Genomic DNA, 113,329 nt, shown 5'->3' on the forward strand with positions numbered 1-113,329 from the left:
GCCCCAGAACGATTTCGACATCGACCCGATGGTCATCACCAGATCACGGCGGCCGGTCATCTCGGCAGCCAGCGGCGGCGGTGAGGGTTGGTCCACCCACATGTCCAGGATGGTCTCGTCGATGACGGTGCGGGTGCGGGTCTCGGCGATGATCTGTGCCAGGCGGGTGCGTTCGGCGGGACCCATCGTGAAACCCGTCGGATTGTGGTTGTCGGGGATTACGTATGCCAGATTGGGGGCCAGTTGCCGGACCGCGGCATGCAGGGCGTCCAGTTCCCACCCGGTGTCGGTCATGGCCACGGGTACCGCTCGTGCACCGGCGGCGGTGATGGCCGACAGGGCGCCGTGATACGTCGGCTGTTCCACCAGCACACGATCGCCGGGCTGGGTATAGGCAGCCAGGATGAGACTGATGGCGTGCTGCGCCCCGCTGGTGATCAGGATCTGTTCTGGCTCGGTGGGAAGTCCACGAGCACAGTATCTTTCGGCGACCGCACGGCGCAGCGCGTCGACTCCCACCAGTTCGTGCCCCGGTGATGCCAGGTACGGCGCCACCTGGCCGGTCGCCTCGGCGAAGGCCTGGAGCACGGCTGCCGGCGGAGCGGGCAGCGCTGCGGCGGCCAGGCTGACCGTCGCAGGGGAGGCGCTGGTCTGGACGGCGGGCAGCGTCGGCAACGCGGTGATGCTGCGGGCGCCGCGGCGGGCGTGCAGATACCCGTCCTCGCCGAGTTGTGCATAGGCGGCGGTGACCGTGGTCCGGGAGACCCGCAGGGCGTCGGCCAGCGCGCGCTCGCTGGGGATGCGCGCCCCGACCGGGACACGGCCGTCGACGATCAACAGTCGAATGGCATCGGCGAGCCCCTGGTAGGCGGGCCCGGCCCGGTTCGCGGTGCGCCAGTTCCCGAGCTCGCGGGCCAGTAGGTCCACATCAAGGGCGCGGTGGGCCATGGTGGCGGCCATATCCAGAGTCATTAGAGCCAGTATGCGCCAACTGGCTATTGATGAGCAAGCCACTTGATCGCCACGATGGCCACATGAAACAGAACTGGACTGCACAACTCTCGGCGGCGTGGAAACGGGCGAGCATCGCCGTGACCCGTCCGAGCCGCTACGTGGCATCGTGGGACCGGTGGGACGTGGACAGCGGCACCCGGCGCGAACTCAACGATCTGGACGCCATCTGGGCGCGTTTCCAAGATCACCGGTGAGGATTCCGGCGCGACGGCTGGTGGTCCTGTTCGTCGGCCTGTTCGGGTACGGCTTCTCCATGGCTCTGATGGTGCGGGCGGGTCTCGGACTGGCCCCGTGGGCTGTTCTGGACCAGGGCGTGGCGGTGCGCACCGGCATCAGCATCGGTCTGGCCTCGGCGCTGGTGGGTGTCGCGGTACTGCTGGCCTGGATTCCGCTGCGCACCCGCCCCGGCGTCGGCACGGTACTCAACGTGTTCGTGGTGGGCGCCAGCATCGACGCCACGTTGGCGGTGGTCCCCGAGATCGAGTCGATGCCGGCGCGGGTGGCGGTGATGCTGGCCGCGGTGGTGCTCAATGCCGTCAGCACCGTGCTCTACATCGGGGTGGCGATGGGCCCCGGCCCGCGTGATGGGTTGATGACCGGCTTGGTGGCCCGCAGCGGACGGTCAGTGCGGTTGGTGCGCACCGCGATCGAGGGATGTGTGCTGACCGCCGGGTGGTTGCTCGGCGGCACAGTCGGTGCCGGCACCGTGGTCTACGCGCTGGGCATCGGCCCGCTGGTGCAACTGATCCTGCGGTTCGCGCCCGCCCGGGCGCTCGGCGCGTTCGGTGCCGAGAAGCCCATGACTACCATGAGCGAGTGCCCGAAGTAGACGCCGAACACGGCAGCGACCCGGACCTCCTGCTCGATTTCCGCAAGGTCTCACTGCGCCGCGGCGGCCGGGTGTTGGTGGGCCCGGTCACCTGGCAGGTCGAGCTCGACGAGCGGTGGGTGGTGATCGGCCCCAACGGTGCGGGCAAGACATCTCTGCTGCGGATCGCCGCCGCGATGGAGTACCCGTCCACCGGCCGGGCCTACGTCCTGGGTGAGCGGCTGGGCAAGGTCGACATGGCCGAACTGCGTTCCCGCGTCGGTTTGTCGAGTTCTGCTCTGTCACAACGTATCCCGGACGACGAGGTGGTGCGTGACCTGGTGGTCTCCGCCGGCTACGCGGTGCTCGGGCGCTGGCGGGAGGCCTATGAGGAGATGGACTACGAGCAGGCCGTCGACATGCTCGAGAGCGTGGGTGCCGAGCATCTGGCGCAGCGCACTTACGGCACCCTCAGCGAAGGTGAGCGCAAACGGGTGTTGATTGCCCGTTCACTGATGACCGACCCCGAACTGCTGCTGCTCGACGAGCCGGCCGCGGGGCTGGATCTGGGCGGCCGCGAGGAACTGGTGGGCCGGCTGGCCGATCTGGCCGCCGATCCCGACGCGCCTGCCATGGTGCTCGTGACCCACCACGTCGAGGAGATCCCGCCCGGCTTCTCCCACGCGCTGATCCTCTCCGAGGGGCAGGTGGTGGCCGCCGGCCTGCTCGACGAGGTGCTGACCTCGGACACCCTGTCCACGGCCTTCGGCCAGTCGATCGCCCTGGAGATGATCGACAACCGCTACTTCGCGCGGCGGGTCCGCAGCCGTGCCGCACATCGGAGGCGCGCATGAGCGAGACCCCGCTGACCCCCCGCCCCGCCGCCACGGTGATGCTGGTCCGCGACGGCGCCGACGGCATCGAGGTGTTCCTGATGCGTCGGCACCGGGCCATGGAGTTCGTCGGGGGCGTCATCGTCTTCCCCGGCGGCGGCGTCGACGAACGCGACCGCAACGCCGACATCGACTGGCACGGACCGCCGCCGTCGTGGTGGGCCCAGCGCATGGGCGTCAGTGAGGATCTGGCCCTGGCGCTGGTGTGTGCCGCGGCGCGGGAGACGTTCGAGGAATCCGGGGTGCTGTTCGCCGGGGCTGCCGACGATCCGGACCTGATCGTCGACGACGCTTCGGTCTACCGGGACGCCCGCCATGCGCTGGCCGACAACACGCTGGCCTTCGGTGATTTCCTGCGCCGCGAGAAGCTGATGCTGCGGGCGGATCTGCTGCGGCCGTGGGCCAACTGGATCACCCCGGAAGAGGAACGCACCCGGCGCTACGACACCTTCTTCTTCGTCGCCGCGCTGCCTGAGGGCCAGCTGGCCGACGGGGAGAACACCGAATCGGACAAGGCCGGCTGGGCCACCCCCGAACGTGCTCTGGAGGACTTCGCCGCCGGGAAGACCTTCCTGTTGCCGCCCACCTGGAGCCAGCTGGATTCCCTGGCCGGGCGCAGTGTGGCCGAGGTGCTGGCCGACGAACGTCAGATCGTGGCGATCCAGCCGAGCCTGACCCTGGCCCGTGGCGACTGGGCCATCGAGTTCTTCGACAGCGACCGCTACAACGCCGCCCGCGACGGGCGTGCCCCGTGAGCCTCGACGAGGCGGCGCGAGGAACGAGTGCCGGGGAGGAGCGGCCGAGCCATCAGACCGTGAGGGTGGCGCGGGAGTTCGTCAGCGTCCACACCGCCGATGAACATCCGGGGATCGGCACCATCCTGCTGTCGCGACCGCCGGACAATGCACTGACCCGGCAGGCCTACCGCGAACTCGCCGACGCGGCCGCCGAGGTGGCGGCACGCGCCGACATCGCCGCAGTCATCCTGTTCGGTGGTCACGAGATCTTCTGCGCCGGAGATGACGTGCCTGAACTGCGCACCCTGTCTGTCGAGGAGGTGGACTCCGCAGCCCGGGTCCGCCACCGCGCCATCGAGGCCGTTGCCGCCATCCCCAAACCGACGGTGGCCGCCGTCACCGGGTACGCGTTGGGTAGCGGGCTGACGCTGGCCCTGGCCGCCGACTGGCGGGTGGGCGGCGACAATGTCCGGGTCGGGGCCACGGAGATCCTCGCCGGTCTCATTCCCGGCGGGGGCGGGATGGCCAGACTGGTGCGCACCGTCGGGGTCAGCCGCGCCAAGGACCTGGTGTACAGCGGCCGGTTCGCCGACGCCAAGGAGGCCGCCGCACTGGGGCTGCTCGACGAGCTGACCGCTCCTGACCACGTCTTCGACGGCGCACTGGCCTGGGCGCAGCGGCTGGCCGAGGCGCCGGCAGGCCCGCTGGCGGCGGCGAAGGCGGTGATCGACGGTCTGGTGGCCCCCCGGCCCAAACGCATCGCCGACGAACGCCGCCGCTATGTCGAGGTGTTCGCTGCCGGTCACCCGGGCGGCGATGCGGGTTAGGCTGCCAGCCATGACGAGCACGCACGAAAGTCCCGTCCCCAATCCGCACGCCACCGCGGAACAGGTCGAAGCCGCCCGCCATGACACCAAGCTGGCGCAGGTGCTCTACCACGACTGGGAGGCCGAGTCCTATGACGACAAGTGGTCCATCTCCTATGACCAGCGCTGTGTCGAGTACGCGCGCGGCCGGTTCGACGCCATCGTGCCCGAGGAGGTGCAGCGCGAACTGCCCTATGACCGCGCTCTGGAGCTGGGCTGCGGCACCGGCTTCTTCCTGCTGAACCTCATCCAGGCCGGGGTGGCGCGGCGGGGCTCGGTGACCGACCTGTCCCCGGGCATGGTCAAGGTGGCCACCCGCAACGGGACGTCCCTGGGCCTGGACATCGACGGCCGTGTGGCCGACGCCGAGGGAATCCCGTACGAGGACAACACCTTCGATCTGGTGGTGGGTCACGCGGTGCTGCACCACATCCCCGACGTGGAGCTCTCCCTGCGCGAGGTGATCCGTGTGCTCAAGCCCGGTGGGCGCTTCGTGTTCGCCGGGGAGCCCACCACGGTGGGCAACCGGTACGCCCGGGAGCTGTCCACCCTGACCTGGCGGATCGCCACCACTATCACCAAGCTGCCCGCCCTGTCGGGCTGGCGGCGCCCGCAGACCGAACTGGACGAGTCCTCCCGGGCCGCCGCGCTGGAGGCGGTGGTGGACCTGCACACCTTCGAGCCCGCTGACCTGGAGCAGATGGCGCGCAACGCCGGTGCCGTCGAGGTCGCGACCGCCAGCGAGGAGTTCACCGCGGCCATGCTGGGCTGGCCCGTGCGGACCTTCGAAGCCGCGGTGCCGCCGGGCAAGCTGGGGTGGGGCTGGGCCAAGTTCGCGTTCGGCAGCTGGACCACCCTGTCCTGGGTGGACGACAACGTGTGGCGCAACGTGGTGCCCAAGGGCTGGTTCTACAACGTCATGGTCACCGGGGTGAAGCCTGGCGCTTGAGTTCACTGTCGCCGACGTCGCCTACCTGACGTCGGCGCCGGGTGCGGCGGCGCTGGCCGAGGTCGATGAGTTCGCACTCACCGACCTGGTGTCCGAGGTCGCCGCGCTACGCAGACGGTTCGGTGGGCGTGCGCCGGTCCTGGTCGAGACCACCCTGCTGCGCCGCCGGGCCCGCGCCAAGCTCGCGGGCGCGGACGAGTGGTTGCTCACCGACGAAGCGCTGCAGCAGGCCACCACCACCGCTGTCGCCGCGCACCGGGCGACCCGGCTGGCCGGGCGGGCGGTTCACGATGCGACGTGCTCGGTGGGTGCCGAACTCGCCGCCCTGCGCGACGCCGCGCCGAACCTGGTGGGCAGCGATCTGGACCCGGTCCGGTTGATGATGGCCCGGCACAACCTGGGCGCGCATGTGCCGGTGTGCCGCGCGGATGCGCTGCGCCCGATCACCCGCGACGCCGTGGTGCTGGTGGATCCGGCCCGGCGCAGCGGCGGCACCCGCCGGTTCGACCCGCGGGCTTACACCCCGCCGCTGGATGCGGTGCTGCAGGTGTACCGCGAGCGCGACCTGGTGGTGAAATGCGCTCCCGGCATCGATTTTGCCGCGATCGGGGAGCTGGGGTTCGACGGCGAGATCGAGGTGACGTCGCTGGGCGGGTCGGTACGCGAGGCCTGCCTGTGGTCCCACGGCCTGGCCCAGCCCGGTATCCGCAGGCGGGCCTCGCTGCTCGACACCGGAGAACAGCTCACCGACGCCGAGCCCGACGACTGCGGCGTGGCGGCGGCGGGGCGCTGGATCGTCGACCCCGACGGCGCGGTGGTGCGGGCCGGTCTGGTGCGTCAGTACGCGGCGCGGCACGGGCTGTGGCAACTGGATCCTGACATCGCCTACCTCAGCGGCGACGCCCTGCCCGACGGGGTCCGCGGGTTCGCCGTCATCGACACCCTTGCGTTCTCGGAAAAGAAGCTGCGACAGGCGCTTTCGGCGCTGGACTGCGGCGCGTTGGAGATTCTGGTGCGCGGCGTCGCGGTGGACCCGGATGCCTTGCGCCGCCGGCTGAAACCTCGCGGCACCCAGTCGTTGTCGGTGGTGATCACCCGGCTCGGAGCCGGCGCCAGCAGTCGCGCGGTTGCATTCGTGTGCAGGCCGTCGCGGTAGCGACGTACGCTGAGGACGATGCGCACTTCACTTGCCCTCGTCGTGACCGGTATCGCCACCGCCGCCCTGGTCAACGCGGTGCCCGCCACCGCAGAGACCGTGTGCGACCGCTTCGGCGGCACCGTCGCGGCGGAACAGATGTGCGACGTCCACGTGTCGAACCCTCAGTACATGCTCGACATGACCTTCCCGGTGGACTACCCGGATGAGGCGGCACTGACGGAGTACCTGACGCAGACCCGCGACGGGTTCGTCAACGTCGCCGAGATGCCCGGCAGTGGGAACCTGCCCTACGCACTGGATGTGAAGTCCACCCGGTACAGCTCAGGGGAGCCCGGCACCGGCACGCAGTCGGTGGTGCTCGAGGTGTACCAGAACGTCGGCGGTGCCCACCCGTCCACCTGGTTCAAGACGTTCACCTACGACGGCACCACGCGGGCGCCGGTCAGCTTCGATGCCCTGTTCGCGCCGGGCACCGATCCGCTGGCGGCGGTCTATCCCATCGTCATGCAGCAGGTGGGTCAGCAACTGGGCGAGCCGTCGATCACGCCGGTGGGCGACGGCCAGGACCCCGCGCACTATCAGAACTTCGCCATCACCGACGACGCCGTGCTGTTCTTCTTCGGTCAGGGCGAGATGTTGCCGGAGGCGGCAGGTGCGCTGCAGGCCAGTGTGCCGCGCAGCGCCCTGCCGCCCCTGCAGGTCTAACTCTCGGCCGAGGTGGTCACCTTGTCGCGCTTGTAGGTCTCCCAGAACGTGGCGTTCGGGATGCCGAGGGCGAGGGGGTCGAACACCGGATCCAGACCGGCCTTCTTCTGGCGCTCGTAGTCCCGCAGCGCCTTGTAGGCGGGCTGCTGCAGGATCAGGATGCCGATGATGTTCAGCCATGCCATCAGGCCGACGCCGATGTCACCCAGCGTCCAGGCGTCACTGGCCGTGGACACCGCGCCGATGGCCACCGACACCAGGATCAGCGCCTGCAGGAGCATGGTGGCGTTGGAGCCGACGGTGCCCCGGACCACGGGCATGTTCACCGTGGAGGCTTTGCCCATGATGAAGCGCAGGTTGGTCTCCGCCATGTAGTAGTAGGCGATGATCGTGGTCAGGCAGAAGAAGAACAGCGAGATCGCCACGAAGCTCGAACCCGCACCGCTCCACAGGGTGTCGAATCCGTACTGCGCGTAGGTCGGGCCCACCGCGACGTCGGACGGTAGCAGGCCACCTTCGGCGATCACCGCGCCGTCGGCGCTCTCACCTTCGAAGACGCGGTAAGCGCCGGTGGACAGGATCAGGAATCCCGTTGCAGAGCAGACGAACAGCGTGTCGACGTAGACGGCGAATGCCTGTACCAGACCCTGCTTGGCCGGATGAGACACCTCCGCGGCGGCCGCGGCATGCGGGCCGGTGCCCTGTCCGGCCTCGTTGGAGTAGATGCCGCGTTTGACACCCCACATGATGGCGGAGCCGATGATGGCGCCGAACGCGGCGTCGAAGCCGAAGGCGCTGGAGAAGATGAGGCTGATCATCTCGGGCACCACCGAGGCGTTCACGGCCACGATCACCAGGGCCAGCACGATGTAGACGATGGCCATGAACGGCACCACGATGGAGGCGAAGGTCGCGATGCGCTTGACCCCGCCGATGATCACGAAGGCCAGCACGATCACGGTACCGATGGCCACCCACCACTCGGACCAGCCCCAGGCGTTGTTCATGGCCACAGCCATCGAATTGGACTGCACGCTGGGCAGCAGCAGACCACAGGCCAGGATGGTGACGGCGGCGAACACCAGGCCGTAGATCTTGAACAGGGGAGCAGCACCGGTGTGCGACCACGCCCGGCTCAGGTAATAGGCCGGGCCGCCGCGGTATTCACCGGTGAGGGGATCCTTGGTCTTGTAGATCTGACCGAGCGTGCACTCGACGAATGACGTCGAGGCGCCCAGGAAGGCGACCGCCCACATCCAGAACAGCGCACCCGGCCCACCGAAGGCGATCGCGGTGGCGACGCCCGCGATGTTGCCGGTGCCGACGCGGCCCGCCAGTGACATCGTGAGGGCCTGGAAGGACGACACCCCGTCCGGCGACTTCTCGCCGTGGACCATCACCCGGATCATCTCCGGGATCTGGCGGACCTGGACGAATCTCGATCGGATCGAAAAATACACCCCGGCGCCCAGACAGAGGTAGACCAGCGCGTTGCTCCAGATGTAGCTGTTCAGCGTGCTCAAGAAGTCGGTCATCGGTATCCATTCCCCCGGTGTGTGTCCACGTGTTCGTCACGCCACAGTCATTCGCACGAAAGTCCACAGCCTAATGACAGGTGCGCGACCTCGCAGCGGAAAGCAGATCAGCTCGCAGCGAAGCTGTACACCTGGCCGTCGCTGGTGGCTGCCACCACCCGCCGGTCGGCGCCGATGGACACCCCGACCGGAAAACCGGTCGCCTCCGGCAGCGGGTACCGGCTGCCGATGTCGCCGGAGGTGGCGTCGAAGACCAGCAGTGCCAAGCCTTCTCCGTCGCGCACCACGGTGTACGCGGTGTCGCCGGCGCGGCCGGCGGTGGTCAACGACTCCACATCGTCGTGGCGCCAGACCTCTTCGGCCTGCTCACCGTCGTCGCGCAGGGCCAGGAGCGTGGCGCCGGGTCCGCCGCCGGAGACGATCACTCCGTCGGGACCCACCGTCGGCGGCGTCTGTGCCAGAAAGCCCAGTGGCGCAGACCATTTGGCCTCGCCGGTATCGGCGTGCAGTGCCCACAGCCGCTGGTCGCGGCCGTTGACGTAGACGGTGGTCCCGTCGGCCGAGAGCACCGGCGCGCCGATCACACCGCCGGTCACGGCGTCGCTGGTCCAGGCCTGGGCCAGCAGTGGTTTCTGACCGGGCTGATATCGCAGACCCACCAGGGTGGCCGCGGGGGCGTCGGGCTGCCACACCCCCAGGACGATCAGCTGCGAGGCGGGGGAGAACGCGGGCGCCGCCGCGACCGGGCAGGCCGGACCCGCCGTCGCGCAATCGGCAAGCCCACGTTCGGAATCCGTGGGATCCAGGCCGGTCACCAGGTCCACCGGGTTGCCCGCCACGGTGCCGCGGTGCGCGTCGAACACCTGGACCTGGCCGAGGTGGGTGGCCACCAGCAGGTGACCGTCGCCGAGAAAGCGCGGGGTCTGCGGCATTCCGATGACCGGCTTGCGCCAGCGCACCCACTGTGTCAGCGGGTAGGCCAGGATGGTGCCCGGTTGGCCGACATACAGATTGGCGAAGCCGTCGAACAGTGGGCCGGCGAAACCGCCGCCCTGGACCAACCGGATGCACCACCGCTGCCGCCCTTCGTTGGTGTTCTCCCAGTTCATCAGGGAGCACCCGGCCGTCGTCTGCGCGTTGGCGGCCAACCCGCCGTCGTTGTTCAGCGCCACCGCCGCGCCGAGGGTGCCTTTCACCGATCGGGTCCAGTCGAACGTCAGCTCCACCGCACCCGTGGTCGGGGTGTAGCTGCTGTTGGCGGCATCGGCGTACTGGGCGGGCCAGCCGGGCGACGGCGCCGCCTGGACCCAGCGGTCGTCGGTGCCGCAGCCGGTGGCCAGGACCAGCGGAACCACGCCGAACAGCGCCACCGTCAGCGCGGCGAATCGCCGGTGCACCCCAACCGTTCCCTTCTGTTTCCGATCCCCGAAAGCCCACCGAGGGTAACCCGAGCCGATGTGTGCCTCGCGTAGGCTTTCCGGCCATGACGACCATGTGGGGAGCTCCCCTGCACAAGCGCTGGCGTGGATCTCGGCTGCGCGACCCACGTCAAGCCCGGTTTCTGACTCGTACCTCGCTGCGGTGGGTGCTGGCCAACCGGGCGTACACCCCGTGGTATCTGGTGCGGTATTGGCGCCTGCTGAAGTTCAAGCTCGCCAACCCGCACATCATCACCCGGGGGATGGTCTTCCTGGGCAAGGGGGTGGAGATCCAGGCCACCCCGGAGATGTCGCAGATGGAGATCGGCCGGTGGGTGCACATCGGTGACAAGAACACCATCCGCTGCCACGAGGGGTCGCTGCGCATCGGCGACAAGGTGGTGCTGGGCCGCGACAACGTCATCAACACCTACCTCGACATCGAGTTGGGTGACTCGGTGCTGATGGCCGACTGGTGCTACGTGTGCGATTTCGACCATCGGATGGACGACATCACCATCCCGATCAAGGACCAGGGCATCGTGAAGGGGCCGGTGCGCATCGGCCCGGACACCTGGGTGGCCGCGAAGGTGACCGTGCTGCGGGACACCTCGGTGGGTCGCGGCTGCGTGCTGGGCGCACACGCGGTGGTCAAAGGCATGATCCCCGATCACTCGATTGCGGTGGGTGCGCCGGCGAAGGTGGTCAAGAACCGCAAGCTGGCCTGGGACACCTCGGCGGCCCAGCGCGCCGAACTGGCTGCCGCCCTGGCTGACATCGAACGCAAAAAAGCCGCGCGCTGACCGGCATGGGCGAGGACGAGACCGAGCCTGACTACCGCTTCACGCTGGCCAACGAACGCACCTTCCTGGCGTGGCAGCGCACCGCGCTGGGCCTGTTGGCGGCGTCGGTGGCGGTGATCCAGTTCGTCAGCGAGGCCGCCCTACCCGGCGCCCGTTTCATCCTCGGCGGCATCCTGGCGATTCTGGCCACCCTGACCGCGGCGCTGGGGCTGTGGCGGTGGCGGCAGGTGGACCGTGCGATGCGGCGGGGAACCGCGCTGCCTCGCCACCCCACCCCGGCGTATCTCGCCATCGGGCTGACGGTCATCGGGCTGCTGGTGATCGGCGCTGTGGTGATCAGGACGCTGAACGCGTGACGGCGCCGCCGGACCCCGGCCTGCAGGCACAGCGCACCTCGCTGGCGTGGACCAGGACGTCGTTCGCGGTGCTGCTCAACGGCGCGGTCCTGATGCTGCACGACATCGCCCACCACCGCGCCGGCTTGGGATTGCTGGCCGCCGGCGTGGCCCTGGTGGTGGCCCTGCTGACCTACGGGATCGGGCTGCGTCGGCAACGCGTGTTGGCCAGACATCCGCTGCCGCAACCACTGGCACCTCGCACCGAGGTGGTGGTGCTCACCGCTGCGGTGCTGGTCCTGATCGTGATGTCGGTGCTCGCGCTGGTGGTGCGCTAGGTGCGCATCGATCTCGACACCCTGGGGGCCTGGGTGATCAAGTGCAATCCCGCGGTCACGGACCTGGCTCCCATGGTCGCGACGGGCCGGGCCAACCCGAGTTGGTGTGTCGCCGAAAATTACCGGACGCGGTTGATGGCCCCGGGGCAGCAGGTGGTGTTCTGGGTGTCGGCACATCGACAGCGGGGGATCTGGGGCGCGGGCACGGTCACCGCCGCCCCGGCGCCGGTGGACGGTGCGCTGCGGGTGGGGGTCTGCCTACCGCTGCTGAGCCGTCCGGTCACCGCGGCCGAGCTGAAGGTGGTGCCCGGGCTGGCAGGCATCGAACCGCTGCGGGCGCCGCAGCAGTCGAACCCGTCGTGGCTGCACGCCGGTGAGTGGGATCTGGTGGCCCCGCTGTTGTCAGCGGCCCGGTAGCGGGCGCTGCTCCACCGGGCGGCGGGCGTGCGGTTCGCGCTCCCGGCGCTTGGCGGCCAGATAGACCTGTGTTGTTTCCGAAGCGACTGTGTGCCAGGAGAAGTCGGACGTCAGACGGTCGCGCGCGGCAATGGCGTGGTGTTGGGCGGCGGCCGGATCGTCGAGCACGCTGCGTACCGCAGCGGCCAGCGCGGCCACGTCGCGCGGAGGGAACGACACCCCGGTGCGGCCGTCGATCACTGCCTCGCCGAGCCCGCCGACGTTCGAGGTCACCAGCGGGGCGCCCGCGGCCGCCGCCTCCAGGGCGACGATCCCGAACGGCTCGTAGTGACTGGGCAGCAGCACCGCGGTGGCGCGGTGCAGTAGATCCAGTAACGTCGAATGATCCACCAGACCAACAAAATTCACGCACCTGCGGACTTTGTGCTTGCGCGCCTGCTCGGCCAGCCAGTCCTGTTGAGTGCCTTCGCCGGCGATGGTGAGCGTGGTCCCGGGGTGGGTGCGACGGATCCGCGGCAGTGCCGCGATGGCGTCGTGTACGCCCTTTTCGTACTCCAGGCGCCCGAAATACAGCAGCTCGGCGGTCGCGCCGCCGGCGGTGCGCAGGGCGAACGGCCAGCCGGCGGTGTCGATGCCGTTCGGAATGACCCGGACGTCAGACAGCTCGGGCCCGAACAGGTCGGTGATCTCGTCGCGCATGGACGCCGAGCAGGTGATCAGGGAGTCGGAATCCCGCACCAGCCAGGACTCGACGGCGTGCACCTGTCGGTTGATCGGTCCGGACACCCAGCCGGAATGCCTGCCGGCCTCGGTGGCGTGGATGGTGGAAACCAAGGGAACATCGAAGAATTCGGCCAAGGCGATGGCGGGGTGAGCCACCAGCCAGTCGTGGGCGTGCACGATGTCGGGACGCCAGGCGCCCAGCGCCAGTCCGGCGCGCAGCATCGCGTGCCCCATCGCCAGGGTCCATGCCATCATGTCGGTGCCGAAGCCGAATTCGTGCGGATCCTGCGCAGCGGCCACCACCCGCACGCCCTCGACGGTCTGGTCGGTGGTGGGGTGGGTGCTGGGATCGGTGCCGGTGGGGCGTCGGCTCAGCACAACTATCTCGTGGCCCGCGGCAGCCAATTCGGTCGCCAGGTGGTGGACGTGGCGGCCCAGCCCGCCGATGACCACCGGGGGGTACTCCCACGACAGCAGCAGGATCCTCACGGCACCCGCCTCGGAAGGCGGCGCGCGTCGAGGGCCCCGAACAGGCCGTCGGCCCGGTTCCAGTTCTGCGCCAGGCGGGCGGCGGCATCCCGGCGCCCCGAGGCCAACGCGCCGGCGATTTCCCGGGTGGCATGGGCGTGCAGGTGGGCACGGTAGCGGGCGTAGTCGGCAGCGGAGTCCTTGCTCACCATGAACGGCCAGTCGCTGGAGACCGTGAGCAGGGTCTCGCGCAGGATCTGGTCGGCCACCCTGTCGCGGGCCGGCTGCATCCCCGGCGTGCCCGCCTGTTCCAGCGCCTTGTCGACGGTGACCAGCGCGGTGTCGACCACCTCGGCGTTCAGCTGCACCAGATCGGCCACCTGCTCACCGGCCCACACCTGCCAGTCCTTGCCGGAACCCCAAGAGCTGGGCGGCAATTCGACCGGATCGCCGACAAACCCCTCGGCGGTGGCCTGGGCCAGGGTGCCGACTCGTACGCCCGCCTCGGGCAGCGCCCGCAGCACCCGCTCCAGCCACGCCGGGCCTTCGTACCACCAGTGCCCGAACAGCTCGGTGTCGAAGGCGGCTACCACGTGGGCGGGGCGGCCGATCCGCTCACTCTCGCTGATCAGCCGACGGCGCACGATCTCGACGAAGTCGGCCACATGGTCGTCGACCGCCGCGGAAGCGCGGTTGGGGTCATAGGGCGCCTTCTCCTGCGAGGGCACGTTGCGGCCGGTGACCCGGGCCGGCTTGAGGCCGGTGGTGTGGTCGTAGGTGTGGAAGTCGCGGTAGGCGGCATGCCCCGGATAGCCCGACTTCGGCGACCACACCCGGTAGCTGACCTGCAGATCGCGCCCGAAGGCGACCACGTCGGAGCCACCCACCGGACGGCCCAGCGCGGTGTCGCCGTGCAGCGACGGGCCGTCGACCATGAAGTGCCGCACTCCCGCAGCGGCGTAGAGCTCCTCCATGCCGGGCGCGTAAGCGCACTCGGGCGCCCAGATGCCGGCGGGGGTGTGGGCGAAACGTGCTGCGGCGTCGGCCAGTCCCTCCCGCAGGGCGAACTCGCGCAGCCGCGGCGCGAGCAGCGGCTGGAAGGGGTGCGCCAGCGGCCCGCCCAACAGCTCGACGGTGCCGGTGTCGATCAGGGCGCGCAGCGCGGGGGAGGCGCCGTGGCGCCAGTGCACCTCGAAATCGTCCAGCGCGCGGTCAGCCTCGTCGTGTTCCCGGAAACCGAAGGCACGCAAGCCATCCCGATCACGCAGGGTGGTGGCCTCCAGGCCACGCAGCCGCCAGTTGGCCAGCCAGTGGTGCATACCCGACAAGCTGTACGGGTCATCGAGCTGCGCGGTGACCACCGGCGTCAGGCCCAGCGTCAGCAGCCCGGAGCGACCCTCGTCGGCCAGCGTCCGCAACACCCGGAGTAGCGGCAGGTAGGACGCCGCCCAGGATTGATAGAGCCACTCCTCGCCGACGGGCCAACGGCCGTGGTGGGCGAGCCAGGGCAGGTGCGTGTGCAGGACCAGGGTGAACAACCCGGGTGCGGGCTGTGTCACGGCCGCACCGCAATCGCCACCAGATCGAGGCTCGTGTCGATGTCGCACGCGCCTGTGTCCAGGAGATCAAAATGGGCGGTGCTGACGGCGGCGACGTCGGCCAGCAATTCGTCGGACCACGGCGCGTCTGCCAGCGCGCGGGCAATCTGCGCGTCGATGATGGATCCGCCGTGCCGGGCGTCCAGCTCGCGCAGCGCGGGGCCGTGGAACACCCCGAGCATCGACTCCATCCGGAACCCGCCTGCGACCAGCAGTTCGGTCAGCTCGGCGGCGTTGAGCTCGCGGGTGTGGAACGGGTTGAGAGGCGTATCGCGGCCGGGGGAGAAGGTGATGCGGTTGGGCGTCGACATCAGTAGCAGGCCACCGGGTCGCAACACGCGCGCACACTCGTCGACAAACTGTGACTGATCCCACAAGTGCTCGATCACCTGGAAATTGACCACAACATCGACCGAGGCGTCGGGCAGGGGGAGCTCGGCCAGATTGCCGCGGACCGCGCGGACGCGGGGGTAGCGGCCCTGCACGTGCAGCACCGCCGACTCGTCGTAATCGACACCGATCACCGAGCGCGCCACCGCGGCCAGAAGATCAGCGCCGTAGCCCTCGCCGAAGCCGGCTTCGAGCACGTCACGCCCTACGCACCGGTTGGTCAGTCGCTGGTACACGACCTCGTGTCGACGGAACCAGTAGTTCTCGACGTCGAGGCCGGGCACGGTCCGTTCCCCCGTGAGCGCCAGCCCGGCGTCGGGGGTAGAACCTGTTCCAGTTGCGGCGTCACGTCCGGCGCCGTCGGCGACAAAGGAGCTCATTGGAAGGCAGGCTAACCCGAAGCTCACCCGATCCCTAGCCTTCGCAGTTCGGCCAAGGGTGCGGGGGGTGAGAACTCGCTGGACGACGCGCTATGGTGAACGAACGGACCACCATAAGTTACTGAGTAGTAACATTGCGGGTGGGACGAACCCAGGCTGTAGGCACAAGGCTCCTTCAGGTCGTTTCGACGCCCCGGAGGCCCGTCAAGGAGGACGAAACAGAGTCATGACGAACATCGTGGTCCTGATCAAACAGGTCCCTGACACCTGGTCGGAGCGCAAGCTGTCCGAGGGTGACTGGACCCTCGACCGGGAGGCTGCCGACGCGGTACTCGACGAGATCAACGAGCGCGCCGTCGAGGAGGCGCTGCTGATCAAGGAGAAGGAAGGCGGCGACAGTACGGTCACCGTTCTGACCGCCGGCCCCGAGCGCGCCACCGAGGCCATCCGCAAGGCCCTGTCCATGGGCGCCGACAAGGCGGTCCACGTCAAGGACGACGGACTGCACGGCTCGGACATGGTCCAGACCGGCTGGGCACTGGCCCGCGCGCTGGGCACCGTCGAGGGCGTCGAACTGGTCATCGCCGGTAACGAGGCCACCGACGGCGTCGGCGGCGCGGTCCCGGCCATCATCGCCGAGTACCTGGGCCTGCCGCAGCTGACCCACGTCCGCAAGCTCACCCTGGATGGGGACAAGATCACCGCCGAGCGGGAGACCGACGACGGCGTGTTCACCCTCGAGGCCACCCTGCCGGCCATCGTGAGTGTCAACGAGAAGATCAACGAGCCCCGTTTCCCGTCCTTCAAGGGCATCATGGCCGCCAAGAAGAAGGAAGTCACCACGCTGACCCTCGCCGAGATCGGCGTGGAGGGCGACGAGGTGGGTGTCGCGAATGCCGGGTCCACCGTGCTGTCGGCCACGCCGAAGCCGCCGAAGACGGCGGGCGAGAAGGTCACCGACGAAGGTGAAGGCGGCGTGAAGATCGCCGAGTACCTGGTCGGTCAAAAGCTCATCTAACTTCCCCGAGACAAGAGGCTGAAAAATCATGGCTGAAGTACTTGTGCTCGTCGAGCACGCCGACGGTGCCGTCAAGAAGGTCACCGCCGAACTCATCACCGCCGCCCGGGCTCTGGGTGAGCCGTCGGCGGTCGTGGTGGCCGCCCCCGGCACCACAGCCGGTCTGGCCGACGATCTGAAGGCCGCCGGTGCGGCGAAGATCTACGTCGCCGAGTCCGATGATGTGGAGAACTATCTGCTCACCCCCAAGGTCGACGTGCTGGCCGCCCTGGTCGAGCAGGTCGCCCCGGCCGGTGTTCTGTTGGCGGCCAACGCCGATGGCAAGGAGATCGCGGGCCGGTTGGCCGCACGCATCGGCTCCGGCCTGTTGACCGACGTCATCGAGGTCCAGGCCGGTGGCAAGGGCATCCACTCGATCTTCGGTGGCGCATTCACCGTCGAGGCCCAGGTCACCGCGGACACGCCCATCATCACGCTGCGTCCGGGCGCGGTGGACGCTGAACCGGCCGACGGCGCCGGCGAGCAGGTCACCGTCGAGGTGCCTGCTCCGGCGGAGAACGCCACCAAGATCACCAAGCGCGAACCGGCCGTCGCCGGTGACCGTCCGGAGCTCACCGAGGCGTCTGTCGTCGTGGCCGGTGGTCGCGGTGTGGGCAGCGCCGAGAAGTTCTCCGTGGTCGAGGAACTCGCCGACTCCATCGGTGCGGCCGTGGGTGCCTCCCGGGCGGCGGTGGACTCCGGGTACTACCCGGGCCAGTTCCAGATCGGTCAGACCGGTAAGACGGTCTCCCCGCAGCTCTACATCGCCCTGGGTATTTCCGGTGCCATCCAGCACCGTGCCGGCATGCAGACCTCGAAGACCATCGTCGCGGTCAACAAGGACGAGGAAGCGCCGATCTTCGAGATCGCCGACCTCGGCATCGTGGGTGACCTGTTCAACGTCACCCCGCAGCTCACCGACGCGGTCAAGAAGCGCAAGGGCTGATCTGAGCCCGCACAGCCCCGGTGCCCGCTTGCGGCACCGGGGCTTTCTCGTGTGATGGCGACAAGTAGTCACCCAGCGTGCACGGACACGTCACGCGGTGATTGCCGTCCCGCCGGACTACTCAGCGACCGTGCTGGGTATGAGCACTGCTTCTGTACTCATTCCTGCTGAGCGACCGCTGTCGTCAGCCGATACACCGCGTTACACCTTGCTGCTGTCCACCGACGCCGACCTGATCGACGCCGCCCAGCGGCTGCGTCACGACGTGTTCACCTCCGAGCCCGGATTCACCCTGGCCGGCGCCGACGGTCGAGACGCCGACCGGTTCGATCAGCACTGCGATCACCTGCTGGTGCGTGAAGACACCACCGGCGAGCTGGTGGGCTGCTACCGGATGTTGCCACCGCCGGGCGCTGTCGCAGCCGGAGGTCTCTATACCGCAACAGAATTCGACGTCACGGCGCTGGACCCGCTGCGGCCGTCGCTGGTCGAGATGGGTCGCGCTGTGGTGCGGTCCGACCACCGCAACGGAGCAGTGGTGCTGCTGATGTGGGCCGGCATCCTGGCCTACCTGGACCGCAGCGGCTACGACTACGTGACCGGCTGCATCTCGGTCCCCACCCACCCCGAAGACGGGGACAGCGTGCCGGGCAGTCAGATTCGGGGCGTCCGCGACTTCGTGGCCAAGCGGCATGCCGCGCCGGCGCAGTACACGGTGCGCCCCTACCGGCCGGTGGTGCTCGACGGGCTCACCCTCGATGACATCGTGTCTCCCGCGCGGCCCACCGTGCCGCCGCTGATGCGCGGTTACCTACGCCTGGGCGCGCAGGTGTGCGGCGAACCCGCCCACGATCCGGACTTCGGCGTGGGGGACTTCCCGGCCCTGCTGGACAAGCGCAACGCCGACGTCCGCTACCTGAAGCGGCTGAGATCGGTCTCGGCGGCCGAGGGGGCGGTCTCGTGAACACTGCCGGACATGCCTGGCTGCCCCGTGCTTCCTGTGATGAGAACTGCATGACGGCCGGCGCCGCCGACGCGGGCCGGCGCAGCGTGGTGGCGCTGCGCACCACCTTGCGGGTGATGCTGACCATGGCGCTGATCCCGGGGTTGCCGCTGCTGGCGGTGCCGATGCCGGGGCGCTCGCACCTGCAGCGCGGCTACTGCCGGTTGGTGTTGCGCTGTCTGGGGGTGCGCATCACAGTGTCCGGCGGACCGATCCGCAACTTGCGGGGCGTGCTGGTGGTCAGCCCGCACGTGTCCTGGGTGGACATCTTCGCCATCGGCGCGGTGATGCCCGGCTCCTTCGTGGCCCGCGCCGATCTCATCGAGTGGCCCGCGCTGGGCCGGCTGGCCCGGCTGATGAAGGTGATCCCCATCGAGCGCTCCAGCCTGCGCCGGCTCCCCGACGTGGTGGCCGCCATCGCCGCGCGGTTGCGCGCCGGACACACCGTGGTCGCGTTCCCCGAGGGCACCACCTGGTGTGGCCTGGCCTACGGTCCGTTCAGGCCGGCGATGTTCCAGGCCGCCATCGACTCCGGCCGGCCGGTGCAGCCGCTGCGGCTGGGCTACCACCACCGCGACGGGCGCACCTCGACCGTCCCGGCGTTCATCGGCGAGGACACCCTGCTCAGCTCCATCCGCCGGTTGATCGTGGCGCGCCGGACCATCGCATGCGTGCATGTCGAATCGCTGCAGCTGCCGGTCGGCGACCGCCGCAGTCTGGCCGCTCGCTGCGAGGTAGCTGTGCGAGGCACGTCACTGCCTGCACACCGGCACGGGCACGCGCTGGCTGCCTGACTGCTGGGCTGCAAGCGGCGGGCTGTCCGACGGTTATCCTGGACAGGTCATGAGCCCCGCCACGCCGGTCTACCTCGATCACGCCGCCACCACCCCGATGCACCCTGCTGCCATCGAGGCCATGACGGCTGTGCTGGGGACGGTCGGCAACGCCTCGTCGCTGCACACCGCCGGCCGCCAGGCCCGCCGCCGGATGGAAGAGGCCCGCGAGACCCTCGCCGGCGTGTTGGGCGCCCGGCCTTCGGAGGTGATCTTCACCGCAGGTGGCACCGAGAGTGACAACCTGGCGATCAAGGGCATCTTCTGGGCGCGCCGCGACGCCGACCCCGCGCGCCGCTGCATCGTCACCACGGCCGTCGAACACCACGCGGTGCTCGATGCGGTGGAGTGGCTGGCCGAGCACGAGGGCGCCGAGGTGCTGTACCTGCCCACCCAGGCCGATGGATCGGTGACCGCGGCGTCGTTGCGCGAGATGCTGACCGAACACGGACCTGCCGTCGCGCTGGTGACGGTGATGTGGGCCAACAACGAGGTGGGCACGGTGTTCCCGATTGCCGAACTCGCGGCGGTGGCTGCCGAGTTCGACATCCCGATGCACAGCGACGCCATCCAGGCCGTCGGGCAGATCCCGGTGAGCTTCGCCGCCAGCGGACTCTCGGCGATGAGTGTGGCGGCGCACAAGTTCGGCGGCCCCACCGGCGTGGGCGCACTCGTGTTGCGCCGCGATGCGGCGTGCACGCCGCTGACCCACGGCGGCGGTCAGGAGCGCGATGTGCGTTCCGGCACACCGGATGTCGCGGGCGTGGTGGCGATGGCCACCGCGGCCGAGATCTCGGTGGGCGGGCTGGAGGCCAACAGTGCGCGGCTGTGTGCGCTGCGGGAACGGCTGATCGAGGGCATTGTCGCCGAGATCGACGACGTGGTGGTCAACGGCTCCCGCGAGGCCCGGCTGCCGGGCAACGCCCACTTCACGTTTCGCGGTTGTGAGGGTGATTCGTTGCTGATGTTGTTGGACGCCAACGGGATCGAATGCTCCACCGGGTCGGCCTGTACGGCCGGGGTGGCGCAACCCTCCCATGTGCTGATCGCGATGGGGGCCGACGCGGCCACCGCCCGCGGATCCATCCGGCTCTCGCTGGGGCACACCAGTGTCGACTCCGACGTCGACGCTGCGCTGGAAGTGCTGCCCGCCGCGGTGGCCAGGGCCCGACAGGCCGCGCTGGCCGCAGCTGGGCAGGTGCGCTGATGCGGGTGCTCGCTGCGATGAGCGGAGGCGTCGACTCCTCGGTGGCTGCCGCCCGGATGGTCGACGCCGGACACGATGTGGTGGGGGTGCATCTGGCGTTGTCCTCGGCGCCGGGAACCCTACGCACCGGCTCCCGCGGATGCTGTTCCAAGGAGGATGCCGCCGACGCCCGCCGAGTGGCCGACGTGCTCGGAATCCCGTTCTATGTCTGGGATTTCGCGGACAAGTTCAAAGAGGACGTCATCGACGACTTCGTGGAGTCCTATGCGCGCGGTGAAACCCCGAACCCGTGCGTGCGCTGCAACGAGCGCATCAAGTTCTCGGCGCTGTCGGCGCGGGCGCTGGCGCTGGGCTTCGACGTGGTGGCCACCGGGCACTACGCGCGCCTGTCCGAAGGCCGGTTGCGCCGGGCGGTGGACGCCGACAAGGATCAGTCCTATGTGTTGGCGGTGCTGAGCGCCGAGCAGCTGCGCCACGCCGCGTTCCCGGTGGGGGACACCCCCAAGCCGCAGATCCGCGACGAGGCCGCCCGGCGCGGGCTGCTGGTCGCCGACAAGCCGGACAGCCACGACATCTGCTTCATCCCCTCCGGTGACACCCAGGCCTTCCTGGGCGCGCGCATCGGGGTGCGCCGTGGTTCGGTGGTGGATGGCTCCGGCACGGTGCTCGCCGAGCACGACGGCGTGCACGGTTTCACCGTCGGACAGCGCAAGGGCCTCGGTATCGCCGGCCCCGGGCCGGACGGGAAGCCCCGCTACGTCACGTCCATCGATGCACAGACCGGCACGGTGCACGTCGGTGACGCCGCTGACCTGGAGATCTGGGAGCTGACCGGACTCGATCCGGTGTTCACCTCGGGCACCGCCTTTGCCGGCCCGGTGGAAGGCGAGGTCCAGGTGCGGGCGCACGGCGGGCTGGCCCCTGCGGTGGCCGAGGTGGTCGACGGGCGCCTACAGGTTCGGTTGCGCTCCGCGCTGCGCGGAGTGGCACCGGGGCAGACGCTGGTGTTCTACCGGCCCGATGCCGACGGCGACGAAGTGCTGGCCAGCGCCACCATCACGCGCTAGTCGCCAGGTTGCCAACCGCGCATCGCGGTGTGCAGGTCGCCCTGGCTGAGTGCGTCGACGGCCAGCCGCTCCTGGCCAGGCTGGCAGCGCATGCCCTGCAACAGGATCGAGACGTAACGCCGCCACAGGTCAGGCGCCACATCGGCGGCGTACTCGCTGACCGCACCCGTCATCAAACCGCACAACGGCATGTCCGTCGATGACAACTCCGGGCGCAGGTAGCCGTCGCGTTTGGCGCGCTCCACCAGTTTCGAGATGCGCGGTTCGAGCTGGGTGCGGCCGGCGTCGACGCGGTTGCCGCAGTGGGTGCGGCTGAACGCGATCTCGCGCAGGCCGCGGTCGGTGGCGGTCAGTTCGCACATCGACCACACGAAGCCGGTGAACCCCTCCCACGAGTCCTCGGCCTCCAGGGCCGCTTCCGCGAGGGTGACGAGTTGGTCGATGCCGTCGAGGAAGATCGCCTCGAACAGCGCCTCCTTCGTGGGGAAGCGCCGGTAGACGGTGCCCACCCCCAGCCCGGCGTGGTGGGCCACTTCGTTGAGCGTGGCCTCCAGTCCTCGGGTGGCGCACAGCTCGCGCGCGGCTTCGATGATCCGGCGTCGGTTGCGCTCGGCATCCTTGCGCAGGCTGGACGCCTGCGGATCCCCAGCGGTCATGCGCCCGAGTGTACGGACGCTGCGGTGTTCTGTGCACACGGCTTCGCGATCTTGTCAATTGCTGAGCTCAATTTAGTGACCTGCCTTACCAAATGGCCATAACCGGATTGACTCTATCCACTTGCTGACTTAAGTTTTCCTGAGATCGCATGCCGACTGCGGCCCGCGGCGTCCACTGAAAGGCACGACCTTGCGTGTAGTCCTCGCGCGCCCGAAAACGGCTGGGAAAACCCGTTGCGGCAACGTCTTTCGCAGGGTCACTGCGCAGTGATCACCGTCGTCAAGCGGGTGTGGTTGCCCGTCCTGGTGGTGGCTGCGGTGGTCATCGGCGCCCTGGCGGTGTCGAATCTGCGCTCGGTCTTCGGTTCGGACGGTGCCGTCGTGACACCGGTGGACGCAGACACCGCCGAGAACTTCAACCCCAAGGTCGTCACCTACGAGGTCTTCGGCACCGGATCGACGGCCACCATCAACTATGCCGACCTCGATGGCACCCCGCAGCGCACCGGCGAAGTGAGTCTGCCCTGGTCTCTGACCTTGGAAACGACTCTGCCGTCGGTGATGCCGAACATCATGGCCCAGGGCAACGGCCAATCCATCAGCTGCCGCGTCACCGTCGATGACGAGGTGAAAGACGAAAGGACGGCTGACGGAGTGAATGCCGCCACCTACTGCCTGGTGAAGGCAGCATGACGATCACAGACGCGCCGACCAACCCCATGCCGGCTGCCAGGCACACCAAGCGCCCGGCGCTGCCGCGCTTCATCCGGATGTTCGCGGTCCCGATCGTCCTGATCTGGATCGTCATCGTCGCGCTGCTCAACACCGTGGTCCCGCAGCTCGAAGAGGTCGGCAAGCTGCGCGCGGTGTCCATGAGCCCCAACGATGCACCGTCGCTGATCGCCACCAAGCACGTCGGCGAGAAGTTCCAGGAGTACGACACCTCGAGCTCGGTGATGATCGTCGTCGAAGGCGACGAGCCGCTGGGCCCGGACGCCCACACGTACTACGACAACATCGTCCGCGAACTGAACGCCGACACCACGCACGTCCAGCACGTCATGGACTTCTGGGGTGACACGCTGACGGCGGCCGGAGCACAGAGCATCGACGGCAAAGCCGCCTACGTCCAGGTGTACATCGCCGGTGACCAGGGTGAGGCCCTGGCCAACGAATCGGTGCAGACGGTGCGCGACATCGTCGACGGAAACGAAGCGCCACCCGGGGTGAAGGCCTACGTCACCGGACCCGCGGCTCTGACCACCGACCAGAACATCGTCGGCGATGCCAGCATGAAAACCATTGAGAGCGTGACGATCGGGATCATCATCGTGATGCTCTTGATCATCTACCGGTCCTTTGTCACGACGCTTGTCACCATGGCCATGGTGTTCGTCGGACTGCTCTCCGCCCGCGGAATCGTCTCCTTCCTCGGCTTCTACGAGGTGTTCGGTCTGACCACCTTCGCCACCAGCATGGTGGTGACACTGGCGATCGCGGCCGCCACGGACTACGCCATCTTCCTGATCGGCCGCTATCAGGAGGCGCGCCGCAACGGGATGGACCGGGAGTCGGCCTACTACGACATGTTCCACGGCACCGCGCATGTGGTGCTGGCCTCCGGTCTGACCATCGCCGGCGCCACGCTGTGCCTGCACTTCACCCGGCTGCCCTACTTCCAGAGCATGGGCATCCCGCTGGCGGTCGGTATGACGATTGTGGTGGCGGCGGCGCTGACGCTGGGCCCCGCCCTGATCTCGATCGTCACCCGATTCGGAAAAGTGTTGGAGCCCAAGCGCGGTGCTCGCGCCCGCGGCTGGCGCCGCCTTGGTGCGGCGACGGTTCGCTGGCCCGGCGCCATCCTGGTGATGGCCCTGGTGCTCTGCATGGTGGGGCTGTTGACCCTGCCCGGCTACCACACCACCTACAACGACCGCATCTATCTGCCCGACGACGTGCCCGCCAACGTGGGCTACGCCGCGGCCGACCGGCACTTCTCCGACGCCAAGATGAACCCCGACCTGGTGATGGTGGAAGCCGATCACGACATGCGCAACCCGGCGGACTTCCTGGTGATCGAGAAGATCGCCAAGGCGCTGACCCGGGTGCACGGCATTGCGTCGGTCACCACGATCACCCGCCCGGACGGCAAGCCGATCAAACACGCCTCGCTGGCGTACACCGTGAGCCAGAGCGGCACCGGGCAATTGATGAACAACGACTTCCAGCAGACGGTCCTGGAGAACACCCTGCAGCAGGCCAACGAGATGCAGGTGACCATCGACTCGATGGAGAAGATGCAGAGCATCACGCTGGAGTTGGCCGACGTCACCCGCCGGATGGCCGACAAGATGGCCGATACGTCGGTGAATCTCAACGAGGTGCGCGACAGCCTGGCCAATTTTGATGATCAGTTCCGCCCCCTGCGCAACTACTTCTACTGGGAGCCGCACTGCTACGACATCCCGATGTGCTGGGCGCTGCGGTCGATCTTCGAGAGCCTCGACGGAATCAGCACCATGTCCGACGACTTCGCGGAGATTGTTCCCGATCTCGAGCGGATGGCTCAGTTGACCCCGCAGATGGCAGCGCTGATGCCGGCGATGATCCAGACGATGAAGAACCAGAAGCAGATCATGCTGAATCAGTACCAGGCGCAGAAGATGCAGCAGGATCAGAACATTGCCATGCAGCAGGACAACACGGCGATGGGGGAGGCGTTCGACACCGCCCGCAACGACGACACCTTCTACCTGCCACCGGAGGCGTTCGAGACCGCTGACTTCCAGCGCGGCATGAAGCTGATGATGTCACCCGACGGCCAAGCGGTGCGCTTCACGGTCTTCCACCAGGGCGACCCGCTCAGCGAGGCCGGCACTGAGCGGATCGAGCCGATGCGTGTCGCCGCCGCCGACGCCATCAAAGGCACGCCGCTGGAAGGGTCCACGGTGTACGTCGGCGGTAGCGCGGCCACCTACAAGGACATGCAGCAGGGCGCGGACTACGACCTGCTGATCGCGGCGGTGGCCTCGCTGATCCTGATCTTCTTGATCATGGTGATCCTCACGCGGGCGGTGGCGGCAGCTGCCGTCATCGTCGGGACGGTGGTGCTCAGCCTCGGCACCTCGTTCGGGTTGTCGGTGCTGCTGTGGCAGCACGTGGTCGGCATCCCACTGGGCTGGATGGTGCTGCCGATGTCGGTGATCGTGCTACTGGCTGTCGGTGCGGACTACAACCTGCTGCTGGTATCACGGATGAAGGAGGAGATCGGCGCCGGGCTCAACACCGGGATCATCCGGTCCATGGCAGGCACCGGTTCCGTAGTGACCGCCGCCGGTTTCGTTTTCGCGTTCACCATGATCGGGATGCTGGTCAGCGACATGATCGTGATCGGACAGGTGGGCAGCACCATCGGTTTGGGCCTGCTGTTCGACACTCTGGTGGTGCGGTCGCTGATGACGCCCTCCATCGCGGCGCTGATGGGCAAGTGGTTCTGGTGGCCGCTGCACGTGCGACCGCGGCCCAAGCCGCAGCCCTGGCCCGCGGCTCGCCCGGCGGAGGTGGTGTCGTGATCCGGGGAATCGTTGCCGCGCTCGGTGTTTCGGTGCTGTTGCTCGGTGCTGCGCCGACGGCGGCCGCTGATCCCGATGAGGCCTTCGCCGAGCAGTTGCACACCTTCGGGATCTACGGGCAGAAGGACTTCAACGCCTGGATCGGCAAAATCATGTGCAAGCGGCTGCGCAACGGCCACGACCGGGATGCCTTCGCCTCGGCAGCTTTTGTGCATGCGCAGTTGCAGAAGGGGTCCACCACGGATCAGGCCTGGCAGTTCGTCGGTGCCGGCATCCCGATCTACTGCCCCGACCAGATGTTCGTGTTGCAGCAGGCTGCCGATCGGAGTGGACGATGAAGCGTGTCCTGATGGTGGTGCTCGCCGGGATGTCCGTGCTGCTGGCCGCGCCGGCAGCGGCCGACGCCACCGACGAGTATCCGATCCCGTCGCGGATGCTCAAGACCACCTGCACCGTCGACCAGTACATGGCCGCGGTGCGTGACACCGACCCGCTGTACTACGAGCGCTACATCATCGACTACAACAACAAGTCCCCCGACGTGCAGAAGTGGGCCCGCGACCGCATCAGCTGGTTCTTCTCCATGGACTACACCGGCCGGCGCGCCTACTCCGAAGAAACCGCCACCAACGCCTTCTACGAGACCCTGGCCTGGAACTGGCCCAACTGGGCCAAGCTGTTCTTCAACAACAAAGGCGTCGTCGCCCACGGCACCGAGGTCTGCATGAACTATCCGCCGGTGGATCCGACCGTCTGGACCTGGTAGTCCCCACTCAGGCTACGGTTGGGCCGTGACCACTACAGCGTTCGCGGCCGCCACCGGTATCGGCTCCTGGCCCGGCACGTCGGCCCGAGATGCCGCCGAGGTGGTCGTCGGCGAACTGCACACCCTCACCCACCTGGTCGAGCTTCCGGCCAGGGGAGTGGGGGCCGACCTGATCGGCAGAGCAGGTGCGCTGCTGGTGGACATCACCATCGACACGGTGCCGCGCGGCTACCGCGTCGCCACACGTCCGGGTGCCGTGGCCCGCCGTGCTGTCAGCCTGCTCGGGGAAGATCTCGACGCGCTCGAAGAGGCTTGGGAAAAGGCCGGTCTGGGCGCGTCGCAGCGCACGGTCAAGATCCAGGCGCCCGGTCCCATCACTTTGGCGGCGCAGCTGGAACTGGGTGGCGGACACCGCGCCATCACCGACGCCGGTGCCCTGCGCGATCTCACCGAATCGCTGGCCGAAGGCATCGCGGTGCACAGAGCCGAGGTGGCCCGCCGGCTGGGCACCACCGTTGTGGTGCAGCTCGACGAGCCCTCGCTGCCCGCTGCGCTGGCGGGCCGGCTGACCGGCGTCACCGGGGTGACGCCGGTACATCCGGTGGACGAGGCGGCCGCGGTTGAACTGCTCGACATCGTGGTGGCGGCGGCGGGTACCGAGGTGGCTCTGCACTGCTGCGCGGCGGATCTGCCGTGGAAGCTGCTGCAGCGCAGCGCCATCAGTGCCGTGTCGGTCGACGTGACGACTTTGCAGCCCCAGGATCTCGACGGCATCGGCGAGATGCTGCAGGACGGCACCGCAGTGATGTTGGGGGTGGTGCCTGCCGTCGAACCGGCCCAGCGCCGTGCTGTCGAGCAGGTGGCCGAAGAGGCCGCGCGGATCACTGACCGGCTGGGCTTCAACCGGACCGTGCTGCGCGAGCGGGTCGGCATCACGCCCGCTTGCGGACTGGCCGGCGCCACCTTGGCCTGGGCGCGCACGGCGATCGGACTGGCGCAGAGCGTGGCCGACGGTTTCGAGCAGGATCCGGAGGCGATCTAACAGGCAATAAAAAGGTTGCCTTTTTCGTCTCGGTATGGTGATCTGATGGGCAACCAGGAGGTTGCCCATGGATCGCATCGAGAAGTCCGTCGAATTGCACGCTCCCATTTCGCGCGTGTGGGAGGCCATCAGCGACTCGACCAAGTTCGGAACGTGGTTCGGTATGGAGCTCAACGGCGGTTTTGTGCCGGGAGCCCAGGTGAGCGGCCGGATTGTCGAGACGTCGGTGGACGAGGACGTGGCCGCCCGACAGCGACCGTACGTAGGAGCGCCTGTCACTCTCTGGATCGACGCGGTCGAACCGCCGCACCGGCTGGCGTTTCGGTGGAATCCCTTGTCGGAGCCCGAATTCGCCGACCTCACCACGCTCGTCGAATTCGTCCTCACCGAGCGTGGCCCCGATACGCTGCTCGAGATCGTCGAATCCGGCTTCGACGCGCTACCCGCTGAGCATCGCAGAGGCACGTTCGAAGGCAACTCCGAGGGTTGGGAGCTGCAGACCCGGCTGGTGGCTGCGTTCCTGGCGAGGCAGGGATGAGCAGCGCGGCGTTGTTCGGCGCACTGGGCGACCCACACCGGCTGCGGATCGTCACCCACCTTTGCGAGAGTGGTCCGCGGTCCACTCTGCAAGTGGCGCAGGTGATTTCACTGAGTAGGCAGGCCACCACCAAACACCTGGAGCTGTTGTCGGCCGCCGGGGTGGTGGGTAGCGCCAAGCAGGGAAGGGAACGGATCTGGACCGTTGATCCCGCCCCTCTTGCCGAGGCCGGTGACTATCTCGCGGAGCTCTCGGCCCGCTGGGACCACGCCCTCGGTCGACTGAAGGCGTTTGTGGAGGACTGAGGTCAGATGGGCCGACACAGCGTCATCAACACCAGTGCTGTGCCCGTCAGTGCCGCAGCAACCCAGAGAGGCCCCGAGGTTCCCAGGTCCGAGCTCAAAGAGAGGCCTCCCACAACGGGTCCGCCCGCGGCGCCGATGTTCAGCGCCGCTGTCGCGTAGGAACCGCCCATCGTCGGGGCATCCGTCGCCGTTTGGAGAGCCCGGGAAATCACCGTGGTTCCCACGCCGAATGCCAGTAGACCCTGCACAAAGACCAGCAGGATGAGCGCAACAGGCAGGGTCTGACATAGGGCCATCGCCACCCATCCCGCCGTCAGCAGCGGGCCGCCGATGGCGAGCACGAGGCCTGGCCGCCGATCCGAGAGGCGTCCGGCGATCGTGACACCCACAAACGATCCGACCCCGAACACCGCGAGCGCGAGGGTAATCCAGTTGCGGCTCAAACCGGCACTGTCGGTGACTACCGGCGCGAGGAACGTGAATGCCGCGAAGGTCCCGCCGTTGACGAGTGCGCCGAGTGTCAGTGCGCGGACAAGCCGCGGGGACCGCAATTGACGGAACTCGACGGTCAGCGGAGGGGGTGTGCGTTCATCGGATGCTCTGACGGTTCCGCGGTGTCGCACACCGCGGATGACCCCCACGGCTGCAGGGATGCAGAGGACGGCGATGGCCCAGAACGTGGTGCGCCAGCCGAGAGCATTTCCGAGCAGTGCACCCGCCGGCACGCCTACGATGGTTGCAACCGTGGTGCCGGACAACAGAATTGACACCGCCCGACCTCTACGGTCCGCTGGTACGAGCGTGATCGCGGTGCTCAAGGCGACTGCGAGAAATCCTGCGTTGGCGACGGCGCCCACTAATCGGGTGGCCATCAGGACGGGGAACAGCGTCGTGACCGCGCCGAGCACATGACAAGTCGCGAATGCGGCCAGGCAGATGAAGAGCGCTTGCCGAGGCGGCCAGCGTCGGGCGACGGCCGCCATGGCCGGCGCGCCGATGACCATCCCGACGGCGAACGCCGAAGTCAACAGGCCGGCGGTGCCGACGGTAACACCGAGGTCGCTCGCGATGGCGGACAGTAGTCCCGCGAGCATGAATTCGGACGTGCCCATGACACACACGGCCATTGCAAGGGCATAGAGGGTGGGAGGCATCGAGTACTCCGGGGTGAGAGAGGTTCGAAGGACATCTCGTCACCACGGCCAGCCCGAAAGTGCAGTCGAGAACCCGCCCGTCGCCGGGCAGGGGGTGCTCAGAAGGTATCGGGGCTGGCGGTGTGACCGACAGCCCCTGACCTGTTTGTCTCAGGACTCGACATGCCGCCCAAGATACCGTGCGTGGTCAGCTCGCGGCCGCGGGTGGTGGTTGGTAGGGGGTGTACCACCACCAGTCACACCGAGCGCCGCCCGGTCCGGGGTGGGGAGCCACTTGCGGTGGCGCTGTGGTGGGTGGCCGGGCCAGGGATCCGTTGGTGAGGTGTCGGCCGGTGGCGTCGGTGACCACCAGTCGGCTGGCCGGCCCCGTCAAGGTGATGCCCCGTGTGTGGTGCAGGCGATGGTGATACGGACACACCAACACGAGATTGTCGAGTTCGGTGGCGCCGCCGTCCTCCCAGTGGATCAGGTGGTGGGCGTGCAGGCCGCGGGTGGCGCCGCAGCCGGGCACCACACACGTCCCGTGATCACGATGCTCGAGGGCGCGGCGTAGCCGGCGGTTGATGGTGCGGGTCTCGCGTCCGGCGCCGATGGGCTGGCCGTCGCGTTCGAACCACACCTCACAGGTGGCATCACAGAGCAGGTACTGCCGGTCGGCGTCGGCGAGGACGGGGCCCAGATGCAGGTTCGCAAGGCGCGATTCGACATCGACGTGGATCACCACGGTGGTGCGCTGCCCGTGCGGGCGTGTGGTGGCGTCGGCGTCCCAGCCGGCGCGCATCAGGCTCAGGAACCCGTCCACCGGGGTCGGGAACGGTGGGGTGGTCTCGGTGAGGTTCTCGGCGTGGGCGCGTTTCCAGTCCGCGACCACCTTGTCCTGATGGGACTGCAGCCCTGCCTGGAATTCGGCGGCCTCCATGGTGGGCAGGGTGATGTGCCAGGTGGTCGAGTGGGGGCCGTGGGTGGTGGTGATCGATCGCGGCGCTTCAGGTTCTGGAACAGGTGCCGGTTCGGCCTCGGGCTCGGGCGCGGGTTCGGGTTGCGGTGCGGGTGGGGGTTCGAGCCGGACCGCTGTGCGGATCTGGGTGACCGTGGCATACCGGGCGAATTGGGCGTAGTGAGCATCGGAGCCGTCAGCGGCGCCGTCGACCACCGCGCCGATCTGATCCACCGACAGCCACCCCTCGCGCATCCCGGCCACACACTGCGGGAACTGTTCGGCGCGTTCGGCGACCGTGGTGAAGGTGTGCGCCGTATGCGGGGAGACCCCGGTTTTGGCGGCCACCAGCGAGGCCACCGAGCGGAAGCCGGTGATGCCGGCCAGCCCGTCGCGGTCGATCTCGGCGATGATCTCCACGATCCGCCCGTCGATGGCGTTGCGCTGCCCCGAGAGCTCCGCGATCTCGGCGAACAACACCTCCAGCCGCTGCGCGGGGGTTACCCCGTCAGCGGCCGAAAGTGTTGCGCTCGTGGACATGACCCCATTCAAACAGAGGCCACCGACAAGTTTTCTCGTCCGAGGTCTCAGGAATCGCTCCGAAAAGGTCAGCACCGGAGGCACTTACAAACAAGTAGGTACTTGCGCCTGGGATGGAACGGCGGGTTTCCTCAGTTCTTGCGTAAGCCACCCGGCCTGGCCGACCACCCCAGTAATGAACGAAAGGCGCACCGATCATGCCCGACATGTCCAGCACAACCGATTCCGTCAACCAGTCCTCCCGCGTGCGCATCGGCATCCAACTGTGGCCCGGGGGTACGCCGGATTACGCGACCTGGCGCCACGCAGTGCAGCACGCCGAGGAGTTGGGCGCCGACGTGGTCTTCGGCTACGACCACCTGCACAAGCCCTTCGTCGACATCGTGGACGGTGTTCCCCATCTGCACGACGAGCAACCAGATGTCAACAACTTCGAAGGATGGACTGCCCTGGCGGCATGGGGTGAGATCACAAGAAAAGCCGAAATCGGTCTCTTGGTATCGGCCGTTCCCTTCCGTAACCCCGACCTGCTCGCCGACATGGCACGAACCGTCGACCACATCAGTGGCGGCCGACTCATCCTCGGACTCGGAACCGGTTGGTACAAGAAGGACTTCGACGTCTACCAGTACGAGTACGGCACGACGAAATCCCGATTCGACTACTTCGAAGCAAGCTTGGAGCGCATCGAGAACCGGCTGCAGCAGTTGAATCCGGCGCCGCTACGCGACATTCCGATCCTCATCGGCGGTGGCGGCGAGCGCCGTACTCTCCCGCTCGTGGCGCGCCACGCCGACATCTGGCACAGCTTCGAACCCATCGAGGAGTTCCGTCGCAAGAACGACGTGCTCAAGGGGCTCGCCGACAAGGCCGGACGTGACGAAGCAGCCATCGAACGCGGGATCAACTGGACAGACGAGAGGACCTCTGACGCCTTTGCGGCCGAGGGTGTCACCCTCTTCACCAGCGAGATTCACCCAGACGAGCACGGATTCGACTTCTCGGAGCTGGAGAGAATGCTCGCATGGCGGGACCGCTGACCGCCCGTCAGGACCGCCCAGGCCCACTGTCACGTCCTCACGGGTTGGCTCGCCCGCGCTCCGATGCGATCCATGTGCTCGTAGCCCCATTCGCACAGCGGCTGCAAGGCTTCGGCAAGACTCTCGCCGAACGGGGTCAACGAGTACTCGACATGAGGGGGAAGCTCCTGGAAGTCCTTGCGGTCGACGATGGAGTCTGCCTCGAGATCTCTGAGTGCCCCGATCAGTACCTTCTCGGTGACGCCGTCGACGAGGCGTCGCAGCTGGCCGAACCGCTGCGGACCGGACACGGCGAGCTGCCACAGCACCAGGAACTTCCAGCGGCCTCCGACAACGGCCAGAGCGGCGTCCAGTCCGCAGTAGAACTCACGCTGAGTCATGTGGGCACACCCCTCTGTTGGTTTCCCTGGACGAGTCAACATCGGGTCCTCACCACGAGGCAAGTACTTACTTTTGGGTAACCGCCCTGGGTCGGTGAGGAGGCCACAGTCGCCTAGAGGCCGCGCAGATCCTTGCGCAGGATCTTGCCGGACGCGGACTTGGGCACCGCATCGATGAAGGCCACCTGTCGCACCTTCTTGTACGGCGCCACCTGCGAAGCAACGAACTCCATGACTGCTGCCTCGTCCAACTCTGCCCCGGACTGCTTGACCACGAAGGCTTTCGGAATCTCCTCTCCGTCTGCGTCGAGCACGCCGACCACAGCGGCGTCGGCGATCTCGGGATGTGTCAACAGCAACGCCTCGAGTTCGGCGGGCGGAACCTGGTAGCCCTTGTACTTGATCAGTTCCTTGAGTCGGTCGACGATGTAGACACAGCCGTCGGCGTCCACGCACGCCATGTCGCCTGTGTGCAGAAAGCCCTCGGCGTCAATGGTTTCCGCGGTCGCCTTGTCGTTGCCCAGATATCCCGCCATCACGTTGGGCCCGCGGAACCACAGCTCCCCGGTCTGGCTGCGACCCGACTCGGGAATGGCGATCTCGGCGCCGGAGGCCGGGTCGATGATCTTGCTGGCGGAATTGGGCACCGTCCAGCCGACCGAACTCAGCGGAGCGCTCACCCCGAACATCTGCTTGCCGCCGTCGGGCGGAGTGCAGTGGCTGACCGGTGACAGCTCGCTCATGCCATAACCCTGCACCACCTGGCAGCCGATCCGTTTCGCGACAGCGTGCCCCAGGTCTTCGTCCAGCGGGGCGGCCCCCGACATCACCACCCGCAGCGACGACAGGTCGTACTGATCGACCACCGGGTGCTTGGCCAGTGCCACCGCCACCGGCGGGGCAATGAAGCCCATGGTGCAGCGGAACTCAGCGATATTGCCCAGGAACGCCTGCAGGTCGAATGACGGCATGACGATCAGACGGGCGCGCGCGTGCAGCGCGGCGTTCAACAGAACCGTCATGCCATAGATGTGGAAGAACGGCAGCACGGCCAGCACCACGTCGTCGGCGGCGATGCCCTGAACAGGGCGGAACTGCGCCACATTCGACACCAGGTTGCGGTGAGTCAGCATGACTCCCTTGGGATTTCCCGTGGTACCCGAACTGTACGGCAGTGCCGCCAGATGAGTGGCGGCGTCGAACTGCACCGCCGGCGCATTCGCGCCGGACGCCAACAGATCATCGGCGCTGGGGTGCCCGCCGGACCCCTCCTGGGCCTCACCCGACCCGTCGAGCACGACGATCTCGCCGGGCGACAACCCGGCCCGTTGCGCACCCTCGGCAGCCTGCGGCAACAGAGCCGAGACGGTGATGAGCATCTTCGCGTGGGCGTCGGTGAGTTGCTTGGCGATGTCCTTGGCGGTGAACAGCGCGTTGACGGTCGTTGCGGTGGCGCCTGCCCGCAGAATGCCGTGGAAGGCAACGGCGAAGCCGGAGCTGTTGGGAGCCAACAGCCCCACCACGTCACCGACTCCGATGCCCCGGTCGGCCAGGGCGCCGGCGAACGCGTCGATGCGCGTCACCAGATCGCGGTAGGTCAGTTCGGCGCCGGTCGGGGCATCCACCATCGCGACCCTGTCGGCGTCGGCCTCGGTCAAGTCGCCGAACAAGTAGTCGTACACACCGGTTTCGGGGATGTCGACCTCGGGGTACGGGCTGGCAAATGTCACGACACTCCTTCGGTTCGCTGGTCGAGTTCTCGGATCAGTGTTTTGGAGGCCACCAGGCGGTAGGAGGTGTCGATCAGCTCGGCCACCTCCGACCAGTCCACGTCGGCGGCGGCCAGGTCGAGACCCAGCCAGCCGGACGGGCCCAGGTACATGGGATAGAAGAACCGCTGGTCCTGCTCGAACGCAGGTCGCTCGGCCTCGGCGGGCTTGATGATGATCGCGTGGTCGTAGCGCATGACGGCCCCGGACTGCTTGGAGCTGCCGCCGTACCAGACAAAACTCTTCGGGGCGTAGAACACGGGTCGGCCGTGGGAGATCTTCTCGAACGCGCCGGGGAAGGCCAGCGCGATCCGCCGCACTTCGGCAAGGCCGAAGTCGTCATCACGAAACATGATCGGATGCGGCATGACCCCAGGTTAGCCAGGCCCGCAGAGGTGTCGGCCCCTTTCGCTAACGTGACACAGGTGAGCTCACCGGAAGAAGAGACCGACCAGTCGACTGCCGACGCGCGCAGGCAGTGGCAGGAGTTGGCCGACGAGGTGCGCGGCCATCAGTTCCGTTACTACGTCAAAGACGCCCCTGTCATCTCCGACGGCGAGTTCGACGCGCTGCTGGGCCGGCTCACCGCCATCGAAGAGCGTTATCCCGAGCTACGCACCCCAGATTCACCCAGTCAGCTGGTCGGCGGTGCCGGCTTTGCCACCGAGTTCGGTTCCGTCGACCACCTCGAGCGCATGCTGTCGCTGGACAACGCCTTCAACGCCGACGAGCTGGCCGCCTGGGCGGTGCGCATCCGCACCGAGGTCGGCGACGACGTTCACTATCTGTGCGAACTGAAGATCGACGGGGTGGCGCTGGCGTTGGTCTACCGCGACGGCCGACTGGAACGCGCCGCCACCCGCGGCGACGGCCGCACCGGTGAGGACGTGACGCTGAACGCGCGCACCATCGAGGACGTCCCGGAGCGGCTGACGGCCAGCGACGAGTACCCCATTCCCGCCGTGCTCGAGGTGCGCGGTGAGGTGTTCTTCCGGGTGGCCGACTTCGAGGCGCTCAACGCCGGCCTGGTGGAGGACGGCAAGCTCCCGTTCGCCAATCCGCGCAACTCGGCGGCGGGCTCTCTGCGGCAGAAGAACCCCGCGGTCACCGCGCGGCGCAAGCTGCGGATGATCTGCCACGGCCTGGGGCACGCTGAGGGCTTCGCGCCGCCGACGCTGCACGACGCGTACCTGGCGCTCAAGGCCTGGGGCCTGCCCGTGTCCACGCACACCGCCAAGGTGCAGGGCATCGAGGCGGTGCAGGAGCGGGTCAGCTACTGGGGGGAGCACCGCCACGACGTCGAGCACGAGATCGACGGCTTGGTGGTCAAGGTCGACGAGGTGGCGCTGCAGCGCCGCCTCGGCGCCACCTCGCGGGCGCCCCGGTGGGCCATCGCCTACAAGTACCCGCCCGAAGAGGCCACCACCAAGCTGCTCGACATCCGCGTCAACGTCGGCCGTACCGGCCGGGTCACGCCCTTCGCCTACATGGAACCCGTGAAGGTGGCCGGCTCCACCGTCGGGCTGGCCACCCTGCACAACGGGTCGGAGGTCAAGCGCAAGGGCGTGCTGATCGGGGACACCGTCGTCATCCGCAAGGCCGGCGACGTCATCCCGGAGGTGCTCGGCCCTGTGGTCGATCTGCGCGATGGCTCCGAAACCGAGTTCGTGATGCCCACCGTGTGCCCGGAATGCGGGACCACTTTGAAACCGGCGAAAGAGGGCGACGCCGACATCCGCTGCCCCAATTCCCGGTCATGCCCCGCGCAGCTGCGGGAGCGCGTGTTCCACGTGGCCGGGCGCGGCGCCTTCGACATCGAGGGGCTGGGCTACGAGGCGGCCACCGCCCTGCTGCAGGCCGGGGTGATCTCCGATGAGGGAGATCTCTTCACCCTGACCGCCGAAGACCTGCTGCGCACCGAGTTGTTCACCACCAAGGCCGGGGAGCTCTCGGCCAACGGCAAGCGTCTGCTGGCCAATCTGGACAAGTCCAAGGCCCAGCCGCTGTGGCGGGTGCTGGTTGCACTGTCCATCCGCCACGTCGGTCCCACCGCCGCCCGCGCGCTGGCCGGAGAGTTCGGCAGCCTCGAGGCCATCACCGAGGCCACCGAGGAACAACTCGCGGCCACCGAAGGGGTGGGACCCACCATCGCCGCCGCCGTCACCGAGTGGTTCACCGTCGACTGGCACTGCGCCATCGTGGACAAATGGCGCGCCGCCGGGGTGCGGATGGCCGACGAACGGGACGCCAGCATCACACGCACCCTGGAAGGCCTGTCGATCGTGGTCACCGGCTCGCTGACCGGGTTCTCCCGAGACCAGGCCAAAGAGGCCATCCTGGTGCGCGGGGGCAAGGCCGCCGGCTCGGTGTCGAAGAAGACGGCCTACGTGGTGGCCGGTGACGCACCCGGCTCCAAATACGACAAAGCCGTCGAACTGGGCGTGCCGATTCTCGACGAAGACGGCTTCCGGGCGTTGCTGGAGAACGGGCCCGACGTTAGTGACGACCAGTGATGGGTACCAGTTGGCAGATATGACTGCCGCCATGAGAGACGCCATCGATGTCGTCGAGGCCATTTCCCGCCAGTTCTCGGCCACCGTGGTGGGTCAGGACTACCTGCGGGAATCGCTGCTGATCGGTCTGCTCGCGGGCGGCCACGTGCTGCTCGAAGGGGTCCCGGGGCTGGCCAAGACCACCGCCGCCCGCACCGTCGCCCACGCCATCTCCGGAGAGTTCCGCCGTATCCAATGCACACCGGATCTGCTGCCCAGCGACATCATCGGCACCCAGATCTACGACTCCTCGGCGCACACCTTCACCACTCAACTGGGTCCGGTGCACAGCAACATCGTGTTGCTCGACGAGATCAACCGTTCCAGTGCCAAGACCCAGAGCGCCATGCTGGAGGCCATGGAGGAACGACAGACCACCATCGCCGGCGTCGATCACCCCACTCCCGAACCGTTCCTGGTGATCGCCACCCAGAACCCGGTGGATCAGGAGGGCACGTATCCGCTCTCGGAGGCGCAGACCGACCGCTTCATGATCAAGGAGGTGCTGCGGTACCCGACGCCGGCCGAAGAAGCGGAGATGATCTTCCGCATGGAGGCCGGGGTCTACGAGGACAACCGAAAGCCCTCCGCCACAGTCACTCTCGACGACATCCGCCGAGTGCAGCACGCTGCCCGGGCGGTCCACATGGACCCGGTGCTGGTGCGCTACGTCACCGAGCTGGTGCACGTCACGCGGCAGCCGGGCCGTCAGCTGCCTGGGCAGTTGGCCCGGCTGGTCGAATACGGTGCCAGCCCTCGGGCCACCATCGCGTTCTGTCGCTGCGCCAAAGCCAAGGCCGTACTGTCGGGACGCGATCACGTGTTGCCGGAAGACATCAGGGCCTTGGCCCACCGTATCCTGCGGCACCGGCTGATCCTGGGCTTCGAGGCGGTCAACGTCGGTGTCACCGCCGAAGACGTGATCGACGCGGTGCTGCAGACGGTCCGGGTGCCCTGAGCGGCGCTGATGGGCAGGCATCTGCAGCGCGCACGATCACACTTCGGCACCGACACCCGCGGCATGCTCGACGGCGGCCGGTATGCCCTGCTGCACACCAGGACCCTGGAACTCGACGAATTGCGACCCTACCTGCCCGGCGATGACGTGCGTGACATCGACTGGAAAGCATCGGCCCGCTCCACCGACGTCTTGGTGAAACGCTTTGTCTCCGAACAGCATCACAAGATCGTCTTGGTCGCCGATGGGGGTCGCAACGTTGGCGCTCTGGCGCCCGGCGGGGAGGTCAAGCGCGACGTCGCCGTCACCGCGATGGGCGCCGTCGGGTTGATCGCCCTGGCGCGCAGCGACGAGGTCGGTATGGTCTACGGCGACGGCCGCGGCGCGGTGTCGATCCGCAGCCGCCGCGGCGAGGCGCACATCGAGAGCCTGCTGGAGCGGTATTACACCCATGGCACCGACAGCCCGAGCGATATCGGCACCCAGCTCGCCCATGTGGCTCGCGCCCACCGCAGCCGGCTGCTGGTGATCGTGGTGTCCGACGAACCCGATGTCACCCCGGCACTGGAGCAGGCTCTGCAACGATTGTCGGGACGTCACGAGGTGCTGTGGTTACTGACCCCCGACATGCCGGCGCTGGGTGGCGACGACCACCGCGACGGATTCGACGTCGCCACCGGGCGTTTCGTCCTCGGCGCAGCCACCCTGGGCGCACGGGTGGCCGATGCCTACCGCGCCGCCGAAGAGCGCCGCACGGTCAACCTGAACAACTTCCTGACCGCCAACCGGATCCCGTTCGCACGGATCGGGGCCAGCGGCGAGATCCGTTCTGCGCTCACCCAACTCAGTCAGGTCTATCGGCATGCCGGCTGACGATCTGCTGCAGTTCGTCGGGGAACCGCCGGCGTACTCGGGGTGGTGGTTGGTGCTCGGCATCGTGGGCGTGCTCGCGGTGACCGGTTGGTACGTCGGGGTGTATGTGGCGACCAGGCCGACGGCACGCGCAGCGGAGCCGCGCGAGCCAGGGGGCATGCGCAGCTGGGTGATCCGCAGGCGCTTCGGCAACGACGTGCGGGACATCGGCCAACGGCACCGCCGCGGTGAACTCACCGGTGTGCAGGCCTGCGCCGAACTGAGCAGCACCCTACGGGCCTTCCTGGCATCGGCCACCGGGGTGCCGACGCCGTACCAGCACGTCGGGGAGATCGCCTCCAGCGGTGTGCCTCTGGTGGCGTCCGCGGCTCCGCTACTCGGCCGGTTGACCACCGCGCAGTTCGACCCGGCGGCCACCGCCGACGTGGCGGCGCTCGAACGCCAGGCCCAGGAGGTGATCGCGGCGTGGCACTGAACTGGTGGCCGGTGACCCTGGTGGGACTCGCCGCGCTGATCGTTGTGGCCGCGGCGGTGTGGACGGCGCCCTTCGCCACCGACCGCAAACACGTCCGGCACCTGGCCAACGTCGCCCGCTTGACCGCCCTGCCGGAGTACGTCCGGGCCTACCGCATCTACGTCGCCTCCCTGGCGACCGCGCTGGTACTGCTGATCGTGACATTCGCTGCGGCGGTGGTGGCCGGTGCCCGACCGACCGGGCTGCCCGAAGCCGCCCGGGCATTCGACGCCGCCTACCCGCAGGACACGATGCTGTGCCTGGGACAGCCTGTCACCGACCCGGCCAGCGCGCAGTTCCTCGGCTACTACGCCGGTCTCGCGCAGTCCTATGACCGGCAACGGCTGGGACTGACGTCGCAGACGCTGCGCGTCATCCCGCTGACCCGCGACCACACCTACGTCACCGACCGACTGCAGGGTCTGGCGCGTCTGGCCCGCATCCAGCAGCAGGTCGACAGCGGTGCCGCGGTCTCGGATGCCGAGCGCGCCGAACTGCAGGCGCGGGCCGGTGAATTCTCCCGCAATATCGACTACATCGATTACCGGCGCAGCGTCGCAGACGTGCTGGCCCTGTGCCTCAGCGGTTTTCCCGACGATGTCACTGCCCCGCGGCGCCAGCTCGTGTACTTCGGGCCCAGCTCGCTGGGGGCGGCCTCCGACACCAGACGGTCGCTGTTCACTGCCGAGGCGCTCGAGCAACTCGCCCGCGACGCGGACGTGCAGATCAACGTCGTCGCGCGAGCCGATGTGGTGGACTCCGCCGAGTCCACGGACGCGCTGCGCGGGCTGGCCGAATCCACCGGCGGCACCCTGACGCTGTACAACCCGTCCGCGGACGCGCTCGCCGGACCGGGCCTGGATCCGGTGCTCGCAGCGCAACTCGACGGCATCCGCGATCATCCGCCCACCGTCGTCCTGCCCGACGGCCGGCTGGTCACCAGCGCGGCGTGGGACACCCCGCAGCCTGCGCTGATCGCGGCGGCGGTGGCCGCCGTGCTGTTGAGTCTGACGTTGGTGGTGTTGCGCCGATGACGTTCGCACCGGTCGGTTCGACGACCCTGATCCTGGTGATCGCCACCGTGGTGCTCCTCCTGCGGCTGCTGGCGCTGTACCGCGTCTGGGCGCAGCCACGCTCGCGCGGTCGGTGGCAGGCGCTGGCGCGGTGGGCCGGGCTGACGACCGCGGCGCTGCTGCTGGTCGGGGCGGCCGCTCGGCCCGGCGTCGACGCCGACCGCGAGGTGGGGGCCGACGCATCCGCCGCCGCGGGGCCCAACATATTCCTGGTGGTGGACCGCTCGGCCGAGTCGCCTGTGATCGACATGCGCGCGCAGCTCACCGGTGTGCTCGACGAGTACCCCCGCGCCCGCGTCGCCCTCATTTCGTTTGCCACCAGCGCCACCGTCGACTGGCCGCTGTCCGAGGACGTGGCGAGTCTGCGGTCGGTGATCGGCGGGCTGACGGCGTATGTGCCGACTGTGCCGGACCCGCAGCTGCAGGCCAATGCGTTCGCGGCCCGCGATGTACTGCGTAGCAAGATCGACACTGCCGCAACGCAGTACCCGGGCACGCCGAATCTGGTGTTCTACTTCGGCACCGGCGATCCCGACTCGGTGGTGTCTCGCGGCGCGTTCGATCTGGCGCCGGGATCGGTGGCCGGTGGTGCGGTTTTCGAGTACCAGCCCGCGGACCCGGCCCGGTTGCAGGAGATCGCCGACCAGCTCGGGGTGCCGCTCGGTACGGCGCTACCGGACATCGGGGACGCCGCGTCTGTCGAGTCGGTGCAGGTGGCTGACCGACACGAATTCTATTGGGCGGCTGCGCTGTTGGCGGCGCTGCTGCTACTCGCCGAGATTGCCTTCACCCTGCGTGAGTATCACCGGAACAGGCTGCGACGATGAGCAGGCGCCGCCTCGTGCTGTACTCGGCGCCGTTGTGCATCGTGGTGCTGCTGATCAGTATCAAGATGATCAGCGTGGTGGTGCTCGGGGGCTCGGCGCGCGACGACTTCGCCCGCCACGACATCGGGGCACTGGACGCCGACGTGTCCTCGTTGCAGATCCTCGACATCATCGAGCCGGGCACCACCGCGTTCGCCGCGGGTACGGCCGACGTCCTGGCCGGCCGGCTTCCCGATGCCGAGCAGTCGTTCACCGAGGCGCTGGGACATGCCGACTCCTGTCCGGCGCGGGTGAACCTGCTGCTGGTGCGAGAGACGCTGGGGGATCTGGCGTTTCGTGACGGTCAGCGTGACGCGGCCATCGCGCGGTACCGGGACGCCCTGGCGGTGGCCCAAGAGGCCCAGCCGGGGTGTTTCGCGGGCAATGACGACCCCGAGGAACAGCGCCGCGCCGTGCGGGCCGATGCCGTGGCGCGATTGGAGGGCAAGCTCGCGCTGGTGCAGGGGCCGGCCCTGGCGCCACCACCTCCGCCGCCGGCGGTCGCGCCGCCGCCACCTCCGCCGGCCGGCGCCACGGTCGAGGAACCGGCGCAGCCGGATGAACCGCCCGAGCCGCGCACCCTGGGGCCCGGCGACCCGCAAGACCTGTTGCGGCGTCTGCTCGATGACGCCAACTCGGCGGGTGACGGCCGGGAATGAGTGGAAGTCGCTGTTGGCCTGGCGGGGGGATGAGCGAACTCGGCAGGTGACGGCCGGGAATGAGTGGAGGTCGCTGTTGGCCTGGCGGGGGGATGAGCGAACTCGGCGGGTGACGGCCGGGAGTGACCCTCAGCGCAGGATGGTCGCCACGATGCCGGCCAGATACCCGAGCCGGGCCACCTCGGAGGGGCGGAAGTCGGGGCCGCCGGGGCGCCCGAGGATCACCGCGACGTGCGGGTCGCCCAGCGGGGCGGCGGCCAACGTCGTGTCGAAGTCGCGCCACACCTGAGGCACCCAGTCGGCGGTGCCGTCGAGCACCGTCGCACGCTCCAACGGCAACCATGGGGCTGACTGCGCCTGCGTCTCCGGGGCTGCCGGGCTGCCCACCACCCGCTCGATCCCGGCTTCGCTGTGGCGGGCCACCGTGCACCAGCCCACCCGCAGCACCCGCGGGGCCTCGTCTGCCAGCACCTGCAGCTTGCCCGCCGGCGGTGCCGCGGCGATGTGGTCGATGAGCTCCAGTTCGCGGTGCGCCTCCAGCAGCCCGGTGTGCGGGCGGATGCTGTCCACGCGAATGCCCTCGAGCCGCTCGGCCGCGGTGATCAGCATGTCGGGCATGGCGCCGGGCGGGAGGTCCACCACCAGGTCGTCGATGGCGTAACCCGAGGTGCGCTCCACCACGTCGAGGGACAGGATGTCGGCGCCCACCGACCCGAGCGCGACGGCCAGAGAGCCGAGGCTGCCCGGTCGATCGTCCAGCTGGACCCGCAGCAGATACGAAGGCACGCGCAACACTGTCGCACAGTGTCGTTTTTTTGGCCGACTGCGTGGGCCTACTCCGGGCGCAGGTCGACGCCTTTTACATCTGTAGGCTGGTCACCCGTGTCCCAGATCTCCCGAGATGACGTGGCCCACCTGGCCCGACTGGCCCGACTGGCGCTGACCGACGACGAACTGGACAGCTTCTCCGGTCAGCTGGATGCGATTCTCGAGCACGTCAGCCGCATTCAGGCCGTCGACGTCACCGATGTCGCGCCCACCGGAAACCCGCTGAAGGAAGTGAACGTCACCCGTCCCGACGTGGTGGGGCCCTGCCTGACCCAGGAGGAGGCGCTGGCCGAGGCGCCCAACGCCGTCGACGGCCGCTTCGCCGTTCCGCAGATCCTGGGGGAGAGCCAGTGACCGACCTGATCCGCCATACCGCCGCCGAGCTGGCCGACGGTATCGCCGCCAAAGAGTTCTCGTCTGCCGAGGTCACGCAGGCGCACCTGGACCAGATCGAGGCCACCGACCAGCGGTATCACGCGTTCCTGCACGTGGCCGCCGACAAGGCATTGGCCGCCGCGGCCGAGGTCGATGCTGCCGTCGCCGCCGGCGAGCAGCTGCCGTCGGCGCTGGCCGGTGTCCCGCTGGCACTCAAAGATGTGTTCACCACCACCGACATGCCCACCACCTGTGGCTCCAAGATCCTCGAGGGGTGGACCTCGCCGTACGACGCCACCGTCACCGCCAAGCTGCGCGCGGCCGGCATCCCGATCCTGGGCAAGACCAACATGGACGAGTTCGCCATGGGCAGCTCGACGGAGAACTCGGCGTTCGGCCCCACCCGCAACCCGTGGGACACCGACCGGGTGCCCGGCGGGTCCGGCGGCGGCAGCGCCGCGGCGCTGGCGGCATTCCAGGCGCCGCTGGCCATCGGCACCGACACCGGCGGGTCGATCCGTCAGCCCGCCGCCCTGACGGCCACCGTCGGCGTCAAGCCCACCTACGGCACCGTGTCGCGGTACGGCCTGGTGGCGTGTGCGTCGTCGCTGGACCAGGGCGGGCCGTGCGCCCGCACGGTGCTCGACACCGCACTGCTGCATTCCGTCATCGCCGGGCACGATCCGCGGGATTCGACGTCCGTCGACGCCGCGGTGCCCGACGTCGTGGCCGCCGCCAGGGCCGGCGCCACCGGCGATCTGTCCGGGGTGCGGATCGGAGTGGTCAAGCAACTGCGCCAGGGGGAGGGCTACCAGCCGGGGGTGCTGGCCTCCTTCAACGCGGCGGTGGAGCAGCTCAGTGCGCTCGGCGCCGAGGTCAGCGAGGTGGACTGCCCCAACTTCGATCACTCGATGGCGGCCTACTACCTGATCCTGCCGTCGGAGGTGTCGTCCAACCTGGCGCGCTTCGACGCCATGCGGTACGGCCTGCGCGTCGGCGATGACGGCACCCACAGCGCCGAAGAGGTGATGGCGCTCACCCGCGCCGCCGGCTTCGGCCCAGAAGTCAAGCGCCGCATCATGATCGGAACGTACGCGCTGTCGGCGGGTTACTACGACGCGTACTACAACCAGGCGCAGAAAGTTCGCACCCTGATCGCCGGCGACCTGGACGAGGCGTACAAGAAGGTGGACGTGCTGGTCTCACCGGCCACACCGTCGACCGCGTTCCGCCTGGGGGAGAAGGTCGACGACCCGCTGGCGATGTACCTGTTCGACCTGTGCACCCTGCCGCTGAACCTGGCGGGCCACTGCGGCATGTCGGTGCCGTCAGGCCTCTCGCCCGACGACAGCCTTCCGGTGGGGCTGCAGATCATGGCACCCGCGCTGGCCGATGACCGGCTCTACCGTGTGGGCGCCGCGTACGAGGTGGCTCGCGGTGCGCTGCCGACCGCAGTCTGAGAGGGCAGGATAGAAGCATGCGTATTGGAGTTCTGACCGGCGGGGGCGACTGTCCTGGACTCAACGCCGTCATCCGGGCGGTGGTCCGGACCAGCGATGCGCGGTACGGCTCGCAGGTCGTGGGGTTCCTGGACGGTTGGCGGGGGCTGCTGGAGGATCGTCGGATCCAGCTCGCCAACGACGACCGCAACGACCGCCTGCTCGCCAAGGGCGGCACCATGCTGGGCACCGCCCGCACCAACCCGGACACGCTGCGCGCCGGCCTCGACCGGATCAAGCAGACGCTGGAGGACAACGGGATCGACGTACTGATCCCGATCGGCGGCGAGGGCACGCTCACGGCTGCCAGCTGGCTGGCCGACGAAGGGGTGCCGGTGGTCGGTGTCCCGAAGACCATCGACAACGACATCGACTGCACCGACGTGACATTCGGTCACGACACCGCACTGACCATCGCCACCGAGGCCATCGACCGCCTGCACAGCACCGCAGAATCGCATCAGCGGGTGATGCTGGTGGAGGTGATGGGTCGCCACGCCGGCTGGATCGCCCTGAACGCGGGCCTGGCCTCCGGTGCCCACATGACGCTGATCCCGGAGCAGCCCTTCGATGTCGAAGAGGTCTGCCGACTGGTGAAACGACGCTTCCAGCGCGGAGATTCACATTTCATCTGTGTGGTGGCCGAGGGTGCCAAGCCGGCCGAGGGGTCGATGCAGCTGCTGCAGGGCGGCATGGACGAGTTCGGTCACGAGCGCTTCACCGGGGTGGCCCAGCAGCTGGCCGTCGAGGTGGAGAAGCGGATGAACAAAGAGGTGCGCACCACGGTGCTGGGCCACGTCCAGCGTGGCGGCACCCCCACGCCGTACGACCGGGTGCTCGCCACCCGCTTCGGGGTCAACGCCGCCGACGCAGCGCATGCCGGTGAGTACGGGATGATGGTGTCGCTGCGGGGCCAGGACATCGGCCGGGTGCCGCTGGCTGACGCCACCAAGCAACTCAAACTGGTGCCCCAGAGCCGTTACGACGATGCGGCGGCGTTCTTCGGCTGAGGGCCGCACCATTAGGATCGACGCATGACTGTCGCCACCGCTGAACTGCTCGACTACGACGAGGTGATCGCCAAGTACGACCCCGTACTGGGCCTCGAGGTGCACGTCGAGCTGTCCACCGCGACCAAGATGTTCTGCCCGTGCTCCACCACCTTCGGCGCCGAGCCCAACACCCAGGTCTGCCCTGTGTGCCTGGGTATGCCGGGCGCCCTGCCGGTGCTCAACGAGGCCGCCGTGGAGTCGGCCATCCGGATCGGCCTGGCGCTCAACTGCAGTATTGCGCCGTGGGGCCGGTTCGCGCGGAAAAACTACTTCTACCCCGACCAGCCGAAGAACTACCAGATCAGCCAGTACGACGAACCGATCGCGGTCAACGGCTACCTGGACGTGCCGCTCGACGACGGCAGCACCTGGCGGGTGGAGATCGAACGCGCCCACATGGAAGAGGACACCGGCAAGCTCACCCACCTGGGCAGCGAGACCGGCCGCATCGCCGGCGCCACCACCTCGCTGGCCGACTTCAACCGTGCGGGTGTGCCGCTGATCGAGATCGTCACCAAGCCGATCGAGGGCACCGGCGCGCGGGCCCCGGAGATCGCCCGCGCCTACGTCACCGCACTGCGCGACCTGCTGCGTGGCCTCGACGTCTCCGACGTCCGGATGGATCAGGGCTCGATGCGCTGCGATGCCAATGCGTCACTGAAACTCAAGGGCGCCAAGGAGTTCGGTACCCGCACCGAGACCAAGAACGTCAACTCGCTCAAGAGTGTCGAGGTTGCGGTGCGCTACGAGATGCGCAGGCAGGCAGCGGTTTTGGAGGCGGGCGGCACCGTCACCCAGGAGACCCGGCACTTCCACGAGGACGGCTACACCAGCCCAGGCCGCGCCAAGGAAACCGCGGAAGACTACCGGTACTTCCCCGAGCCCGACCTCGAGCCGGTGGCTCCCAGCGACGAACTGGTGGAGCGGTTGCGCGCCACCATTCCCGAGCTGCCCTGGTTGGCGCGCAAGCGGATTCAGCAGGACTGGGGCATCTCCGACGAGGTGATGCGCGATCTGGTGAACAACGGCGTCATCGAACTGGTGACGGCGACCGTGTCTGCCGGCGCGTCCAGCGAGTCCGCGCGCGCCTGGTGGGGCAACTTCCTGGTGCAGAAGGCCAACGAGAGTGGTGTCGAGGTTTCGGCGCTACCCATCACACCGGCGCAGGTGGCCGCGGTGGTCAAGCTCGTCGATGAGGGCAAGTTGTCCAACAAGCTGGCCCGGCAGGTGGTCGAAGGTGTGCTCGCCGGCGAAGGCGAGCCCGAGGCGGTCATGACCGCCCGCGGCCTGGCGCTGGTCCGCGACGACTCCCTGATCCAGGCCGCCGTGGACGAGGCGCTGGCGGCCAACCCCGACATCGCCGAGAAGATCCGCGGCGGCAAGGTGCAGGCCGCCGGCGCGATCGTCGGGCAGGTCATGAAGGCCACCAAGGGCCAGGCCGACGCCGCGCGGGTGCGTGAGCTGGTGTTGGCGGCGTGCGGAGCCGGCTGACGTTCTAGGTGCCGCCGTAGCGTTCGGTCCTGATGCGCATCGGATCATGTCCGGCGCTCACCAGCAACGACGCGGCGCGCTCTACGAAACCCGTTGAGCCGCAGACGTACACCGAGGGCCGCAGGGGCGCGCCGATGGTGTGGGCAGCCACCGCGGCCGCGTTGATGCGGCCGGCGGTGGCGGTGTACTGCCAGTGCACCTGCACGCCGTCGGTCGCGGCGAGCTCGTCGGCGAAATACGCGTGTTCGCGGGTGCGCACCGAATAGAACAGGCGCATCTGCGCCGTGCTCCCCGAATCCCGGTGCGCCCGCACCATCGCCGTCAGCGGCACCACCCCGGAGCCGCCTGCGATCAGTTGGACGGCCTCGGATTGGGTGGGGCGCCAGACGAAGTAACCCCCGATGGGCCCTCTGATCTCCATCTGATCACCGGGGCGCACGTCGTCGACCAGGTAGGGCGACACCTCCCCGTCGGGGAGACGGTCGACGGCCAGTTCCACCTGCTGCGCGGGTCCATAGGAGGCCAGTGAGTAGGAGCGCACCGCTTGGTACCCGTCCTCGGCGGTCAGTCGCACATCAACGTGCTGTCCGGCCAGGCTGCCCGGCCAGCCGGGCACGTGCAAGGTCAGCAGGGCTCCGTCGGGGGTCGCCCGCCGTGAGTCGGCGACCGTCGCGGTGTACCACGTGGCGCTCACCAGTAGCGCTGCTCCTGCCACGGATCGCCGTAGGTGTGGTAGCCGTTCTGCTCCCAGAACCCGGGGTCGTCGTCGGGCTGCAGGACGATGCCCCTGACCCACTTGGCGCTCTTCCAGAAGTACAGGTGCGGCACCAGCAGCCGCACCGGGCCGCCGTGCTCGGGCTCCAGCGGCTCGCCGTCGAACTCGTAGGCCAGCCAGGCCTGCCCGTCGAGCAGATCGGCCAGCGGGATGTTGGTGGTGTAACCGCCGTAGGAATGCACCATGGTGTAGTCGTCGGACGTCGAGACGCCGGCGAAGATCTCCGCCAGGGACACGCCGCGCCACTGAGTGCCGAGCTTGGACCATCGGGTGACGCAGTGGATGTCGGTGTGGACGTCCTCTGCGGGCAGCGCGGTGAACTCGTCCCAGGACCAACTCTGCAGCGGACCCGACCTGTCGGCGATCACGAACTGCCATTCGGTGAGCTCGATCTGCGGTGTCGGACCGGCCGAGAGCACGGGGAAGTCCGTCGTCAGATACTGCCCGGGCGGTAGTTCGGGTTCCGATTCGCGCCTGCGGGCACCGAACCCGCGGGAGATGACTGCCACCGGATCATTATCAGGTGATCTCGGCCTCGCTGCGCGGGAAGCCGCCCCCCTGCGGGAACAGCGGGAACACCACGTCGTCGAGCCGGCCGGCATCACCTTCGGTCTTGTTGACCGTTGCTGCCCAGACGTTTCCGTCGCCGGACAGCTGCAACGCCCACGCGTGCCCGTGCTCGTCCTGGCGCACCACCTCGGGTTCGCCGGTGACCGCGCCGGTGCCCTGCGCCAATCGCACCGCGACCGTCTGCTTGGTGTTCACCAGGTTCACCAGCACCGTGCCTTCGAGCGCGGCGCAGCCGGCCACTCCGGGCTTGGCCGGCCACTCCCACACCGTCGAGACCTGGGAGTCCTTGGTGACACGCTGGAGCCGATCGGCGGTGGGGGTGCGATCGGTGACGTAGAGCGCGCCGTCTGCCGGGTCGACGCACATGCCCCCGGCGGCGCCCATCCCGGACATGGCCGTGGTGGTGGGCGCCTGGTCCACCGTGGTGGGTTGTTCGATGCGCAGTACCTTGCCGGCCAACGACGCCGGATCGGCGGCTGCGGCCGGGTCACCCGCATTGCCGGTCTGCACCAGCAGGGTGGTCGGGCTGGTGAACACCAGCGAGCCCGCGTTCCCGGTGGCGCCCTTGGGAATCCCCGTCAAGATGTCTTTCGGGACATCGCCGTCCGCGATGCGGACCACCCGGTTGTCGGTCGGGGTGCTGATGTAGGCGTACATCAACCGGTCCTGCGAGTACGTGGGGGACTTGACGATGTCGAGCAGCCCGCCGTCACCGGAGCCGTCCACCGGGATGGTCAGAAACACCTTCGGCTCGGCGCTGATCGACACTTCCTTGACCGCACCCGTGGTGCGCTCGGCCACCAGGGCGGTCTTGCCGTCCCCGCCCATGATCAGGCCGCTGGTGCTCTCCAGACAGCCCTGCATGACGCCGGGGGCCGGGCACTCCTTGGGGAAGGGCTTGGCCGGCAACGGAGGCGGCGGAGGAGGCGTCGTCGGAGGCGGCGGTGCCATCTGCGGCTCGGTGGTGAACGGCTGGGACTGGGCGTCGTCGAATCGGGCGCAGCCGGTGGCCAGAACCAGTGTGGCCGCCAGCCCCACACACGAGGCCGTCAGCACCCGCCGTTTCCGTGACGAGGTGCTCGCCCGCCGGTTCACCATGCCAGCCAGGTTACGGATTGTTCGCACCTGTTCGCCACGCCCGGGCGGCCCGCCCAGGACCCAGCCAGGGAAACGTCATCAATTCGGCATGTAAAAGCGCCGCTCAAATCCCGGGATCCTGGGATTTTGGTCTTACCCTGGCAGCCGTGACGAGTGCAGCGAACGACCCACTCTGGCAGCGGCCCGACACCGCGACCGGTTCTGCCGGAAGCACGGGTACTTCCAAGCCGGGTTCGGCCAGCCTGGTCGACCCCGAGGACGACCTGCCATCGGCGACCTACGGTGGCGATTTCGAAACCACCACCATTCCCCATTACGGCGAGTATCCCTCGTCGCACGGCGGGCAGTCCGTGCCGCAGGCTTCCCCGTACGGGTCCGTGGGGTACAGCAGTCAGCCGCCCAGTGCCGGACTCGGGGTGCTCAGCGATCCGGAACCGCTGCCCTACGTGCAGCCGCAGGCGGCCCGCGGCCCGATGATCGGGCCCACCGAGATCGAGCCCGAGGACTACGACCGGGCCCGCAGAGAGAACCGCCGCGGCACCCAGGACCTGGGTCTGATGGTCCTGCGCGTCGGGTTCGGCGCCCTGATGATCGTGCACGGCCTGCAGAAGCTCTTCGGCTGGTGGGGCGGCAGCGGGCTGGGTGGCTTCCAGCAGTCCATCGAGGGCCTGGGATACCAGCACGCGGACATCCTCACCTATGTGGCGGCGGGTGGGCAGGTTGCCGCCGGTGTGCTGCTGGTGCTGGGGCTGTGCACGCCGGTGGCCGCCGCCGGCGCCCTGGCGTTCCTGGTCAACGGCCTACTGGCTGCCATGTCCGAGCAGGGTGGGCTGGCGTTCTTCCTGCCCGGCGGTCAGGAATTCCAGATCACGCTGATCGTCATCGCGGTGACGCTCATCCTGGCCGGCCCGGGGCGCTACGGATTCGACGCGGGCCGCGGTTGGGCGCGCCGGCCGTTCATCGGATCAGTGGTGGCACTGTTGCTCGGCGTTGGGGCCGGAGTCGCGGTGTGGGTGCTGCTCAACGGCGCCAACCCGTTGGGCTGATCTACTTGTAGGGGTTGGGCACCCGGCCCCCGCTGGCCTCGGTCAGCAGTGGCAGCGTCGCGAACGTCACCGCGGGCAGCCGCAGCGTGCTGCCGTCGGTGAGCTGGGCGCGGGCCCACGCGCTCTTGACGAACCGCAGCCCCTCGATCTCCTCCCATGCCACCGTCCTGCTGCCCAGCAGGGAGCGGGCGGTGACGCCGGTGCGGTCGGCCACGGTGCGCCAGCGCACGACACACGCCGACAGCACCAGCGGCAGCAGCAGCACCGGAGCAGTCCACGGCCAGCTCAGCACCGGGATCAGCAAGCCCAGGGTGAAGAATCCGACTGCAAAGTGCGCCATCTGCGACATCCGGATCACGGTCGGTTTGTCGGTTCGCGCAGATGGAGAAGTCACGTCTACCATCCTCCCACTTCTGGGTCGCGGTCCAAATTTGACTCATCAGCTGTGCGGAAGCTAACGTCACGTGTTATGCGTCTTCTCGGCATGCTCGTAGTAATTGGTCAGCGCGTTGGTGCGTGACCGCTTTTAGCTACTCGCACCGCCAACGCGCAACCCTCGGACAGCACCTCGCTGACGGGGGTTTTTTGTTGCCTGCCGACCGGATTCGCACGTAAGTAACCCGACAAGATGACTACAGAGGACACCGTGAGCGCACCCACGAAGCGACCACCGGACCCCGCCGCGCCCAAGCCGGCGAACGGAACCCCGGTGCATGCTGGTAAGCCCGCAGTCAACAACGCCCCGAAAAGGGTTGCGCCGCATCAGCTCACCGGTGCCCAGTCGGTAGTCCGCTCACTCGAGGAACTCGACGTCGACGTCATCTTCGGGATTCCCGGCGGCGCTGTGCTGCCGGTGTACGACCCGCTGTTCGACTCGCAGAAGCTGCGCCATGTGCTGGTCCGCCACGAGCAGGGCGCCGGCCACGCGGCCAGCGGTTACGCCCACGCCACCGGCAAGGTCGGCGTCATGATGGCCACCTCCGGCCCCGGCGCCACCAACCTGGTGACCCCGCTGGCCGACGCCCAGATGGACTCGATCCCCGTCGTCGCCATCACCGGTCAGGTGGGCCGTGGATTGATCGGCACCGACGCGTTCCAGGAAGCCGACATCTCCGGCATCACCATGCCGATCACCAAGCACAACTTCCTGGTCCGCGACGGCAACGACATCCCCCGGGTGATGGCCGAGGCCTTCCACATCGCCCGGTCGGGGCGCCCGGGCGCGGTGCTGGTGGACATCCCCAAGGACATCCTGCAGGGCGAATGCACCTTCAGCTGGCCGCCGGAGATGGACCTGCCCGGCTACAAGCCGAACACCAAGCCGCACAGCCGCCAGATCCGTGAGGCGGCCAAGCTGATCGCCGCCGCCCGCAAGCCCGTGCTGTACGTCGGCGGCGGCGTCATCCGCGGCGAGGCACACGAGCAGCTGCTGGATCTGGCCGAGCTGACCGGCATCCCGGTGGTCACCACGCTGATGGCGCGCGGGGCGTTCCCGGACAGCCATCCGCAGAACCTGGGCATGCCGGGTATGCACGGCACGGTGGCCGCGGTGGCTGCCCTGCAGAAGAGCGATCTGCTGATCGCTCTGGGCACCCGCTTCGACGACCGCGTGACCGGCAAGTTGGACTCGTTTGCGCCGGAGGCGAAGGTCATTCACGCCGACATCGACCCCGCCGAGATCGGCAAGAACCGGCACGCCGACGTCCCTATCGTCGGCGACGTCCGCAACGTGATCACCGATCTGATCGAGGCATTGCGCTCGGAGGGGATCGGGTCGGCATCGCTGAACATGGCGAACTGGTGGGAGTACCTGTCCACGGTTCGCTCGACCTACCCGTTGAGTTACGCCCCCCAGAGCGACGGCAGCCTGAGCCCCGAGTACGTCATCTCCAAGCTGGGTGAGATCGCCGGACCCGACGCGGTGTACGTGGCCGGGGTGGGGCAGCATCAGATGTGGGCGGCGCAGTTCGTCAAGTACGAGAATCCCCGAACCTGGCTGAACTCCGGCGGTCTGGGCACCATGGGCTTCGCCGTCCCGGCGGCCATGGGCGCCAAGTTCGCCCGGCCTGAGGCCGAGGTGTGGGCCATCGACGGCGACGGCTGCTTCCAGATGACCAATCAGGAGCTGGCCACCTGCGCCATCGAGGGTGCCCCGATCAAGGTGGCACTGATCAACAACGGCAACCTGGGGATGGTTCGACAGTGGCAGACGTTGTTCTATCAAGAGCGCTACAGCCAGACCGATCTGTCCACCCACACCCGCCGCATCCCCGATTTCGTCAAGCTCTCCGAGGCGCTGGGGTGTGTCGGATTGCGTTGCGAGCGTGAGGAAGACGTCGAGGAGGTGATCAACCAGGCCCGGGCCATCAACGACCGACCGGTGGTGATCGAGTTCGTCGTCGGCAAGGACGCGCAGGTGTGGCCCATGGTGGCAGCCGGCGTGAGCAATGACGAGATCCAAGCCGCGCGCGGCATCCGCCCGCTGTTCGGTGACGTGGAAGAAGGGCACGCCTGATGGCCACCACCCACACACTCAGCGTGCTGGTCGAGGACAAACCCGGCGTGCTGGCCCGCGTGGCCGCACTGTTCTCGCGACGCGGCTTCAACATCCAGTCGCTGGCGGTCGGTGCCACTGAGCAGAAGAACCTCTCGCGGATGACCATCGTGGTCTCGGTGGAGGATTTTCCGCTGGAGCAGATCACCAAGCAGCTCAACAAGTTGATCAACGTGATCAAGATCGTCGAGCAGGACGAGGAGAATTCGGTCTCCCGCGAGTTGGCTCTGATCAAGGTGCGCGCCGACGCGGCCACCCGCGGACAGATCATCGAAGCTGTCAATTTGTTCCGGGCAAAAGTGGTGGATGTGTCCGCGGAGTCACTCACCGTCGAGGCCACGGGCACGCCCGGTAAGCTCGAGGCGCTGCTGCGCCTGTTGGAGCCCTACGGCATCCGCGAAATCGCCCAGTCCGGAATGGTCACTCTGGCGCGCGGCCCGCGCGGCATCGGCAAATAAGCGCGCATAGCGAACAGGAAGAGAGAGAAGTAACAGTGGCAGTTGAGATGTTCTACGACGACGATGCAGACCTGTCGATCATCCAGGGACGCAAGGTCGGCGTCATCGGCTACGGCAGCCAGGGGCATGCGCATTCGCTGTCGCTGCGCGACTCGGGCGTCGACGTCAAGGTGGGCCTGCGTGAGGGATCGAAGTCCCGCGAAAAGGTCGAAGAGCAGGGCCTGGCTGTCGACACCCCGGCCGAAGTGGCCAAGTGGGCCGACGTGATCATGCTGCTGGCGCCGGACACCGCGCAGGCCGAGATCTACTCCAGCGACATCGAGCCCTACCTCGAGGACGGCAACGCGCTGCTCTTCGGCCACGGCCTCAACATCCACTTCGGCCTGATCAAGCCTCCGGCCAACGTGACCGTCGGCATGGTCGCCCCCAAGGGCCCCGGCCACCTGGTGCGCCGCCAGTTCGTCGACGGCAAAGGTGTGCCCGCGCTGATCGCCATCGCCCAGGACCCCAAGGGTGAGGGCCAGGCGCTCACGCTGTCCTACGCCAAGGCCATCGGCGGTGCCCGCGCCGGCGTCATCAAGACCGACTTCAAGGAAGAGACCGAGACCGATCTCTTCGGCGAGCAGGTGGTGCTCTGCGGCGGCACCGAGGAGCTGGTGAAGGCCGGCTTCGACGTCATGGTCGAGGCGGGTTACGCCCCCGAGATGGCGTACTTCGAGGTGCTGCACGAGCTCAAGCTGATCGTCGACCTGATGTACGAAGGCGGCATCGCGCGGATGAACTACTCCATCTCCGACACCGCTGAGTTCGGCGGCTACATCACCGGCCCGCGCATCATCGACGACGCCACCAAGGACCGCATGCGGGCCGTGCTGAAGGACATCCAGGACGGTACCTTCGTCAAGCGCCTGGTCGCCAACGTCGAAGGTGGCAACAAGGAGCTCGAAGAGCTGCGCAAGAAGAACGCCGAGCACCCCGTCGAGGTCACCGGCAAGAAGCTGCGCGACCTGATGAGCTGGGTCGACCGGCCGATCACCGAAACGGCTTAAGCACCACGCGATTTCGGCGCGCTGGTAACCGCACAGCGGTTACCAGCGCGCCGACTTCGTTTTTCAGCCGGCGCCGCCTGCGCCGCCCGCGCCTCCGGCGGCGCCGTCGTCGGGAGACTGCCCGGGGCTGCCCGCCGTGCCCGGTGCTCCGCCGCCGCTGACCCCGCCGCTTCCTCCGGTGCCGCCCCCGACATCGGCGTTCCCCTTCCCGCCGGTTCCGCCATTACCGCCATTGCCGTTTCCGGCACCTCCCTGGCCGCCTCTGCCGCCGGTGCCCCCGACGCCCGGTCGGTCGACATCGATCTCGCCCACCCCAGTGTCGCCACCGCTGCCTCCGGCACCGCCGGTGCCGCCGAGTCCCGCGGTGGCACCTGTTCCGCCGGTGCCACCGGTACCACCAGTACCACCTCTGCTGATCACGGCCGGGTCCTGCGGGGTTCCGGCGCCCGCGCCGCCGGTGCCGCCGCGACCGCCGGTACCTCCGTCGCCGCTGGTTCCGCCGCCGGCTCCACCGGCGCCACCTCGGCCGCCGCCGCCGCCGATGGGTGAGTTCAGTGCGAAGTCGATTCCGGGACTTCCCGTGCCACCCTCGCCGCCGCTACCGCCGTCGCCGTCTGCCCCGTCTGCCCCTGCGGGGCCGAATGTTCCTTGCAGTCCGCTGCCGCCGCCGGCTCCACCGAACCCTCCTGCGCCACCACCGCCGCCGGTTCCCCCGGTGCCACCGTTGACGTTCTCCCCGACGAGGGCGCCGCTGCCACCGTTGGTGCCGCCCGTCCCGCCGGTGCCCCCCGTGCCGCCGGACTGCCCGGCGCCACCAACGCCGCCGGTGCCGCCGGCGCCCAGGTAAAGCGCACCATTACCGCCGGCTCCGCCATTGCCTCCGATTCCGCCGCCACCACCTGTGCCGCCCGCGCCACCGATGCCGCCGCGGTCGTTGAGCGCGGCGGCCGTTCCGCCGGTCCCGCCGGCGCCGCCGTTCCCGGCTGTGCCGCCGGCTCCGCCTGCGCCCCCGTCGCCGCCGTTGCCGATGAACAGGCCGCCGTTACCGCCGCGACCGCCCGCACCGCCGGTGCCACCGGCGGTGCCCGCCGAGCCCGCGCCGCCTTCCACTGCGGGCAGGCCATCGATCCCGACAGCGCCGTCGACCCCGGCGAGTCCCGCCCCGCCGGCCCCGCCATTGCCGCCGTTGCCGAACAGCAGTCCGCCGTTGCCCCCGTTGCCGCCCGCTTGGCCGAGTGCGCCGGCAGCGCCGTTGCCGCCGTTGCCGATCAGCCAGCCGCCGTTGCTGCCGTCGGCACCCGGGGTGGTGCCGTTGGCCCCGTTGCCGATGGCGCCCAGGGTGACGGCCAAGAGAAACGCGTTGATGGGATCGGCGGCGACGATCCCGGATGCCGCGAACACGCCGGGTCCCGCGGACGTGGGCACAAATGCCAGTCCGGATGGCCCGTGGCCATCGTGGAGGTACGACAACGGTTGTGCCGCAGACAGTCTCGGGCTCGCCGCCGGATCTGCCTGGACCACGGCGCGCAGTGTCCACATGGTGGACGCCGGCGCGGCCGCTGGATCCACGGCGACGGCGAAGATCGGACGCACGGCGGACGCCTCGGGCGGCAGGCTGGCGATGACCAGCGCCGCCGTCGTCAGGGCCGCGGTGCGCTGCGGTGGGTTCGGGATGTCCGGCGCCACGGTGGTGGCGCCCAGGAACGGGGCCTGCGCGGTAATGGGTGCGGGCCGGGCCGCGGACACCCCCGTAGTGACCGCGAGTGCGGTGATCGCGGTGGCGGCGGTGAAGGTCTGTCGACTGGTCATGCCCGCACTCTGCGGCACCCCGGCGCCGATGCGCAGCGGCGCCGTACCACTGAGTGATACGTCAGCCCGTGGGCCAGGTGTACCCGATCTCGGTGCGCCGGTTGAAGATCGGTGTGTTCCATACATCCAGCGCCGAGGGTTCGGCGTCGGCGATCTCTGCGGAGAGGTCATTGGCCAGGGAGAGCAGGGCGGACCGGGTGCCGCGCGCTTCGATGGCGTTGCTGCGTCCGCCCACCCCGAGCACCCCGATGAGGTTGCCGTCCGAATCCCGCAGGGAGGCCGCCATACACGACACCCCCAATGCGGTCTGCTCGGCTTCGTGGGCGAAACCGGTGTCCCTGGCCTGGTCCAGCAGCGAGCGCAACCGGCCGCGATCGGTGACCGAGTGGCGTGTGAACGGCGTCCACCCGCCCCGCAGGACGTCGGCGGCCATCTCGGGGTTCTCGGCGGCTTCGATGCGGCCCACGGCGAACAGCGCCATGGCCGGCCCCATCCGCGAGACCGACGGGAAGCAGGGCCAGGTCATCTCGACGGCCTGGTCACGGCCGAACGCCGCACCCGCCAGTGTGAGGACACCGTCGTTCATCCGGGCGAACCAGGCGGCCTGACCACGGGTCCGGGTGTGCAGATCCTGCAGATAGGGCTGCACCGTGATGGCCGTGCGCTGCCGATGTGCTGACAGCAGGCCCTGGCGCAGCAACCGGTCTCCGGGTAGATAACCCTCGGAAGTGCGGCGCAACATGCCGCGGTCGGTGAGGTCGCCGGCGATCCGGCGGACCGTCTGCTTCGGGATGCCGGTGCGGCGCGTCAGGATGGCCAGCGGCAGAGGTCCGGCAGCTTCGACCACACAGTCGAGGATGGCCACCGTGCGGCCGACAACGGTGTGATCGTCGGTCATGGCGGCCCCCTGTGCTCCGCTGACCAGGATAAATCTAAGCGGGCGCCTGCGCGAGGAAAGTGTGCACGATGTTGCGCTGCCATCCGGGCACGGTCTCGCTGCGGACGTCGGTGAATCCTGCCGTCCGCAAGCGCTGTTGGAATGCCGACGCCCCGTCGAAGCGGTTCACGCTGCGGCGCAGATACCGGTACAGCTGGGCGTCGCCGGTGCGGAACTTGCCGGTCGGGATGATGACCGCGGTGGCCACGAAATTCCACAATGCGGTGGACGCCCGGGAGTCGCGCACCGAGTATTCATGCACCGCAAGTGTCCCCCCGGGTTTCAGCAGCTCCCGGAACGCTCGCAACTGGGCATCGGCGTCGTTCACATTGCGGATCAGGTAAGCGGCGAAGATGCCGTCGAACGGGCCGTGCACCCCCGCCTCGGCGATGCGCTCGATGTAGCTGTGCACGAAGCTCACCGAGTCCGGCCAGTTCTTCTTGCGGGCCTGGGCGAGCATGCCGGCCGACCCGTCGACCGCGACGATCTCCGCCTCCGGGGCGACGGCCAACAGCGCCGCGGTGGACAGGCCGGTGCCGCACCCGGCGTCCAGCAGGCGTAGGCCGCGACCGCCGTTCGGCAGATTCATGCGCTGCGCGGACAGGCGTAGGTGCTCGTTGTAGCCCGGGTTGGCGCCCACCAGGGCGTCATAGGAATCCGCGCCCGGGTCGAACGCGGTGGGGACGTCGCCGGTTGCGGTCACAGCGCTTTTCTACCCATTCTCCGAGAACACAACCGTCAGGGTGCCAGGCTCGGCACGGTCTTGATGCCGAATTCGCGTTTCAGCACGGTGCGGGCCGCGTAGAAGCCGGCCATGCCGTGTACGCCGCCACCCGGTGGGGTCGCCGACGAACACAGGTACACCCCCGAGATCGGGGTGGTCCACGGGTTGAGGCGCAGCGCCGGGCCGGTCAGCGCGCTGAACATGTTGTTGCCGCCCACCCCGATGTCGCCGCCGATCAGGTTGGCGTTGTGGTGGTCCAGTCGCGCCGCCGGGGTACTGCGCACCGCCACCACCAGGTCCCGGAAGCCGGGCGCGAACTTCTCGAAAATGCCTGTGACGGTTTCGGTTTGGTCTTCGGACGAATTGAACGGGACGTGGGCATACGTCCACAGTGGACGGCGTCCGGCGGCGTCGATGCGGCCGCGGTCGGCCAGGTGCGGAAGCGCGGCGAGCACCATCGGCCACTCGGGGTGGCGGCCCGCGGCGATCTCCTTTTCGGCATCCGCCATGTTCTCCCGCGTGCCGCCCAGATGCAGGGTCGGCGCGTCGGCCAATCGCGGATCGGTCCACGGGATCTCCCCGGACAGCACGAAGTCCACCTTCGCCACGCCCGGGCCGAAACGGTAGTTGCGCAGTGTCGTGGCGTAGCGCTGCGGGATCCGGTCGCCGTAGAAGTCCAGCAGGGCCGTGGGAGAGGTGTCGTAGACCACCACCCCACGCGGCGCAGCCGTGACCGGTTCACCCGCGGTGATGACACCGCCGTGGGCTTGCAGGTCGGCGATCAGGGCGTCCGCGATGGCCTGACTGCCACCGACGGGTACCGGCCAGCCCACCGAGTGCGCCAGCGTGGCCAGCATCAGCCCCGCCCCTCCGCACACCAGGGAGGGCATCGGTGAAATAACATGTGCGGCAACGCCGCTGAACAACGCGCGGGCGTCATCCCCGCGCAACAGCCCCCAGGCCGGGGTGCCCTGCTCGAGGATGCGACGGGCGACGTGCACGGCGGCCAGCAGATCCGGCGGCACCGAGCGCTTGTCGCCCAGCAGCAGCCCGACCACACCGGGGGAGCGCTGCGCCAGCGGGCCGAGCAGCCGTCGCCAGGACGCCCCGTCGGACAGTTCGGCGGCGGTGCGCTCGATGTCGCGATACCCGATCGCGGCCGGCCGGCCGGGCAGCGGGTTGCCGTAGGACACCTCGGGCACCGACAGCGCCACGCCGCGGGCGGGCAGGTCGAATGCCGAGAGGAACGGCGAGGCCAGCGCCAGGGGGTGGATGGCCGAACAGATGTCATGGGCGATTCCCGGGAACTCCGGGTCGGGGAGAGTGCGCGACCCGCCGCCGCAGGTGCTCTGCGCCTCGAAGACCTGGACCGACAGCCCCGCTCGGGCGAACACAACAGCAGCTGCCAGACCGTTGGGCCCGCTTCCGACGATGGTGACGTCCACGGGACAATTAGAGCCCACTACGCTGTCTGCCGTGAGCTTGCCTGTTGTTCTGATTGCCGACAAACTCGCCCAGTCCACCGTCGCCGCCCTCGGCGACCAGGTGGAGGTGCGGTGGGTGGATGGACCGGACCGTCCGAAACTACTGGCCGCGGTGGCGGACGCCGACGCGCTGCTGGTGCGCTCGGCCACCACAGTGGACGCCGAGGTGCTGGCCGCCGCGCCCAAGTTGAAGATCGTCGCGCGCGCCGGTGTCGGCCTGGACAACGTCGACGTCGACGCCGCCACCGCCCGCGGTGTCCTGGTGGTCAACGCACCCACGTCCAACATCCACAGCGCTGCCGAGCACGCGTTGGCTCTGCTGCTCTCGGCCGCACGGCAGATTCCGGCGGCCGACGCCACGCTGCGTGAGCACACCTGGAAGCGCTCGGCGTTCTCCGGCACCGAGATCTACGGCAAGACCGTCGGCGTGGTGGGTCTGGGCCGCATCGGCCAGCTGGTGGCCGCCCGCCTGGCCGCCTTCGGCACCCACGTCGTCGCCTACGACCCGTACGTCTCGGCGGCCCGCGCCGCCCAGCTGGGCATCGAACTGCTGACGCTCGACGAGCTGCTGGGTCGCGCCGACTTCATCTCCGTGCACCTGCCCAAGACTCCCGAGACCGCGGGCCTGATCGGCAAGGACGCCCTGGCCAAGACCAAGCCGGGCGTCATCATCGTCAACGCCGCCCGCGGCGGGCTGATCGACGAGCACGCCCTGGCCGACGCGATCACCAGCGGCCACGTGCGTGCCGCCGGCCTGGACGTGTTCTCCACCGAACCCTGCACCGACAGCCCGCTGTTCGAGCTGCCGCAGGTGGTGGTGACCCCGCATCTGGGTGCCTCCACCGCCGAGGCGCAGGACCGGGCCGGCACCGACGTCGCCGCGAGCGTACGTCTGGCGCTGGCAGGCGAATTCGTGCCCGACGCGGTGAACGTCGGTGGCGGCGTGGTGGGCGAGGAGGTGGCGCCCTGGCTGGAGATCGTGCGCAAGGCCGGTGTGCTGCTGGGCGCCCTGTCCGCCGAGTTGCCGGTCTCGCTGGCCGTGCAGGTGCGCGGCGAGCTGGCCTCCGAAGAGGTTGAGGTGCTGCGCCTCTCGGCGCTGCGCGGACTGTTCTCCGCGGTGATCGAAGACCAGGTGACGTTCGTCAACGCGCCCGCGCTGGCCGCCGAACGCGGTGTGGTGGCGGAGCTGAGTACCGCGACCGAGAGCCCCAACCACCGCAGCGTGGTCGACGTGCGCGCGGTCTACGCCGACGGGTCGACCAACAACGTGGCCGGAACCCTGTCCGGTCCGCAGCAGGTGCAGAAGATCGTCCAGATCAACGGACGCAACTTCGATCTGCGCGCCGAGGGCGTCAACCTGATCGTCAACTACAACGACCAGCCGGGCGCGTTGGGCAAGATCGGCACCCTGCTGGGTGGGGCCGAGGTCAACATCATCGCCGCGCAGTTGAGCCAGGACGCCGACGGCGAGGGCGCCACCATCATGCTGCGCTTGGACCGGGATGTGCCCGCCGATGTTCGTTCCGCGCTCCGCGCCGCCGTCGACGCCGTGACCCTGGAAGTGGTGGACCTGTCGTGAAACTCGCTGTCATCCCCGGCGACGGGATCGGTCCCGAGGTCATCGCCGAAGCCGTCACCATCCTGGACACCGTGCTGCCCGGCGTCGACAAGACCACCTACGACGTGGGCGCCCGGCGTTACCACGCCACCGGCGAGGTGATGCCGGACGGGCTGGTCGACGAACTCAAGGGCCACGACGCGATCCTGCTGGGCGCCATCGGCGATCCCTCGGTGCCCAGCGGGGTGCTGGAGCGGGGTCTGCTGCTGCGCATGCGGTTCGAGCTCGACCACCACGTCAACCTGCGCCCCTCCAAGCTGTACCCCGGGGTGAGCAGCCCGCTGGCCGGTGCGCCGGACATCGATTTCGTGGTGGTACGGGAGGGCACCGAGGGGCCCTACACCGGCACCGGCGGCGCCATCCGGACCGGCACCCCACACGAGGTGGCCACCGAGGTCAGCCTGAACACCGCCTTCGGTGTCGAGCGGGTGGTGCGTGACGCGTTCGTCCGGGCGCAGGCGCGTCGCAAGCACCTCACCCTGGTGCACAAGACCAACGTGCTGGCCTACGCGGGCAAGCTCTGGTCGCGCGTCGTCGCGGAGGTGGGCCAGGAGTTCCCCGACGTCGAGGTGGGCTACCAGCACGTTGACGCCGCGACCATCCATCTGGTGACCGACCCGGGTCGCTTCGATGTGATCGTCACCGACAACCTGTTCGGCGACATCATCACCGACATCGCTGCGGCGGTGGCGGGCGGTATCGGGCTGGCCGCCAGCGGCAACATCGACGCCACCCGCACCAACCCGTCGATGTTCGAACCGGTGCACGGCAGTGCCCCCGACATCGCCGGTCAGGGAATCGCCGATCCCACGGCGGCCATCATGTCCGTGGCGCTGCTGTTGGCCCACGTCGGAGAGGCCGACGCCGCGGCGCGGGTCGACAGCGCCGTGGCCGAGCACCTGGCGACGCTGGACGGACAGCAGTTCTCGACTTCGCAGGTCGGTGCCCGGATCGCGGGGCTGCTGTAGCCCGTCGGTTCGCAACGCTCCGGCGGCAGTGCGTGCTGTTCGCCGTCGGCTCGACGTTGTTCGCCGTCGCCACGATCCCGCACGTGGGACCGCCTGCGGTGGCGGCGAACCTGCTGTGTTTCGTCGGTTCCTGGTTCTTCACCACCGCGGCCTGGATGCAGCTGGTGCGCACCGATGAGGTCCAGCGGGCGTCCTGGCTGTGTGCGGCCGTCCAATTCGCCGGCACCATCTTGTTCAACGTGAGCACCGGCACGGCGGTGTGGGCGAGCGCGGTGAGCACCGAACAACGGTTCGTCTGGGCCCCGGACGCCACCGGCTCGGTGGCCTTCCTGATCAGCGGTGTGCTCGGGGTGGTCGCGGTGGCCGTGCTGCGCTCCCGCGACGGGCTGGCCGCAGGCGTCAACCTGGCGGGGTGTGTCGCGTTCGGCGCCTCCGCAGTGGGCGCGTTCGTATCCGGTTCCGGTGCCAGCGAGAACGCCACACTCGCCGATCTGGGAACCTTCCTGGGCGCACTGTGCTTCCTGGTGGCTGCACTGCTGGTAGTGCCGCGCCGGGCGGGACGGGCTTAGGCCGGCTCGGTGTGCAGCGGGTCGGCGTCCACGGGGACCAGGGGCACCGCCAGCAAGGGGAACAGCGCGCAGACGGCGAACGCGGCCGGGTAGCCGGCGATCCCGATCAGGCCGCCGAACAGCGGGGCCGAAATGGCTTGGGTGAGATGCTGACTGGTGTTCTGGGTGCCCAGTGCCCGACCACTCCAGAACGGTCCGGCGATCTCGGCGATGGCGGTGAACGCCAAGCCGTTGTCGGACACGGTGACCGCCGACGCCAGCAGCATGAACCCGATGCTCACCGGCGAGTTCAGCCAATCGGTCAGCGCCAGCAGTCCCATGGTCACCGCGGCCGCCACCGAGATCGCCCGGATGGGTTTCAGGCGCGCGCCCACCCGGTCCGACCAGTACCCGGCCACCACCCTGGCGCCGGCTCCGAGCAGTTGGGCGGCACCGACCAGCAGACCCGCCGCGGTGGGGGACCACCCGCGGTCGGCGATCAACCACACCAGCGTGAAAGTCCACACCAGCGCCTGGGGGATGACCAACAGCACCGACACCAGATGGATCCGGGTCAGGGCCGAGGATCCGCGGTAGGGATTGCTGAGGTCTGCGGCCGGGGCGTCGGCACGCGGTGGCCGTGGCGGGTCGAGGACGCCGATCCCGCAGATGACCGCGGAGATCGCACACACCGTGGCGGGGAACAGCAGGGCGGTCGAGATGCCCTCGCCCGCAGCCAGTGACGGGATCACCAACGCCCCCAGTCCGGCGCCCAGCGGCACCGCGGTCTGGCGGATGCCCATCACCAGCCCGCGCTGGTGTGGAGGGAACCAGCCGACCACCAGGCGGCCGCTGGCGGCGTTCGAACTGGCCGCGGCCATCCCGCCCAGGAACAGCAGCACCCCGACCGCCAGGAGCGAATCCACCGTCGCCGCGCCGAATGCGGCGGCGGCGGTCAGCGCCGCGCCGGCGGTCAACACGATCCGTTCCCCGAGGCGATCCACCGCGTAGCCCCACAGGATCAGCGTGGTGACCATGCCGAAACTCGGCAGCGACGCAACCAGCCCGGCGGCGGCCAGATCGAGCCCGCGTTCGGCGTGCAGGGTCGGGATCATGAAGGCGATCCCGTTGATGAAGACGTTGGTGAACAGCGTGGACAGCAGAGCGAGCACCAACATCGACCAGCGGCGTGCGGTACCGATCGAGTACGGGGGCATACCGCCATGCTGCCACCGCCATCCCAATATGCTGAACTTCTGTCTCGCAATGTGAGAACCACTACGCTGCTGCCATGCGCTTGGGTCGGATCGCCAGCCCCGATGGGGTTGCTTTTGTGAGCATCGAGGGAGACGTCGGAGACGGCTCGTCACCAGGGGATGCGGTGGTGCGCGAAATCGCCGAACACCCCTTCGGATCACCGACCTTCACCGGCCGGACCTGGCCGCTGGCCGATGTCCGGCTGCTGGCGCCGATCCTGGCCAGCAAGGTGGTGGCGATGGGCAAGAACTATGCGGCCCACGCGTTGGAGATGGGCGGCGAGGCACCCGAGGATCCGGTGATCTTCCTCAAACCCAACACGTCGATCGTCGGTCCGAACGCGCCGATCATGCTGCCCACCGATGCTTTTCCCGTGCATCACGAAGGCGAGCTCGCCATTGTGATCGGCCGGCCGTGCAAGGACGTGCCCGCGGCCAGGGCGGCCGAGAACATCCTCGGCTACACCATTGCCAACGACGTCTCGGCCCGCGATCAGCAGCAGCAGGACGGGCAGTGGATGCGGGCCAAGAGCCACGACACCTTCTGTCCGGTGGGTCCGTGGATCGTGACCGATCTCGACCCGTCCGACCTCGAGCTGGAAACCTCCGTCACCCGGGACGGGACGACAGAGGTGCGTCAGCGCAGCCGGACCTCGCTGATGATCCATGACATCGGCGCCATCGTGGAATGGGTCTCGGCGGTGATGACCCTGCTGCCGGGTGACCTGATCCTCACCGGCACTCCCGAGGGGGTGGGACCGATCGAGCACGGCGACACCGTGAACGTCACCATCGGCGGCATCGGGACGCTGTCCAACCCCGTACTGCGAAAAGGCAAGTGATGACGAGAGTGCGAGTCCGGTTCTGTCCGTCGCCGACCGGTACGCCCCACGTGGGTCTGGTGCGCACTGCGCTGTTCAACTGGGCGTATGCGCGACACACCGGTGGCGACTTCGTTTTCCGGATCGAAGACACCGATGCCGCCCGCGACAGTGACGAGAGTTATGCCGCGATCCTGGATGCACTGCGCTGGCTCGGCCTCGATTGGGACGAGGGCCCCGAGATCGGCGGCCCCCATGCGCCGTACCGGCAGTCGCAACGCAGCGAGATCTACCGCGACGTGGTGGCGCGCCTGCTGGCCGCGGGTGAGGTATACGAGGCCTACTCCACGGCCGAGGAGGTGGAGGCCCGGCACCTGGCTGCCGGACGGAACCCCAAGCTCGGCTACGACAACCACGACCGGGATCTGACCGAGGCGCAGCGGGCCGAGTTCCGCGCGGCAGGGCGCAATCCGGTGCTGCGGTTGCGGATGCCGGACGAGGACCTCTCGTGGGATGACCTGGTACGCGGGCCGACGACCTTCGCGGCGGGCTCGGTCCCGGATTTTGCGATCACCCGCGCCAGCGGAGACCCGTTGTACACCTTGGTCAACCCGGTGGACGACGCGCTGATGAACATCACCCACGTTCTGCGCGGTGAGGACATCCTGCCATCCACCCCCCGCCAGATCGCGCTGTACCGCGCACTGATCCGGATCGGGGTGGCCGAGCGGGTGCCCGAGTTCGCGCATCTGCCAAGCGTTCTCGGGGAGGGCAACAAAAAGCTCTCCAAGCGGGACCCGCAGGCCGATCTCTTCCTGCACCGCGACCGGGGATTCATCCCGGAGGGTCTGCTGAACTATCTCGCGCTTCTGGGCTGGGGTATCGCCGACGACCACGACGTGTTCAGCCTCGAGGAGATGGTGGCGGCGTTCGACGTCCGCAACGTCAACTCCAACCCGGCCCGCTTCGATCAGAAGAAGGCCGACGCCATCAATGCCGAGCACATCCGCAGGCTGTCGCCGCAGGACTTCGCCGCCCGACTGGGTGCCTTCCTGAGCGCGCACGGTCATGACACCGGGCTCGACGCTGACGGCTTCGCGGAGGCGGCCGCGCTGGTGCAGACCCGCATCGTGGTCCTCAGCGATGCTTGGGGGCTGCTGAAGTTTCTCGACGACGGAAGTTACGTGCTGAACCCCAAGGCGGCGGCCAAGGAGCTCGGTGCCGATGCTGCGCCGGTGCTCGACGTCGCCGTCGGCGCGCTGGAGGGGGTCACCGAATGGACCACCGAGAGCATCGAGACCGCCCTGAAGTCGGCACTGATCGACGGATTGGAACTCAAGCCCCGGAAGGCGTTCGGCCCCATCAGGGTGGCGGTCACGGGGTCGACGGTCAGCCCGCCGCTGTTCGAGTCTCTGGAGCTCCTCGGGCGTGAGCGCAGCCTGGCCCGGTTGCGGGCAGCGCGTCCGTCGCAGGGCTGAGGGGGTTGGTAAAGAGCACCCGAAATCTTTGGTAATCTCTTCGTCGGCCCACAACGGCCGGCTCAGTGCCCAAGCTCCGCGCCAACACTGCGGAACATGGCTCTGACCAGCGGTTTCGGGTTGTATTGGGGTATGGTGTAATTGGCAACACAGCGGTTTCTGGTACCGCCATTCTAGGTTCGAGTCCTGGTACCCCAGCGAGAGCAGTCGATTAGGTTGGCGCAGTGCGCTGAGCTATGCTGACTCTCCGGTTCACCCGCCTTCAGGCGGTGGACCACACGGATTGGTTCTGGCCCCGTCGTCTAGCGGCCTAGGACGCCGCCCTCTCACGGCGGTAGCGTGGGTTCGAATCCCATCGGGGCTACCAATCCAATCCTCCCCCTACCGGGTCTTTGGTGCGGTGGATCCCGACAACGGCATCGGCGGCAGCCCCAGCTTGCGGTGATCCCAGGATCGTGTGCGGCCGGTGACCAGGCGCACCGCCACCCGCTTGTTCATCATCATCTCCACGCCGGCCTTCATGTCCTCGGAGTAAGGCCCGGTGTAGCGCTCCCACACGCTGACCCCCACCCGGAAACAGGTGTCCGGATCATCGACGATCTCGGCCCGTCCCTCGAACGAGACCCCGCGCAGCGTGTCGTAGGTGTCGCCGTCCTCGATCAGGAAGGTGTACCGCGCGTCCCGTGTGAGGTTGACGGCTTTCTGCGACTTGGCTTTGGTCTCCAGCCAGATCTCGCCGTCGAGCACCCCGTACCACATGGCCACCAGGTGCGGCTGGCCGTCGGGGCCGATGGTGGCCAGGGTTCCGGTACGGCTGTTGGCGACGAAATCGGTGATCTCGTCGGCGGACATGACGATCTGTGAGCGCTGGTTGCTTCCCATCGTGAGAGTGTCGCAGACCGGGTTCGCCTGCTGCCCTACAGCCTGCGGGTCATGGCTTCGGAGGCGGCCAGCAGGTCTGCTGCCCAGCGCACGCCGGGGCGCCGGCCCATCCTGTCGATGGGGCCCGACACCGAGACTGCGGCGATGACGGCGCCGCGGGGGTCACGCACCGGCGCCGAAACGCTGGCCACCCCGGCCTCTCGTTCGGCTGCGCTCTGCGCCCAGCCGCGCTTGCGGACCTCGGCGAGGGTGCGGTCGGTGAACATCGCCGACGGCAGCACCGCCTGTTGGGTGGCCGCATCGGCGTAGGCCAGCAGCACCTTGGCGCCCGAGCCCGCAGTCATCGGCAGCCGGGTGCCGATGGGCACCGTATCCCGCAGTCCGGCAGGCGGTTCCAGAGCGGCAACACAGATCCGGCTGGTGCCGTCGCGGCGGTAGAGCTGGACGCTCTCGCCGGTGATCTCGCGCAGCCGGGGGAGCACCGTGGCACCCGCCGACAGCAGGGGATCGTTGACATGCGCCGAGAGCTCGCTGATGGCGGGCCCCAGCAGCCAGCGGCCGTCGGCATCCCGGGCCAGTAGTCGATGGGTTTCCAGCCCGGCGGCCAACCGGTGCGCAGTGGCCCGCGGCAAGCCGGTCCGCTCACACAGATCCGCCAGCCCGCAGGGGGACTCGGCGACTGCATGCAGCACTCCCACCGCTTTGTCGAGAACGCCGATACCGCTATCCTGTCTCACAGTGAGATACTAACGTCCCGCATGTTGAGATAACCAGCCCAAGCGTCACCCAGCCCCGCGGGTGGAATCCAGATGAATCGAGATGTGATGGCCAACGAGCAGAAGCCACGGACCATGGCCGAAAAGGTGTGGGCCGACCACGTCGTCGCCTCCGTCGACGGCGAACCCGACCTGATCTACATCGACCTGCACCTCGTGCACGAGGTCACCAGCCCGCAGGCCTTCGACGGTCTGCGCCTGGCCGGCCGGCCGGTGCGCCGGCCGGATCTGACCATCGCCACCGAGGATCACAATGTCCCGACCGTCGACATCGACAAGCCGATCGCCGACCTGGTGTCGCGCACGCAGGTCGAGACCCTGCGCCGCAACTGCGCGGAATTCGGTATCCGGCTGCACCCCATGGGCGATGCCGAGCAGGGCATCGTGCACATCATCGGCCCGCAGCTCGGTCTGACCCAGCCGGGGATGACCGTGGTGTGCGGCGACAGCCACACCTCCACCCACGGGGCGTTCGGCTCTCTGGCCATGGGGATCGGCACCTCTGAGGTGGAGCACGTGCTCGCCACCCAGACGTTGTCGCTGAAACCGTTCAAGACCATGGCGGTCAATGTCGATGGTCAACTGCCTGCGGGGGTTACGGCCAAGGACATCATCTTGGCGGTGATCGCCAAGATCGGCACCGGCGGTGGGCAGGGGCACGTCATCGAATACCGGGGCAGTGCCATCGAGGCCCTGTCCATGGAAGGCCGGATGACGATCTGCAACATGAGCATCGAAGCCGGTGCGCGGGCCGGCATGGTGGCGCCCGACGAGACCACCTATGCATTCGTCAAGGGTCGCCCGCACGCCCCCACCGGCGCCGACTGGGACCACGCCGTGGCCACCTGGGAACAGTTGCGTACCGACGAGGGCGCGGAATTCGACACCGAGGTCTACCTCGACGCCACGACGCTGAGCCCGTTCGTCACCTGGGGCACCAACCCGGGCCAGGGTGTCCCGCTCTCGGAGTCGGTCCCGGACCCGGAGATGATGACCAGCGACGCCGACAAGCAGGCCGCTGAGAAGGCGTTGGCATACATGGACCTTCGGGCGGGTACGCCCATGCGGGAGGTCGCGGTGGACGCGGTCTTCGTCGGTTCGTGCACCAACGGCCGGATCGAGGATCTCCGCGCAGCCGCGGAGGTGTTGCGTGGGCACACCATTGCCGACGGGGTGCGCATGCTCGTGGTGCCTGGATCCATGCGGGTCAAGGCGCAGGCCGAATCCGAAGGCCTCGACCAGGTATTCCTGGCGGCCGGCGCCGAGTGGCGCCAGGCCGGTTGCTCGATGTGCCTGGGCATGAACCCGGACACCCTCGCCCCCGGGGAACGCTGCGCGTCGACCTCCAACCGCAATTTCGAAGGCCGGCAGGGTAAAGGCGGTCGTACGCACCTGGTGTCGCCGGTGGTGGCCGCCGCCACCGCGGTCCGCGGCACCCTGTCCTCCCCGGCCGATCTCGGTATCTGACCGCCCCTGCCCGTAGAGAAGAGAATCCGATGGACGCTTTCCAGACCCACACCGGCATCGGGGTCCCGTTGCGCCGGTCCAATGTGGACACCGATCAGATCATTCCCGCCGTCTACTTGAAGCGGGTAACCAGAACGGGTTTCGAGGACGGTTTGTTCGCCGCGTGGCGAAATGATCCGAGCTTCATTCTCAATCTCAGCCCATTCGACAGGGGTTCGGTTCTGGTCGCCGGACCTGATTTCGGGACGGGCTCGTCTCGCGAGCACGCCGTCTGGGCGCTCATGGACTACGGCTTCCGGGTCGTCATCTCGCCGCGTTTCGCCGATATTTTTCGGGGTAACGCGGGCAAGGCGGGTCTGTTAGCGGCGGAAGTCACACAAGATGATGTGGAACTGCTGTGGAAGTTGATCGAGCAGAACCCCGGTATGGAAATCACTGTGGACCTTCAAGATCGGAATATCACCGCCGCAGACGTGGTGGTGCCGTTCAGTATTGATGACTACACCCGCTGGCGATTGCTCGAGGGGCTCGACGATATAGGCCTTACGCTGCGGAAACTCGATTCGATCGAAAAATTCGAGGCGGCTCGGCCGGAGTGGAAACCCCGCACTCTGCCGGCGCCCTGAACGCCTCGGGCGCCCCGAATTCGGGGCGCCCGTGAGGGTTCGGAGTAGCTTCTGAGGCACTCCGAAATGGCGGATTGACCCCCCAAGGGGGCCAAGCTGATTGCCGAAATTTCACTTTGCGTGGCCTGAAATTGCGCGTGGCTCTTGGAAATCAGCCTTGACAGGGTTTACCGTGTCCTCTAGTCGGTTCAGACAGGACCACTGGCTTCGGAGGATTTGCATGAACAAAGCAGAGCTCATCGACGTACTCACGGAGAAATTGGGCTCGGACCGTCGGCAGGCCACGGCCGCCGTCGAGCACGTTGTCGACACCATTGTGCGCGCGGTGCATAAGGGCGACAGCGTCACCATCACTGGCTTCGGTGTCTTCGAGCAGCGCAAGCGCGCCGCCCGTGTCGCGCGCAACCCGCGTACCGGAGAGACCGTGAAGGTGAAGCCCACCTCCGTCCCCGCCTTCCGCCCTGGCGCGCAGTTCAAGGCGGTTGTGTCTGGCGCACAGCGTCTCCCGGCCGAGGGACCCGCCGTCAAGCGTGGCGTGGTCGCTGCGCCGGCCAAGCGCGGTGCCGCCAAGAAGGCCGCCACCAAGGCTCCGGCCAAGAAGGTTGCCACCAAGGCTCCGGCCAAGAAGGCCACCGCCACCAAGGCTGCACCGGCGAAGAAGGCCACCGCCAGCAAGGCGACCCCGGCCAAGAAGACCGCTGCGACCAAGGCTGCACCGGCCAAGAAGACCACCGCCACCAAGGCCACTCCGGCCAAGAAGACCACGGCGGCCAAGAAGGCTCCGGCCACCAAGGCTGCACCGGCCAAGAAGGCCACCGCGGCCAAGAAGGCTCCGGCCACCAAGGCTGCACCGGCCAAGAAGGCCACCGCGGCCAAGAAGGCTCCGGCCACCAAGGCAGCACCGGCCAAGAAGGCCACCGCGGCCAAGAAGGCTCCCGCCAAGCGCGGTCGCAAGTAGGACAATCCCAATCGGATACGCCGCGGGTGTCGCTGACACCCGCGGCGTCTTCGTGTTCTGTGGGCCGCTCAGCGCGCCCGGTCGGTGGCCAGCGGACTGCCGATGTGATCGGCGGCCACCAGGCGGTCCTGCGCCAGTGACAACACCCAGGTGCTGCCCTTGCGGTTGCGCGATTTGTCCGGGCGCACCCCGTCGCGTTCGCACCACCAGTCGATGAGTCCCGGAATGACCTTGCCCTGACTGCAGATCACCCGGGTGCCCGGCAGCGCGGCGATCTCGGTCAGGCGGGTGCGGGCAGCCTTGCGGTTGTCCGCGTAGGCCTCCTCGGTGAGATCGGGTTCGGCGATGATGTCCGTCGCCAGTTCGTCGGCCAGCGGTTCGATCGTCTGCATGCACCGGACCCGGTCGGCGGCGTGCAGATCGGAGGCGCCGTATGCCAGCAGCACACTGACCAGGGACTCGGCCTGGGCCCGACCGTGCTTGTCCAGCGGACGCTTTCGGTCGTCCCCTTTGTACCGACTCTTGCGGCCCGCGGTCGCGTGCCGCACCACCAAGACGGTCTTGGTGTCCACGGGCAATTCGCCGAACCGACGCAACACTGTGCGGTCCTGTGGGTATACGAGCCGGTTCAGCGCGTCGGAAACGGGCATCCAGAGCAGTTTGTCGACTTCGTCGTTCGGCGTGAAATCGCCCCCGGATTGCGGGTCCGCCCGGGCAGCCCAGTAACGCACCTTCTTGGTGCCTGCCTCGATGGGATACGTCACCGACATGAGCCGCCGACCCAGATGTGCGCGGAAGCCGGTCTCCTCGGCGATTTCGCGCACTGCCGCCACCGGTTCGATCTCACCGGGATCGACTTTGCCTTTGGGCAGGGACCAGTCGTCGTAGCGGGGCCGATGGATGACCGCGACCTCCACGGGATGACGCCCGTCATCGGTCGGGCGCCACAGCACCGCACCGGCGGCGCGCACCACGGTCGTGGTGTCAGGCACCGCTGTCTTCGTGTCTTTCGACACCTTCACTCCTGCAGATCAACTGGCGCCGGGTTCAAGGATGGCGGTGCTTGGACATCAGGGACACCTGATGGTCGCGCACCGTTTCACCTTCATACGGCAGGGCGGTCCACGAACCGTCGGATGCCAGCTCCCAGCAGCGGGTGGCGGGGTCCATGGCCGACTCGAAGACGTCGTCCAACTGGGCCGTCAGCCGTGGGTCCTTCACCTGTGCCATCACCTCGACCCGGCGGTCGAGATTACGATGCATCATGTCGGCGCTGCCGATCCAGAACTCGTTGATGGCGCGGAAATGAATAATTCGCGAGTGTTCCAGGAATCGGCCCAGAATCGAACGCACCGTGATGTTCTCTGAAAAACCGGGTACACCGGGGCGCAGCGCACAGATACCGCGCACCACCACCTCCACCTGCACCCCGGCCTGCGAAGCACGGTAGAGCGCGTCGATCACCTGTTCGTCCACCAGCGCGTTGGCCTTCAACCGGATCCGCGCCTCGGCACCGTCCTCGGCCGCGGCAACCTCACGCTCGATCCGCTCGATGATCCCCTTGCGGACCCCGTGCGGAGCCACCAGCAGGTTGCGATAGCTGACCTTGCGCGAGTACCCGGTCAGGGAGTTGAACAGGTCGGTCAGATCGGCACCGATGTCCGGGGCGGCGGTCAGCAGACCCACATCCTCGTACAGCCGTGCCGTTTTCGGGTTGTAGTTGCCCGTGCCGATGTGGCAGTACCGCCGGATCGCCGACCCCTCGCGGCGCACCACCAGACAGGTCTTGCAGTGTGTCTTGAGGCCGATCAGCCCGTACACCACGTGCACTCCGGCCTTTTCCAGCTCACGCGCCCACTTGATGTTGGCCTGCTCGTCGAAGCGGGCCTTGATCTCCACCAGTGCCACCACCTGCTTGCCCGCTTCGGCGGCGTCGATCAGAGCGTTGACGATGGGGGAGTCGCCCGAGGTGCGGTAGAGGGTCTGCTTGATGGCGAGCACGTTCGGGTCGGCGGCGGCCTGCTCGATGAAACGCTGCACGGTGGTGGAGAACGAGTCATAGGGATGATGCACCAACACATCTCCGTCGCGGAGCGTGGAGAAGATGCTCTTGGGGGTCTCGCGCTCGCCGAAGGCCGGGGGAGTGGCCGGGACAAAGGTGCGGTCCTTGAGCGCAGGCCGGTCCACGCCGTAGATCTGCCACAGCGAGGACAGGTCCAGCAGTCCCGGGACCTCGATGACATCGCCGGGATGCACATCGAGTTCGCGCAGCAGCAGTTCGAGCATGTGCTCGGTCATGTCGTCGGCGACCTCGAGGCGTACCGGCGTGCCGAAGCGTCGTCGGGCCAATTCCCGCTCCAGGGCCTTGAGCAGATCCTCGTCCCGGTCTTCCTCGACCTCGAAATCGGCGTTGCGGGTGATGCGGAACGCGTGGTGCTCCACGATCTCCAAGCCGGGGAACAACACCGTCAGAAAGGCCGCGATCAGTTCCTCCATCGGCAGGAACCGCACCGCGGCCTTGCCGTTCTCGTCGGAGTCGCCGTCCCTGGCCGGGAGCTCGACGAACCGGTCGACGTTGTCGGGCACCTTGATGCGCGCGAAATGCTGTGTCTTGTCCTCGGGTTGGCGCACGGTGATGGCCAGGTTGAGGCTCAGACCGCTGACGAAGGGGAAGGGATGCGCCGGGTCGACCGCCAGTGGCGTCAGGACAGGGAACACCTGCTCGTGGAAGTAGGTCGACAGCCGGGTGCGTTCGGCCTCGTCGAGGTCGGCCCACGTGACCACGTGGATGCCCTCCTGGGCCAGAGCCGGGCGCACCGCGTCCAGGAAGACCCGGGCATGCCTGCTGGCGAGCTGTTGGGTGCGCTCACCGATCCGGCGGAGCTGTTCTCTCGGCGACAGGCCGTCGGCCGAGCGCACCGACAGACCCATTTCGTCACGGCGCTTGAGGCCGGCGACGCGCACCATGTAGAACTCGTCGAGGTTGGACGAGAAGATCGCGAGGAACTTGGCCCGTTCCAGAAGAGGTAGTGACGGATCGGCGGCCAGGGCCAGCACGCGGGCATTGAAGTCCAGCCAACTCAGTTCACGATTGAGGTAACGGTCCTCGGGCAGGGCGTTCTCCGCTGCCGCAGGGGTGGCTGCCGGTGGCGACTCCGGCGTGGCAGCGCCACTCGATCGGGAATCGGTGGAGTCGGTGATCTGCGGTGCGTCGGTCACAGCACCGATCATTCCTCATGGCGACTGCGGTCGCTAGCACCGGCCGACGACATGAGCCGTGGCGGCCTCGGTGGCAGGGCCCAGGCCCAGGCGCTGGGCGTCACACAGGTCATCGGCGGTATCGATGTCGCAGCGCAATCCCGGCCAGGCTCCGGTCAATTCGACCGCACCCGAACTCCGGTGTAGCGCAGCGGAATTGACGCCGAATTGCGGATCGAGCGGGGCGCCGAAGGACAACAGGGCGGCAGTGCCCCCGCCGTGGTGGTCAGCGACGAAACTGCGGGGGAAATGCCGCGCGCTCTCGATCGCCTCGGCCAGCTCGTGCGGGCGCAGGGCCGGCAGATCTCCTTGCAGCACAACGATGTTCGCGCTGCCGCGGGTGACGGACCGCTCTGCGGTGCGCAGGGCGTTGTTGAGAGGGTCGGGGTGTCCGGCCGGGGTGGGGTCCTGCAGTACCGCAGCGCCGAGCCGGGCCGCCGCCTGCGCCGCCGTCCGGTCGGGAGTGACCACCGTGACCGAACCCACCGCGGGTACCTGCTGGGCAGCGGTGATGGTGTCCAGGAGCATCGCCAGCACCAACTTCTCGCGATCGGCGGCGGACAGCACCGGAGCGAGCCGGGTCTTGGCGGCCGTGAGCCGTTTGACCGCGATCACCAGCCCGGCGCGCACCGCGGTGGGCGACTGCGTGCTACTCATGGTTCCATCCTGCCAGCTGATTAGGCTGACAACTCGGTCCAGGGTGAGAGGGGTGCGGCGAGGATGAGCGGCACGGTGGGAACCGCGGCGGTGATGGGCGCCGGCGCCTGGGGGACCGCGCTGGCCAAGGTGCTGGCCGATGCGGGAAACGACGTGCGGTTGTGGGCGCGCCGCGAGGTGGTGGCCGAGGAGATCAACACCCGTCGTCGCAACACGGATTACCTGGGTGACGTGGTTCTCCCCGCGGGGATCCGGGCCACCACCGACCCGGTGGATGCACTGCGCGGCGTCACCACGGTGGTGCTGGCCACCCCGTCTCAGCAGTTGCGGGCCAACCTCGTCGATTGGACCCCGGCGCTGACCCCGGGCGTCACGCTGGTCAGCACGGCCAAAGGCATCGAACTCGGCACTTTGATGCGGATGAGTCAGGTGATCAGTCAGGTCAGCGGTGTCGACGCCAGTCAGGTCGCCGTACTCTCCGGGCCCAATCTGGCCGCCGAGGTGGCCGCCGAGCAGCCGGCGGCCACCGTCATCGCCTGCCGCGACTCGGGGCGGGCGGTGACCCTGCAACGCAGCCTCAGCACCGGCTACTTCCGGCCCTACACCAACTCCGATGTCATCGGCACCGAGATCGGCGGCGCCTGCAAGAACGTCATCGCGCTGGCCTGTGGGATGGCTGCCGGGGTGGGGCTCGGGGAGAACACTGCGGCGGCCATCATCACCCGCGGTCTGGCCGAGATCATGCGTCTCGGGATCGCGCTGGGCGCCAAGGGCGCGACGCTGGCGGGGCTGGCGGGCGTGGGGGATCTGGTGGCCACCTGCACTTCACCGCGCTCGCGCAACCGTGCGTTCGGTGAGCGCCTCGGGCAGGGACAGACCCTGGAACAGGCCCAGTCGGCCGGCGGAGGTCACGTCGCCGAGGGCGTGACCTCTTGCCAGTCGGTGCTGGCCCTGGCCTCCAGCTACGACGTGGAGATGCCCTTGACCGACGCCGTACACCAGGTCTGCCACCGCGGGCTGTCGGTGTTCGACGCGGTGGCGCTGCTTCTGGGCCGCAGCACGAAACCGGAGTGACGGACATGGATCAGACATTCGGTACCTCCACGCGGAGTGTGAAGGCTGTGAGTTCGTCGGCCGTGGCGGGGGAGCCGGTGGCACCGCAACTGGTGTCGGCGTCGAACTACCATCTGGCTCCCGAAGCCACCGAGGGTCTGGACTTCTACGGCCGCGTCACCAATCCCACCTGGCGCCAGGCGGAATCGGCGCTCGCCGCACTCGAGGGCGCCACCGCCGCGCTGGTGTTCGGTTCCGGGATGGCCGCGGTGACCGCCGCCCTGCGGGTGTGCGCGCGTCCCGGTTCGGTGCTGGTGGTGCCGGCCGACGGCTACTACCAGGTGCGCGCTTACGCTGCGGAATATCTTGCGCCCCTTGGTATCACGGTGCGTGAGGCGCAGTGTGACCAGATGTGCGATGCGGCGCAGGATGCCGACGTGGTGCTGGCCGAGACGCCGGCCAACCCGGGCCTGGACGTGGTGGACCTGGGCAGGCTGGCGCAGGTCTGCCGGGGACGCGGGGCCCGTCTGCTGGTGGACAACACCACGGCCACTCCGCTGGGCCAGCAGCCGCTGACACTGGGCGCCGACCTGGTGGTCGCCAGCGCCACCAAAGCCCTGTCGGGACACAGTGATCTGCTGGCCGGCTACGTCGCCGGCGACGATGCCGAACTGATGGCCGCGGTGCAGCGGGAACGTCTGCTGGCCGGCCCCATCCTGGGTTCGTTCGAGGCGTGGCTGCTGCTGCGCAGTCTCGGCACCGCGGGCCTGCGGATCGAGCGGCAGTGTCACACCGCCGCGGCGCTGGCGGCCATGCTCGCCGAACACCCCGCCGTGGCGTCGGTCCGTTATCCCGGGCTGCCCACCGACCCCGCGCACGCCGTTGCAGCACAGCAGATGACCCGTTTCGGGGGACTGGTGTCGGTGCAACTGGCCGACGCCGAGGCGGTGCACCGGCTGGTCGCACGCAGCGAATTGCTGGTGTTCGCGACCAGCTTCGGTGGCATCCACACCTCGCTGGATCGGCGCGCCCGGTGGGGCGATGCGGTCAGCGACGGGTTCGCGCGGATCTCGGCGGGGATCGAGGACACCGACGATGTGCTGCGCGACATCGAGCGCGCCCTCGGGTGACGCTCGGATGACTGCGCGTGGTGCGGTGCCGGTAGCCTTTCTGAATTGTGACTGCACCCTCTGAGTCCTCCGGCCGCATCCGCGTCGCCGTCGTCTTCGGCGGGCGCAGCAGTGAACACGCGATCTCCTGCGTGTCTGCGGGATCCATCCTGCGCAATCTGGACCCTGAGCGTTTCGAGGCGGTGCCCGTCGGGATCACCCCCGACGGCGCCTGGGTGCTCAGTTCGGCGACCCCGGCCAGCCTGGTGATCACCGACGGCACGCTGCCCGCCGTCACCGATTCCTCGGGTGAGGCGTTGACGCTGACCACCAACCCGCAGCGCGGCGGTGAGCTGGTGTCCCTGGGCCGGGGCGCGGGCGAAGTCCTGGCCTCAGTCGACGTGGTGTTCCCGGTGCTGCACGGGCCGTACGGCGAGGACGGCACCATCCAGGGCCTGCTCGAACTCGCCGGTGTGCCCTATGTGGGCGCGGGTGTGCTGGCCAGCGCCGCGGGCATGGACAAGGAGTTCACCAAGAAGCTGCTGGCAGCCGAAGGCCTGCCGATCGGCGACCAGGTGGTGCTGCGTCCCCGCCAGGCGACGCTGGACGCCGACCAGCGGGAGCGGCTGGGGTTGCCGGTGTTCGTCAAACCGGCGCGCGGCGGGTCCTCGATCGGCGTCACCCGGGTGGCCTCGTGGGATCGGCTCGACGCCGCCATCGCCGAGGCCCGGCGTCACGACCCCAAGGTGATCGTCGAGGCTGCCGTCCCGGGCCGCGAACTCGAGGTCGGGGTGCTCGAGTTGCCCGACGGTCGCATCGAGGCCAGCACCGTGGGCGAGATCCGGGTGGCCGGCGTCCGGGGTCGTGAGGACGGCTTCTACGACTTCGCCACCAAGTACCTCGACGACGCCGCCGAACTCGACGTCCCCGCCAAGATCGACGACGACGTGGCCGACGAGATCCGCCGGCTCGCGATCCGCGCATTCAGTGCGATCGACTGCCAGGGTCTGGCCCGGGTGGACTTCTTCCTCACCGATTCCGGTCCGGTGCTCAACGAGATCAACACCATGCCCGGTTTCACCACCATCTCGATGTATCCGCGGATGTGGGCCGCCAGCGGGATGGACTACCCGGCGCTGCTGTCGGCGATGGTGGAGACGGCACTGGCCCGGGGGACCGGGCTCCGCTGAGCTCGCTCAGCGCGGAGGACCGGGCTGCAGGGCAACGGCCGGCAGGGTCTTCTCGATGGCGCGCGAGATCTCCTGGATGGGGGTGGGTCCTGAGCCCGTCGGCAGGGTCAGTGCCACGTACACGGGTCGGTCGACGGCGAACCAGCTGGTGATGGTGCCGGAGGGGTCCGTCACCCGGAACCACTGCACGGCGTCGACCAGCTGCAGGGGTGCGCCGATCACGAAGTCGAGCGGGCGATCGAGGCCGCAGCGCAGGATCACCGGCTCGCCGCCGGGCTCGGCCTGCCAGGCCGCTGTACCCGGCGGCACCGGTTCGGCGGCGACCGCACGGCGGTAGTCGCCGAGGGTGTCGGGTAGTTCGGCGAGCAACCGCGCGCAATCGGGTCCGGCTGCTGCCGGGGCGGGTGCGGCCGCAATGGGAACGGGTGTGGGTGCCGGAGTGCGGGTGGCCGCGATCGCCAGGACCGCGCCGGCGGCCACCACCGCGATCACGAGCGCGATGATCAGGACGGACCGCGGCGGTCCGTCGCGGTGGGGCTCTGCGTTCAGGCGGCCGCCCCGGCGATCGGACAGGTCAGCGTGCGGGTGATGCCCTCGACCTGCTGCACCGCGGCCACCACGTCCTGAACCTGCGCACCGCCCACCCGGACGATCACGTCGTAGGGCCCGGTGACGTATTCCGACGACAGCACCCCGGCGAGTGCGCTGACCTGCTTGGCGACCACCTCGGCGCGGCCCACCTCCGTCTGGATCAGCATGAACGCCTCGGCCACCGGTGTAGTCTCCCTGTCTCGATGTGGACTCAACCTACCGCAGGTCGGGCGCGTCAACAGGTCAGGAGGACACCGCAGCCGTGGGTGATCAGGACGGGCCGACCCTGGCCGACGTGGGTGAGTTCGCAGTCATCAAGCAATTGACCGCGGGCCGGCAGTATTCGGCCGGTGTGCACGTGGGCCCCGGCGATGACGCCGCGGTGTTGGCCGCCCCCGATGGGCGCGTGGTGATCTCCACCGACATGCTGGTGCAGGGCAGGCACTTCCGGTTCGACTGGTCCACGCCGTATCACGTGGGACGCAAGGCGATCGCGCAGAACGCCGCCGACGTCGAGGCCATGGGCGCGACCGCCACCGGATTCGTGGTGGGACTCGGCGCGCCGGCGGACTCGGCCGCGTCGGTCGCCACCGCACTGGCCGACGGACTGTGGGCGGAGGCGGCGTTGGCCGGTGCGCCGGTGATCGGGGGTGATCTGGTGGCGAGCCCGCACTGGGTGGTGTCGGTGACGGTGTTCGGCGATCTGGGGGGCCGGGCACCGGTGACCCGCGGCGGCGCCCGGCCCGGATCGGTGGTGGCCGTCGTCGGGGATCTCGGGGTCTCGGCCGCCGGTCATGCGATGTGGGCGGCGGGCATCGACGACTTCGCCGAATTCCGCAGCCGCCATCTGGTTCCGGTGCCGCCGTACGGGCAGGGTGCCGTCGCCGCCGAGGCGGGTGCCACCGCCATGACGGACACCTCCGACGGGCTGGTCGCCGATCTTCGGCACATCGCGGTGGCCTCCGGTGTCGACATCGACCTGTCGGCCGGGGCACTGCGGGAGGAATGGTCGATCCTAGGGCCGGCCGCCGACGAGGTGGGTGTCGATCCCCGCGACTGGGTGCTCGGCGGTGGCGAAGACCATGCGCTGGTGGCCTGTTTCCCGGGCGCGGCGCCCCCCGGCTGGCGGGTGATCGGCACGGTCCGCGACGGCAGCGGACGGGTACTGCTCGACGGCGGGCACTGGACCGGGCCGTCCGGCTGGGAGTCGTTCGGCAGTGGATAGGGTGACGGCGTGACGGTGCGACCTCTCGGTGAACTGGTGGACGACGGCTGGGCGCAGGCGCTGGCGCCGGTGAGTTCGCGGGTGGCCCAGATGGGTGAATTCCTGCGCGCCGAGATCGCCGAGGGGCGCGGGTATCTGCCGTCGGGTGCACATGTGTTGCGCGCCTTCACATTTCCGTTCGACAAGGTGAGGGTTCTGATCGTCGGGCAGGATCCGTATCCGACGCCGGGGCACGCGATCGGGCTGAGCTTCTCGGTGGCACCGGACGTGCGCCCGTTGCCGCGCAGCCTGGCCAACATCTTCACCGAGTACAGTGCCGACCTCGGGCATCCTTCACCGTCGTGCGGTGATCTGACGCCGTGGTCCGAGCAGGGCGTGATGCTGCTCAACAGGGTGCTGACCGTGCGCCCCGGAACCCCTGCCTCGCATCGGGGCAAAGGCTGGGAAGCGGTCACCGAACGCGCCATCACAGCTCTGGTGCAGCGTCAGACGCCTCTGGTGGCGATCCTCTGGGGCCGTGACGCCTCGACCTTGAAACCCATGCTCGGCGCGAACTGCGTCGCCATCGAATCTGCGCACCCCTCGCCGCTGTCGGCGTCGCGCGGGTTCTTCGGGTCGCGTCCGTTCAGCCGGGCCAACGCCCTGTTGGCAGAGATGGGCGCGGAGCCGATCGACTGGCGCCTGCCGTAGCGTCACACGCCTTCCGGGGCGCTCGGCGGCGCCGGTGGCTCGGGAGGCGACGGCGGGGCGGGCACCTCGCCCACCCCGACTTCCGGCTCTCCGTCACCCCCGGGCCCGGCCGGTGGGGCCTCGGTGGTGGTGGTCGTGGTGACCGCAGGCGCGGGCATGGTGGGATCCGGGGTCTCGGCGCCGGTGTAACTGATGCTGCAGGCGGACAGCACAGCTACTGAGGCGCCGGCCCCGAGCAGCAGCGCACTGCGGGTGTGTCGACGGGTCGTGGTCATACCGTCACGTACCCGGTGTGTCGCGGACCGAACCCCGGAAAAGACGCGTGCCGCACCCTCGCCAGAGGCGATGGTGCGGCACTGGGGGTCGCGGGGTCAGGAGTCGTCGGAGGAACCCTCGGATTCACTCTCGCCGCCACCGGTCTCGTTCGGGTAGTAATCGGGCACCGGAACGACGGTCGTGGTGGTGGGCACCAGGGTCGGTGCGGGCTCGGGGCCGGGGCTGGGTGTCGGCTCCGCGGACGCGACTCCGACAGTCACCATGGTCGCGGCAGCGAAACCGGCGGCGGTCAGGGCAACGGTACGGCGGGTGATCTTGAAGGACGTCATGCGGAACGACTACCCGAACAATGAATCCAATTAACCCGTCACAGCCGGAATTTTTACTCCCGGCTCGGCGTTCAGCCCTGCTTGACGACCTTGCCGGCCTTGATGCACGACGTGCAGGCGTTGATGCGCTTCTTGTTACCACCGGGACGGGTCACGGCGTTGACGCTCTGGATGTTCGGATCCCAGCGACGGCTGGTCCGGCGATGGGAGTGCGACACCGACTTGCCGAAGCCGGGGCCCTTCCCGCAGATATCGCACACGGCAGCCATGTAGAACTCCTCATCCGAAACTCGATTACTGGATCACTCGCAGGTGACGGGCCAACGACCGCTGGTGCGGGTGACCCGACAACCTGAACAGAATACCGACCGGGGCTGCGAACACCAAAACGCTCTCCACAGGCGCGGCATGGCACTGCCGAGCATAGGAGAAGCTGTCGTGACCACTGACTAGGCTGGCGCCGCACGCACGGGCGGTTCGGCCGGTGGGCGGGAGGAGGCGCAGGATGGCTGATCGTCGGCTCGACGGCGCCGCCATCTTGTCGTGGGCGCACACCTGCGTCGGCGATCTGATCACCCACGCCGACGAGATCAACCGCCTCAATGTCTTTCCCGTCGCTGACGCCGACACCGGCACCAACATGCTCTTCACCATGCGGGCGGCACTTGCGGAGGCGTCCGGAGACGTCGGCGCCCGGCCCGCCGATGTCGTCTCGCGACTGGCCCACGGCGCGCTGCACGGCGCCAGGGGCAATTCCGGCATGCTGCTGTCACAGATTCTGCGCGGCCTGGCCGACGTCACTGCAGCGGATGCGATCGAGATCGGCGGTGCCGCCGTGGCCGCGGCGCTGCGGCGGTCCGAGGGGCTGATGGTCTCCGCCCTCGGCGGTGACGTGGTGGCGGGCACCATCGTCTCGGTGTTGCAGGCCGCCACCGCCGCCGCCGAGCACAGCAGCGCCGCTGGTGTCGCGCTGGGGGAGGTGGTGGCCGCCGCCGGGGATGCCGCGGTGGTGGCCCTGGAGAAGACCCCCGACCAATTGCGTGTGCTGGCCGAAGCGGGAGTGGTCGATTCCGGTGGGCGGGGGCTGGTGGTGCTGCTGGACGCGTTGCGCGCCACGGTGACGGGGTACGTGCCGGTGCGGCCGGTCTATGAACCCCGTCCGGTGGCGAGCACCTCGGCACCGGCGCCCCCTGCCCAGTTCGAGGTCATGTACCAGCTGACGGGCTGTCCGGCGGAGGCCGTCACCGGACTGCGGGAGCGCCTGGAAGCACTCGGTGACTCCATCGCGCTGGCCGAGTCGGTGCCCGGCGCGGGTCTGTCGGTGCACGTGCACACCGACGACGCGGGAGCAGCGATCGAGGCCGGCCTGGCCCACGGCACGGCCCGTCGCATCCAGATCTCGGTGCTGGCCGCGACCGGCAAAGCGGCGCCGGCCGGGTTCACCGCGCAGCGGGCGGTGCTGGCGGTGGTGGACGGTGACGGGGCCGCCGAATTGTTTGCAGGCGAAGGGGCCACGGTGCTGCGCGCCGACCCTGCCGTCGACGCCCGCCGACTGGTGCGTGCCCTCATCGACACAGGCGCGGCGCAGGTGATGGTGCTGCCCAACGGTTACGTCGCCGCCGAAGAACTGGTGGCCGGCTGTACCGCGGCCACCAGCTGGGGCATCGACGTGGTGCCGGTGCCCGCCGGGTCGATGGTGCACGGGCTTGCGGCGCTGGCGGTGCACGATCCGGCCCGCCGCGCAGTGGACGACGGCTACACCATGGCCGCGGCGGCCGGCGCCACCCGTTACGGCTCGGTGCGCACGGCCACCGAGGCGGCGCTGACGTGGGCCGGTCCGTGCCGGGTGGGTGACGGCCTGGGCATCGTGGGCGGTGAGGTGCTGGTGGTTCGCCACGACATCACCTCCGCTGCAAGGGGTTTGATCGATCTGATGCTCGGTGTGGGCGGTGAGCTGCTGACTGTGCTGCTGGGGGCCGGAGCGCCGCCGGAGGTGGGGACCACGCTGAGCCGGCACGTGCATCTGCACCACCCCGGCACCGAGTTCGTCGCTTACCAGACCGGCCACGCCGGTGACACCGTGATCATCGGGGTGGAATAGATGGCCGGACTCGCCGATCCGCTGGACTTCATCGTGGGCAAGAAGGCGGCCGCCAAGCTGGCCGACGTATTCGGCATCCGCACCGTCAACGACCTGCTGCGGCATTACCCGCGCAAGTACAGCAAGGGCGCCACGGTGCTGGGGGAGGACTCGGCACCGGAGGCCGGCGAACACGTCACCTTCGTCGACACCGTGGCCAAGGTCGACGTCCGCTGGACCAAGGCCAAAAAGGAATACATGGTGGTGACGCTGACCGACCGGAACGTCACCGCCACCTTCTTCAACGCCAAGTACCTGAAGAACAGCCTGGTGAAAGGCACCCGGTTGATGATCTCCGGGGAGATCGGGTTCTTTCGGGATCAGATGCAGCTCACCCATCCGGCACATCTGGTGCTCGATGGGCGGATGCGTGGCAGCGCCAACCTCAAAGCCCTTGCCGTCAAGGGCGAGGACGGTGAGTTGGACATGTCGGTGTTCGAACGCGAGTTCTTCCCCATCTACCCGGCCAGCGCCAAGCTGCAGAGCTGGGACATCTACGCCTGCGTCCGCCAGGTGCTCGAGGTGCTCGACCCGGTACCCGAGACCATTCCGGAAGACTTTGTGCGCGAACACAACCTGATGTCCCAGGATGACGCGCTGCGGGCGATTCACGTGAGCGAGAACAGCGAGGAGCGGGCCCGCGCGGTCGAACGGCTGACCTTCGACGAGGCCGTGGGCATGCAGTGGGCGCTGGTGGCCACCCGGTACAGCCAGTCGCGCGAACCCGCACCGCCCGCGCCGCTGATCGCCGGCGGCCTGCGTGACCGCCTGCTGGGCCAGTTGCCCTTCGAACTGACCACCGGCCAGAGCGATGTACTGACCACCCTGTCCGAGGAACTGGCCGCCACCGCACCGATGAACCGGATGCTGCAGGGTGAGGTGGGTTCGGGCAAGACCATCGTCTCGGTTCTGGCGATGCTGCAGATGATCGACGCGGGCTATCAGTGCGCGCTGCTGGCACCCACGGAAGTGCTTGCCACCCAGCATGCCCGCGGTATCCGGGAGGTGCTCGGCCCGATGGGCGCGGCCGGCGAACTCGGTGGGGATCAGTCCGGCACCCGGGTGGCTCTACTGACCGGGTCGATGTCGCCCGCGCGCAAGAAGCAGGTGCGCGAGGAGGTGGCCTCCGGCGCCGCGGGCATCGTGATCGGCACCCATGCGCTGCTGCAGGACACCGTGGAGTTCGACCGCCTCGGGATGGTGGTGGTCGACGAGCAGCACCGCTTCGGTGTCGAGCAACGAGATGCATTGCGCGCCAAGGCCGCTGATGGAATCACCCCGCACCTGCTGGTGATGACGGCCACCCCCATTCCGCGTACCCTCGCGCTGACGGTGTACGGCGATCTGGACACCTCGACGCTGCGCGAGCTGCCGCGGGGTCGGCAACCGATCGACACCAAAACCGTGTTCGTCAACGACAAGCCGGCCTGGTTGGCCCGGGTGTGGACGCGAATCAGCGAGGAGGTCGCCGAGGGCAGGCAGGCCTACGTGGTGGCCTCGCGCATCGACGACGTGCCGACCGAGGAGAAGGGTCCACGCCCCATCCCGGTGACCACCCTCTACGAGCACCTGAAGTCGGGACCGCTGGCCCATCTGCGGGTGGGCCTGATGCACGGACGTCTGGATCCGGTCGAGAAGGACGCCGTGATGACGGCGTTCAAGGCCGGGGACATCGATGTGCTGGTCTCCACCACCGTCATCGAGGTCGGTGTCGACGTGCCGAACGCCACGGTGATGGTGGTGGCCGACGCCGACCGCTTCGGTATCAGCCAGCTGCACCAGCTGCGCGGCCGGATCGGCCGTGGCCGCCATGCCAGCCTGTGCCTGCTGATCACCCAACTGCCCGAGTCGTCACCGTCGGGCAGCCGTCTGAAGGCGGTGGCCGCCACCCAGGACGGTTTCGAGCTGGCAGATCTGGACCTCGATGCGCGGGATGAGGGAGATGTGTTGGGGCTCAACCAGTCCGGCCGCTCCTACCATCTGCGTTTCCTGTCGTTGAAGCTGCACCGACCGATCATCGAAGACGCCCGCGCACTGTGCGAGGTGCTCTATCCCCGCATTCCGCATGATCCGGGTCTGGCGTCGCTGGCGGCGTTCTTCACCAACACCGATCTCATCGACTTCCTGGACAAGACATGACCCGCCGGACGACGGCCTGGCTGGCGGTGGCAGCGACGCTGTCGGTCATCGTGGCCTACCAGGCGGTGTCCGAGTCCGGTGAGGCCGCCGACCCGGCGGGCGGCGCTGCCGTCGCCCACGCCCAACCGCCCAGCGTGGCACCGGGTGTCGACGTGCTCGCCGGAATCACGGTGGTGCCGGCCCGGATCCGCAGCGGGGACTACCGCCGGGCGGCGTTCGGGGAGGCCTGGACCGATGACAACACCGCTCCCGGCGGGGGCAACGGTTGCGACACCCGCAACGACATCTTGGACCGGGATCTGATCGAGAAAACTCACGTGCCGATCAGCCGGTGCCCTACGGCGGTCGCCACCGGGGTGCTGCGTGACCCGTACACCAGCAAGACGATCCCCTTCGTCCGCGGCAACCAGACCGGGGCGGCCGTCCAGATCGAGCACATCGTGCCCCTGGCGTACGCGTGGGACCAGGGCGCGCGCAACTGGACCGACGAACTGCGGATCCGGTTCGCCAACGACCCCGCCAATCTGGTGGCCGTGGACGGGCCCACCAATCAGGACAAGGGCGACGCCGAACCTGCGCGGTGGATGCCACCCAACGTGGCCTTCCACTGCCAGTACGCCATGCAGTTCCTGGCGGTGCTGCGCGGGTACCAGCTGGCACTCGACGCCGCGTCGGCGCCGGTGCTGCAGGAGGCGGCGGCCACCTGCCCGAGTGGCTAGGGGCCGGTGTAGGTCAACGGATCCGGGCGGAACCGGGTGCCCTCGTCGAGGCCGTTGAGGGTGTCCATGTCGGCGGTGCTGAGCTCGAAGTCGAATACGTCGAGGTTCTCGGCAATTCGCTCCGTCTTGGACGACCGGGGGATGACGACGTTGCCCAGCTGCAGGCTCCACCGGATCAGCACCTGTGCGGGCGACTTTTCGTAGGACGCTGCGATGGACGTCACCGCGCTGTTCTCCAGCACCTTGCCGATGCCGAGTGGGCTGTAGGCCTCGGTCACGATGCCGTGGTCGGCATTGACCGCGCGCAGGGCGGACTGATTGAGCAGCGGATGCAGTTCGATCTGATTCACCGCGGGGGTGAAGAACGTCAGGTCGATGATGTCGGAGAGGTGCTCGGCGGTGAAGTTGCACACGCCGATGGATTTGGCCAGCCCATCGGCCTGCGCGCGCATCATCCCGCCGAAACTGTCGATGTACTTGCCGCCCTCGGCGTACGGCCAGTGGATCAGGTAGAGATCGACGTACTCCAGTCCGAGGCGCTCGAGGCTGGCCTTGATGGCGTCCTGCGAGGACTGGAAGCCCTGGTCTGCCACCGCCAGTTTGGTGGTGACGAACACCTCGGCGCGCGGGATGCCGGAGGCGGCGATGGCCCGGCCGACGGCCGCTTCGTTGCCGTACACCGCTGCGGTGTCGATGAGGCGGTACCCCAGTTCGAGGGCGGTGGACACCGCGTGCTCGGTCTCGGCATCACCGAGCTCGCCGACGCCCAGGCCGAGTGCCGGCATGGTGTTCTCGTCGTTGAGCCCGATCGATGGAACGGTCCCCGACTGGCCGGTCAACGTCATCTCACCTACCTGGTTGAAGTCAGAATCTTTGTGCTCACGATATTCCCCTGGCCCAGTGCGACCTAATTCGACACCCGTCCGCGTGACGGTGGTCATGCAATACCGTCGGTGGTCATGAGCCCCATCAGGTTGCCGTTGCCGGTGCTGCGGGTCGGCAGCCGAGTCTCGCCCGCCCTGTTCTCCGCACTGCCCGCGCCCGTCCTGCGGGGGTTGTCCGGTTTCCGTTCCGTGGTGATCGACGGCAACACCCTGGATCCGCGGTTGCAGTTGTTCCTGGCGAGCGCACGATTGACCGGGGTGACGGGCATGGTGACCGACGGCGACGTGCCGCGCAGTCGGGCGGTGATGCATGAGACGTGCGTCGGTCTGGGCGGCCCGGCGCGCCCGGTCCCTGTACAGGTGCTGTCGATCCCGGGCCCCGCCGCGGGAGTTGCGGTCCGGCACTACCGGGCCGCCGGCGCCACCGACGCAGTGGTCTACTTCCACGGCGGCGGCTTCGCCCTGGGTGACCTGGACAGCTACCACGCGGTGTGCAGCCGGATCTGCCAGGACGCCGGGGTGCACGTCTTCTCCGTCGATTACCGACTGGCGCCCGAGCATCCCGCTCCCGCGGCAGTCGACGACTGCAGCGCGGCGTACGCCTGGATCACCGCGCACGCCGCCGAACTCGGCATCACCGGCGGCGTCGCCGTCGCGGGGGACAGCGCCGGCGGTGCGCTCGCCGCTGTGGTCGCTCGGTGGGCGGCCAGATCCGACGTGCCCACACCGTCGCTGCAGTTCCTCATCTATCCGGTCACCGACCTGGCGGCGCGCACCCGGTCGCGGACGCTGTTCGGCGACGGGTTCGTGCTGACCGGCCACGACCTGGACTTCTTCCGGCGGGCCTATCTCGACGGATCGGGCGTGGCCGTGACCGACCCGCGCGTCGCGCCGCTGCTGGCCCACGACCTCACCGGGTTGCCGCCCGCGCTGGTGGTCACCGCGGGATTCGATCCGCTGCGCGACGAGGGGGAGCAGTACGCCGAGGCGCTGGCCGCCGCCGGTGTTTCCGTGGACCTGCGCCGCATGGGGTCGATGACCCACGGCTTCATCAACTTCGCGGGACTCGGCGGCGCCGTCGAACGGCATCTGGCCGAGTTGATCTCCGCGCTGCGGGCGCACCTGCGGCGGGGCGACACCGGTGTCCGCGGGGCGCCGGTACGCTAGAAGCGCCCAACCCGCGAGCACGAGGATCACCCACCTGTGGCCACCAAACCCAAAAAACCTGCCAAGTACGACCTGAAGGCGGGGGAGCGCAAGCGCAACCTGGCGATCCAGATCGGATTGACCGCCGTCGTCGTCGTCTTCGCCGTGGCACTCGTGCTCTACATCGTGATGTCCAGCGACAAGCAAGCCGGTGGCGAAGTGCAGGCGGTGCGGGTGGCTTCCCCGGAGGTCATCACCAACGAGGGCACCAGCGACCCCAAGGTCGTCATCTCGCTCTTCGAAGACTTCCAGTGCCCGGCCTGCCGCAACTTCGAGCAGGCTTTCGGTCCGACACTGAACAAGTTGGTGGACAACGGTGCGATCGCCATCGACTACCACTCGGTCGCGATCCTGAACTCCCCGATCAACCAGAACTACTCGACCCGGTCCGGTAATGCCGGCTACTGCGTGGCCCGGGAAGACACCACCCCGATGAAGGATTCGTTCCGGCGTTTCCACGGTGCGCTGTTCGCCAACCAGCCCAACGAGGGCTCGCCCGCGCCGGACAACGCCGCGCTGATCGAGACCGCCCGCCAGGCCGGTGTCGCAGGCGATGTCGCGGAATGCATCAACAACGGCAGTTTCGACGACGTGGTGGACGGCATGGCGGCGGCGGCCGGGGTCAATTCCACTCCGACCGTGCGCTTCAACGGTGAGGACTACCGGGTCAGCACTCCCGAAGACCTGATCACCAAGGTCGAGGAGATCGTCGGCGACGTTCCCAACCTGGACGCCACAGCGCAGTGACTGCGGTACCGGCTGCCGAGGTGACGCCCGAGACTCCACCGGAGCCTCGGGAGCCCCGTCCCGGCGTGGCCGTGGGCAGGCCCAGCGCGCTGTGGATTCTGATCGCAGGCATCATCGGGCTGGCGGCCGCCGCAACGCTGACCATCGAGAAGATCGAACTACTGATCGACCCGTCCTACGTGCCGTCGTGCAGCCTGAACCCGGTACTGTCCTGCGGTTCGGTGATGGTGACGCCGCAGGCCTCGACCTTCGGCTTCCCCAACATGCTGATCGGGCTGGTGGGCTTCGCCGTGGTGATCGTCTCCGGCGTGCTGGCGGTGGCCCGGGTGCGCCTACCGCAGTGGTACTGGGTGGGCCTGGCGCTGGGCAACACCTTCGGCGTCGCCTTTGTGCACTATCTGATCTTTCAGAGCCTGTACCGGATCGGCGCTCTGTGCCCGTACTGCATGGTGGTGTGGACCATCATGATCCCGCTGTTCGTGGTCTCGGCGTCGATTGCCTTGCGGCCGTTGGCGGGTAACCCGGTGTTGCGCGTGCTGTACCAGTGGCGTTGGTCTCTTGTTGCGCTGTGGTTCACCGCAGTTGTGCTGATGATCCTGGTCCGGTTCTGGGCTTACTGGTCCACCCTGATCTGAGCCCATCTCGCCGGTTTGCCGGGAGTCCGGGTCGGTGTTCGCCACCCCTGTCTTTTTGTCACTGTTGCCAAGGGTTTGGTTCGCAAACTTTGCAGATTTGCCAGCGACGGTTCACAGGATAGTGAACAAGGTATTTGGCCAGGCACCTTTCGCTATCGGTGAAGTCTCAGGTATGTTGCTGAGGTGTTCTCCAAGGTATTGGTTGCCAATCGTGGTGAAATTGCCATCCGCGCGTTCCGCGCGGCGTACGAGCTGAAGATCGGCACGGTGGCGGTCTACCCGTATGAGGACCGCAATTCGGTGCACCGGTTGAAGGCCGATGAGTCGTATCAGATCGGTGAGGTGGGTCACCCGGTGCGGGCGTACCTGTCGGTCGAAGAAATCGTGGGCACGGCGGTGGCGGCCGGCGCTGATGCGGTGTACCCGGGGTATGGCTTCATGTCGGAGAATCCGGATCTGGCGGCGGCGTGCGCGCGGGCGGGTATCACGTTCGTGGGGCCGAGCGCGGAGGTACTCGAGCTCACGGGGAACAAGTCGCGGGCGATCGCGGCCGCCCGGGAGGCGGGGCTGCCGGTGCTCGCGTCCTCGGCGCCCTCGGCCGATGTCGACGAGCTGCTGGCGGCGGCGCAGTCCATGGAGTTCCCGGTCTTCGTCAAGGCGGTCGCCGGTGGTGGTGGTCGCGGGATGCGCCGGGTGGCCGAGCCCGCTGCGTTGCGGGAGGCCATCGAGGCGGCGTCGCGGGAGGCGGAGTCGGCGTTCGGGGACCCGACGGTGTTCCTGGAGCAGGCGGTGATCAACCCGCGCCACATCGAGGTGCAGATCCTGGCCGACACCCACGGCAACGTGATCCACCTCTACGAGCGGGACTGCAGTGTGCAGCGTCGCCATCAGAAGGTGATCGAGCTGGCGCCGGCGCCGAATCTGGATCCGGTGTTGCGGGACAGGATCTGTGCCGACGCGGTGGCGTTCGCCCGCCAGATCGGCTACTCGTGCGCCGGCACGGTGGAATTCCTGCTCGACGAGCGCGGCAACCACGTGTTCATCGAGATGAACCCGCGGATTCAGGTGGAGCACACCGTGACCGAGGAGATCACCGATGTGGATCTGGTGTCCTCGCAGTTGCGGATCGCCGCCGGGGCGTCGCTGGCCGATCTCGGGTTGAGCCAGGAGGCGATCGTGCCGCACGGTGCGGCGCTGCAGTGCCGCATCACCACCGAGGATCCGGTGAACGGGTTCCGCCCGGACACCGGCCGCATCACCGCCTACCGCTCGCCCGGTGGTGCGGGGATCCGCCTGGACGGCGGCACCCAGGTGGGTGCGGAGGTCAGTGCGCACTTCGATTCGATGCTGGTGAAGCTGACGTGTCGGGGCCGGGACTTCTCCACGGCGGTGCGCCGGGCCCGGCGGGCGGTGGCGGAGTTCCGTATCCGCGGGGTCTCGACCAACATCCCGTTCCTGCAGGCAGTGCTCGACGATCCGGACTTCGTGGCCGGACGGGTGACGACGAGTTTCATCGATGAGCGCCCGGAGTTGTTGACGGCGCGTTCCAGTGCTGACCGTGGTACCAAGATCCTGACGTATCTGGCCGATGTGACGGTGAACAAGCCGCATGGTGAGCGCCCGTCGACGGTGTACCCGCATGACAAGCTGCCGCAGCTCGACCTGACGGTGGACCCGCCGGCAGGCTCCAAGCAGAAGCTGGTGGAGCTCGGACCGCAGGGTTTTGCCCAGTGGCTCAGGGATTCTCCGGCTGTCGGGGTCACCGACACGACGTTCCGGGATGCGCACCAGTCACTGTTGGCGACGCGGTTGCGGTCGACGGGGCTGCTGAAGGTGGCACCGTATGTGGCGCGGATGATGCCGCAGCTGCTGTCGGTGGAGTGCTGGGGTGGGGCCACCTACGATGTGGCGCTGCGCTTTCTGAAGGAGGACCCGTGGGAGCGGCTGGCCGCGCTGCGGGAGGCGATGCCCAACATCTGTCTGCAGATGCTGCTGCGGGGGCGCAACACGGTGGGCTACACCCCGTATCCGGAGATCGTCACTACCGCGTTTGTCGACGAGGCGGCTGCCACGGGTGTGGACATCTTCCGGATCTTCGACGCTCTGAACAACATCGACTCCATGCGCCCGGCCATCGACGCGGTGCGCGCGACCAACACCACCATCGCCGAGGTGGCGATGTCCTACACCGGGGATCTGTCCAACCCGGCCGAGGACCTCTACACGCTGGACTACTACTTGCGGCTGGCAGAGCAGATCGTCTCCGCCGGTGCGCATGTGCTGGCGATCAAGGACATGGCCGGCCTGCTGCGGGCACCGGCGGCGGCGACCTTGGTGTCGGCGTTGAAGTCCCGGTTCGACCTGCCGGTGCATGTGCACACCCACGACACCCCGGGTGGGCAGTTGGCGACCTATCTGGCGGCGTGGCAGGCCGGCGCCGATGCCGTCGACGGGGCGGCGGCGCCCTTGGCGGGCACCACCAGTCAGCCCGCGCTGAGCTCGATCGTGGCCGCGGCCGCGCACACCGAGTTCGACACCGGTCTGGATCTGGGTGCGGTGTGTGAGCTGGAGCCGTACTGGGAGGCGTTGCGCAAGGTCTATGCGCCCTTTGATGTTGCGGCCAGTGGGCCGCCTTCTCCGACGGGTCGGGTGTATACCCACGAGATCCCGGGTGGGCAGCTGAGCAATCTGCGTCAGCAGGCCATCGCGCTGGGCTTCGGGGACCGTTTCGAGGAGATCGAAGCCAATTATGCTGCGGCCGACCGCAGTCTGGGTCGGTTGATCAAGGTCACCCCGAGTTCGAAGGTGGTCGGTGATCTGGCGCTGGCGCTGGTGGGTGCGGGCATCACCGCCGAGGAGTTCGCCGCTGACCCGGCGCGCTATGACATCCCCGACAGTGTGGTCGGGTTCCTGCGTGGTGAGCTCGGTGACCCGGCGGGTGGGTGGCCGGAGCCGTTGCGCACCTTGGCTCTTGACGGCCGGGGCCCGGCCAAGCCGGAAACCCCGCTGAGCCATGAGGACGAGGCGGTGCTGGCCCAGCCGGGCGACAAGCGTCAGGCCACGCTGAACCGGCTGCTGTTCCCCGGGCCCACCAAGGAATTCGACGCCCACCGCGAGCTCTACGGCGACACCAGCCAGCTGTCGGCCAACCAGTTCTTCTACGGGCTGCGCCAAGGTGACGAGCACCGGGTGGCGCTGGAGAAGGGCGTGGAACTGCTGATCGGGTTGGAAGCCATTTCCGATGCCGACGAGCGCGGCATGCGGACCGTGATGTGCATCCTCAACGGTCAGCTGCGACCGATCCTGGTGCGCGACCGCAACATCGCCAGCGAGGTACCCACGGCGGAGAAGGCCGACAAGACCGACCCTGACCAGATCGCCGCGCCGTTCGCCGGCGTCGTCACCGTCACCGTGGCCGTCGGCGACACCATCGAGACCGGACAGACCATCGCCACCATCGAGGCGATGAAGATGGAGGCCGCCATCACCGCCCCCAAGGCCGGCACCGTGGCCCGCGTCGCCGTCGCCGACACCGCCCAGGTCGAAGGCGGCGACCTCCTGGTGGTGGTCAACTGACCCGCATCATCGGCGGATCCGCCGGCGGCAGGCGTCTGACGGTGCCGCCGAAAGGCACCCGGCCGACCACCGACCGGGTGCGTGAGTCGCTGTTCAACGTGCTGGCGGCGCGGCTGGACTTCACCGGGCTCACCGTGCTCGACCTCTATGCGGGCTCGGGTGCACTGGGGCTCGAAGCGTTGTCGCGCGGCGCCGACTCGGCGTTGTTCGTCGAGCGCGACGCCCGGGCTGCGGCCGTGATCAGCGCCAACGCAACCACCGTGGGAAGCACGGGCGCGACGGTGCGCCGGGGCGCTGTCGAGACCGTGCTGGCCGGGGAATCCGGACATCCGGTGGACCTGGTGTTCGCCGACCCGCCGTATGAGGTCAGTACTGCCGAAATGGAGGCGGTGATCGGCATGCTCGATCAGAACCGTTGGGCCACAACGGGAACGGTGATGGTCGTGGAGCGGCCGGCCGGCAGCGGGCCGATCACCTGGCCCGCGGGCTGGGACGTGTGGCGGGCTCGCACTTACGGGGACACCCGCGTCGAGATGGCCGAACGAAACTAGGGCGGTGCTAGCGTCGGGACCCATGACCGGCGCCGTGTGCCCAGGATCGTTCGACCCCATCACCCTCGGCCACCTCGACATCTTCGAGCGCGCCGCGGCGCAGTTCGACGAGGTGGTGGTGGCCGTCCTGGTGAACCCCAACAAGAAGGGCATGTTCACCCTCGACGAGCGCATCGCGCTGATCGAGGAGTGCACCACGCACCTGCCCAACCTGCGGGCCGAATCCGGCCAGGGGCTGGTGGTCGATTTCGTCAAGGCCCGTGGCCTGACCGCGATCGTCAAAGGGCTGCGTAGCGGTACCGACTTCGAATACGAGCTGCAGATGGCGCAGATGAACCGGCACGTGGCCGGGGTGGACACCTTCTTCGTGGCCACCACGCCGCAGTATTCCTACGTGTCCTCCTCCCTGGCCAAGGAGGTGGCAGCGCTGGGCGGCGACGTCACAGATCTGCTGCCGGGTCCGGTCAATGTCCGGTTGCGGGACAAATTGGGGCGCTGACGCACAGAAGAGGCGACACACCGGGCCGAGCATGCGCAGTCACAGGCGTAACAGCAGGCACACTTGTCACAACAGTTCGTCTTGGGAGACCTGAAGGGTGTGCGCTGTGTACCGAGTATTTGAAGCGCTCGACGAGTTGGGTGCCATCGTCGAAGAGGCGCGCGGCGTGCCGATGACGGCGGGCTGCGTGGTCCCCCGGGGCGACGTCCTCGAACTCATCGACGACATCAAGGACGCCATCCCCGGCGAACTCGACGACGCCCAGGATGTGCTGGACGCCCGCGACACCATGTTGCGTGACGCCAAGCAGCACGCCGACGGCATGGTGGCCTCGGCCACCGCGGAAGCCGACTCCACGCTGGGCCATGCCCGTGGGGAAGCCGACCGGCTGCTGGCCGAGGCGAAGTCGCAGGCGGACCGCATGGTCGCCGAAGCGCGCGCGCACTGCGAACGCATGGTCGGCGAGGCCCGCGAAGAAGCGAACCGGTTGGCCGCCAACGCCAAGCGTGACTACGAGACCGCTGTCGGGCGCGCCAAGGCCGAGGCCGACCGCCTGGTCGAGAGCGGCAACATCTCCTACGAGAAGGCCGTCCAGGAAGGCATCAAAGAACAGCAGCGGCTGGTGTCCCAGACCGAGGTGGTGCAGTCCGCGCAGGCAGAATCGGCCCGGCTGATCGACACTGCCCACGCCGAGGCGGACCGGCTGCGCGGCGAGTGCGACATCTACGTCGACAGCAAGCTCGCCGAGTTCGAGGACTACCTCAACGGGACACTGCGTTCCGTCGGGCGCGGCCGCCACCAGCTGCGCACCGCCGCCGGCACGCACGACTACGCGCAGCGCTGACACGACCCGGGGTTGCCGCGCCGTAGACTCGCGGTCATGTCTGGAGCGAAAAAAGCGGCGGCCACCACCGCGGCAGCGCATCGACAGCCACCCTCGGTGCTGACCCTCGATATCGCCCGGCTGGGACGGCGACCCGGCTCCATGATGCACGTCGACCAGACGGTGCCCAGTCCGTCGCGCATCGGCCTCGACCTGATCGCGATCCAGCAGGGCGCCCCGCTGCACCTCGATCTGGACCTGCAATCGGTCTCCGAAGGAGTCCTGGTGACGGGCACCGTCGAGGCTCCGACAGCCGGTGAATGCGCGCGGTGTCTCGAACCGGTGTCCGGGGACGTGGCCATCGAGCTCACCGAACTGTTCGCCTACCCCGACAGCACCACCGAGGCCACCACCGAAGACGACGAGGTGGGCCACGTCATCGACGACACCATCGACCTCGAACAGTCCATCGTCGACGCCGTGGGCCTGGCGCTGCCGCTGGCCCCCTTGTGCTCGCCGGACTGCCCCGGACTCTGCCAGACCTGCGGCGTGCCGCTGGCCACCGCGGAGCCCGACCACCACCACGACGTGATCGACCCGCGCTGGGCCAAGCTCACCGAGTTCCTTCCCGAAGGCGGTGAACGCACGCAGTGACCCAACCCGAGGACCGTCAGCCGCTGATCGAGGCGCTCGGGGTCGACCTGGACCCTGACCTGTTGACACTGGCACTGACCCACCGCAGCTACGCCTACGAGCATGGTGGCCTGCCCACCAACGAACGGCTCGAGTTCCTCGGCGACGCGGTACTGGGGCTCACGGTCACCGACGAGCTCTACCACCGCCACCCGGACCGGGCCGAGGGCGACCTCGCCAAGCTGCGGGCCTACGTGGTGCGCACCCAGGCGCTCGCCGCGGTGGCGCGGCGGCTCACCGAGCACGGACTGGGTTTCTATCTGCTGCTCGGGCGCGGCGAGCTCAACACCGGCGGAGCCGACAAGTCGAGCATCCTGGCCGACGGCATGGAATCGCTGCTGGGCGCGGTGTACCTGCAGCACGGCATCGACACCGCCCGCAAAGTGATCCTGCGGCTGTTCGGCGCGCTGATCGACGGTGCACCCGACCGCGGCGCCGGGCTGGACTGGAAAACCAGCCTGCAAGAGCTGAGCGCCTCCAGGGTTCTCGGATCACCCAGCTACTCGGTGTCCTCCATCGGGCCCGACCACGACAAGGTGTTCACCGCCACCGTGGTCGTCTCCGACATCGAATACGGCACCGGCACCGGCCGGTCCAAGAAGGAAGCTGAGCAGAACGCGGCGGAACAGGCCTACGAGGCCATCAAGGCCCAAGAACCGGATGCCTGAACTCCCCGAGGTCGAGGTGGTGCGCCGGGGACTGCAGGCGCACGTCGCCGGCAAGACCGTCACCGCCGTGCGCGTCAACCACCCCCGGGCGGTGCGCCGCCACGAGGCCGGCCCCGCCGACCTGACCGCTCGCCTGCTGGACAACGAGATCACCGGGACCGGCAGGCGCGGCAAGTACCTGTGGCTCACCCTCGGCAGCGGCGAGGCTCTGGTGGTGCACCTCGGGATGAGCGGGCAGATGCTGCTCGGGCCGGTGAAACGAGCCGAGCACCTGCGCATCGCCGCGCTGCTGGATGACGGCACCGCGCTGAGTTTCGTGGATCAGCGCACCTTCGGCGGCTGGATGCTGACCGAGCTGACCACCGTCGATGGCACCGACGTGCCCGAGGTGGTGGCGCACATCGCCCGGGACCCGCTGGACCCGCTGTTCGACCGCGCCGGTGTGGTGGACGTGTTGCGCGGCAAGCACTCCGAGATCAAGCGCCAGCTGCTGGACCAGACCGTGGTGTCCGGGATCGGCAACATCTACGCCGACGAGGCGCTGTGGCGGGCCAAGGTCAACGGCGCGCGCATCGCCGAGAAGTTGACCAAGCCGACGCTGGCCCGCATCCTCGACCACGCCCGCGATGTGATGACCGACGCGCTGGGCTACGGTGGCACGTCCTTCGATTCGCTCTATGTGAACGTCAACGGCGAGTCGGGCTACTTCGACCGGTCACTGGATGCCTACGGCCGCGAAGGCCTGCCGTGCCGCCGCTGCGGGGCGGTGATGCGCCGGGACAAGTTCATGAACCGGTCCTCGTTCTACTGCCCGAAATGCCAGCCCCGTCCCCGTGGTTGACCCCTACGCCGAGCGTGCGTGTCTGCACACGTTTGCCCGGCGTGTCCCGTACAAACGCGCACGCTCGCGCCGAGGAGAAGAGAAACACACATGACCGAACTGTGGGTGGAGCGCACGGGTGGGCGGCGCTACACGGGGAAGAGCTCGCGCGGGGCCGAGGTGCTGATCGGCTCCGAGGACGTCGAGGGTGTCTTCACCCCCGGTGAACTGCTCAAGATCGCGCTGGCCGCGTGCAGCGGGATGTCCAGCGACGTGCCGCTGGCGCGCCGTCTCGGCGGCGACTACCAGGCCACCATCAAGGTGTCCGGCCCGCCGGACCGCGAGCAGGAGCGCTACCCGCTGCTGCAGGAGGTGCTGGAGATCGACCTGTCCGGTCTGTCCGAGGCCGACGCCGACCGGGTGCGCACCGTGGTCAACCGGGCCATCGATCAGGTGTGCACCGTGGGCCGCACGCTGAAATCAGGCACCGAGGTCACCTTCGAGATCGCCGACAAGCGGCCATGACCCAGGACGGCACCGAGCACGTCAGGCTGACCGCCTGGGTGCACGGCCATGTCCAGGGAGTGGGTTTCCGCTGGTGGACCCGGTCCCGGGCGCTGGAATTGGGGCTGACCGGCTACGCCAAGAACCAGGACGACGGCCGCGTGCTGGTGGTGGCCCAGGGGCCGCGAGCTGCGGCCGAGCAACTGCTGGCGTTGCTGCGTGGCGAGCACACGCCCGGCCGGGTGGACACCGTGGTGGCCGACTGGTCGGCCCCGGGTGAGCTGATCCGGGGCTTCAGCGAGCGGTAGAGGTAATCTGGCACGCCATGCACCTGAAGAGTCTGACGTTGAAGGGCTTCAAGTCCTTTGCGTCGCCGACGACTCTGCGGTTGGAACCCGGCATCACCTGCGTCGTCGGGCCCAACGGGTCCGGCAAGTCGAACGTCGTCGACGCGCTGACCTGGGTGATGGGGGAACAGGGTGCCAAGACCCTGCGCGGCGGCAAGATGGAGGACGTCATCTTCGCCGGCACGTCCACCCGGGCGCCGTTGGGCCGCGCCGAGGTCACCCTGACCATCGACAACTCCGACAACGCCCTGCCCATCGAATACTCCGAGGTGTCGATCACCCGGCGGATGTTCCGCGACGGCGCCGGGGAGTACGAGATCAACGGCAGCAGTTGCCGCCTGATGGACGTCCAGGAACTGCTCTCGGACTCCGGCATCGGCCGTGAGATGCACGTCATCGTCGGCCAGGGCCGACTCTCGCAGATCCTGGAGTCCCGGCCCGAAGACCGCCGGGCCTTCATCGAGGAAGCCGCCGGTGTGCTCAAACACCGCAAGCGCAAAGAGAAGGCGGTCCGCAAGCTCGACGCCATGGCGGCGAACCTGGCCCGGTTGACCGACCTCACCACCGAACTGCGTCGCCAGCTCAAGCCTCTGGGCCGCCAGGCCGAGATGGCCCGTCGCGCCCAGACCATCCAGGCCGACCTGCGCGACGCCCGGCTGCGGCTGGCCGCCGATGACCTGGTCCGCCGGCAGGCCGAGTTCGACGGCGTGGGCGGCACCGAGGCCACGCTGCGCAAGGAACACGAGGAGGCCGCCGAGCGGCTGGCGGTGGCCACCGACGAGCTCACCGAGCACGAGACGGCCGTGAGCAGCCTCACGGAGCGGGCCGAACGCGCGCAGCAGACCTGGTTCCGGCTCTCCGCGCTGGCCGAGCGGGTCAGCGCCACCGTCCGCATCGCCACCGAGCGAACCCAGTTGTTGGAGACCGAGCCGGTGCACAGCGGCGGCCAGGATCCCGACGAGCTCGAAGCACAGGCCGACGAGGTGGCCGAGCTGGAACAGCAGCTGCTGGCCGAACTCGCCGAGACCCGGGCCCGGCTGGAAGCCGCCCGCGAGGAGCTCGCCGACGCCGAGTCCGCAGCCGCCGAGGCCGAGCGTGAGCACCTGGCCGCCGTCCGGGCCGAGGCCGACCGCCGGGAAGGGCTGGCGCGGCTGGCGGGTCAGGTGGAGACCATGCGGGCGCGCGTCGAATCCACCGACGAGCGGGTGGCGCGGCTGACCGAGGGCATCGACGAGGCGGGTCGGCGGTTCCAGCAGGCGCAGGCCGACTTCGAGACGGTGCAGGGCCAGGTCGGGGAACTCGATCAGAGCGAGGCAGGCCTCGACGAGCAGCACGACCGCACCGTCAGCGCGTTACGCCTGGCCGATGAGCGGGTGGCCGAGCTGCAGGCTGCCGAACGCGCTGCCGAACGCCAGGTGGTGTCCCTGCAGGCCAGGATCGACGCGCTCGCAGTCGGGCTCAAGCGTCGCGACGGGGCCGCCTGGCTCGTTGAAAACCACGGCGGTACAGGCTTTTTCGGCTCCGTCGCCACTCTCATGAAGGTGCACGCCGGATACGAGGTGGCACTGGCAACGGTGCTGGGAGCCGCGGCCGACGCCCTGGCCGCCGAGGACTTCGACGCGGCCCGCTCCGCGGTGGCCGCGCTCAAGGACGCCGACGGTGGCCGCGCTGCCATCGTGCTGGGGGACTGGCCCGAGCCCACCTCCCCGCAGCTGGCCGACCTGCCCGCGGGTGCGCGGTGGGCGCTGGAGCTGGTGGACCTGCCGGCGCGACTGCGCGGCGGGCTGACCGCACTGCTGACCGGAGTGGTGGTGGTCGAGGACCTCGCCGCCGCCCTGGACGTGGTGTCCCGGCATGCTCAGTTGCGCGCGGTGACCCGCGAGGGCGACCTGGTGGGCCCGGGCTGGGTGAGCGGCGGGTCGGACCGTCAACCGAGCACACTGGAGATAACCTCCGAAATCGACAAGGCCCGAGCCGAATTGGTGGCTGCCGAAAAGCAGGTCGCCGAACTGACCGCGGCGCTCTCGGGTGCCACCGCCGAGCAGTCCGCGCGCCAGGACGCCGCCGAGCAGGCGCTGGCCGCGCTCAACGAGTCAGACGCGGCCATCTCGCAGATCTACGAACAGCTCGGCCGCCTCGGCGTGGACGCCCGCAACGCCGAAGGAGACTGGCACCGCCAGATCAAGCAGCGCGAGGAACTCGAGGCCAGCCGTGAGCAGACAGTCGCCGAGCTCACCGAACTCGAGGAGCGGCTACACGCCGCCCAGGACATCCGGGTCACCCCGACCGACGAGCCCGTCGACCGCGAGCGTCTGACCGCGGTGGTGGATACCGTGCGCTCAGCGGAGGTGGAGGCGCGGCTGGCGGTGCGCACCGCCGAAGAGCGCGCCAATGCTGTTCGCGGACGGGCTGATTCGCTGCGACGCGCGGCCGCCACCGAACGCGAGGCGCGGGTCCGGGCGCAGCGGGCGCGGGCGGCGCGTGAGCACGCGGCCACCATCGCGGCCGCGGTGGCGGAATCCGGCCGCACCCTGGCGGCGCGGTTGGCGGCCGTGGTGGCGGTGGCGTCGGCCACCCGGGACCAACTGGCCGCCGAGCGTCAGCAGCGGGTGGCGGCCATGGCCGCTGCCCGAGAGGAAGTGGATGCGCTGAAGAATCGGATCACCACGCTCACCGACGCGCTGCACCGTGACGAGGTGGCCAAGGCGCAGGCCGCCATGCGCGTCGAACAGCTGGAGCAGTCCATCCTCGAGCAGTTCGGGATGGCGCCCGGCGATCTGGTGGCCGAGTACGGCCCGCAGACCGGGTTGCCGCCGTCGGAGCTGGAGATGGCCGAGTACGAGCAGGCGCGCGAACGCGGTGAGCAGGTGAGCGCGCCGGTGCCGATGCCGTATGACCGCGACACCCAGGAACGCCGCGCCAAGCGTGCCGAGAAGGAACTGCGCGAGCTGGGCCGGGTGAATCCGCTGGCGCTGGAGGAGTTCGCGGCGCTGGAGGAGCGGTACAACTTCCTGTCCACCCAGCTCGAGGACGTCAAGGCCGCGCGCAAGGACCTGCTGGATGTGGTCGAAGACGTCGACGCCCGCATCCTGCAGGTGTTCACCGAGGCCTACGCCGACGTCGAGCGGGAATTCGAGCAGGTGTTCTCCTCGCTGTTCCCGGGCGGCGAGGGCCGACTGCTGCTGACCGATCCCGGCGACATGCTGACCACCGGTGTCGAGGTCGAGGCCCGGCCTCCCGGCAAGAAGGTCAAGCGGCTGTCGCTGCTGTCCGGCGGCGAGAAGTCGCTGACCGCGGTGGCGATGCTGGTGGCCATCTTCCGGGCCCGGCCGTCCCCGTTCTACGTGATGGACGAGGTGGAGGCCGCGCTCGACGATGTGAACCTGCGCCGGTTGCTCGGGCTGTTCGAGCAGCTGCGGGAGAAGTCGCAGCTGATCGTCATCACCCACCAGAAGCCGACCATGGAGATCGCCGACGCGCTGTACGGCGTCACCATGCAGGGTGACGGCATCACCCAGGTGATCTCGCAGCGGATGCGCGGCGACGAGTTGGTCAGGACGGGATCGGGCTGACCCCGGACTCACGCAGCTGCCCCAGCGTCGCAGCGCCGCAGCCGTGCAGGCACACCCGTAACTCCTCGATGAAGGCGCCCAGCCAGTCCACCACGGCGTCCACCGACTGCACCGCAGGCGCCAGCAGCGGGCGGGCCACCGCCACCACACTGGCCCCCATGGCCAGCGCCTTGGCGGCGTCCATCCCGGTCCGCACCCCGCCGGAGGCGATCACCGGCACACCGGGCAGTTCCTGCTGCACCTCCAGCAGCGCCTGTGCGGTCGGGACACCCCACTCGGCCAGCGCCGGGTAGCGGACCTCGCCGTAGCGGACCAGCTGTTCGACCTTGGCCCAGGATGTGCCGCCGGCCCCGGCCACGTCGACGGCGGCGATCCGGCTGCCGCGCAACAGGCGGGCCGCTCCCGCGCCGATCCCGTGGCCCACCTCTTTGACCAGGACGGGGTAGTCGAACGACGACGCCAGCTCCAGCAGCTGCGACAGCGACCCGGTGAAGTCGGTGTCGCCGCCGGCCTGGATCGCCTCCTGCAGCGGGTTGGTGTGCACTGCCAGCGCGTCGGCGCCCACCCGGGCCAGCGCTTTCGACAGGTACGGGATCATCGCCGGCTGCAGCTGGGCCAGGCCGATGTTGCCGATCAGCAGGACGTCAGGTGCCACGTCGCGGACGTCGAAACTGCCGGTGGCCGCCTCGTCGTCGATCATGATCCGCTGCGAGCCCAGCATCATGCCCACCCCGCACTGCTGAGCCGCCGCAGCCAGGTTGCGGTTGATGGTCTGCGCCAACTCCGCCCCGCCGGTCATCGCGCCCACCAGCAGGGGCACGCTCAACGGAGCCTCGAGGAACACCGTCTCGAGGTTCACGGCGCTCAAGCTGGTCTGGGTGAGCGCGTTGTAGGGCAGTCGGTAGCGCTCGAAACCCGTGGTCACCTCGGTGTACTCCACGGCACCGGTCAGGCAGGCGTCGATGTGGCGCAACTTGCGGACGCTGGGTAGCTCGGGCGGCATCGTCACGTCATACCCGCTTTGGGACAATGACCCGGTGTCTGAAGGTCTCTGGATCGCAATCGCGGTCATCGCCGTTCTGCTCGTCACTGCACTGGTCGTCGGGCTGGTGCGCTACCGACGGCGGCGCATCAGCCTGTCGGCGCCTCCGGAGAGCACCGATCAGATCGACCGGTCGGGTGGTTACACCGCCACATCGGGGATCACGTTCAGCCAGTCCGCCCCACCTGCTCCGGAGCAGGTGCGGCCCGCCGAACGCATCGACACCGACGGGCTGCCCGCGGTCGGGGACGATGCCACGGTCCCGCGAGACGCTCCCAAACGATCGATCGCTGACGTACAGCTTCCCGAACCGGACACCATAAAGCCAGCCGAACCCACCGAACCGCCCGCGCCCGAGGCCGCGCCGGAGCCCGAGCCCACCCCTGAACCCGAGCCCACCCCTGAACCCGAGGCCGCCCCTGCGCCGGTACTGGACACCATCGCGCCCGTCGACGGCCGGCTCGAACGTCTGCGCGGCCGGCTGGCCAAGTCCCAGAACGCGTTGGGACGCAGTGTTCTCGGCCTGCTCGGCGGTGGCGACCTCGACGAGGACTCCTGGGAAGAGGTCGAGGACACGCTGCTGATCGCCGATCTGGGCCCGGTGGTGACCGCGTCGGTGATGGCCGCGCTACGCGCCAGGCTGGCCACCGCCGGGGTGCGCACCGACGCCGACGCCCGCCAGGTGCTGCGTGACGCGCTGATCGCCGAACTGCACCCGGAGTTCGACCGCTCCATCAGGGCCCTGCCGCACGCCGACGCCCCATCGGTGCTGCTGGTGGTCGGTGTCAACGGCACGGGCAAGACGACCACGGTCGGCAAGCTGGCGCGGGTGCTGGTCGCCGACGGCCGCCGGGTGGTGCTCGGGGCGGCCGACACGTTCCGCGCGGCTGCTGCCGACCAGCTGCAGACCTGGGCGTCCCGGGTGGGTGCCGAGGTGGTCCGCGGCCCGGAGGGCGCCGATCCGGCGTCGGTGGCGTTCGACGCCGTCGACAAGGGCATCGAGCGCGGGGCCGACGTGGTGGTCATCGACACCGCCGGCCGGCTGCACAACAAGGTGGGCCTGATGGACGAGCTCGGCAAGGTCAAGCGGGTGGTGGGCAAGCGCGCCGCGGTCGACGAGGTGTTGCTGGTGCTCGACGCCACCATCGGGCAGAACGGGCTGGCGCAGGCGCGCGTATTCGCCGACGTGGTCGACATCACCGGCGTGGTGCTGACCAAGCTGGACGGCACCGCCAAGGGCGGCATCGTGTTCCGGGTGCAACAGGAGCTGGGGGTCCCGGTCAAGCTGGTCGGTCTCGGCGAAGGCGCCGACGACCTGGCTCCCTTCGAGCCGGGAGCCTTCGTCGACGCCCTGTTGGGATAGGCAGATTGCGCATTCCGCGGGCGTTACAGTCTCGCAGATCTGCGTCAATTTTGCTGTCCAGCAACGATGAAACACGAGCGTAACGCTTCCGGCGTGTGCGTTCACTTGGCGGAAACACAACAGAATCACCGATGAAACCACGGCAAAAGAACCTTCTCTGCGAGGCCGATCCGGAATCGGCGCACACTCCTGAGGAGGTTCACACAAAGTGGTCTTAGCCTTACCCGACGAAGCCTTCCTGCCCTTCGGGCCGGACGGCCTGAGCGCCGGCGACACCGCCTGGGTTCTCACTTCTGCCGCCCTGGTTCTGTTCATGACCCCGGGCCTGGCGTTCTTCTACGGCGGCCTGTCGCGCCAGAAGTCCGTCCTCAACATGATGATGATGTCGTTCGGCTCCATGGGTGTCGTCAGCGTCATCTACGTGCTGTGGGGATACTCGATGTCCTTCTCCTCCGGCCACACCGGCGAGAGCGACATTCTGGGTATCTTCGACAACCCCTTCTCGCTGTTCGGTTTGACGCAGCTGACGGAGACCCGCGAGGTCGACGGGGTGAGCACCTACGTGCTGGGCGGTTTCGGCACCGTGCCCGCCATCGTCTGGGTGGCCTTCCAGTTGACGTTCGCCGTCATCACCGTCGCGCTGATCAGCGGTGCGGTGGCCGAGCGGATGAAGTTCGGCACCTGGCTGGTGTTCGGCGGCATCTGGGTGACCCTGGTGTACTTCCCGCTGGCCCACATGGTTTGGGGCGGCGGCCTGCTCTCCGGCGCCGAAGGTGGCATCGCTGCAATGATCTTCGGGGTCGATGAGGAGGGAGCGGCCAACGTCGCACCCATCGACTTCGCCGGCGGCACCGTGGTGCACATCAACGCCGGTATGGCCGCCCTGGTGCTGGCCATTCTGCTGGGCAAGCGGAAGGGCTTCGGCAAGACCGCCTTCCGGCCGCACAACATTCCGTTCGTCATGCTCGGTGCGGCGATCCTGTGGTTCGGCTGGTTCGGCTTCAACGTCGGCTCTGAGGGTGCGGCCGACATGCTCGCCGGCCTGGTCTGGGTCAACACCACCGCCGCCACGGCCGCCGCGATGCTGGGCTGGCTGCTGGTGGAGCGCTTCCGCGACGGCCACGCCACCAGCGTCGGCGCCGCGTCGGGTATCGTTGCCGGCCTGGTCGCCATCACCCCCGCCTGCGGTTCTCTCTCGCCCATCGGATCGCTGATCCTGGGTGCCGTCGCCGGTGTTCTGTCGGCACTGGCCATCAGCCTGAAGTACAAATTCGGCTACGACGATTCACTCGACGTGGTGGGCGTGCACCTGGTTGCCGGCCTGTGGGGCACCGTCGGCATCGGCCTGCTGGCCACCGAGACGGGTCTGTTCTACGGCGGTGGATTCCAGCAGCTCGTGGTGCAGATCATCATCGCCGTGGTGGCCCTGGTGTTCACGGCGGTCATGACCGCCATCATCGCCTTCATCGTCAAGCCGCTGGGCTGGCGGGTCAGTGAAGAGGACGAGGACACTGGTATCGATGAGACCGAACATGCCGAAACGGCTTACGAGCTCGCCTGATCGGCGACAATTTCATCGGAAGGGATCAACTACATGAAGCTGATTACTGCGATCGTCAAGCCGTTCACGCTCGAAGATGTCAAGACCGGTCTGGAGCAGACGGGTATCCTGGGGATGACCGTCAGCGAAGTGCAGGGCTACGGCCGTCAGAAAGGCCACACCGAGGTCTACCGCGGTGCGGAGTACTCCGTCGATTTCGTGCCCAAGGTACGGGTGGAGGTGGTCGTCGATGATTCCGCCGTGGACAAGGTGGTCGACGTCATCGTCCAGGCTGCCCGCACCGGCAAGATCGGTGACGGCAAGGTGTGGGTCAGCCCGGTGGACACCGTGGTACGGGTGCGCACCGGTGAACGAGGGGCTGACGCCCTTTGAGCCGCAACAACTTCTGAGTTGTCCTCTCCAGGCCCGGGACCGAGTGAGAGTTTGTCGGTGACGGAACACGATAGGACTCGATGAAGCAGACGCCAGACCCCGCCGCCGGCGCTCCCCACCAGGGGAGCCCGGCGGCGGGCTCGTTGAACGAACCGCCCAAGCCCGCCCATGATCTCGCCAGAGCCGTGCAGCAACTCCTGGACGGCGGCACCCGTGCGCTGGATTCCGCCGCGCTGCGTGACGCACTGCTGGACCTGCACGAATTCTGGCTCACCACCAAGGCCTCCGAGATCGGCGTCACCCCCACCAGCGGCTTCGCCATCGTCGCCACCGGCGGCCTGGGGCGTGGGGAGCTGGTGCCGTACTCCGACCTCGACCTCACACTGGTGCACGACAACCTGCCCGACGACGTGGTGGCCGAGGTGGCGCAACATCTGTGGTATCCGTTGTGGGACGCCAATATTCGGCTCGATCACAGCGTCCGAACCGTGCCGGAGGCGCTCAAGGTCGCCAGTGAGGACATCTCCGCCGGCCTGGCCATGCTGGAGGCCCGGCACATCGCCGGTGATCCGGCCCTGTCGGCACTGCTCATCGGCGGCGCCCGCAGGCAGTGGCGCACCGGAATCGCCTCGCGCTTCGATGATCTCGTTGCACACACCCGGTCCCGCTGGGAGCGTAGCGGCCAGATCGCACACCGGGCCGAACCGGACCTCAAATGTGGTCGCGGCGGCCTGCGTGATGTCCAGCTGCTCAATGCCCTCGCCATCGCCCAGCTGGCCGACGTGTATCCCAGCCAGTCCCTGGTCTCACCCACCGGCTCGTTGGGCGGGGCTCATCTGGCGCTGCTCAACGTCCGCACCGAACTGCACCGGCTCTCGCGCCGGGGCCGAGACCAGGTACTGGCGCAGCACGCCGACGAGATCGCGGCCGCCCTGCGCATCGGTGACCGCTTCGACCTGGCCCGCACACTGTCGGATGCGGCCCGCACCGTCAGCTACTACGTCGACGCCGGGCTGCGCACCGCGGGAAATGCGCTGCCGCGCCGTGGTTTTGCCGCCCTGCGCCGACCCATCCGCCGCCCGCTCGACGAAGGCGTCGTCGAATTCAACGGCGAGGTGATCCTGGCCCGCGACGCCCGCCCGGAACGTGACCCGGGGCTGATCCTGCGGGTCGCCGCGGCCTCGGCCACCACCGGACTGCCCATGTCCGGGTCCACGCTGTCGCGGCTGGCCGACTCCGCCCCCGAGCTACGCACCCCCTGGCCGCGAGCGGCGCTCAAGGACCTGCTGGTGCTGCTGGCCGCCGGCCCCGCCGCTGTGGCCACTGTCGAGGCGCTGGACCGCACCGGATTGTGGGGCCGGCTCTTCCCGGAGTGGGGCGCGGTACGCGATCTGCCCCCGCGCGATGCCGCCCACATCTGGACAGTCGACCGTCACCTGGTCGAAACCGTCTCGCGGGCAAGCGCCTTCACCACGCGGGTATCGCGGCCGGACCTGCTGGTGCTGGGCGCGCTGGTGCACGACATCGGGAAGGGCCGCGGGGGTGACCACAGCATCATCGGTGCCGAGCTGGCCACCCAGATCGGTACCCGGCTGGGGTTGTGGCCGTCGGATGTCGAGACGCTCTCGGCAATCGTGCGGTATCACCTGCTGCTGCCCGAGACAGCCACCCGCAAGGACCTGCAGAATCCGGACACCATCGCCGCAGTGGTGACTGCCCTGGGCGGTGACCCGGTGCTGCTGGAGTTGCTGCACGCGCTGGCCGAGGCTGATTCGCTGGCCACCGGTCCGGGGGTGTGGGGTGACTGGAAGGCGTCGCTGATCGGCGATCTGGTCCGGCGCTGCCGATTGGTGATGGCGGGCGAGCCGCTGCCGCAGGCCGATCCGATCGACCCGCGCTACCTCGAGCTGGCCACCCAGGTGGGCGTGCACGTCGACCTGACCGCCGGGGAAGGTGCGCACACCTACAACGTGACGATGATCGCCCCGGACAGCCGGGGCCTGCTGTCGAAAGCGGCCGGTGTGCTGGCGTTGCATTCGCTGCGGGTGCATTCGGCATCGGTCAACAGCCACGGCGGGTCGGCCATCAACACCTTCACGGTGTCGCCGCGGTTCGGTTCGCCGCCGGCTGCCGAGCTGCTGCGCCAACAACTGATCCTGGCCGTCGACGGTGAGCTGGATGTTGTGACGGCGCTGCGGCAGAAGGACGCCGACGGGTCGTCGGCCCAGGGCCGCGCCGGCGAGCTGCTCGCGGCGGTGCCCATCAACGCGCCGGCGGCTCCGCCGCGGGTGCTGTGGCACGCCGGCCGCACCGACCGCGAGTTGCTGGTCGAGATCCGCACCACCGACCGGCCCGGTCTGCTGACCACCCTGACCGCGGTGTTCGAAAGCGCAGGGGTGGACATCGCCTGGGCCAAGGTGACCACCCTGGGCTCCTCGGTGGTGGACGCGTTCGGCATCGTGGCCCCGCAGCCCGACACCGACGGCTCGCTGCGCGACGACCTGCAACGTCGGCTCGTCGAGGTGCTGCCTGCGCCGCCGGCCAAGCCGGCCCCGGCGCAGGACGCCTCCTAGACAGGGCAGTGCGTCGGCGGTTGGTCGCTGCGCTCGGGGCGATCGGCGATCGCGCGGTCGGGCAGCCAGATCACGAACGTGCTGCCCACGCCCAGGGAGCTGAACACCGTCAGCTTGCCCTCGTGGCTCTCCACGATCTGCCGGGCGATGGCCAGCCCCAGCCCGGTGCCGCGCCGACCACCGTTCTGCGCGCGGCGAAACCGGTCGAACACCCGTTGCTGCTCCTCCTCGGCGATGCCGGGTCCCTGATCGCGCACCGCCACCCAGGCCCAGCCGCCGGAGCTGCCGCTGGCAATGGTCAACTCGGAGTCCTTGGGCGCCAACCGGATCGCGTTCGACAGCAAGTTGGCCAGAGCGCGCGACAGCGACTCGGGGTCGGCGTACACCACCGGTCCCGGGGACAGCCGGGTGATCACCCGCAGTGGCCGATCCTCGGCCAGCAGCCGGTGTTCGTCGACCACGTCGCGGCAGAACGACTCCAGGTCCACCGGCTGATCGGCGAACGATCCGGAGCGTCGCCGTGCGGTGGCCAGCAGATCTTCCAGCAGCCGCGACATCCGGCTGGTGGCGCGGCTGATCACCGCCAGTGCGTGGGCCCGCTCCTGCGGGGTGGCCGCCTCGTCGGCCAGCACCGCCTCGACATTGGCCTGCACCACGGCCACCGGGTTGCGCAACTCGTGGGAGACGTCTTCCACCAGCGCCCGCTCGGTACGGAACGCCTCGTCGAGCCGGTCCAGCATGCCGTCGATGGTGTCGGCCAGGGTACGGAGCTCGTCCTTGGGGCCGGAGGCGTTGATGCGTTGTGAAAGATCGCTGGCGGACAGGCGATTGGCGGTGCGGGTGATCTCCTCGACCGGCCGCAACAGCCGCCCGGCCACGAACCAGCCGACCACCAGGCTGATCACGAAGATCACGCCGAGGGCCAGCAGCGAGTAGTCCCGCAGCGTGGACAGTGTCGAGTAGTTCACCGCACGCTGCACGCTCTCCATGTCCGCGGCCTGAAAACTCTCGCCCACCCGATAGACCATGGTGCCGTCGGCCTTGCGGTCGAACTTCTTCACCGTCACCGGATCCAGCGGCGCCGCGTCGATGGTGGTCGACAGCGCGAAATACACCCCGGCCAGGATCAGCGCCGAGATCACCGACAACCACAGCGAGGTGGTCAGCGCCAGCCGCACCCGGATGGTGCGCATCAGGCAGTGGTGCGCAGCCGGTAGCCGCGGCCCACCAGCGTGTGCAGCACCTGCTGCTCATCGCCGAGGGTGAGCTTGCGGCGCAAGGTGCCCACCGTCACCCGCACCGTCTGGGTGAACGGGTCGGCGTTCTCATCCCACACGTGCTCGAGGATCTGCTCGGCCGAGACCACGTGATCGGGACGGGTCATGAGGTAGCGCAGCACGGCGAATTCTTTGAGCGTCAGATCCACCTCGCGGCCGCCGCGGCAGACGATCTGGCGGGCGGTGTCGACGGTGATGTCGCCCAGGCGCAGCACCGACGAATCACCGGAGACCTCGCGGCGCAGCACCGCCCGCAGCCGCGCGGTGAGTTCGGCCAGTGCGAACGGTTTGACGATGTAGTCGTCGGCACCGGCATCCAGCCCGCGCACCCGGTCGGGCAGCGTGCCCAACGCGGTCAGCATGACAATCCGGATCTCGCGACCGGCGGGGGAGCCGATCTCACCGGTGCGCAACCGGCGGGCCAGGTCCAGTCCGTCACCGTCGGGCAGGTTGACGTCCACCAGGGCCACGTCATAGGTGTTCACCGTCAGACGCTCGATCGCCTCGGCCTCCGACAGCGCGGTGTCGACCGCGTACCCCTCGCGCTGCAGGCCGACGCGGAGCGCGCTGACCAAGCCCTCTTCGTCCTCGACGATCAGCACCCGCATGTTCGCCGAGGGTAGCGGCGTGGGCGCGGTGCGACCAGTTCGCTTTCGGTCGGCTTTCGCCGCAGTTTTCCGGGGTTTTCGCCCCCGGGTGGTGAAGTGGGCGCCATGAGCGATCACGAGACCGAGGCGCACAGTATCGGGGCATTGGTTGAACGCGCCCTCTTCGAGATGAAACACGTTGTCGTCGGCCAGGATTCGATGCTGGAGCGGCTGTTGGTGGGACTGCTGGCCGGCGGGCACATCCTGCTCGAAGGCGTGCCGGGGCTGGCCAAGACCCTGGCGGTCCGCACCGTGGCCACGGTGGTGGGCGGCTCCTTCAACCGGCTGCAGTTCACCCCGGACCTGATGCCCGCCGACATCATGGGCACCCGGGTGTGGCGGCCGTCCACCGAATCCTTCGACATCGAGCTGGGGCCGATCTTCGCCAACCTGGTGCTGGCCGACGAGATCAACCGGGCCCCGGCCAAGGTGCAGTCCGCACTGCTGGAGGCGATGGCCGAGGGCCAGGTCAGCATCGGCGGGCGCACCTTCGCGCTGCCCGAACCATTCCTGGTGCTGGCCACCCAGAACCCGATCGAGACCGACGGCGTCTACCACCTGCCCGAGGCCCAGCGCGACCGCTTCCTGCTCAAGATCGACCTGACCCATCCCACCGAACTCGAGGAGATGGCCATCCTGTCGCGAATGGGCGGCACGCCGCCGCGAGCGCGCCGGTTGATGGAACCGGCCGACGTGTTGCGGCTGCAGCGCGCAACCGAGGACGTGTTCGTCCATCACGCGGTGGCCCACTACATCGTGCGGTTGGTGATGGCCACCCGGGAGCCCGCCGAGTACGGCGCCGACGCCATTGCCGGTGTACTCGAGTACGGCGTGGGTCCGCGCGGGTCGCTGGGTCTGCTGTCGGCCGGCCGGGCGCTGGCGGTGCTGCGGGGCCGCGACTACGTGCTGCCGGCCGACGTCGCCGACATCGCGCCCGACGTGCTGGCTCACCGGTTGGTGCCCACGTTCGACGCGGTGGCCGACGGGCTGGACCCCCGTGCGGTGATCGCCACCCTCCTGGACTGCGTGCCACCGCCGGTGATCGCCCCGAACAGCCAGCAGCTCACCGAGGTGGCCTCGTGAGCGGGCCACCGTGGCAGGCGCTGGACCTGGGGCTGCGCCGTCGCATCGACAGCCTGCTCACCGGCGATCACGAGGGTCTGCGGTTGGGGGTGGGTACCGAGCGGGAAGAGGTGGTGCGCTATCAACCGGGCGACGACGTGCGTCACATCGACTGGAACATCACCGCCCGCTCCGGTGAGCCGCATGTGTGGCGTCCGCGGGCCGACAACCGGCTCGATGCCTGGGTGATGGTGGACACCAGCCCCAGCATGGCGTTCGGCACCGCGTCGGTCGACGACACCGCTGACGAGAAGCTGGACCTGGCGGCCCGCATCGTCTGGGCACTCGGTCTGCTGATCGACGCGCCGGGAAACACGTTGGGAGTGGCGACGTTCGGCGCCGAAGGGCTGCAGTGGCAGCGGCCCGACCGCGCCAAACTGGCGGCATCGCGGGCGGCGCAGGCGTTGGTGAGTGCCCGCACCGGGCCCGGCTCCCCGAGCCTGGCGCAGGCGCTGACCGCACTGGGTGCCCGCCGCGGTGGGCCGGGTCTGCGGGTGGTGGTCTCGGACTTCCTCGATCCCGACGGCGCCGACACCGCGCCGTTCGACTGGCAGGCACCGCTGCGACGGCTGACCAACCGCCACGACGTGGTGGTGGTCGAGATCGTCGACCCCCGCGAGCTGGAACTGCCCGACATCGGTGCGGTGACCCTGGTGGACCCCGAATCGGGTCGGCAACGCCAGGTGTGGACCTCCGACCGGCGGCTGCGCCGCACCTACCGCGACGCCGCCGAGGCGCACCGGGAAGCGGTGGCCTCGGCCATCGCCACCAGTGGGGCCGATCACCTGCGTGCCAGCACCGGGCGGGACTGGATCCGCGACCTGGCCCGCTTCCTGCGCGAGCGGCAGCGCACCCTGCGCCGCCGGGGAGCCCGCCGGTGATGACCTTCCTGTTCCCCCTCGGCCTGCTGATGCTGGTGCCGGTGGCGCTGCTGGGGCTGACCTACCTGGTGACCGTGCGACGCAGGCAGCGTTACGCCGTGCGGTATGCCGCGCTTCCGTTGCTGGACAAGGTGATCCCCGAGCGCCCCAAGTGGCGCAGGCACCTGCCCGCCGCCTTCCTGCTGATGGCGCTGACGTTGTGCGCACTGGCGGTGGCGCGTCCGGAGCTGCCGGTGCGTGTGCCCTATGAGCGCGCCACCATCATCGTCGCGCTGGACACCTCGGAGTCGATGCAGGCCCGCGACGTCAGCCCGGACCGGCTCACCGCGGCGGTGGCCGCGGCCGGCAACTTCATCGAGCAACTGCCCGACACCTTCAACGTCGGGGTGGTGACTTTCGCCGGTGCCACGTCGGTGGTGCACGCCCCCGACACCGATCACGAGGCGGCGGCCACCAGCCTGCAGATGCTGGGCACCGAGTCGCGGACCGCGATCGGCGAAGGGGTGTTCACCTCCCTGGAGCAGATCATGAGGGTGGCCCGTGATCCCGATCAGGAACCCGAGGAGGGCCAGGACCGGTTGCCCGCCCATGTGGTGCTGC

113 protein-coding genes and 2 tRNA genes (2 of these 115 running past the window's edge) are annotated in these 113,329 nt (G+C 68.6%); 79 read left to right on the forward strand and 36 right to left on the reverse strand.

Annotation, left to right across the window (positions count from 1 at the left end; all coding sequences use genetic code 11):
• Positions 1–960, reverse strand: the 5' portion of a protein-coding gene (yczR, locus tag G6N58_RS19370) for a MocR-like transcription factor YczR (RefSeq protein WP_115277619.1). Its footprint begins 486 nt before the window's first position; 960 of the gene's 1,446 nt are visible here — the first part of the coding sequence; it begins with the start codon at positions 958–960; its stop codon lies beyond the left edge, outside the window.
• A gap of 74 nt (positions 961–1,034) precedes the next feature.
• Between yczR and G6N58_RS19375 the strand changes: the two genes are divergently transcribed.
• From G6N58_RS19375 to G6N58_RS19410, 8 genes are read left to right on the forward strand one after another with little or no spacing between them, the layout of a single operon-like run.
• Positions 1,035–1,208, forward strand: coding sequence for a hypothetical protein (locus G6N58_RS19375; RefSeq protein WP_163908264.1), 174 nt, complete (start codon positions 1,035–1,037; stop codon positions 1,206–1,208).
• The gene (gene yczE / locus G6N58_RS19380) at positions 1,205–1,843 is read left to right on the forward strand and encodes a membrane protein YczE (RefSeq protein WP_068916235.1); all 639 of its coding nucleotides are present in this window, start codon (positions 1,205–1,207) and stop codon (positions 1,841–1,843) included. The genes G6N58_RS19375 and yczE overlap by 4 nt, the downstream gene beginning before the upstream one ends.
• Positions 1,831–2,676 (forward strand): ABC transporter ATP-binding protein, encoded by an 846-nt coding sequence (locus tag G6N58_RS19385; protein ID WP_115277618.1) that lies wholly within the window; start codon positions 1,831–1,833, stop codon positions 2,674–2,676. Before yczE ends, G6N58_RS19385 begins: the two co-directional genes overlap by 13 nt.
• Positions 2,673–3,470, forward strand: a complete 798-nt coding sequence (locus G6N58_RS19390; protein WP_115277617.1) for an NUDIX hydrolase — start codon at positions 2,673–2,675, stop codon at positions 3,468–3,470. The genes G6N58_RS19385 and G6N58_RS19390 overlap by 4 nt, the downstream gene beginning before the upstream one ends.
• 59 nt (positions 3,471–3,529) lie before the next feature.
• Positions 3,530–4,279 (forward strand): enoyl-CoA hydratase, encoded by a 750-nt coding sequence (locus G6N58_RS19395; protein ID WP_170314354.1) that lies wholly within the window; start codon positions 3,530–3,532, stop codon positions 4,277–4,279.
• 10 nt (positions 4,280–4,289) lie between these two features.
• Positions 4,290–5,267, forward strand: a complete 978-nt coding sequence (locus tag G6N58_RS19400; protein WP_068916238.1) for a class I SAM-dependent methyltransferase — start codon at positions 4,290–4,292, stop codon at positions 5,265–5,267.
• Complete coding sequence (locus G6N58_RS19405; protein WP_172545052.1) at positions 5,257–6,423, forward strand: THUMP-like domain-containing protein; 1,167 nt, start codon at positions 5,257–5,259, stop codon at positions 6,421–6,423. Before G6N58_RS19400 ends, G6N58_RS19405 begins: the two co-directional genes overlap by 11 nt.
• 18 nt (positions 6,424–6,441) lie before the next feature.
• Positions 6,442–7,131 (forward strand): esterase, encoded by a 690-nt coding sequence (locus G6N58_RS19410; protein ID WP_068916240.1) that lies wholly within the window; start codon positions 6,442–6,444, stop codon positions 7,129–7,131.
• Here the strand turns inward: G6N58_RS19410 and G6N58_RS19415 are convergent.
• Complete coding sequence (locus G6N58_RS19415; RefSeq protein WP_068916241.1) at positions 7,128–8,666, reverse strand: alanine/glycine:cation symporter family protein; 1,539 nt, start codon at positions 8,664–8,666, stop codon at positions 7,128–7,130. The two genes, G6N58_RS19410 and G6N58_RS19415, sit on opposite strands and share 4 nt — an antisense overlap.
• Positions 8,667–8,773: 107 nt before the next feature.
• A complete protein-coding gene (locus G6N58_RS19420) occupies positions 8,774–10,042 on the reverse strand; it encodes a BamB-related PQQ repeat family beta-propellar protein (protein ID WP_435406192.1) in 1,269 nt (422 codons plus the stop codon).
• Positions 10,043–10,149: 107 nt separating this feature from the next.
• Here G6N58_RS19420 and G6N58_RS19425 point away from each other — a divergent pair, with 107 nt between their 5' ends.
• The 4 genes from G6N58_RS19425 to G6N58_RS19440 are packed head-to-tail and all read left to right on the forward strand — an operon-like array spanning position 10,150 to position 11,977.
• Positions 10,150–10,887 carry an acyltransferase gene (locus G6N58_RS19425; protein WP_115277615.1) on the forward strand — a complete coding sequence of 246 codons (738 nt, stop codon included), beginning with the start codon at positions 10,150–10,152 and terminating at the stop codon, positions 10,885–10,887.
• 5 nt (positions 10,888–10,892) lie between these two features.
• The gene (locus tag G6N58_RS19430; RefSeq protein ID WP_115277614.1) at positions 10,893–11,243 is read left to right on the forward strand and encodes a YidH family protein; all 351 of its coding nucleotides are present in this window, start codon (positions 10,893–10,895) and stop codon (positions 11,241–11,243) included.
• Complete coding sequence (locus tag G6N58_RS19435; RefSeq protein ID WP_115277613.1) at positions 11,240–11,560, forward strand: DUF202 domain-containing protein; 321 nt, start codon at positions 11,240–11,242, stop codon at positions 11,558–11,560. The genes G6N58_RS19430 and G6N58_RS19435 overlap by 4 nt, the downstream gene beginning before the upstream one ends.
• Positions 11,561–11,977 carry an EVE domain-containing protein gene (locus tag G6N58_RS19440; RefSeq protein WP_232067935.1) on the forward strand — a complete coding sequence of 139 codons (417 nt, stop codon included), beginning with the start codon at positions 11,561–11,563 and terminating at the stop codon, positions 11,975–11,977.
• Here G6N58_RS19440 and G6N58_RS19445 read toward each other — a convergent pair.
• From G6N58_RS19445 to G6N58_RS19455, 3 genes are read right to left on the reverse strand one after another with little or no spacing between them, the layout of a single operon-like run.
• Entirely contained in the window at positions 11,963–13,189 is a 1,227-nt protein-coding gene (locus tag G6N58_RS19445; RefSeq protein ID WP_115277612.1) for a glycosyltransferase family 4 protein, read from the reverse strand. The two genes, G6N58_RS19440 and G6N58_RS19445, sit on opposite strands and share 15 nt — an antisense overlap.
• Positions 13,186–14,727 (reverse strand): 1,4-alpha-glucan branching protein domain-containing protein, encoded by a 1,542-nt coding sequence (locus G6N58_RS19450; RefSeq protein WP_115277611.1) that lies wholly within the window; start codon positions 14,725–14,727, stop codon positions 13,186–13,188. Before G6N58_RS19450 ends, G6N58_RS19445 begins: the two co-directional genes overlap by 4 nt.
• Positions 14,724–15,536: a class I SAM-dependent methyltransferase gene (locus G6N58_RS19455; RefSeq protein WP_115277610.1), complete on the reverse strand. Its 813-nt coding sequence runs from the start codon at positions 15,534–15,536 to the stop codon at positions 14,724–14,726. The genes G6N58_RS19450 and G6N58_RS19455 overlap by 4 nt, the downstream gene beginning before the upstream one ends.
• Before the next feature lie 226 nt (positions 15,537–15,762).
• On the opposite strand from G6N58_RS19455, the gene G6N58_RS19460 reads away from it, so the two are divergent.
• The 6 genes from G6N58_RS19460 to mnmA all read left to right on the forward strand — a co-directional run bounded on the left by G6N58_RS19460 (position 15,763) and on the right by mnmA (position 21,649).
• On the forward strand, positions 15,763–16,554 hold the full coding sequence (locus G6N58_RS19460; protein WP_068916248.1) for an electron transfer flavoprotein subunit beta/FixA family protein: 792 nt from the start codon (positions 15,763–15,765) through the stop codon (positions 16,552–16,554).
• Between the two features lie 28 nt (positions 16,555–16,582).
• Positions 16,583–17,539, forward strand: a complete 957-nt coding sequence (locus G6N58_RS19465; protein ID WP_115277609.1) for an electron transfer flavoprotein subunit alpha/FixB family protein — start codon at positions 16,583–16,585, stop codon at positions 17,537–17,539.
• A 139-nt stretch (positions 17,540–17,678) separates the two neighbouring features.
• The gene (locus tag G6N58_RS19470; RefSeq protein WP_115281403.1) at positions 17,679–18,503 is read left to right on the forward strand and encodes a GNAT family N-acetyltransferase; all 825 of its coding nucleotides are present in this window, start codon (positions 17,679–17,681) and stop codon (positions 18,501–18,503) included.
• A gap of 50 nt (positions 18,504–18,553) precedes the next feature.
• Positions 18,554–19,336, forward strand: a complete 783-nt coding sequence (locus tag G6N58_RS19475; protein ID WP_115277608.1) for a lysophospholipid acyltransferase family protein — start codon at positions 18,554–18,556, stop codon at positions 19,334–19,336.
• A gap of 49 nt (positions 19,337–19,385) precedes the next feature.
• The gene (locus G6N58_RS19480; RefSeq protein WP_115277607.1) at positions 19,386–20,582 is read left to right on the forward strand and encodes a cysteine desulfurase family protein; all 1,197 of its coding nucleotides are present in this window, start codon (positions 19,386–19,388) and stop codon (positions 20,580–20,582) included.
• Positions 20,582–21,649, forward strand: a complete 1,068-nt coding sequence (gene mnmA / locus G6N58_RS19485) for a tRNA 2-thiouridine(34) synthase MnmA (protein ID WP_068916253.1) — start codon at positions 20,582–20,584, stop codon at positions 21,647–21,649. Before G6N58_RS19480 ends, mnmA begins: the two co-directional genes overlap by 1 nt.
• On the opposite strand, the gene G6N58_RS19490 is transcribed toward mnmA, so the two are convergent.
• The gene (locus G6N58_RS19490; RefSeq protein WP_068916254.1) at positions 21,646–22,305 is read right to left on the reverse strand and encodes a TetR/AcrR family transcriptional regulator; all 660 of its coding nucleotides are present in this window, start codon (positions 22,303–22,305) and stop codon (positions 21,646–21,648) included. The two genes, mnmA and G6N58_RS19490, sit on opposite strands and share 4 nt — an antisense overlap.
• A 267-nt stretch (positions 22,306–22,572) precedes the next feature.
• Here G6N58_RS19490 and G6N58_RS19495 point away from each other — a divergent pair, with 267 nt between their 5' ends.
• The 7 genes from G6N58_RS19495 to G6N58_RS19525 all read left to right on the forward strand — a co-directional run bounded on the left by G6N58_RS19495 (position 22,573) and on the right by G6N58_RS19525 (position 28,528).
• Positions 22,573–22,998, forward strand: a complete 426-nt coding sequence (locus G6N58_RS19495; protein WP_068916255.1) for an MmpS family transport accessory protein — start codon at positions 22,573–22,575, stop codon at positions 22,996–22,998.
• Positions 22,995–25,877 carry an MMPL/RND family transporter gene (locus G6N58_RS19500; RefSeq protein ID WP_115277606.1) on the forward strand — a complete coding sequence of 961 codons (2,883 nt, stop codon included), beginning with the start codon at positions 22,995–22,997 and terminating at the stop codon, positions 25,875–25,877. The genes G6N58_RS19495 and G6N58_RS19500 overlap by 4 nt, the downstream gene beginning before the upstream one ends.
• Complete coding sequence (locus tag G6N58_RS19505) at positions 25,877–26,215, forward strand: DUF732 domain-containing protein (RefSeq protein WP_115281402.1); 339 nt, start codon at positions 25,877–25,879, stop codon at positions 26,213–26,215. Before G6N58_RS19500 ends, G6N58_RS19505 begins: the two co-directional genes overlap by 1 nt.
• Positions 26,212–26,643, forward strand: coding sequence for a DUF5078 domain-containing protein (locus G6N58_RS19510; protein WP_115277605.1), 432 nt, complete (start codon positions 26,212–26,214; stop codon positions 26,641–26,643). Before G6N58_RS19505 ends, G6N58_RS19510 begins: the two co-directional genes overlap by 4 nt.
• 25 nt (positions 26,644–26,668) lie before the next feature.
• Positions 26,669–27,685: a uroporphyrinogen decarboxylase/cobalamine-independent methonine synthase family protein gene (locus G6N58_RS19515; RefSeq protein WP_115277604.1), complete on the forward strand. Its 1,017-nt coding sequence runs from the start codon at positions 26,669–26,671 to the stop codon at positions 27,683–27,685.
• Between the two features lie 67 nt (positions 27,686–27,752).
• On the forward strand, positions 27,753–28,223 hold the full coding sequence (locus G6N58_RS19520) for an SRPBCC domain-containing protein (protein ID WP_308213278.1): 471 nt from the start codon (positions 27,753–27,755) through the stop codon (positions 28,221–28,223).
• Positions 28,220–28,528, forward strand: a complete 309-nt coding sequence (locus G6N58_RS19525; RefSeq protein ID WP_115277602.1) for an ArsR/SmtB family transcription factor — start codon at positions 28,220–28,222, stop codon at positions 28,526–28,528. Before G6N58_RS19520 ends, G6N58_RS19525 begins: the two co-directional genes overlap by 4 nt.
• Before the next feature lie 2 nt (positions 28,529–28,530).
• On the opposite strand, the gene G6N58_RS19530 is transcribed toward G6N58_RS19525, so the two are convergent.
• Complete coding sequence (locus tag G6N58_RS19530) at positions 28,531–29,682, reverse strand: Cmx/CmrA family chloramphenicol efflux MFS transporter (protein WP_115277601.1); 1,152 nt, start codon at positions 29,680–29,682, stop codon at positions 28,531–28,533.
• A 187-nt stretch (positions 29,683–29,869) separates the two neighbouring features.
• Positions 29,870–31,159 (reverse strand): HNH endonuclease signature motif containing protein, encoded by a 1,290-nt coding sequence (locus tag G6N58_RS19535; RefSeq protein WP_115277600.1) that lies wholly within the window; start codon positions 31,157–31,159, stop codon positions 29,870–29,872.
• Positions 31,160–31,365: 206 nt separating this feature from the next.
• On the opposite strand from G6N58_RS19535, the gene G6N58_RS19540 reads away from it, so the two are divergent.
• Positions 31,366–32,199: an LLM class F420-dependent oxidoreductase gene (locus G6N58_RS19540; RefSeq protein WP_115281401.1), complete on the forward strand. Its 834-nt coding sequence runs from the start codon at positions 31,366–31,368 to the stop codon at positions 32,197–32,199.
• 29 nt (positions 32,200–32,228) lie between these two features.
• Here the strand turns inward: G6N58_RS19540 and G6N58_RS19545 are convergent, their stop codons facing one another.
• The 3 genes from G6N58_RS19545 to G6N58_RS19555 form a co-directional block, all read right to left on the reverse strand.
• Positions 32,229–32,579 carry a winged helix-turn-helix transcriptional regulator gene (locus G6N58_RS19545; protein WP_115277599.1) on the reverse strand — a complete coding sequence of 117 codons (351 nt, stop codon included), beginning with the start codon at positions 32,577–32,579 and terminating at the stop codon, positions 32,229–32,231.
• Positions 32,580–32,692: 113 nt separating this feature from the next.
• Complete coding sequence (locus G6N58_RS19550; protein ID WP_115277598.1) at positions 32,693–34,309, reverse strand: 4-coumarate--CoA ligase family protein; 1,617 nt, start codon at positions 34,307–34,309, stop codon at positions 32,693–32,695.
• The gene (locus tag G6N58_RS19555; RefSeq protein ID WP_115277597.1) at positions 34,306–34,716 is read right to left on the reverse strand and encodes an MmcQ/YjbR family DNA-binding protein; all 411 of its coding nucleotides are present in this window, start codon (positions 34,714–34,716) and stop codon (positions 34,306–34,308) included. Before G6N58_RS19555 ends, G6N58_RS19550 begins: the two co-directional genes overlap by 4 nt.
• On the opposite strand from G6N58_RS19555, the gene ligA reads away from it, so the two are divergent.
• From ligA to G6N58_RS19590, 7 genes are read left to right on the forward strand one after another with little or no spacing between them, the layout of a single operon-like run.
• The gene (gene ligA, locus G6N58_RS19560; protein WP_115277596.1) at positions 34,708–36,861 is read left to right on the forward strand and encodes an NAD-dependent DNA ligase LigA; all 2,154 of its coding nucleotides are present in this window, start codon (positions 34,708–34,710) and stop codon (positions 36,859–36,861) included. The two genes, G6N58_RS19555 and ligA, sit on opposite strands and share 9 nt — an antisense overlap.
• Positions 36,862–36,880: 19 nt before the next feature.
• Positions 36,881–37,858, forward strand: a complete 978-nt coding sequence (locus tag G6N58_RS19565) for an AAA family ATPase (RefSeq protein WP_115277595.1) — start codon at positions 36,881–36,883, stop codon at positions 37,856–37,858.
• Between the two features lie 9 nt (positions 37,859–37,867).
• Positions 37,868–38,731, forward strand: a complete 864-nt coding sequence (locus G6N58_RS19570; RefSeq protein WP_115277594.1) for a DUF58 domain-containing protein — start codon at positions 37,868–37,870, stop codon at positions 38,729–38,731.
• On the forward strand, positions 38,721–39,206 hold the full coding sequence (locus G6N58_RS19575) for a hypothetical protein (RefSeq protein WP_068916268.1): 486 nt from the start codon (positions 38,721–38,723) through the stop codon (positions 39,204–39,206). The genes G6N58_RS19570 and G6N58_RS19575 overlap by 11 nt, the downstream gene beginning before the upstream one ends.
• Positions 39,197–40,279, forward strand: a complete 1,083-nt coding sequence (locus G6N58_RS19580) for a hypothetical protein (RefSeq protein ID WP_115277593.1) — start codon at positions 39,197–39,199, stop codon at positions 40,277–40,279. Before G6N58_RS19575 ends, G6N58_RS19580 begins: the two co-directional genes overlap by 10 nt.
• A complete protein-coding gene (locus G6N58_RS19585) occupies positions 40,276–41,145 on the forward strand; it encodes a vWA domain-containing protein (RefSeq protein WP_115277592.1) in 870 nt (289 codons plus the stop codon). Before G6N58_RS19580 ends, G6N58_RS19585 begins: the two co-directional genes overlap by 4 nt.
• Positions 41,142–41,843: a tetratricopeptide repeat protein gene (locus tag G6N58_RS19590; RefSeq protein WP_115277591.1), complete on the forward strand. Its 702-nt coding sequence runs from the start codon at positions 41,142–41,144 to the stop codon at positions 41,841–41,843. Before G6N58_RS19585 ends, G6N58_RS19590 begins: the two co-directional genes overlap by 4 nt.
• A 129-nt stretch (positions 41,844–41,972) precedes the next feature.
• Here G6N58_RS19590 and G6N58_RS19595 read toward each other — a convergent pair whose 3' ends face one another.
• Complete coding sequence (locus G6N58_RS19595) at positions 41,973–42,638, reverse strand: ACT domain-containing protein (protein WP_172544958.1); 666 nt, start codon at positions 42,636–42,638, stop codon at positions 41,973–41,975.
• Between the two features lie 87 nt (positions 42,639–42,725).
• On the opposite strand from G6N58_RS19595, the gene gatC reads away from it, so the two are divergent.
• Genes gatC through gatB form a run of 4 tightly spaced genes read left to right on the forward strand, consistent with a single transcriptional unit; the run spans position 42,726 to position 47,088 of the window.
• The gene (gene gatC, locus G6N58_RS19600; protein WP_115277590.1) at positions 42,726–43,025 is read left to right on the forward strand and encodes an Asp-tRNA(Asn)/Glu-tRNA(Gln) amidotransferase subunit GatC; all 300 of its coding nucleotides are present in this window, start codon (positions 42,726–42,728) and stop codon (positions 43,023–43,025) included.
• Positions 43,022–44,506, forward strand: coding sequence for an Asp-tRNA(Asn)/Glu-tRNA(Gln) amidotransferase subunit GatA (gene gatA, locus G6N58_RS19605; RefSeq protein ID WP_115277589.1), 1,485 nt, complete (start codon positions 43,022–43,024; stop codon positions 44,504–44,506). The genes gatC and gatA overlap by 4 nt, the downstream gene beginning before the upstream one ends.
• Before the next feature lie 17 nt (positions 44,507–44,523).
• Positions 44,524–45,555 (forward strand): ATP-dependent 6-phosphofructokinase, encoded by a 1,032-nt coding sequence (locus G6N58_RS19610; RefSeq protein WP_068916274.1) that lies wholly within the window; start codon positions 44,524–44,526, stop codon positions 45,553–45,555.
• A 24-nt stretch (positions 45,556–45,579) separates the two neighbouring features.
• Complete coding sequence (gatB, locus tag G6N58_RS19615; protein ID WP_115277588.1) at positions 45,580–47,088, forward strand: Asp-tRNA(Asn)/Glu-tRNA(Gln) amidotransferase subunit GatB; 1,509 nt, start codon at positions 45,580–45,582, stop codon at positions 47,086–47,088.
• A 4-nt stretch (positions 47,089–47,092) separates the two neighbouring features.
• Here gatB and G6N58_RS19620 read toward each other — a convergent pair whose 3' ends face one another.
• The 3 genes from G6N58_RS19620 to G6N58_RS19630 are packed head-to-tail and all read right to left on the reverse strand — an operon-like array spanning position 47,093 to position 49,531.
• Positions 47,093–47,782 (reverse strand): FAD-binding oxidoreductase, encoded by a 690-nt coding sequence (locus G6N58_RS19620; protein WP_115277587.1) that lies wholly within the window; start codon positions 47,780–47,782, stop codon positions 47,093–47,095.
• Positions 47,779–48,372 carry a molybdopterin-dependent oxidoreductase gene (locus tag G6N58_RS19625; protein WP_115277586.1) on the reverse strand — a complete coding sequence of 198 codons (594 nt, stop codon included), beginning with the start codon at positions 48,370–48,372 and terminating at the stop codon, positions 47,779–47,781. Before G6N58_RS19625 ends, G6N58_RS19620 begins: the two co-directional genes overlap by 4 nt.
• A gap of 10 nt (positions 48,373–48,382) precedes the next feature.
• Positions 48,383–49,531 carry a PQQ-dependent sugar dehydrogenase gene (locus G6N58_RS19630; protein ID WP_083230666.1) on the reverse strand — a complete coding sequence of 383 codons (1,149 nt, stop codon included), beginning with the start codon at positions 49,529–49,531 and terminating at the stop codon, positions 48,383–48,385.
• A gap of 146 nt (positions 49,532–49,677) precedes the next feature.
• Between G6N58_RS19630 and G6N58_RS19635 the strand changes: the two genes are divergently transcribed.
• Positions 49,678–50,577, forward strand: coding sequence for a DoxX family protein (locus G6N58_RS19635; RefSeq protein ID WP_115277585.1), 900 nt, complete (start codon positions 49,678–49,680; stop codon positions 50,575–50,577).
• Position 50,578: 1 nt separating this feature from the next.
• On the opposite strand, the gene G6N58_RS19640 is transcribed toward G6N58_RS19635, so the two are convergent.
• Complete coding sequence (locus tag G6N58_RS19640; RefSeq protein ID WP_083230667.1) at positions 50,579–50,980, reverse strand: PH domain-containing protein; 402 nt, start codon at positions 50,978–50,980, stop codon at positions 50,579–50,581.
• Positions 50,981–51,223: 243 nt separating this feature from the next.
• Here G6N58_RS19640 and G6N58_RS19645 point away from each other — a divergent pair, with 243 nt between their 5' ends.
• Genes G6N58_RS19645 through ilvC form a run of 3 tightly spaced genes read left to right on the forward strand, consistent with a single transcriptional unit; the run spans position 51,224 to position 54,638 of the window.
• The gene (locus G6N58_RS19645; protein ID WP_068916298.1) at positions 51,224–53,092 is read left to right on the forward strand and encodes an acetolactate synthase large subunit; all 1,869 of its coding nucleotides are present in this window, start codon (positions 51,224–51,226) and stop codon (positions 53,090–53,092) included.
• On the forward strand, positions 53,092–53,589 hold the full coding sequence (ilvN, locus tag G6N58_RS19650) for an acetolactate synthase small subunit (RefSeq protein WP_068916299.1): 498 nt from the start codon (positions 53,092–53,094) through the stop codon (positions 53,587–53,589). Before G6N58_RS19645 ends, ilvN begins: the two co-directional genes overlap by 1 nt.
• 47 nt (positions 53,590–53,636) lie before the next feature.
• Positions 53,637–54,638, forward strand: coding sequence for a ketol-acid reductoisomerase (gene ilvC / locus G6N58_RS19655; protein ID WP_179968228.1), 1,002 nt, complete (start codon positions 53,637–53,639; stop codon positions 54,636–54,638).
• Between the two features lie 63 nt (positions 54,639–54,701).
• Here the strand turns inward: ilvC and G6N58_RS19660 are convergent, their stop codons facing one another.
• The 4 genes from G6N58_RS19660 to G6N58_RS19675 form a co-directional block, all read right to left on the reverse strand.
• Positions 54,702–56,447, reverse strand: coding sequence for a PGRS repeat-containing protein (locus G6N58_RS19660; protein WP_163908269.1), 1,746 nt, complete (start codon positions 56,445–56,447; stop codon positions 54,702–54,704).
• 61 nt (positions 56,448–56,508) lie between these two features.
• The gene (locus G6N58_RS19665; RefSeq protein WP_115277583.1) at positions 56,509–57,345 is read right to left on the reverse strand and encodes an IclR family transcriptional regulator; all 837 of its coding nucleotides are present in this window, start codon (positions 57,343–57,345) and stop codon (positions 56,509–56,511) included.
• Between the two features lie 34 nt (positions 57,346–57,379).
• On the reverse strand, positions 57,380–58,087 hold the full coding sequence (locus tag G6N58_RS19670; RefSeq protein WP_163908272.1) for a class I SAM-dependent methyltransferase: 708 nt from the start codon (positions 58,085–58,087) through the stop codon (positions 57,380–57,382).
• 35 nt (positions 58,088–58,122) lie between these two features.
• On the reverse strand, positions 58,123–59,553 hold the full coding sequence (locus G6N58_RS19675) for a phytoene desaturase family protein (protein ID WP_115277582.1): 1,431 nt from the start codon (positions 59,551–59,553) through the stop codon (positions 58,123–58,125).
• 31 nt (positions 59,554–59,584) lie between these two features.
• Here G6N58_RS19675 and serA point away from each other — a divergent pair, with 31 nt between their 5' ends.
• The 3 genes from serA to G6N58_RS19690 are packed head-to-tail and all read left to right on the forward strand — an operon-like array spanning position 59,585 to position 62,747.
• Positions 59,585–61,171, forward strand: a complete 1,587-nt coding sequence (gene serA, locus G6N58_RS19680) for a phosphoglycerate dehydrogenase (RefSeq protein WP_068916306.1) — start codon at positions 59,585–59,587, stop codon at positions 61,169–61,171.
• The gene (locus tag G6N58_RS19685) at positions 61,168–62,178 is read left to right on the forward strand and encodes a 3-isopropylmalate dehydrogenase (protein ID WP_068916307.1); all 1,011 of its coding nucleotides are present in this window, start codon (positions 61,168–61,170) and stop codon (positions 62,176–62,178) included. The genes serA and G6N58_RS19685 overlap by 4 nt, the downstream gene beginning before the upstream one ends.
• 35 nt (positions 62,179–62,213) lie before the next feature.
• Positions 62,214–62,747: a hypothetical protein gene (locus G6N58_RS19690; RefSeq protein ID WP_232068119.1), complete on the forward strand. Its 534-nt coding sequence runs from the start codon at positions 62,214–62,216 to the stop codon at positions 62,745–62,747.
• Here the strand turns inward: G6N58_RS19690 and G6N58_RS19695 are convergent.
• Positions 62,744–63,943 (reverse strand): MFS transporter, encoded by a 1,200-nt coding sequence (locus G6N58_RS19695; RefSeq protein ID WP_068916309.1) that lies wholly within the window; start codon positions 63,941–63,943, stop codon positions 62,744–62,746. The genes G6N58_RS19690 and G6N58_RS19695 overlap by 4 nt on opposite strands.
• Before the next feature lie 74 nt (positions 63,944–64,017).
• On the opposite strand from G6N58_RS19695, the gene G6N58_RS19700 reads away from it, so the two are divergent.
• The 4 genes from G6N58_RS19700 to G6N58_RS19715 all read left to right on the forward strand — a co-directional run bounded on the left by G6N58_RS19700 (position 64,018) and on the right by G6N58_RS19715 (position 66,648).
• Entirely contained in the window at positions 64,018–64,824 is an 807-nt protein-coding gene (locus tag G6N58_RS19700) for a fumarylacetoacetate hydrolase family protein (protein ID WP_115277580.1), read from the forward strand.
• Entirely contained in the window at positions 64,824–66,281 is a 1,458-nt protein-coding gene (gene gltX / locus G6N58_RS19705; RefSeq protein WP_115277579.1) for a glutamate--tRNA ligase, read from the forward strand. Before G6N58_RS19700 ends, gltX begins: the two co-directional genes overlap by 1 nt.
• 126 nt (positions 66,282–66,407) lie before the next feature.
• Positions 66,408–66,479: transfer RNA gene (locus G6N58_RS19710), tRNA-Gln, on the forward strand.
• Positions 66,480–66,572: 93 nt separating this feature from the next.
• Positions 66,573–66,648, forward strand: a tRNA-Glu gene (locus G6N58_RS19715).
• Between the two features lie 14 nt (positions 66,649–66,662).
• Here the strand turns inward: G6N58_RS19715 and G6N58_RS19720 are convergent.
• Positions 66,663–67,163, reverse strand: a complete 501-nt coding sequence (locus tag G6N58_RS19720; protein WP_115277578.1) for a PPOX class F420-dependent oxidoreductase — start codon at positions 67,161–67,163, stop codon at positions 66,663–66,665.
• Positions 67,164–67,198: 35 nt separating this feature from the next.
• Positions 67,199–67,900, reverse strand: a complete 702-nt coding sequence (locus G6N58_RS19725; protein WP_068916313.1) for an IclR family transcriptional regulator — start codon at positions 67,898–67,900, stop codon at positions 67,199–67,201.
• Positions 67,901–67,987: 87 nt separating this feature from the next.
• On the opposite strand from G6N58_RS19725, the gene leuC reads away from it, so the two are divergent.
• From leuC to G6N58_RS19740, 3 genes are all read left to right on the forward strand, one after another.
• Entirely contained in the window at positions 67,988–69,406 is a 1,419-nt protein-coding gene (gene leuC / locus G6N58_RS19730) for a 3-isopropylmalate dehydratase large subunit (protein ID WP_163908647.1), read from the forward strand.
• Between the two features lie 29 nt (positions 69,407–69,435).
• A complete protein-coding gene (gene leuD / locus G6N58_RS19735; protein WP_068916315.1) occupies positions 69,436–70,032 on the forward strand; it encodes a 3-isopropylmalate dehydratase small subunit in 597 nt (198 codons plus the stop codon).
• A 220-nt stretch (positions 70,033–70,252) separates the two neighbouring features.
• On the forward strand, positions 70,253–70,990 hold the full coding sequence (locus G6N58_RS19740; RefSeq protein WP_115277577.1) for an HU family DNA-binding protein: 738 nt from the start codon (positions 70,253–70,255) through the stop codon (positions 70,988–70,990).
• 68 nt (positions 70,991–71,058) lie between these two features.
• Here G6N58_RS19740 and mutT1 read toward each other — a convergent pair whose 3' ends face one another.
• Genes mutT1 through cofC form a run of 3 tightly spaced genes read right to left on the reverse strand, consistent with a single transcriptional unit; the run spans position 71,059 to position 74,905 of the window.
• The gene (gene mutT1, locus G6N58_RS19745) at positions 71,059–71,982 is read right to left on the reverse strand and encodes an 8-oxo-(d)GTP phosphatase MutT1 (protein WP_272866073.1); all 924 of its coding nucleotides are present in this window, start codon (positions 71,980–71,982) and stop codon (positions 71,059–71,061) included.
• 55 nt (positions 71,983–72,037) lie between these two features.
• Positions 72,038–74,221 (reverse strand): RNA degradosome polyphosphate kinase, encoded by a 2,184-nt coding sequence (locus G6N58_RS19750; RefSeq protein WP_083230669.1) that lies wholly within the window; start codon positions 74,219–74,221, stop codon positions 72,038–72,040.
• A gap of 21 nt (positions 74,222–74,242) precedes the next feature.
• A complete protein-coding gene (cofC, locus tag G6N58_RS19755; RefSeq protein ID WP_115277576.1) occupies positions 74,243–74,905 on the reverse strand; it encodes a 2-phospho-L-lactate guanylyltransferase in 663 nt (220 codons plus the stop codon).
• A 63-nt stretch (positions 74,906–74,968) separates the two neighbouring features.
• Here cofC and G6N58_RS19760 point away from each other — a divergent pair, with 63 nt between their 5' ends.
• From G6N58_RS19760 to G6N58_RS19770, 3 genes are read left to right on the forward strand one after another with little or no spacing between them, the layout of a single operon-like run.
• A complete protein-coding gene (locus tag G6N58_RS19760; protein ID WP_115277575.1) occupies positions 74,969–75,979 on the forward strand; it encodes an NAD(P)H-dependent glycerol-3-phosphate dehydrogenase in 1,011 nt (336 codons plus the stop codon).
• Positions 75,980–75,984: 5 nt separating this feature from the next.
• Complete coding sequence (locus G6N58_RS19765) at positions 75,985–77,088, forward strand: cystathionine gamma-lyase (RefSeq protein ID WP_115277574.1); 1,104 nt, start codon at positions 75,985–75,987, stop codon at positions 77,086–77,088.
• A 47-nt stretch (positions 77,089–77,135) separates the two neighbouring features.
• Positions 77,136–78,257, forward strand: a complete 1,122-nt coding sequence (locus G6N58_RS19770; protein ID WP_115277573.1) for a D-alanine--D-alanine ligase family protein — start codon at positions 77,136–77,138, stop codon at positions 78,255–78,257.
• Between the two features lie 6 nt (positions 78,258–78,263).
• Here the strand turns inward: G6N58_RS19770 and G6N58_RS19775 are convergent, their stop codons facing one another.
• Both G6N58_RS19775 and G6N58_RS19780 read right to left on the reverse strand, forming a co-directional pair.
• On the reverse strand, positions 78,264–78,749 hold the full coding sequence (locus G6N58_RS19775; protein WP_237023272.1) for a DUF3515 domain-containing protein: 486 nt from the start codon (positions 78,747–78,749) through the stop codon (positions 78,264–78,266).
• A gap of 53 nt (positions 78,750–78,802) precedes the next feature.
• The gene (locus tag G6N58_RS19780) at positions 78,803–79,030 is read right to left on the reverse strand and encodes an Lrp/AsnC ligand binding domain-containing protein (RefSeq protein ID WP_115277571.1); all 228 of its coding nucleotides are present in this window, start codon (positions 79,028–79,030) and stop codon (positions 78,803–78,805) included.
• A gap of 80 nt (positions 79,031–79,110) precedes the next feature.
• Here G6N58_RS19780 and G6N58_RS19785 point away from each other — a divergent pair, with 80 nt between their 5' ends.
• Together G6N58_RS19785 and G6N58_RS19790 are read left to right on the forward strand one after the other, a co-directional pair.
• A complete protein-coding gene (locus G6N58_RS19785) occupies positions 79,111–80,073 on the forward strand; it encodes a thiamine-phosphate kinase (protein WP_115281397.1) in 963 nt (320 codons plus the stop codon).
• 9 nt (positions 80,074–80,082) lie between these two features.
• Positions 80,083–80,763, forward strand: coding sequence for a uracil-DNA glycosylase (locus G6N58_RS19790; RefSeq protein WP_115277570.1), 681 nt, complete (start codon positions 80,083–80,085; stop codon positions 80,761–80,763).
• A 2-nt stretch (positions 80,764–80,765) separates the two neighbouring features.
• On the opposite strand, the gene G6N58_RS31070 is transcribed toward G6N58_RS19790, so the two are convergent.
• From G6N58_RS31070 to rpmB, 3 genes are all read right to left on the reverse strand, one after another.
• Entirely contained in the window at positions 80,766–81,038 is a 273-nt protein-coding gene (locus G6N58_RS31070) for a hypothetical protein (protein WP_115277569.1), read from the reverse strand.
• A gap of 96 nt (positions 81,039–81,134) precedes the next feature.
• The gene (locus G6N58_RS19800) at positions 81,135–81,368 is read right to left on the reverse strand and encodes a hypothetical protein (protein WP_115277568.1); all 234 of its coding nucleotides are present in this window, start codon (positions 81,366–81,368) and stop codon (positions 81,135–81,137) included.
• A gap of 71 nt (positions 81,369–81,439) precedes the next feature.
• A complete protein-coding gene (rpmB, locus tag G6N58_RS19805) occupies positions 81,440–81,637 on the reverse strand; it encodes a 50S ribosomal protein L28 (RefSeq protein ID WP_068916327.1) in 198 nt (65 codons plus the stop codon).
• 236 nt (positions 81,638–81,873) lie between these two features.
• Here rpmB and G6N58_RS19810 point away from each other — a divergent pair, with 236 nt between their 5' ends.
• The 3 genes from G6N58_RS19810 to G6N58_RS19820 are packed head-to-tail and all read left to right on the forward strand — an operon-like array spanning position 81,874 to position 86,366.
• Positions 81,874–83,469 carry a fatty acid kinase ATP-binding subunit FakA gene (locus G6N58_RS19810; RefSeq protein ID WP_115277567.1) on the forward strand — a complete coding sequence of 532 codons (1,596 nt, stop codon included), beginning with the start codon at positions 81,874–81,876 and terminating at the stop codon, positions 83,467–83,469.
• Positions 83,470–85,647: an ATP-dependent DNA helicase RecG gene (gene recG, locus G6N58_RS19815; RefSeq protein WP_115277566.1), complete on the forward strand. Its 2,178-nt coding sequence runs from the start codon at positions 83,470–83,472 to the stop codon at positions 85,645–85,647.
• A complete protein-coding gene (locus G6N58_RS19820) occupies positions 85,644–86,366 on the forward strand; it encodes an HNH endonuclease family protein (protein ID WP_115277565.1) in 723 nt (240 codons plus the stop codon). The genes recG and G6N58_RS19820 overlap by 4 nt, the downstream gene beginning before the upstream one ends.
• Here G6N58_RS19820 and G6N58_RS19825 read toward each other — a convergent pair.
• A complete protein-coding gene (locus tag G6N58_RS19825; RefSeq protein WP_115277564.1) occupies positions 86,363–87,211 on the reverse strand; it encodes an aldo/keto reductase in 849 nt (282 codons plus the stop codon). The two genes, G6N58_RS19820 and G6N58_RS19825, sit on opposite strands and share 4 nt — an antisense overlap.
• 114 nt (positions 87,212–87,325) lie before the next feature.
• On the opposite strand from G6N58_RS19825, the gene G6N58_RS19830 reads away from it, so the two are divergent.
• The 13 genes from G6N58_RS19830 to smc all read left to right on the forward strand — a co-directional run bounded on the left by G6N58_RS19830 (position 87,326) and on the right by smc (position 101,891).
• Positions 87,326–88,417 (forward strand): alpha/beta hydrolase, encoded by a 1,092-nt coding sequence (locus G6N58_RS19830; protein WP_115277563.1) that lies wholly within the window; start codon positions 87,326–87,328, stop codon positions 88,415–88,417.
• 36 nt (positions 88,418–88,453) lie between these two features.
• Positions 88,454–89,203, forward strand: coding sequence for a DsbA family protein (locus tag G6N58_RS19835; protein ID WP_068916333.1), 750 nt, complete (start codon positions 88,454–88,456; stop codon positions 89,201–89,203).
• Positions 89,200–89,838, forward strand: a complete 639-nt coding sequence (locus G6N58_RS19840; protein WP_435406131.1) for a vitamin K epoxide reductase family protein — start codon at positions 89,200–89,202, stop codon at positions 89,836–89,838. The genes G6N58_RS19835 and G6N58_RS19840 overlap by 4 nt, the downstream gene beginning before the upstream one ends.
• A 183-nt stretch (positions 89,839–90,021) precedes the next feature.
• Positions 90,022–93,414: a pyruvate carboxylase gene (locus tag G6N58_RS19845; RefSeq protein WP_115277562.1), complete on the forward strand. Its 3,393-nt coding sequence runs from the start codon at positions 90,022–90,024 to the stop codon at positions 93,412–93,414.
• The gene (rsmD, locus tag G6N58_RS19850; protein WP_115277561.1) at positions 93,411–93,965 is read left to right on the forward strand and encodes a 16S rRNA (guanine(966)-N(2))-methyltransferase RsmD; all 555 of its coding nucleotides are present in this window, start codon (positions 93,411–93,413) and stop codon (positions 93,963–93,965) included. Before G6N58_RS19845 ends, rsmD begins: the two co-directional genes overlap by 4 nt.
• Before the next feature lie 22 nt (positions 93,966–93,987).
• Positions 93,988–94,464, forward strand: coding sequence for a pantetheine-phosphate adenylyltransferase (gene coaD / locus G6N58_RS19855; protein ID WP_115277560.1), 477 nt, complete (start codon positions 93,988–93,990; stop codon positions 94,462–94,464).
• A gap of 106 nt (positions 94,465–94,570) precedes the next feature.
• Positions 94,571–95,308 carry a cell division protein SepIVA gene (sepIVA, locus tag G6N58_RS19860; RefSeq protein ID WP_068916336.1) on the forward strand — a complete coding sequence of 246 codons (738 nt, stop codon included), beginning with the start codon at positions 94,571–94,573 and terminating at the stop codon, positions 95,306–95,308.
• Positions 95,309–95,344: 36 nt separating this feature from the next.
• Positions 95,345–95,941, forward strand: a complete 597-nt coding sequence (locus tag G6N58_RS19865; protein WP_179968223.1) for a YceD family protein — start codon at positions 95,345–95,347, stop codon at positions 95,939–95,941.
• Positions 95,938–96,648: a ribonuclease III gene (gene rnc, locus G6N58_RS19870; RefSeq protein WP_068916337.1), complete on the forward strand. Its 711-nt coding sequence runs from the start codon at positions 95,938–95,940 to the stop codon at positions 96,646–96,648. Before G6N58_RS19865 ends, rnc begins: the two co-directional genes overlap by 4 nt.
• Positions 96,641–97,489, forward strand: a complete 849-nt coding sequence (gene mutM / locus G6N58_RS19875) for a bifunctional DNA-formamidopyrimidine glycosylase/DNA-(apurinic or apyrimidinic site) lyase (RefSeq protein ID WP_115277559.1) — start codon at positions 96,641–96,643, stop codon at positions 97,487–97,489. Before rnc ends, mutM begins: the two co-directional genes overlap by 8 nt.
• A 90-nt stretch (positions 97,490–97,579) precedes the next feature.
• A complete protein-coding gene (locus tag G6N58_RS19880) occupies positions 97,580–97,993 on the forward strand; it encodes an OsmC family protein (RefSeq protein ID WP_115277558.1) in 414 nt (137 codons plus the stop codon).
• Positions 97,990–98,280 (forward strand): acylphosphatase, encoded by a 291-nt coding sequence (locus G6N58_RS19885; RefSeq protein ID WP_068916340.1) that lies wholly within the window; start codon positions 97,990–97,992, stop codon positions 98,278–98,280. The genes G6N58_RS19880 and G6N58_RS19885 overlap by 4 nt, the downstream gene beginning before the upstream one ends.
• A gap of 17 nt (positions 98,281–98,297) precedes the next feature.
• Positions 98,298–101,891 (forward strand): chromosome segregation protein SMC, encoded by a 3,594-nt coding sequence (gene smc / locus G6N58_RS19890; RefSeq protein ID WP_115277557.1) that lies wholly within the window; start codon positions 98,298–98,300, stop codon positions 101,889–101,891.
• Here smc and fni read toward each other — a convergent pair.
• Positions 101,872–102,894 carry a type 2 isopentenyl-diphosphate Delta-isomerase gene (gene fni, locus G6N58_RS19895; RefSeq protein ID WP_068916342.1) on the reverse strand — a complete coding sequence of 341 codons (1,023 nt, stop codon included), beginning with the start codon at positions 102,892–102,894 and terminating at the stop codon, positions 101,872–101,874. The two genes, smc and fni, sit on opposite strands and share 20 nt — an antisense overlap.
• Between fni and ftsY the strand changes: the two genes are divergently transcribed.
• The 4 genes from ftsY to G6N58_RS19915 all read left to right on the forward strand — a co-directional run bounded on the left by ftsY (position 102,854) and on the right by G6N58_RS19915 (position 108,802).
• Positions 102,854–104,296: a signal recognition particle-docking protein FtsY gene (gene ftsY / locus G6N58_RS19900; RefSeq protein WP_115277556.1), complete on the forward strand. Its 1,443-nt coding sequence runs from the start codon at positions 102,854–102,856 to the stop codon at positions 104,294–104,296. The two genes, fni and ftsY, sit on opposite strands and share 41 nt — an antisense overlap.
• A gap of 208 nt (positions 104,297–104,504) precedes the next feature.
• On the forward strand, positions 104,505–105,857 hold the full coding sequence (locus G6N58_RS19905; protein WP_068916344.1) for an ammonium transporter: 1,353 nt from the start codon (positions 104,505–104,507) through the stop codon (positions 105,855–105,857).
• A gap of 33 nt (positions 105,858–105,890) precedes the next feature.
• A complete protein-coding gene (locus G6N58_RS19910) occupies positions 105,891–106,229 on the forward strand; it encodes a P-II family nitrogen regulator (RefSeq protein WP_003881099.1) in 339 nt (112 codons plus the stop codon).
• A gap of 80 nt (positions 106,230–106,309) precedes the next feature.
• Positions 106,310–108,802 (forward strand): [protein-PII] uridylyltransferase, encoded by a 2,493-nt coding sequence (locus G6N58_RS19915; RefSeq protein ID WP_068916345.1) that lies wholly within the window; start codon positions 106,310–106,312, stop codon positions 108,800–108,802.
• Here the strand turns inward: G6N58_RS19915 and G6N58_RS19920 are convergent.
• Together G6N58_RS19920 and G6N58_RS19925 are read right to left on the reverse strand one after the other, a co-directional pair.
• Positions 108,799–109,995: a sensor histidine kinase gene (locus G6N58_RS19920; RefSeq protein ID WP_115277555.1), complete on the reverse strand. Its 1,197-nt coding sequence runs from the start codon at positions 109,993–109,995 to the stop codon at positions 108,799–108,801. The two genes, G6N58_RS19915 and G6N58_RS19920, sit on opposite strands and share 4 nt — an antisense overlap.
• A complete protein-coding gene (locus G6N58_RS19925; RefSeq protein ID WP_115277554.1) occupies positions 109,995–110,687 on the reverse strand; it encodes a response regulator transcription factor in 693 nt (230 codons plus the stop codon). Before G6N58_RS19925 ends, G6N58_RS19920 begins: the two co-directional genes overlap by 1 nt.
• Before the next feature lie 105 nt (positions 110,688–110,792).
• On the opposite strand from G6N58_RS19925, the gene G6N58_RS19930 reads away from it, so the two are divergent.
• The 3 genes in view from G6N58_RS19930 to G6N58_RS19940 are tightly spaced (each overlapping or abutting the next) and all read left to right on the forward strand, a layout consistent with a single transcriptional unit that may run on beyond the window.
• Complete coding sequence (locus tag G6N58_RS19930; RefSeq protein WP_115277553.1) at positions 110,793–111,809, forward strand: AAA family ATPase; 1,017 nt, start codon at positions 110,793–110,795, stop codon at positions 111,807–111,809.
• Entirely contained in the window at positions 111,806–112,729 is a 924-nt protein-coding gene (locus G6N58_RS19935; RefSeq protein ID WP_115277552.1) for a DUF58 domain-containing protein, read from the forward strand. The genes G6N58_RS19930 and G6N58_RS19935 overlap by 4 nt, the downstream gene beginning before the upstream one ends.
• Positions 112,729–113,329 carry the 5' portion of a VWA domain-containing protein gene (locus tag G6N58_RS19940; RefSeq protein ID WP_115277551.1) on the forward strand. The gene runs 365 nt beyond the window's last position, so only the first 601 of its 966 coding nucleotides appear in the window; it begins with the start codon at positions 112,729–112,731; its stop codon lies beyond the right edge, outside the window. Before G6N58_RS19935 ends, G6N58_RS19940 begins: the two co-directional genes overlap by 1 nt.

It is taken from the genome of Mycolicibacterium tokaiense, assembly GCF_010725885.1.
Classification (GTDB): domain Bacteria; phylum Actinomycetota; class Actinomycetes; order Mycobacteriales; family Mycobacteriaceae; genus Mycobacterium; species Mycobacterium tokaiense.

Coding starts and splice junctions, on each gene's coding strand:
- G6N58_RS19830 (WP_115277563.1), top strand. CDS start 87,326: ATGAGCCCCATCAGGTTGCCGTTGCCGGTGCTGCGGGTCGGCAGCCGA.
- G6N58_RS19565 (WP_115277595.1), top strand. CDS start 36,881: ATGACTGCCGCCATGAGAGACGCCATCGATGTCGTCGAGGCCATTTCC.
- G6N58_RS19610 (WP_068916274.1), top strand. CDS start 44,524: ATGCGTATTGGAGTTCTGACCGGCGGGGGCGACTGTCCTGGACTCAAC.
- G6N58_RS19545 (WP_115277599.1), bottom strand. CDS start 32,579: ATGACTCAGCGTGAGTTCTACTGCGGACTGGACGCCGCTCTGGCCGTT.
- G6N58_RS19885 (WP_068916340.1), top strand. CDS start 97,990: ATGACCCAGGACGGCACCGAGCACGTCAGGCTGACCGCCTGGGTGCAC.
- G6N58_RS19525 (WP_115277602.1), top strand. CDS start 28,220: ATGAGCAGCGCGGCGTTGTTCGGCGCACTGGGCGACCCACACCGGCTG.
- G6N58_RS19810 (WP_115277567.1), top strand. CDS start 81,874: ATGGCTGATCGTCGGCTCGACGGCGCCGCCATCTTGTCGTGGGCGCAC.
- ilvC (WP_179968228.1), top strand. CDS start 53,637: ATGTTCTACGACGACGATGCAGACCTGTCGATCATCCAGGGACGCAAG.
- mutM (WP_115277559.1), top strand. CDS start 96,641: ATGCCTGAACTCCCCGAGGTCGAGGTGGTGCGCCGGGGACTGCAGGCG.
- ilvN (WP_068916299.1), top strand. CDS start 53,092: ATGGCCACCACCCACACACTCAGCGTGCTGGTCGAGGACAAACCCGGC.
- mnmA (WP_068916253.1), top strand. CDS start 20,582: ATGCGGGTGCTCGCTGCGATGAGCGGAGGCGTCGACTCCTCGGTGGCT.
- G6N58_RS19920 (WP_115277555.1), bottom strand. CDS start 109,995: ATGCGCACCATCCGGGTGCGGCTGGCGCTGACCACCTCGCTGTGGTTG.
- cofC (WP_115277576.1), bottom strand. CDS start 74,905: ATGAGTAGCACGCAGTCGCCCACCGCGGTGCGCGCCGGGCTGGTGATC.
- G6N58_RS19800 (WP_115277568.1), bottom strand. CDS start 81,368: ATGACGTCCTTCAAGATCACCCGCCGTACCGTTGCCCTGACCGCCGCC.
- G6N58_RS19460 (WP_068916248.1), top strand. CDS start 15,763: ATGACGAACATCGTGGTCCTGATCAAACAGGTCCCTGACACCTGGTCG.
- G6N58_RS19720 (WP_115277578.1), bottom strand. CDS start 67,163: ATGGGAAGCAACCAGCGCTCACAGATCGTCATGTCCGCCGACGAGATC.
- G6N58_RS19820 (WP_115277565.1), top strand. CDS start 85,644: ATGACCCGCCGGACGACGGCCTGGCTGGCGGTGGCAGCGACGCTGTCG.
- G6N58_RS19500 (WP_115277606.1), top strand. CDS start 22,995: ATGACGATCACAGACGCGCCGACCAACCCCATGCCGGCTGCCAGGCAC.
- G6N58_RS19535 (WP_115277600.1), bottom strand. CDS start 31,159: ATGTCCACGAGCGCAACACTTTCGGCCGCTGACGGGGTAACCCCCGCG.
- G6N58_RS19630 (WP_083230666.1), bottom strand. CDS start 49,531: ATGGTGAACCGGCGGGCGAGCACCTCGTCACGGAAACGGCGGGTGCTG.
- G6N58_RS19425 (WP_115277615.1), top strand. CDS start 10,150: ATGACGACCATGTGGGGAGCTCCCCTGCACAAGCGCTGGCGTGGATCT.
- G6N58_RS19455 (WP_115277610.1), bottom strand. CDS start 15,536: ATGAGCTCCTTTGTCGCCGACGGCGCCGGACGTGACGCCGCAACTGGA.
- G6N58_RS19410 (WP_068916240.1), top strand. CDS start 6,442: ATGCGCACTTCACTTGCCCTCGTCGTGACCGGTATCGCCACCGCCGCC.
- gltX (WP_115277579.1), top strand. CDS start 64,824: ATGACGAGAGTGCGAGTCCGGTTCTGTCCGTCGCCGACCGGTACGCCC.
- fni (WP_068916342.1), bottom strand. CDS start 102,894: ATGCCGCCCGAGCTACCCAGCGTCCGCAAGTTGCGCCACATCGACGCC.
- coaD (WP_115277560.1), top strand. CDS start 93,988: ATGACCGGCGCCGTGTGCCCAGGATCGTTCGACCCCATCACCCTCGGC.
- G6N58_RS19490 (WP_068916254.1), bottom strand. CDS start 22,305: ATGACCGCTGGGGATCCGCAGGCGTCCAGCCTGCGCAAGGATGCCGAG.
- G6N58_RS19375 (WP_163908264.1), top strand. CDS start 1,035: ATGAAACAGAACTGGACTGCACAACTCTCGGCGGCGTGGAAACGGGCG.
- G6N58_RS19470 (WP_115281403.1), top strand. CDS start 17,679: ATGAGCACTGCTTCTGTACTCATTCCTGCTGAGCGACCGCTGTCGTCA.
- G6N58_RS19540 (WP_115281401.1), top strand. CDS start 31,366: ATGTCCAGCACAACCGATTCCGTCAACCAGTCCTCCCGCGTGCGCATC.
- G6N58_RS19880 (WP_115277558.1), top strand. CDS start 97,580: ATGACCGAACTGTGGGTGGAGCGCACGGGTGGGCGGCGCTACACGGGG.
- G6N58_RS19590 (WP_115277591.1), top strand. CDS start 41,142: ATGAGCAGGCGCCGCCTCGTGCTGTACTCGGCGCCGTTGTGCATCGTG.
- G6N58_RS19510 (WP_115277605.1), top strand. CDS start 26,212: ATGAAGCGTGTCCTGATGGTGGTGCTCGCCGGGATGTCCGTGCTGCTG.
- G6N58_RS19925 (WP_115277554.1), bottom strand. CDS start 110,687: ATGCGGGTGCTGATCGTCGAGGACGAAGAGGGCTTGGTCAGCGCGCTC.
- ftsY (WP_115277556.1), top strand. CDS start 102,854: ATGTGGCGCAACTTGCGGACGCTGGGTAGCTCGGGCGGCATCGTCACG.
- G6N58_RS19865 (WP_179968223.1), top strand. CDS start 95,345: ATGTCTGGAGCGAAAAAAGCGGCGGCCACCACCGCGGCAGCGCATCGA.
- G6N58_RS19480 (WP_115277607.1), top strand. CDS start 19,386: ATGAGCCCCGCCACGCCGGTCTACCTCGATCACGCCGCCACCACCCCG.
- G6N58_RS19585 (WP_115277592.1), top strand. CDS start 40,276: ATGACGTTCGCACCGGTCGGTTCGACGACCCTGATCCTGGTGATCGCC.
- G6N58_RS19570 (WP_115277594.1), top strand. CDS start 37,868: ATGGGCAGGCATCTGCAGCGCGCACGATCACACTTCGGCACCGACACC.
- G6N58_RS19465 (WP_115277609.1), top strand. CDS start 16,583: ATGGCTGAAGTACTTGTGCTCGTCGAGCACGCCGACGGTGCCGTCAAG.
- G6N58_RS19765 (WP_115277574.1), top strand. CDS start 75,985: ATGGATCAGACATTCGGTACCTCCACGCGGAGTGTGAAGGCTGTGAGT.
- G6N58_RS19640 (WP_083230667.1), bottom strand. CDS start 50,980: ATGGTAGACGTGACTTCTCCATCTGCGCGAACCGACAAACCGACCGTG.
- G6N58_RS19930 (WP_115277553.1), top strand. CDS start 110,793: ATGAGCGATCACGAGACCGAGGCGCACAGTATCGGGGCATTGGTTGAA.
- G6N58_RS19415 (WP_068916241.1), bottom strand. CDS start 8,666: ATGACCGACTTCTTGAGCACGCTGAACAGCTACATCTGGAGCAACGCG.
- G6N58_RS19430 (WP_115277614.1), top strand. CDS start 10,893: ATGGGCGAGGACGAGACCGAGCCTGACTACCGCTTCACGCTGGCCAAC.
- G6N58_RS19390 (WP_115277617.1), top strand. CDS start 2,673: ATGAGCGAGACCCCGCTGACCCCCCGCCCCGCCGCCACGGTGATGCTG.
- rpmB (WP_068916327.1), bottom strand. CDS start 81,637: ATGGCTGCCGTGTGCGATATCTGCGGGAAGGGCCCCGGCTTCGGCAAG.
- G6N58_RS19915 (WP_068916345.1), top strand. CDS start 106,310: ATGAAGCAGACGCCAGACCCCGCCGCCGGCGCTCCCCACCAGGGGAGC.
- G6N58_RS31070 (WP_115277569.1), bottom strand. CDS start 81,038: ATGACCACGACCCGTCGACACACCCGCAGTGCGCTGCTGCTCGGGGCC.
- G6N58_RS19700 (WP_115277580.1), top strand. CDS start 64,018: ATGCGCTTGGGTCGGATCGCCAGCCCCGATGGGGTTGCTTTTGTGAGC.
- G6N58_RS19575 (WP_068916268.1), top strand. CDS start 38,721: ATGCCGGCTGACGATCTGCTGCAGTTCGTCGGGGAACCGCCGGCGTAC.
- G6N58_RS19475 (WP_115277608.1), top strand. CDS start 18,554: ATGACGGCCGGCGCCGCCGACGCGGGCCGGCGCAGCGTGGTGGCGCTG.
- ligA (WP_115277596.1), top strand. CDS start 34,708: ATGCGGCATGACCCCAGGTTAGCCAGGCCCGCAGAGGTGTCGGCCCCT.
- G6N58_RS19400 (WP_068916238.1), top strand. CDS start 4,290: ATGACGAGCACGCACGAAAGTCCCGTCCCCAATCCGCACGCCACCGCG.
- G6N58_RS19520 (WP_308213278.1), top strand. CDS start 27,753: ATGGATCGCATCGAGAAGTCCGTCGAATTGCACGCTCCCATTTCGCGC.
- G6N58_RS19660 (WP_163908269.1), bottom strand. CDS start 56,447: ATGACCAGTCGACAGACCTTCACCGCCGCCACCGCGATCACCGCACTC.
- G6N58_RS19665 (WP_115277583.1), bottom strand. CDS start 57,345: ATGACCGACGATCACACCGTTGTCGGCCGCACGGTGGCCATCCTCGAC.
- G6N58_RS19750 (WP_083230669.1), bottom strand. CDS start 74,221: ATGATCGGTGCTGTGACCGACGCACCGCAGATCACCGACTCCACCGAT.
- smc (WP_115277557.1), top strand. CDS start 98,298: ATGCACCTGAAGAGTCTGACGTTGAAGGGCTTCAAGTCCTTTGCGTCG.
- G6N58_RS19825 (WP_115277564.1), bottom strand. CDS start 87,211: ATGACGTTGACCGGCCAGTCGGGGACCGTTCCATCGATCGGGCTCAAC.
- G6N58_RS19555 (WP_115277597.1), bottom strand. CDS start 34,716: ATGCCGCATCCGATCATGTTTCGTGATGACGACTTCGGCCTTGCCGAA.
- G6N58_RS19740 (WP_115277577.1), top strand. CDS start 70,253: ATGAACAAAGCAGAGCTCATCGACGTACTCACGGAGAAATTGGGCTCG.
- G6N58_RS19760 (WP_115277575.1), top strand. CDS start 74,969: ATGAGCGGCACGGTGGGAACCGCGGCGGTGATGGGCGCCGGCGCCTGG.
- G6N58_RS19910 (WP_003881099.1), top strand. CDS start 105,891: ATGAAGCTGATTACTGCGATCGTCAAGCCGTTCACGCTCGAAGATGTC.
- gatB (WP_115277588.1), top strand. CDS start 45,580: ATGACTGTCGCCACCGCTGAACTGCTCGACTACGACGAGGTGATCGCC.
- recG (WP_115277566.1), top strand. CDS start 83,470: ATGGCCGGACTCGCCGATCCGCTGGACTTCATCGTGGGCAAGAAGGCG.
- leuC (WP_163908647.1), top strand. CDS start 67,988: ATGGCCAACGAGCAGAAGCCACGGACCATGGCCGAAAAGGTGTGGGCC.
- G6N58_RS19695 (WP_068916309.1), bottom strand. CDS start 63,943: ATGCCCCCGTACTCGATCGGTACCGCACGCCGCTGGTCGATGTTGGTG.
- leuD (WP_068916315.1), top strand. CDS start 69,436: ATGGACGCTTTCCAGACCCACACCGGCATCGGGGTCCCGTTGCGCCGG.
- G6N58_RS19530 (WP_115277601.1), bottom strand. CDS start 29,682: ATGCCTCCCACCCTCTATGCCCTTGCAATGGCCGTGTGTGTCATGGGC.